This is a genomic window from Streptomyces sp. NPDC007264 (assembly GCF_042869095.1).
GTDB lineage: Bacteria > Actinomycetota > Actinomycetes > Streptomycetales > Streptomycetaceae > Streptomyces.
The window spans coordinates 1-115343 of the sequence record NZ_JBIAFD010000022.1 but is presented as its reverse complement, the minus strand read 5'-3'; the positions used below and the strand labels follow the sequence as shown (position 1 = coordinate 115343).

The window sequence follows — 115343 nt, the reverse complement described above, 5'->3', positions numbered from 1 at the left end:
GCAGGCGCGCCTGGCGGTCCGGGTCGGGGCGCTCGGTGAAGGCCCCCCATGTGTGGCCGAACGCCAGCGCGCTGCACACGGCGAACATCACCACGACCATCAGGGTCACCGGCTTGCCGACGTCCGCGATCTGCAGGCCCTGGTAGGCGAAGCGCAGCACGAGACACGAGACGGCGGCGGCCGCGAGGGAGCCGACGCAGACGGCGAGGCGACGGATCGGGTAGCCGCCGTCGTGCTCGACCCAGGTCGTGCCGAAGTAGCGGATCGGTTCGGGTCGGGGGCCCCGGGGGGTGGCCGGAGTGCCGTTCTCGTCGCTCACGCGTCGATTATCACTCCGGCCACGACCGGGGTTCCGCCGCCCCTGGGTCAACCGCAGCGCGAGGCCACGTAGCCGTCGCTGCCCGTGTTCACGTACGCGTCCGAGACGTACTCACCGTTGTCGATGTTGTCCCAGATGTTGCTGGTGCCGTACGGGCCCGTCACCGTCGTGCCCGTTGTCTGGCAGAAGATCGGCACTTTCGCACCGGAGGGCAGGACTGTGACGACCGTGTAGTCGGTGCCCGGGCCGCTGCGGACGTTGAGCTGGACGCCGGGTGCCACGGGGTAGTAGGTCAGCGCCGAGGCGGACATGGGCGAGCCCAGCACCATGAGGAGGGCGCCTGCGGCGGAGCCCGCCAGCAGAACCGATCTGCGCATCCTGGGTGTCATCTCATTCTCCCGTTCGGGCGTCAGGCGCAGCGCGAGGCCACGTAGCCGTCGCTGCCCGTGTTCACGTACGCGTCCGAGACGAACTCGCCGTTGCTGATGTTGTCCCAGATGTTCGACGTGCCGTACGTGCCCGTCACCCATGTACCCGGTGTCTGACAGTAGATCGGCACGTAGGCGCCCTCGTTCAGGACGCGAACGATGGGGTAGCCGGTCCCGGGGCCGCTGCGGACGTTGAGCCGGACGCCCGGCGCGACCTGGTAGTAGCGCAGGGCCGCGGTCGTGGCCGTCGCCACGGACTCCGTTTCCTGGCCACCGGCTTCTTCGACTCGGTCGACAGACATGGAAAACCTCCCCCGTTGAGCCCCATGACCGCCATGGGGCCCCGTTGATTCCCTCGCATCACGCCGCGAAACATGCGTGTACAACTCGCACGCGGAGGCTAGCAAGCCGCCTCGGTCTCGCACATGTCATCGACTAGGCTCCGTGCGTCGCGCGCGCACGAAGAGCACGGGGGTGGTCCATGACACCACAGCGCAACACCGAAGCGGGCGCGGAAGCGGAACTTCCCGAGTACGCCGGCCAATACCATCTGGAGTCCTGCCTGGGCTCCGGCGGCATGGGTGTGGTGCATCTGGCCCGGAGCACCTCGGGCATGAAGCTCGCGGTGAAGGTCGTACACGCCGAGTTCGCCAAGAATCCCGAGTTCAGGGGGCGTTTCCGGCAGGAGGTCGCCGCGGCGCGGAGGGTGAGCGGTGCCTTCACCGCGCCCGTGGTCGACGCCGATCCGGAGGCCGCGCGGCCGTGGATGGCCACGCTGTTCATTCCCGGCCCGACGTTGGCCGAACAGGTGAAGCGGAACGGCCCCATGCCCCCGGATCAGTTGCGCAGGCTGATGGCCGGGCTCGCGGAGGCGCTGCGCGACATCCATCGGGTCGGGGTCGTGCACCGGGACCTGAAGCCCAGCAATGTGCTGCTCGCCCAGGACGGGCCGAAGGTCATCGACTTCGGCATCTCCCGTCCGAAGGACAGCGAACTGCGCACCGAGACGGGGAAGTTGATCGGCACGCCGCCCTTCATGGCGCCCGAGCAGTTCCGTCGGCCGAGGGAGGTCGGCCCCGCCGCCGACATCTTCGCGCTCGGGTCGGTGCTGGTGCATGCGGCCACGGGGCGCGGGCCGTTCGACTCCGACAGCCCCTACATCGTCGCCTACCAGGTCGTGCACGACGAGCCCGATCTGACGGGCGTGCCGGAGAACCTCGTGTCGCTGGTGCTGCGCTGCCTCGCCAAGGAGCCGGAGGACCGGCCCACGCCGGATGAGCTGATGCACGAGCTGCGGTCGGTCTCGGCGTCGTACGACACGCAGACGTTCATACCGGCACAGCGGACCGGTGAAGGACCGAGGTCTGAGCCGCCCGTCGAGGAGCCGGAACAACGGCCGGGCCGTCGGCGCAAGCAGGTGGCCCTGGCAGCCGGTGCGCTCGTGCTGACGGTGGGCGGTGCGTTCGCCGGGGTCCAGTGGCTCGGCGACGGCGGTCCCTCACCGGCCCGGGCCGGCTCTCGGACCGCACCGGCCGGCTTCAGGCCGTGGGAGGCCAAGCCGGTGCCGGGGGAAACGGTGATGGCCCAGTGTTCGTACGGGGGCGGGAAGCTGCTCTGCGCGCAGTCCGGAGTGGTCTTCGCGCTCTCCCCCTCCGACGGCAGGCTGCTGTGGCGGCGTTCCCTCGGCAACGCCCCCATGAGCGGCCCCCCGGTCATGTCGGGTGGACTGGTGCAGGTGTCGACACGGGACAACCGGCGCGTGGAGGCCCTCGGTCCCGACACCGGCAGGTCCCGCTGGCAGCAGGACCTGCCGGTGGAGAGGGGGATGGAGTACGCCGGCGGCATGCTCCTGCTCACGCACGCCGACGGGATGGTCACGGGCCTGGACAGCGCGTCGGGCGACGTGAAGTGGGCACGGCGGATTCCGGGCCAGAGCACGCCGTACTTCTCGTCGTTCGCCGGGGACCCGCTGGCGTATGCCACGAGTACGTCCGACGACGGGACGAGCACCCGGATCACCGCGGTGGATCCGGTCACGGGCACGGTGCGCTGGGAGGCGCGGCTGGAGGGAACGCTGAAGCCCGTCGGCACCCGGAGCGGATCGGTCTTCTTCCTCGCCGTCGACAGCCGCTACGAGGAGGCGGAGGCCGTCGTCCGCTACACCCCGGGATCCAAGGTGTCGCGCCGGGTGCCCCTGCCCGTCCATCGCCAGGACGCCCAGGTCACCCTGCACGGGGACGTCGTCTACCTGCTTGCCACCGGGGGGGCGCTGGAAGCCGTCGATGTGCAGGCGCGCAAGCGGCTGTGGCACCTGGAAACGTCCGTGAGTCGTGGATCGGCGCCGTCGGCCGACAGCGCCCACGTGTTCCTCACCGCGGCCGACGGGCGGCTGCTCGCCGTCGACGCCCGTAGCGGAAGACTCGTCGGACAGACCCCGCCGCGGCTCGCCGCGAACGGGGGCGGGGTCGAGGCCGCCCTGCCCCGGCCCGTACTCGCCGACGGCCACGTCTACACCAGCGCCCCCGACGGCACCGTCTTCGGCGTGGACGGGCGCGATCCGTCGCGGTGGTGACGTACGTGAGGGCCGCCCCTGGCGGAGCGACCCTCACGGCACGGACCCTCAGCCGAGCTTCGTCACGTCCCGCACCGCGCCCTTGTCCGCGCTCGTCGCCATCGCGGCGTAGGCGCGCAGGGCGGCCGTGACCTTGCGGTCGCGGTTCGCGGGGACGTAGGCGCCGTTCAGGGCGGCGCGGCGGTCGGCCAGTTCCTCCTCGCCGACCAGGAGGTCGATCGCGCGGTTCGGGATGTCGATGCGGATGCGGTCGCCGTCCCGGACCAGGGCGATCGTGCCACCCGAGGCCGCCTCGGGGGACGCGTGGCCGATGGACAGGCCCGACGTGCCACCGGAGAAGCGGCCGTCCGTGATCAGCGCGCACGCCTTGCCGAGTCCCCGACCCTTCAGGTACGAGGTCGGGTACAGCATCTCCTGCATGCCCGGGCCGCCCTTGGGGCCCTCGTAGCGGATGACGACGACGTCGCCCTCCCTGACCTGCTTGGTCAGGATCTTCTCGACGGCCTCGTCCTGCGACTCGCAGACGACCGCCGGGCCCTCGAACGTCCAGATCGACTCGTCGACGCCCGCCGTCTTCACCACGCAGCCGTCGACCGCGAGGTTCCCCCTGAGGACGGCCAGGCCGCCGTCCTTGGAGTACGCGTGCTCGACGGAGCGGATGCAGCCGTTCTCGGCGTCCTCGTCCAAGGCCTCCCAGCGCTCGGACTGGGAGAACGCCTCGGCGGAGCGGACACAGCCCGGAGCCGCGTGCCACAGCTCCACCGCCTCGGGGGACGGGGAGCCGCCGCGGACGTCCCAGGTCTTCAGCCAGTCCGCGAGGGAGGGGCTGTGCACGGCGTGGACGTCCTCGTTCAGCAGGCCCGCCCGGTGCAGTTCGCCGAGGAGCGCCGGGATGCCGCCGGCGCGGTGCACGTCCTCCATGTAGTACGTGCGGTTCTTCGCGACGTTCGGGGCCACCTTCGCCAGGCAGGGCACCCGGCGCGAGACCTGGTCGATCTCCGCCAGGCCGAAGGGGACACCCGCTTCCTGGGCGGCCGCCAGCAGGTGCAGGATCGTGTTGGTCGAGCCGCCCATCGCGATGTCCAGGGCCATCGCGTTCTCGAAGGCGGAGAAGGTCACGATGGAGCGCGGCAGGACCGTCTCGTCGTCCTGCTCGTAGTAGCGGCGGGTCAGGTCCATGACCGTGCGGGCGGCGTTCTCGTACAGCGCCCGGCGGGCCGTGTGCGTGGCGAGGACCGAGCCGTTGCCGGGGAGGGAGAGGCCGATCGCCTCGGTGAGGCAGTTCATCGAGTTGGCCGTGAACATGCCGGAACAGGAGCCGCACGTCGGGCAGGCGTTCTCCTCGATGCGGAGGATGTCCTCGTCGGAGATCGTGTCGTTGGCGGCGTCGGCGATCGCGTCGATCAGGTCGAGGGAGCGGACGGTGCCGTCGACCAGGGTGGCCCGGCCGGCCTCCATCGGACCTCCGGAGACGAAGACCGCCGGGATGTTCAGGCGCAGCGCCGCCATCAGCATGCCCGGGGTGATCTTGTCGCAGTTGGAGATGCAGACCAGGGCATCGGCGCGGTGGGCCTCCACCATGTACTCCACGCTGTCCGCGATCAGGTCGCGGGAGGGCAGGCTGTAGAGCATGCCGCCGTGGCCCATCGCGATGCCGTCGTCCACCGCGATCGTGTTGAACTCGCGCGGGATGCCGCCCGCCTCCGTGATGGCCTCGCTGACGATCCGGCCCACCGGCTGGAGGTGGGTGTGACCCGGCACGAATTCCGTGAAGGAGTTGGCGACCGCGATGATCGGCTTCCGTCCGATGTCCGCACCGGGTACACCGGAGGCACGCATCAGGGCACGGGCGCCCGCCATGTTGCGGCCGTGGGTGACTGTGCGGGACCTCAGCTCGGGCATCGTCGCTCGCTCCTTCGGAGAGTTCTGACTCACATCGAGCCTACGCCGGTGCTCCAAGGGCCGGACACGATGTCCGGGATACGGGATGTGTGTCTCGGGCTGCGGCCGGCCGCCGGGAGTGGCGCGCCCTCGTGGACCGGGGGACCCCGGCCTCAGGGGTTCGTCAGGTGCCCCTGCACGACCGGCGCCAGCCGCGCCACCAGGTGTTCCAGGTCCGCCGACGCCACCGGCTCCGCCTTGATCACGTACCGCAGCATCGCCACCCCGACCAGCTGTGCGGCCGCCAGCTCCGCGCGCAGTTCGGGGTCCGGCACGTCCAGCTGTCCCGCGACCCGGCGCATCAGCTGCGCGGTGACCAGGCGGCGGAAGACTGCGGCCGCGGTCTCGTTGGTCACGGCGGAGCGGACGACGGCCAGCAGCGGCTTACGGGTCACGGGGTTCTCCCAGACGCCGAGCACGAACCGGGTCAGGCGCTCGCCGACGGCGTCACGGGGGCCGTCGGAGACCACGTCCGGCGCCTTCAGAGCGGGCGCGAAGACGATCTCGATGGCCGCTTCGAAGACCTGCTCCTTGGTGCCGAAGTAGTGGTGCACGAGCGCGGAGTCGACCCCGGCGGCCTTGGCGATGCCGCGTACGGACGCCTTCTCGTAGCCGCGCTCGGAGAACTCCTCGCGGGCCGCCTCCAGGATGCGGTCCCGGGTGGCCGGGGCCGCCGCCGTCTCCGTACGGCTGGGCCGTCCCCGGCCGCGGCGCACACGGCTCGCTCCGGTCACCGGCACAACCCCCCGCTCCTCCGCGTCCCGCCCGGCCCCCTCGCCCGCGCCCCCCTCGCCCGCCTCCCGCTCACCTGCGGGGGACCTTCGCGGCCGACGCGAGGTGGAGACGCGTGAAGGCGAGGGCTTCCGCGAGGTCGGCCTCCCGCTCGGCGCTGGACATGGCGCGGCGGGTGTTGACCTCGATGACGACGTGCCCGTCGAAGCCGGTGAGCGCCAACCGCTCCAGGACCTCGGCGCAGGGCTGGACGCCGCGGCCGGGCACGAGGTGCTCGTCCTTGCTGGAGCCGTTGCCGTCGGCGAGGTGGACGTGGCCGAGGCGCTCGCCCATGCGGTCGAGCATCCGCAGGGCGTCGGTGCGGGCCGTCGCGGCATGGCTGAGATCGATCGTGAAGTGGCGGTAGTCGTCCCCGGTGACGTCCCAGCCGGGGGCGTAGGCGAGCATCTCGCGGTCGCGGTAACGCCACGGGTACATGTTCTCGACGGCGAACCGCACATCCGTCTCGTTCGCCATGCGCCAGACGCCTGCCACGAAGTCACGGGCGTACTGGCGCTGCCACCGGAAGGGCGGGTGGACGACGACGGTGTCGGCGCCGAGCTTCTCGGCTGCGGCCCGGGCGCGCTGGAGCTTGACCCACGGATCGGTGGACCAGACACGCTGGGTCACCAGCAGGCACGGTGCGTGCACGGCCAGGATGGGGATCCGGTGGTGGTCGCTGAGCCGGCGCAGCGCCTCTATGTCCTGGCTGACCGGGTCGGTCCACACCATGACCTCGACCCCGTCGTACCCGAGGCGCGCCGCGATCTCGAAGGCCGTCGCCGTCGACTCCGGATAGACGGAAGCCGTCGACAGGGCGACCTTCGCATCCGGGATGCGCACTACAGGTTCTGCCACGAAGGACAGGGTACGGGGCGTCGCGTTGACATGGAGGGCCTGATGCGGCAAGAGGGCTGTGGCAAGGGGCACAGCAGACGATTGCCGCCACCGCTCGGGCGCGGTGTCGCACCCCCCGCTCCCGCCGCCCCGTGGCCGCGCGCCCCGTCGGCGTCCCGCCCGGCCGCGCCCCGTCGGCGCCCCGTCGGCGTCCCGCCCGGCCGCGCCGCGTCGGCGCCCCGCCCCCACGGCCCCGGCTGCCCCGCGGCCCTGGGCCCGGCGGCCCGCGGCCCTGGGCCCTGGGCCCCGTCGTCATGACGGGGCCGGGCGGACCTAGGCCGTCACCATGTGGTCGAGGCGCCGCAGGATCACACCCTCCCGCAGCGCCCACGGGCAGATCTCCAGCGCCTCCACCCCGAAGAGGTCCATCAGCCCCTCCGCGACCAGCGCCCCGGCGAGGAGCTGGCTCCCGCGGCCTTCGGAGACGCCCGGCAGGTCCTCGCGTTCGTCGTAGGTCATCCCGGCCAGCCGCGGCACCCACGCCTCCAGGGACTCCCGCTTCAGCTCGCGCTGCACGTACAGGCCCTCGGCCGAGCGTGCCGCCCCGGCGATGCGGGCGAGCTGCCGGAACGTCTTGGAGGTGGCGACGACGTGGTCGGGCGCCCCGATGCGGCTGAACTCGCCGACCGTGCGGGCGATCTCCGCCCGTACATGGCGGCGGAGCGCCTTCACATCGGCCGGATCCGGCGGGTTCCCGGGCAGCCAGGCCGCGGTGAGCCGGCCGGCCCCCAGGGGCAGCGACACCGCCGCGTCGGGTTCCTCGTCGATGCCGTACGCGACCTCCAGCGAGCCGCCGCCGATGTCGAGGACGAGCAGCTTGCCGGCCGACCAGCCGAACCAGCGGCGGGCCGCCAGGAACGTCAGCCGTGCCTCCTCCTCGCCGCTCAGCACCTGGAGCTCGACGCCGGTGGCCGCCTTGACCCGGGTCAGCACGTCGTCCGCGTTGCTCGCCTCCCGGACCGCGGAGGTGGCGAACGGCAACAGGTCCTCGACGCCCTTGTCCTCGGCCGCCTGCAGGGCGTCCAGGACGACGGCGATCAGCCTGTCGACCCCTTCGGTGCCGATGGCACCGCTGTCGTCGAGCAGTTGCGCGAGCCGCAGCTCCGCCTTGTGCGAGTGCGCGGGCAGCGGGCGCGCGCCGGGGTGCGCGTCCACCACCAGCAGATGCACCGTGTTGGAACCCACGTCGAGGACACCGAGTCTCATGCACGGAACGCTACTGCCAGTCCGCCGGTCCTCGGTCCTGAGAGTGATGCGGGGCCGCTTACCCTGGATGCGTGCCAAAGACGAAAAAGGCGAAGACCGACAAATCCTCCAGGGGATCGAAGGATTCTTCGCAGGCGAGGGCGTCCGGGCCCGCGAAGGCCCCGAAGGTGAGCGACGAGAAGGGGCTCGACTTCGCGCGTGCGTGGGTGGAGTTCCCGGATCCCGCCGACGACGAGCAGGTGTTCCGCTGCGACCTGACATGGCTGACCTCGCGCTGGAACTGCGTCTTCGGGAGCGGCTGCCAGGGCATCCGGGAGGGCCGTGCGGACGACGGATGCTGCACCCTGGGGGCGCACTTCTCGGAGGAGGACGACGAGAAGCGGGTGGCCGCGCACGTGGCACGGCTGACGCCGGAGATCTGGCAGCACCATGACGTGGGCACGGAGACCGGCTGGGTCGTGGAGGACGACGAGGGTTCGCGGCAGACCCGCCCCTACCAGGGCTCGTGCATCTTCCAGAACCGGCCCGGGTTCCCGGGCGGGGCCGGCTGCTCGCTGCACATCCTGGCGCTGCGGGAGGGGCGCGAGCCGCTGGAGACCAAGCCGGACGTCTGCTGGCAGCTGCCGGTGCGGCGGACCTACGACTGGATCGAGCGGCCCGACGACACCCGGGTACTGCAGGTGTCGATCGGCGAGTACGACCGCCGGGGCTGGGGGCCGGGCGGTCACGACCTGCACTGGTGGTGCACCTCGGCGACGTCGGCGCACGGCGCGGGCGAACCGGTGTACGTCTCCTACCGGGCCGAGCTGACCGAGCTGATGGGCAAGGCGGGGTACGACCGCCTGGCAGGGCTGTGCGAGCAGCGGCTGGCGTCGCAGGGGCCCCTGGTGGCTCCGCATCCCGCGGATCCGGAGGTCTGACCGGGCGGCGGGGCGCGCCGGCGACCGCGGAGGCTCCCGGTGCTCAGGTGACGCCTCGCGGTGCGGGCGCTTCTTGGTGCTCGGGTGGCGCCTCCCGGTGCGGGCGCCTCGCGGTGCTCAGGTGGCGTCTCCCGGTGCGGGCGCCTCTTGGCGCTCGGGGCGCCGCGTCCCGGTGATGGGCACGCCGCGTCCCGGTGATCGGGGAGCCGTGCCCTGGCCATCTGGGCGGCGCCCCGGTGCTCGGAGCGCCGCGCCCCGGCCGGCGGGGCGGCGTCTCGGTGCTCGGGGTGGCGCGTCCCGCATCTTCCGGGTCAGGCGGGTCAGGGCGCCTATGAGGCCGGGCTCGGGGAGCCGCTGTCGGTGGGCGGGGGCGTCGACGAGGGCGGGTCGGTGGCGGGCGGACTCGTGGGCGACGGGTCCGTCGGGGTCGGGGCGCTGGGCGTGGGGTCGGGGGCGGTCGGCGTCGGATCGCCCGGCCCGGGATCGGACGGGGTGGTGTGCGTGGGGGTCGGGTGCGGGTCGGACGGGTCCGCCGCCCCGTACCCGTCGATCGTGACCACGGCGTCCGCGGGAGTCACGGCCACGCGCGCGTGCCAGGGGCCGGACGGCTCGTGGAGGTGGTCGACGTAGACCCGTACCGTGAACGACTCGCCGGGCCCGAGCGTCCCGGAGGAACGGTTCATGTAGAGCCAGGAGGCACCCGTCGACACCGACCAGCGGACCGGTGAGCCGCCGGAAGCCGTCAGCTTGACGAGGGTCGTGGTGCCGTCGCTGCCGGCCGTCACCGCGAGGCGTCCCGCTCCCGCGCCCGACTTCACGCCGAGGACCTCGACGGAGACGTCGGGCGAGCGGCCGTCCTTGCCGAAGCGGGTGTCGGGTCTCGCGCTGGCGTTGCCCGCGTTCTCGTAGCCGCCCGGGCCCTCGCCGCCGAGGGTGTCGGGGCCGTGCGCCTCGGTCGCGGTGGCGGGGCGGCCGTCGGTGCCCTCGCCGACGAGGGGCGCACCGCGGTAGGCGGCCCACAGGGCGAGGACGGGGGCCGCGACCACGGTGGCGACGACGGTCGTCGTGACGGCACGTGCACGCAGCCGGTCGCGGCGGGCCGCGTGGTCCTTGGGGTCCATGGGGAAGCCGCGCCGGTCGAAGCGGGGGGCACCGCCACGCGCGCGTGAGGCATGGGCCGTCGCGACGCCCAGGGCCGCGCGCGGGGCCTCGACGACGGGGAGCGCGTCGGGGGTGACGCTGGTTCCCGGCCAGGTGCCGGGGACCGCGCGCTCGGCGGTGCGGCGGCAGCGCGGGCAGTCGTCGACGTGCCGGACCAGCTCGCGGCGCAGGGTGGCGTTGAGGACCAGCTGCTGGTCGCCGGTGAGGCGGGCGACGCCCGGACAGGTGCCGGTCTCGACGACGGCGAGGGCGGCACGGGTGCGCTCGACCTCGCAGGCGCCCGACGCGAGGAGTTCCCGGGTGGAGGCGAGGTCCATGCCCAGCACCGCGGCGACCTCGTGGGCGGCGAGCTGGTGGCGTACCGCGAGTTCGAGTGCCTCGCGCTGTTCGGGGGTGGTGCCGGCGGCCTCGGGCCAGGCCAGCTGCACCAGTTCCCGACGGCGCAGCTCCTGGAGCTGCTCGGGAACGGGCGCGGCGCCGATCGCCGCGGCGGCGCGCCGGTCGGCGGCCTCCTTGCGCGCGCGGTGGCCGCGATCGCGCCCGGCGGCGTGGCCGGCCTGGTGACGGCGCCGGGCCTCGGCGAGCCGGCGCAGACAGGACCAGCGGGCGAGGGCGTACAGCCAGGCACGGCGGTCGTCGGGACTCTGCGGGCCGCGTGTGCCGCGGCGCTCGGCGAGCGCGAGGGCATCCCCCAACGCGCCGGTCGCCGCGTCGTGGTCGCACAGCACGGAGAGGCAGTAGGTGAAGAGGCCGTCCAGGTAGGGCTCGTAGCGGGCGGGCGGCCGCTGTGCCGTGGTGCGGATGCTCGCGCCACGAGGAGCGCTCCCCCGCTTGCGCGTTTCCTCGCGCGCCGGGTGTGCGCCGGTGGCGTGCTCTGAGGTGTCCGGCCTGCTGCTCATCACCCGTGCGACCGTAGGCGCCCAGGGGTGGCGCCTTCTCCCCCCTTGCGCACTTTTACTCCGTACGGGTGAAACGATCCCCCGTACGAGGACAGGAACGTGCGATTCCACGGCTCGTGGGGGGCGCTGCGCGCCTGGAGTCTACGCGCAGGTGGGCGGCGCGTCCGGCCGGTTCGCCGGGCTCGCCGCCGAACGGGGCGGCGGCGGACAGGGCCGCGACGGACGGGGGGCAGCCGACAGGCTGGCGACGGACGGGGGCGGCCGACAGGGCCGCGACGGACGGGGGCGGCCGACAGGGCCGCGACGGACGGGCCGGCGAACGGGGCCGCGGACGGGCCGACGAACGGGGCCGCGACGGACGGGCCGGCGAACGGGGCCGCGACGGACGGGCCGGCGGACGGGCACGGGCACGGATGGAGTCCGGGGAGCCCCGCCCGGTCGACCCCGCACACGTGAGTCCCGGAGTGTCGGTGTGCTCGGCTACGGTTTCGTCCATGGCTGCCCGTACCAAGACCACCAAGGACCGTCCGTCCTACCGCTGCACCGAGTGCGGCTGGCAGACGGCCAAGTGGCTCGGCCGCTGCCCCGAGTGCCAGGCGTGGGGGACGGTCGAGGAGTACGGCGCGCCCGCGGTGCGCACGACCGCCCCGGGCCGGGTGACCAGCTCGGCCCTGCCCATCGGGCAGGTCGACGGCCGGCAGGCCACCGCCCGTTCCACCGGCGTGCCCGAGCTGGACCGCGTCCTCGGCGGCGGGCTCGTGCCGGGCGCGGTGGTGCTGCTCGCCGGCGAGCCCGGCGTCGGCAAGTCGACGCTCCTGCTGGACGTCGCGGCCAAGGCGGCGAGCGACGAGCACCGCACGCTGTACGTCACGGGCGAGGAGTCGGCGAGCCAGGTGCGGCTGCGGGCCGACCGCATCCGGGCCATCGACGACCACCTCTACCTGGCGGCGGAGACCGATCTCGCGGCGGTGCTGGGTCACTTGGACGCGGTCAAGCCCTCGCTCCTGGTCCTCGACTCCGTACAGACCGTCGCCTCCCCCGAGATCGACGGCGCACCCGGCGGCATGGCGCAGGTGCGGGAGGTCGCCGGGGCCCTCATCCGCGCCTCCAAGGAGCGCGGCATGGCCACCCTCCTCGTGGGCCATGTCACCAAGGACGGCGCGATCGCCGGTCCGCGCCTGCTCGAGCACCTCGTGGACGTGGTGCTGCACTTCGAGGGCGACCGGCACGCCCGCCTGCGTCTCGTACGGGGCGTCAAGAACCGGTACGGCGCCACGGACGAGGTCGGCTGCTTCGAACTGCACGACGAGGGGATCACGGGCCTGGCGGACCCCAGCGGCCTGTTCCTGACCCGGCGCGACGAGCCGGTGCCCGGCACCTGTCTGACCGTCACCCTGGAGGGCCGCCGCCCCCTGGTGGCAGAGGTCCAGGCGCTGACCGTGGAGTCGCAGATCCCCTCCCCCCGGCGGACCACGTCGGGCCTGGAGACCTCCCGCGTCTCGATGATGCTGGCCGTGCTGGAGCAGCGCGGCCGCATCAGCGCCCTGGGCAAACGGGACATCTACTCCGCGACCGTCGGCGGCGTGAAGCTGTCCGAACCCGCCGCGGACCTGGCGATAGCGCTGGCCCTGGCGAGCGCGGCGAGCGACACCCCGCTGCCCAAGAACCTGGTGGCGATCGGCGAAGTGGGCCTGGCGGGCGAGGTCAGACGGGTCACGGGCGTCCAGCGCCGCCTGACCGAGGCGCACCGGCTGGGCTTCACGCACGCGCTCGTCCCGGTCGATCCCGGCAAGGTCCCGGCCGGGATGAAGGTGCTGGAAGTGGCGGACATGGGCGACGCCCTGCGGGTCCTTCCGCGCTCCCGTCGGCGAGAGGCCCCGCGGGAGGAGGAAGACCGCCGGTAGACTTTGCCCTGGTCTCGCCCGTCCGTACGACCGAGTGTGCGACACGGGAGCGCCTGAAGAACCTGCGACCGGAGGAGTGCAGTGGCAGCCAACGACCGGGCGGCAGCTCCCGGAAAGTCCGGTGGGAGTTCCGGTGCCGATGGCCTGATGCGCGCCTCACTGAGCGCCGTGGCACCCGGCACGGCCCTGCGCGACGGACTGGAGCGGGTGCTCCGCGGCAACACGGGCGGTCTCATCGTGCTCGGCTCGGACAAGACCGTCGAGACGATGTGCACGGGCGGTTTCGTACTGGATGTCGAGTTCACGGCCACCCGGTTGAGGGAGCTGTGCAAGCTGGACGGCGCCCTCGTGCTCTCCTCGGACCTGTCGAAGATCCTGAGGGCGGGAGTGCAGCTGGTCCCGGACCCCACGATCCCGACGGAGGAGACGGGCACGCGCCACCGCACGGCGGACCGGGTGAGCAAGCAGGTCGGTTTCCCCGTGGTCTCGGTCTCCCAGTCGATGCGTCTGATCGCGCTGTACGTGGACGGGCAGCGGCGGGTGCTCGAGGACTCGGCGGCGATCCTGTCCCGCGCCAACCAGGCCCTCGCCACCCTGGAGCGGTACAAGCTCCGCCTGGACGAGGTGGCGGGCACACTGTCCGCGTTGGAGATCGAGGACCTGGTGACGGTCCGGGACGTCTCCGCAGTGGCGCAGCGCCTGGAGATGGTCCGCCGCATCGCCACCGAAATCGCCGAATACGTGGTCGAACTGGGCACCGACGGGCGTCTGCTGGCCCTCCAGCTGGACGAGTTGATCGCGGGTGTGGAGCCCGAGCGCGAGCTGGTGGTGCGCGACTACGTGTCCGAGCCGACCGCCAAGCGTTCCCGCTCGGTCGAGGAGGCGCTGTCCGAGCTGGACGCGCTGACCCACGCCGAGCTCCTCGAACTGCCCACGGTGGCGCGGGCGCTGGGCTACACCGGCTCGCCCGAAGCCCTCGACTCGGCGGTGTCCCCGCGCGGCTTCCGGCTGCTGGCGAAGGTCCCGCGGCTGCCCGGCGCCATCATCGACCGCCTCGTGGAGCACTTCGGCGGCCTCCAGAAGCTGCTCGCGGCGAGCGTCGACGACCTGCAGACGGTGGACGGCGTCGGCGAGGCCCGCGCGCGCAGCGTGCGCGAGGGGCTGTCGCGACTGGCGGAGTCGTCGATCCTGGAGCGGTACGTCTAGGGCGACCTCGGCGCGGTGGCCGGAGAGGTTCGCCTGATCCAGTGCCCCGGCAGGCAACGTTTGCCCGTCGAGGAGCGGCGTCGTGGGGGTCCCCCGCTCGAGCGGAGCCGAGAGCGGGGGAGCGTGCCGGACGTCGCGACGGGGCGAACGTTGCCTGCCGGGGCCCTAGTCCTTCGAGAGCACGAACGACGTCTGGACCTTCGGGAAGCCCGGGGCCTTCGCCTCCACCAGGTACGTGCCCGTCGACGCGGAACCCGCCGGGGGTGTCGCGCAGTCGGGAGCGCTCGGCTTGCGGTCCCACGTCACCGTGTACGTGGCGCGGTCGTTCGCGGGCACACGGAACAGCACGCTTCCCGAGCCGCCCGGACAGTCGGCGGAGGACCAGAAGGGGCTGTCGCTCCCGGTCTGAGTGATCGTCACCACGGCGCTCTTCGGGCCGAGATCGACCTTGCAGTCGCCCCCGGACGAGTTCTTCGCGACCAGCCGGATGGTGGGGGTCTCTCCGGGCGCGTAGGTGTTGTGGACGCTCTGCAGTGCCAACTGCACGGCTCCGGCGGCGCAGTTGGGCAGTGAGGATCCCGACCCGGCGGGCAGTTGCCGGCCACCGCCGACGCCCTCGCTGCCGCCGTCGCCACCCGAGTCGCCGCCCGACTCGCCGTTCGCCCCGCCCGAGCCGTCGGACCCCGGCGAATCGGACGACCCCGGTGAACCGGACGAGCCCGAACCGTCCCCGCCGCCCGACTCGTCTCGCCCGCCCGGGTGTTGGCTTATCGCGGGTCCGGTGCCGGACGGTCCCGGAGTGATCGACGAGGTGGGGTGCTTCCCGTCCGAACCGCTCGCTTTGTCCTTCCCGCCGCCACCCGAAGAGGTGACCATCCACATGGCGAAGAGCGCCAACACGACGACGGCGGACAGCAGTGCGGCCCTCCGTCGCCAGTAGATGGAGGAGGGAAGCGGCCCGACCGGATTGCGCAGAGATCCCACGGCGCAAACTGTACGAGAGATCGGACCCCGGCCTCGCCCCACCCGCCACCCTCATCACAATTTTTCCGGATCATCATCCCGCGCGGGCCCCGCCCGCCGCCGCCCCGCAGCGGACGAGGGGGCCTCCTGAGCGCCCCGCCGGAGTCGACGGGCCCACCGACACACGCACCGCACCCCGAGCCGGTCCCCCACCCGCCCACCCCTCAGTGGCAGGATCGACCTCGTCATGACTGCACCCACCACCCCCACCGCCGCCCCCGCCCCCGCTCCCACTCCCGCGCCCGCCCGCACCCCCGCCCAGGCCGACGCCCCCGCCGGCCAGGATCCGGGCAAGGCTCTGCACGCCCCGGTCATCGCCTGGTTCGACGAGCACGCCCGCGATCTGCCCTGGCGGCGCCCGGAGGCCGGCCCCTGGGGCGTGATGGTCAGTGAGTTCATGCTGCAGCAGACACCGGTGGGCCGCGTCCTGCCCGTCTACGAGCAGTGGCTCGCCCGCTGGCCACGCCCGGCCGACCTCGCCAAGGAACCCCCGGGCGAGGCGGTCCGCGCCTGGGGCCGCCTCGGCTATCCGCGCCGCGCGCTGCGCCTGCACGGCGCCGCGGTCGCCATAACGGAGCGGCACGGCGGGGACGTACCCACCGATCACGCGCAACTGCTCGCCCTGCCGGGCATCGGCGAGTACACGGCCGCGGCCGTCGCGTCCTTCGCGTACGGCCAGCGGCACGCGGTCCTCGACACCAACGTGCGCCGCGTCCTCGCCCGCGCGGTCACCGGAGCGCAGTACCCGCCCAACGCCACCACCGCCGCCGAGCGCAAGCTGGCCCGCGCGATGCTGCCCGAGGACGAACGCACGGCCTCCCGCTGGGCCGCCGCCTCCATGGAACTGGGCGCGCTGATCTGCACCGCGAAGAACGAGAGCTGCCACCGGTGCCCGATCGCCGCGCACTGCGCCTGGCAGCTGGCCGGGAAGCCCCGGCACGAGGGCCCGCCGCGCCGGGGCCAGACGTACGCGGGAACGGACCGCCAGGTGCGCGGCCGGCTGCTGGCGGTGCTGCGGGAGGCCGTGGGCCCCGTCCCCCAGACGGTCCTGGACCGCGTCTGGGACGAGCCGGTGCAGCGGGCCCGCGCCCTCGACGGGTTGGTCTCCGACGGCCTGGTGGAGCCCCTCCCCGGCGGCCTGTACCGCCTCCCGCTCGCCTGACGCGGACGGCCCGGGCACGGCACCGCCCGGGCCGTCCTCGCACGCCCCGCGCACACCGCGCGAACAGGCGGCGCACAGCCGACGGCGCGCCGAGTCACAGACATCACCGCGTCACATCACGGTGTCACGCACCCAACGAGGCGGCATATCACCCCATAGCGCCACCAAACCCCGCCTTGCCTTACCCCGTTCCTACATCCGTTACACAACCGACGGACAGCCGAGCGCTGTCCGCAGGCTGTCTCGGACAGCGCCGTGACAACCCGCCCGTAGCTTCATATGCGTACCGCGGAAGGCGGCACAGAAGCTGACACAGGGTTCGGCGAACCGGCGCCCGGCTGCTGACCGCAGCCGGCACACAGGTCGGGAAACGGGGAACGGAGGCGGTTGGAATGGCGCACGGCGAGGTGCTCGAATTCGAGGAGTACGTCCGCACTCGGCAGGACGCGCTGCTGCGCAGCGCGCGCCGGCTCGTCCCGGACCCGACCGACGCGCAGGACCTGCTGCAGACCGCGCTGGTGCGCACGTACGGCCGCTGGGAGGGCATCGCGGACAAGCGCCTGGCGGACGCCTACCTGCGCCGCGTGATGATCAACACCCGCACCGAGTGGTGGCGGGCCCGCAAGCTGGAGGAGGTCCCCACCGAGCAGCTCCCCGACGCCTCCGTCGAGGACTCGACCGAGCAGCACGCCGACCGCGCCCTGCTGATGGATGTCCTGAAGGTTCTCGCTCCGAAACAGCGCAGTGTCGTCGTGCTGCGACACTGGGAGCAGATGTCCACGGAAGAGACGGCCGCCGCCCTCGGCATGTCGGCCGGAACGGTCAAGAGCACGCTGCACCGGGCGCTCGCCCGGCTCCGGGAGGAGCTGGAGGCGCGCGACCTGGACGCACGCGCGCTGGAGCGTGAGGAGCGGGAGCGTTGCGCGGCCTAGGCACGGGGACCATACGGCCCGGGGGAGCCCTCAAGGCGGCGGTGGCGGCGATGGCCGCGATCGCCGCTGTCGGTCTTTTGCTGTCCGCCTGCGCCACCGGCGGCACGGGCGCGCGCGACGAGGGTCCCGCGGGCAGCGACCACGTGGTCGCCGCCTCGCCCGCCCCGTCGCCCACCACCAAGGAGCCCACGCGGCTGGACGTGGTGAAGCTGGTCAAGGACGATCCCGAGGTCTCGCGCGCGGTCAAGGCGGACCTCAAGCCCTGCGTGGCCGACGAGTACCCGGTCGACGTCTCCTACGGCGAGCTGACCGGAGGCCCCGTGAACGACATCGTGGTGAACGTGATGACCTGCAGCGACGCGGTCGGTGTGGGGGCGTACGTGTACCGGATGAAGGATCACAGGTACCAGAACGTGTTCAAGTCCGAGCTGCCGCCGGTCTACGCGGAGATAGACCGCGGTGAGCTGGTGGTCACCCAGCAGCTCTACGAGAAGGGCGACTCTCTGTCGTACCCCTCCATCGAGGAAGTGATCACCTACGGCTGGCGGAGGGACCGCTTCACGGAGGTCTCCCCGCGGACACGCAACGAATACAGCAACACCGTGGGCAACGGCGGCACGTCCGCCCCGAGAGAGAACTGAGAACGGCGGATGGCAGAGCAGACCCACGTCCTGTTCGTCGAGGACGACGACGTCATCCGCGAGGCCACCCAGCTCGCGCTGGAGCGGAACGGCTTCGCGGTCACCGCCATGCCCGACGGGCTGTCCGGCCTGGAGGCGTTCCGCGCCGACCACCCCGACATCGCCCTGCTGGACGTGATGGTGCCCGGCCTGGACGGAGTCAGCCTGTGCCGCCGCATCCGGGACGAGTCGACCGTTCCCGTGATCATGCTGTCCGCGCGCGCCGACTCGATCGACGTCGTGCTCGGCCTGGAGGCGGGCGCCGACGACTATGTGACGAAGCCGTTCGACGGTGCCGTGCTGGTCGCGCGCATCCGCGCGGTGCTGCGCCGCTTCGGCCACGCGAGCAGCGGCGACCCGGCCGCGTCGTCGGTGGACGGCGGTGTGCTCACCTTCGGCGACCTGGAGGTCGACACCGAGGGCATGGAGGTGCGGCGGTCGGGGCAGCCGGTCGCGCTCACCCCGACCGAGATGCGGCTGCTGCTGGAGTTCTCGTCCGCCCCGGGCACGGTACTGTCGCGTGACAAGCTGCTGGAGCGCGTGTGGGACTACGGCTGGGGCGGTGACACCCGCGTCGTCGACGTCCATGTGCAGCGGCTGCGCACGAAGATCGGCCAGGACCGGATCGAGACGGTCCGCGGCTTCGGCTACAAGTTGAAGGCCTGAGCAGGAGCATGCGGGGGATTCTCGGACGCCTGGTCCCGGACGACGCCATACGCACGGGCCTGCGATGGAAGCTCAGCGCGGCGATCGCGCTGGTCGGAGCGCTGGTCGCGATAGCACTGAGCCTGGTCGTGCACAACGCGGCCCGGGTGTCGATGCTCGACAACTCGCGCGACCTCGCCGTCGAGCGCATCCAGGTGGCCCAGCGGATGTACGAGTCCGGGCGCACCCAGACCCTCGGCGTGAAGGTCGACGACCCGACCATCCCGCGTGACCTGCTGCAGAAGGTCATGGACGGCCGACGCGCCACCTTCGTGTCCGATGGCGCGCACGGCGTGCCGGACATCTGGGCGGCGGTACCGCTCAAGGACGGCAGGGTGCTGTCCCTGCACACCCGTTTCACGGACCGCAGCGCGGATGTGATGAAGGACCTCGACCAGGCACTGGTCATCGGTTCGATCGCGGTCGTGCTCGGCGGCTCGGCGCTCGGCGTGCTGATCGGCGGGCAGCTGTCACGGCGGCTGCGCAAGGCCGCGGCCGCGGCGAACCGGGTCGCCAAGGGCGAGGCGCACGTCCGCGTACGGGACGCGATCGGCGGCGTCGTGCGCGACGAGACCGACGACCTGGCGCGCGCGGTGGACGCGATGGCGGACGCGCTGCAGCAGCGTCTGGAGGCGGAGCGCCGGGTGACGGCGGACATCGCGCACGAGCTGCGCACCCCGGTCACGGGCCTGCTCACGGCGGCGGAACTGCTGCCGCCCGGCCGCCCCACCGAACTGGTGCTGGACCGGGCGAAGGCCATGCGCACGCTGGTGGAGGACGTCCTGGAGGTGGCCCGCCTGGACAGTGCCTCCGAACGGGCGGAGTTGCAGGACCTCCTGCTCGGTGAGTTCGTCACCCGGCGGGTGGCCGCGAAGGACGCGGACGTCGAGGTCCGGGTGATCCACGAGTCGGAGGTCACCACGGACCCGCGCCGCCTGGAGCGGGTGCTGTTCAACCTGCTGGCGAACGCGGCTCGGCACGGCAAGCCGCCGATCGAGGTGTCGGTCGAGGGCCGGGTGATCCGCGTACGGGACCACGGCCCGGGCTTTCCCGAGGAGTTGCTGGCCGACGGTCCGAGCCGTTTCCGCACCGGCAGCTCGGACCGCTCGGGCCACGGCCACGGCCTGGGCCTGACCATCGCGGCCGGCCAGGCCCGGGTGCTGGGCGCGCGGCTGACGTTCCGCAACGTGCGGTCGGCCGGGGCGCCGGAGCATGTGCCGGCCGAGGGCGCGGTCGCGGTGCTGTGGCTGCCGGAGCACGCGCCGACGAACACCGGGAGCTTCCCCATGCTGCCGCTGTCGGGCGGCTGATCCGCGGCAGGGCGTGGAGCAGCGCCCCGAGATCGCATCCTCAGGTGGCGTACCGGACGTACGGCGGGGCGCTCAGGCCCAGTCCTTGTCCAGGTCCAGACCGCCCTCCCGCCGCTGGGTGAAGGAGAACCAGTTGCCGGAGTCGTCGCGGAAGAGCGCCTCGGTGCCGTAGGGGCGCTCCCGCGGCTCCTGGAGGAACTCCACGCCGCGGTCCCTGAGCCTCTTGTAATCCCCGCGGACGTCGTCGGTGACCAGTACGCCGGCGCCGAGGATCCCCTTGGCCACGAGCGTCTTCATCATCTCGGCGGACTCGGGGTCCATGGCGGGCGGGCCGGGCACCATGAGTGTCAGCTCGACGTCGGGCTGGTCCGGGACGCCGACCGTGAGCCAGCGCATGCCGCCCTCACCCATGGTCATGTCGGTGCGGACCTCCAGGCCCAGCTTCTGCGTGTAGAACTCCTTGGCCCGGTCCTGATCGAGGACCCAGACGGTCGTGATGGCGAGCCCCTTGATCATGGCGTTCTCCCTGGTGTGCGGCGGGGTGCGTGCGCTTGCCACGGTAGGCAGCGGGGGCGTCAGCGCGCTTCTCGGGAATTGCTCAGCCGCCCCCGGTCCGTGCCGGACCGGAACCCGCCCGCCCAGAGCATCGCGTAGCACCCGGGGATGAGGGCGGCGCCACGGCCCACATGCCGGGCCCTGTACGCGGTCGGGGTGAGCCCGGTCCAGGACTTGAAGCGCGCCGAGAAGCTACCGAGGCTGCTGAAGCCCACGAGGTGGCAGATCTCGGTCACGGAGAGGTTCGCGGTCCGCAGGAGGTCCTCGGCCCGCTCGATCCGCCGGTGCGTCAGATACTGGCCGGGAGTCTCGCCGTACGCCGCCTTGAAGGCCCGTATGAAGTGGAAGCGGGAGTATCCGGCGTGCGTGGCCACGGCGTCGAGATCGAGTCCCGGGTCCGCCCAGTCCCGGTCCATCGCGTCCTTCGCCAGCCGGAGCTGCCGCATCCTGTCCACGCTCGGATGCTGCCACAGGCCACTGACATCGCATCGCGGCGGACGACCGCGCCCCTTCGTGGACGTACGCGGATGCGCACGGACATCTGCGGACATGAGAAGGCCCCCGGGGCGGACACACCGGGGGCCTCCTTCCGGGCCGGGGCAGTGGGCGTCAGACGGCCTCTGCAACCGTCGGCTGCGCCTCCGCGGCGTCCCCAGCCGCGTCCCCAGCCGCGTCCCCGGCCTGCTTCTGCGGTCCCGCCCCGCGCAGCGGGACCTCCTTCACGAACACCGCGGCCACCAGCGCCGCCACGGCCACCACCGAGCCCAGCAGGAACGCGGAGTGCGTGCCCGCCGACACCGCGTACTGGTACGCCTCACGGACCGCCGCCGGCAGCTTCTGCAGGCTCTTCGCGTCCAGCTGCGCGGACCGCTCGGTCATCTTCGAGCCGAGGGCGCCCGCCCGCTGGGCCATCACGTGCTGCACCCGGTCGTTGAACAGGGCGCCCATGACCGCGACGCCGAAGGACGAGCCCAGCGTCCGTGCGAGGGTCGTGGTCGACGAGGCGACGCCCATGTCCTTCATCTCGACGCTGTTCTGCGCCACCAGCATGGTGATCTGCATCAGACAGCCCATGCCCGCGCCCAGGACGGCCATGTACACACCGGAGGTGAGCCGGCTCGTCCCCGTGTCCATCTGCGCGAGCAGGAAGAGGCCCGCGATCACCAGCACGGTCCCGACCAGCGGGAAGACCTTGTACCGGCCGCTGTTGGTGGTCACCCGTCCCGCGATCATCGACACGACGAGCATCGCGCCGAGCATCGGCAGGAGCAGCAGGCCGGAGTTGGTCGCCGAGGCGCCCTGCACCGACTGCTGGTACAGCGGCAGGAACAGCACCGCGCCGAACATCACGAATCCGGTGATGAAGCCGATCGCCGACATCAGCGAGAAGTTGCGGCTGCGGAAGATGTGCAGCGGCACGATCGGTTCGGCGGCCTTGGTCTGCCAGAACACGAACCCGACGAGCGCGGCGACGCCGATCCCGATCAGCTCCATGATCCGTGCGGAGCTCCAGGCGTACTCGGTCCCGCCCCAGGTGGTGACCAGCACGATCGAGGTGATGCCGACGGTCAGCAGTCCGGCGCCGAGGTAGTCGATCCGGGTCTGGGAGCGCTTCTTCGGCAGGTGCAGCACCGCGCTGACGGCGAGCAGGGCGACTATGCCGAGCGGCAGGTTGATGTAGAACGCCCAGCGCCAGCCCCAGTGGTCGGTGATGGTGCCGCCGACCAGCGGGCCGCCGATCATCGCGAGCGCCATGACGGCGGCCATCATGCCCTGGTACTTGCCGCGCTCCCGCGGCGGGATCAGATCCCCGATGATGGCCATGACGCCGACCATCAGGCCCCCGGCGCCGAGGCCCTGGACGGCGCGGAAGCCGATGAGCTCCCCCATGTTCTGGGCCATGCCGCTGAGCGCCGATCCGATCAGGAAGATCACGATCGAGCTCATGAAGGCGCCCTTGCGGCCGTACATGTCGCCGAGCTTGCCCCACAGCGGGGTGGAGGCCGCGGTCGCCAAGGTGTAGGCGGTCACCACCCATGCGAGGTGCTGGAGGCCGCCGAGTTCGCCGACGATCGTGGGCATCGCGGTGCCCACGATCATGTTGTCCAGCATCGCGAGCAGCATCGCGATCATGAGCGCGAGCAGGACGACCCGCACGCTCCGTGGTTGTTTGCCGGCCTCCGCCGGTGCCGTACCGTCCGCCATGTTCCCACTCCCCTGTGTACCGCGAGCCGGCCCCGGCCACTTACCTGCCGCCCGGCTAGTTGACTACACTGGGGAAAGTAGCCCCGTAACTAGCCGGTCGTCAAGTAAGTTCCGTGGGCTAGCCGGCCGGCCCGGCACACAGGTTTCCCGGGAGTGCGAGGAGTACGAGGATGGGCGGCACCGCCATGGACGGCACCAAGCGGCGGCGACGTGGGGACACCCGCCAGCGCATCCAGGACGTGGCACTCGCCCTCTTCGTCGAGCAGGGCTACGAGAAGACCTCGCTGCGCGAGATCGCCGAGCGCCTGGACGTCACCAAGGCCGCCCTCTACTACCACTTCAAGACCAAGGAAGAGATCCTGGTCAGCATCTTCGAGGACCTGTCCCGTCCCATCGACGAGCTGATCGAGTGGGGCAAGGCCCAGCCGCACACCCTCGAGACCAAGCGCGAGGTGCTGCGCCGCTACGGCGACGCGCTGGCCGGCGCGGCCCCGCTGTTCCGCTTCATGCAGGACAACCAGGCCGCGATCCGCGAACTGAGCATCGGCAACAAGTTCAAGGACCGCATGCTGCACATGCGCGACATCATCAGGGACCCGGACGCGTCCCTCACCGACCAGGTCCGCTGCATCAGCGCGCTGTTCACCCTGCACGCGGGGATGTTCGTCCTCCAGGACATCGAGGGCGACCCCGAGGACAAGCGCAAGGCGGTCCTGGAGGTCGCGATCGACCTGGTCACCCAGGCGCATGCGGATCCGTCACCGACGACGGGCGTGTGATCGTAGGCTCGGCGAGTCGGAAACACCCACCATGCCCTCGGGGGACGACATGGATCCAGCGGTCATAGGCGTCAAGGTGGCCTCGAGCGTGGCCGCCCCGCTCGTGAGGCGGCTCTTCGTCACGGACGGGCCCGGCGCCGGGCTCGTCGAGAAGCCGGTGCGCATCTCGGAGTTCGTCTCCTTCCGCGGCGAGCAGCGCGCCCTCACCGAGAAGCAGCTCACGAAGCTCGCGGCCGACCTGGTCGCACGGGCCGTCGCCGCGGACGGGGAACGCCCGCTGCCCGAGGACGAGACGCCTGCGGTCGTCCTCGCCCTCGCCACCACCCTGCGGGCCCTGGGCGACCTGGACATGACCGATGTGCAGGCCGTGCAGCTGGGTCACGAGGCCCTCGCGCGGCGGCTGCGGGCCGCGAGCGGCGACCCCGACCGCCATCTCTCCCGCGACGCCGGCCTGTTCCACGAGCGCATCCTCGGCATCGCCTGCCTGCACATCCTGCACTTCTTCACCCAGCGCTCCGCCTTCGTCCCCCGCACCCTCGTCGAACAGACCCGCCGGCAGGCCGAACTCATCGCGAAGGTCGACGAGCTCATCGCCCGGACCCCGCCGACCGGGGGCACCGACCCCGCCTTCGAACAGCGCTATCTCGCCCACGTCACCACCAGGCACCGGCATCTGACCATCTACGGCATCGACCTCTTCGACTCCCCGGACCGCTGGCCCCTCGACGCCGCCTACCTCAGCCTCCGGGCGCTGCGCCCCGGCGAGGAGAGCGGCACGGGGATCGCCACCGCCGCCACGACGCTCCCTGCCGACGGGGCCCTCGCCGACCACGACCGGGTCCTGCTGCGCGGGGTCGCCGGCTCCGGCAAGACCACGCTGGTGCAGTGGCTCGCGGTGACGGCGGCCCGCGGGCAGCGCGGCGACCGGATCCCGTTCGTCCTGCCCCTGCGCACCCTCGTACGCCGCCCCGGCGGCCTCCCGGCACCCGACGGATTCCTCGACGCCGTGCGCGTCCCGTTCCACACCACCCAGCCGCCCGGCTGGGCCGACCGCGTCCTCACCGCCGGCCGTGCGCTCCTCCTCGTCGACGGCATCGACGAGATACCCGAGCGCGAGCGGGAACGCACCCGGCGCTGGCTGCGCGACCTGCTCGACGTCTACCCCGGCAACCAGTGGCTGGTGACCTCCCGCCCCTCCGCCGTGCGCGCGGACTGGCTCACCCCGGACGGGTTCGCCGAATTCGCCCTCGCCCCCATGGACCGCGACGACGTCACCGCGTTCATCCGCCGCTGGCACACCGCCGCCCGCGTCGACGCCTCCGACGCCGAGCGCCTCGACGCCTACGAACGCTCGCTCCTGGACGCCGTGGCCACCAAGCCGGACCTCGGCCGCCTCGCCACCAACCCCCTGATGTGCGGCCTGATCTGCGCCCTGCACCGGGACCGGCGGGGGTATCTGCCGCAGGAGAGGCAGGGGTTGTACGAGGCGGCCCTGTCCATGCTCCTCTCGCGCCGGGACCAGGAGCGCGACATGTACCTGCCGCGGGACGGGATCCGTCTCGCGGAACCCCCGCAGATCCAGCTGCTGCAGCGCCTCGCCTACTGGCTGATCCGCAACTACCTGTCGGAGATGGACCGCGAGCGCGCCGAACAGATCATCGCCGATGCCCTGCCGTCCGTTCCGGCGGCCGCCGCGCAGGGCGACGCACCGACGATCCTGCGCCATCTTCTCGTCCGCAGCGGGGTGCTGCGCGAGCCCACCGCGGGCACCGTCGAATTCGTGCACCGCACGTTCCAGGACTACCTGGGCGCCAAGGCCGCGGTCGAGAGCGGCGACTTCGGACTGCTGACCTCGAACGCCGCCGACGAACAGTGGTCGGACGTCGTCCGCATGGCCATCGCGCACGCCCGCCCGCACGAACGCGCCGAGATCCTCGAGCGCCTGGAGTTCCACGCCGCCAGGTCCTCCGCCACGAAGGGCGCCCGCATCCGGCTGCTCGCCTTCGCCGGCCTGGAGCACGCGACCGAACTCGACCCCGGCGTCCGGGCCGCTGTCGAGCGGGCCGCGGCCGGGCTCATCCCGCCGCGCAGGACCGACCAGGCCAGGGCCCTCGCCGAGGTCGGCCCCCTGGTCCTGGAGCTGCTGCCCGGCCCGGAGGGGCTCACGGACGCCGAGGCCCGGGCGGTCGTCGTCACCGCCTCCCTGATCGGCACGGACGCCGCCGTCCCCGTGCTGGCGCGCTTCCGCTCGCATCGCGCGCTGCCCGTGCGGGCGCAGCTGACGTGGACCTGGCACCGGTTCGACACGGAGCGGTACGCGCAGGAGGTGATCGCGCACCTGCCGCCCGAGGATCTCTACTTCACGGCGCAGTCGGCGGCCGAGCTCCGTGCCCTGCGGGCGCTGGGCGGGCGGCCCCGGCTTCAGATCGTCGGCGACATCGCCCCGGCCGACCTCCGCGCGGCGCTTCTGCCCGACCGGCTGAGCGAACTCGTCATCCGCGACAATCGCGCCCTGGAGGATCTGCGTTTCCTGTCGGACCAGCAGAAGCTCACCCGTCTGGACCTCAGCGGCCTCACCCCGCACCTGAGCGACCTGACACCGCTCACCGAGCTGCCGGTCACCTGGCTGTCGCTGGACCGGATGCGCGGCCTGGAACGGCCCGGGGCGCTGGCCCCGCTCGGTGCCTCGGCCACCCTGGACGGGCTCGACATCGGTTTCTGCCTGCACGGCGAGTCCCTGGACGAGGCGCTCCCCGACGGGCTGCCCCTGACCTACCTGCGATTCACCAGGGACGCGCTCCAGCTCACCGGGCTACGCGGTCTGCGGCACCTGCACACCGTGAAGCAGCTGAGTCTCGCCTCGCTTCCCCGAAAGCTCACCCAGCAGGACTTCGAGGAGATCACGGGCCTGCCCGGGCTGGAGGAGTTGCGGATCAACTGGTACGCCACCGGCTGGGAGGCCGGCCCCGTCCTGCCCCGTGTCGCCCACCTCCGCCTGAACCAGTTCACCGGGCAGGAGGACCTGACGAAACTGGCCACGCTCTTCCCCGGAGTGCGCACGGTGGCCCTTCACCTGGCCCCGGAGGCGCCCGACGTGCCCGAGGACGTCCTCGCCCTCCTTCCGGTCCCGCCCGTCGTCGAGCGGACCAGCAGCGTCCTGTGACCACGGCGAAAGGGGCTGCCCCGGGACCGAGGTCCCGGGGCAGCCCCTTTCGTACAGGCTCAGCGCCGAGCGCCTACGCCTCCTTGCTCAGGTTCGGACCGGCGCCGCCGGCCGCCTGCTCGATCGGCGGGACGTCGGGCAGCGCCGACTTCTCCTCGCCGCGGAAGGTGAAGGTCTGGGTGTCGCCCTCGCCCTCCGTCTCGACGACCACGATGTGGCCGGGACGCAGCTCCCCGAAGAGGATCTTCTCGGAGAGCGTGTCCTCGATCTCGCGCTGGATCGTGCGGCGCAGCGGCCGGGCGCCCAGCACCGGGTCGTAGCCCTTCTTCGCCAGCAGCTCCTTCGCGGACTGGGCGAGCTCGATGCCCATGTCCCGGTCCTTCAGGCGCTCGTCCACCTTGGTGATCATCAGGTCGACGATCCGCAGGATGTCCTCCTGCGTCAGCTGCGGGAAGACGACCACGTCGTCGACACGGTTGAGGAACTCGGGCCGGAAGTGCTGCTTCAGCTCGTCCGAGACCTTGTTCTTCATGCGCTCGTAGTTGCTCTTCGTGTCGCCCGCGGCGGCGAAGCCCAGGTTGAATCCCTTGGAGATGTCCCGGGTGCCGAGGTTGGTCGTCATGATGATGACCGTGTTCTTGAAGTCCACGACCCGGCCCTGGGAGTCGGTCAGACGACCGTCCTCCAGGATCTGCAGCAGCGAGTTGAAGATGTCCGGGTGGGCCTTCTCGACCTCGTCGAAGAGGACGACCGAGAACGGCTTGCGGCGGACCTTCTCCGTCAGCTGGCCGCCCTCCTCGTAGCCCACGTATCCGGGCGGGGAACCGAAGAGACGCGACACCGTGTGCTTCTCGCTGAACTCCGACATGTCGAGGGAGATCAGCGCGTCCTCGTCGCCGAACAGGAATTCCGCCAGCGCCTTGGACAGCTCGGTCTTACCGACACCGGACGGGCCGGCGAAGATGAACGAGCCACCCGGACGCTTCGGGTCCTTCAGGCCGGCGCGCGTACGGCGGATCGCCTTCGAGAGCGCCTTGACGGCGTCCACCTGGCCGATGACCCGCTTGTGGAGCTCGTCCTCCATGCGGAGCAGGCGGCTGGACTCCTCCTCGGTCAGCTTGAAGACCGGGATGCCGGTGGCCGTGGCCAGGACCTCGGCGATCAGATCGCCGTCGACCTCGGCGACGACGTCCATGTCGCCGGCCTTCCACTCCTTCTCCCGCTTGGCCTTCGCGGCCAGCAGCTGCTTCTCCTTGTCGCGGAGGGACGCCGCCTTCTCGAAGTCCTGGGAGTCGATCGCGGACTCCTTGTCCCGGCGCACGCCCGCGATCTTCTCGTCGAACTCGCGGAGGTCCGGCGGCGCGGTCATCCGGCGGATGCGCATCCGGGAGCCGGCCTCGTCGATCAGGTCGATCGCCTTGTCCGGCAGGAAGCGGTCGGAGATGTAGCGGTCGGCCAGGGTGGCGGCCTGGACCAGGGCCTCGTCCGTGATGGAGACGCGGTGGTGCGCCTCGTAGCGGTCGCGCAGGCCCTTGAGGATCTCGATGGTGTGCGGCAGGGACGGCTCCGCGACCTGGATCGGCTGGAAGCGGCGCTCCAGGGCCGCGTCCTTCTCCAGGTGCTTGCGGTACTCGTCGAGCGTGGTGGCGCCGATGGTCTGCAGCTCGCCGCGGGCCAGCATCGGCTTCAGGATGGAGGCCGCGTCGATGGCGCCCTCGGCGGCGCCCGCACCGACCAGCGTGTGCAGCTCGTCGATGAACAGGATGATGTCGCCGCGGGTGCGGATCTCCTTGAGCACCTTCTTCAGGCGCTCCTCGAAGTCACCGCGGTAGCGGGAGCCGGCGACCAGCGCACCCAGGTCGAGCGTGTAGAGGTGCTTGTCCTTGAGGGTCTCGGGCACCTCGCCCTTGACGATCGCCTGCGCCAGGCCCTCGACGACCGCCGTCTTGCCGACGCCGGGCTCGCCGATGAGGACCGGGTTGTTCTTGGTGCGGCGGGACAGCACCTGCATGACCCGCTCGATCTCCTTCTCGCGCCCGATCACCGGGTCGAGCTTGGACTCGCGAGCGGCCTGGGTCAGGTTCCGGCCGAACTGGTCCAGGACGAGAGAGGTCGAGGGCGTGCCCTCGGCCGGGCCGCCCGCGGTGGCGGTCTCCTTGCCCTGGTAGCCCGACAGCAGCTGGATGACCTGCTGGCGGACACGGTTGAGGTCTGCGCCCAGCTTGACGAGGACCTGGGCGGCGACGCCCTCGCCCTCGCGGATCAGGCCGAGCAGGATGTGCTCCGTGCCGATGTAGTTGTGGCCCAGCTGAAGGGCCTCGCGGAGCGACAGCTCCAGGACCTTCTTGGCACGGGGGGTGAAGGGGATGTGACCCGAGGGCGCCTGCTGGCCCTGGCCGATGATCTCCTCCACCTGCTGGCGGACCGCCTCGAGCGAAATCCCGAGGCTCTCCAGGGCCTTAGCGGCGACACCCTCACCCTCGTGGATCAGGCCCAGGAGGATGTGCTCGGTGCCGATGTAGTTGTGGTTGAGCATCCGGGCTTCTTCCTGAGCCAGGACGACAACCCGCCGCGCGCGGTCGGTGAACCTCTCGAACATCGTTAATCGCTCCTCAGAGCGGTCAGGCAGTAAGGGGACGCTCCCCTCCCTGTCCTTCCGCAGCTTAGTCCCGCAAGCGGGGACCGCTCATTCCAACTGCCGACACCGTCCTTGGCCTCCTGACCCCGAACGCCGACATCTGCTCCAACCCGATGGTGCGAGACGATGTTCCCGCAGGCCAGGCAGATACCCCACTCGCCAGTACGCCCGTGGCGAACGTGAGACCGCCCTTCCCGCGCGACGCCCCTTCCCACTAGGGATGTCTTACCCGTCCGCACGGACACTCCATGCCGTGCACACCGGTTCCCTCCGCTACGGGCGAACATCCTTGCGCCGCCGAACACCCCCCGCACGCCCCCGCTTCCGGCACTCGATGCGACTGTTCCGCCACACAGCGTAACCTCCGCTCCGCCCCCGCTGTTGCTCCTGGCATGGTCCCCACCGTGCCCCTTCCCCGACGGCCGTCCGTCCCCGGCGACCCGATGCGCCGGTGGTACGAGAACGAGCTGGGCTGGGCGACGGCGCCCGGAGAGCCGGTGCGGCTGCCGACGGGCCTGCGCTTCGACGTGCTGGAGGTGCCCGCGGAGGCCGGTTCGGCCGCCCTGCGGCACCTGGGGCCCGGCTCCCCGGTGGCGCTGTGCGGCGGGCGCATGCGGCTGCTGGTGGCCGCGGGCGGCGCGGAGGAGCTGCCGGGGCTGCTCGACTGGCTGGAGTGGGGCGGCGTGCCCCTGGATCTCACGGCGATCGGAGCGGGCGGGTGCGTCGAGGCGCCGCTGCCGCCGGGGTGGGGTACGGTGCCTCCCGGCCCGGCCGGCACCCCGGGATTCCGGCCGCTTCCCCTGAGCCGGACCGTCTCGCAGGGGGCCGCCGTCTGGCTGCGGCCCCCCGAGCCGGGGTGCGAGGTCGAACCGCTGCTGCCGACGCTGTCGGCCTTGGGGGGCGGTGGGGGCGCCCCCGATCTGGTACGGCTGGTCGACACGATGGCAACACAGTGCCACCGCGTCCGGCTGCGGCGCGCGTCCGCTCAGCCGTTCGCCTTCTCGTAGGCCTCGCGGATGGTCGCGGGGACACGGCCGCGGTCGTTGACCTCGTAACCGTTCTCCTTCGCCCAGGCGCGGATCTGCGCGGTGTCCTGGCCGCCTCCGGAAGCGGCGGCGCGGGCCTTGCCACGACCGCCGGCCGCACGGCCTCCCGTACGACGACCGCCCTTCACATAGGGCTCGAGAAGGCCACGGAGCTTGTCCGCGTTCGCGGTCGTGAGATCGATCTCATACGTCTTGCCGTCCAGCGCGAACGTCACGGTCTCGTCCGCCTCGCCACCGTCGAGGTCGTCGACAAGAAGGACCTGAACCTTCTGTGCCACCGGATTTCCTTTCATCCATAACTTCAGGGCCGAGGGTCCGCGGCCTGTGCCGCTTGTTTCGCGTCCCCTGTTATATGCAGTACTGCAGTACGTCGGAAAGCAAACCGCTTTTGCTGGAAAAACACAAACCCCCCGGGAGAGACTGACGGGCGGCCGAGAGACCAGAAACATGCGCGTTTCGGACATAGGGAACGTGGGCACCGGTCTCCGGTGTGAAGCGCGGCCGAATAGTCCCGGACGATCCCTTGACGATCACAGATGCAGAAGCATCCGGCTGTTGCCCAAGGTGTTCGGTTTCACTCGTTCGAGACCGAGGAACTCCGCCACGCCCTCGTCATAGGAACGCATCAGCTCGGCGTAGACATCGGTGTCCACCGGCGTCTCGCCGATCTCGACGAAGCCGTGCTTCCCGAAGAAGTCCACTTCGAAGGTCAGGCAGAAAACCCGGCGAACACCGAGCCAGCGGGCGGTCTGCAGCAACTTCTCCAGCAACTGGTGCCCGACGCCGAGGCCCCTGGCCTCGGGCGCCACCGCGAGAGTGCGGACTTCCGCCAGGTCTTCCCACATGACGTGCAGGGCACCGCAGCCCATGACAGCGCCGTTGTCGTCACGTTCCGCCACCCAGAACTCCTGGATGTCCTCGTAAAGCGTGACCGTCGCTTTGTCGAGCAGGATGCCGCGCCGGACGTAGGCGTCGAGGAGGCGGCGCACCGCCGGGACATCGCTCGTCCTGGCCCGTCGGACTGTGATGGCTTTTGCGGTGGCTTCGGGGCTCTCTGCTGGCATGAGCGGACGCTATCGCCCGGGGCCGCCCCCGGCCGAGGCGGGGTTCTTCTCGTCAGACATCTCCGCGGGCTTCTCCCCCCGCCTTCGGCCCGGGCTTCTCGGCGCTGTTCCCGCCCGGACGATCAGGGGGTGCGGAGGATTCGGGGGATTCGGCACCGGGCAGGATCGCCGTTTCGGCCCGTCCGGGCCGCCGGCCGCTCTCGGGACCTTGCACGACGCGCATGGCGTCCTGCAGCGCCTGCCGCTGTTCGTCGCTCATCATCCCGAAGAAGGCGACGAGCGCGGCGGCCGGGTTGTCGCTCTGCGACCAGGCTTCGTTCATCAGCGCGGCCGCGTAGGCGGCGCGGGTGGAGACGGCCTCATATCGATAGGCCCGGCCTTCCGCCTCCCGGCGGACCCAGCCCTTCTGGTGGAGATTGTCCAGGACGGTCATCACCGTCGTGTACGCGATGGACCGCTCCTGCTGAAGATCTTCGAGGACTTCTCGAACGGTCACCGGGCGGTTCCACTTCCACACCCGCGTCATGACCGCGTCTTCGAGTTCTCCCAATGGGCGAGGCACACCCAGCAGAATAGTGCGAGATGTAGCCGATAACCCAACAGACAGGCCCTTGGGCGGCGAATAGCGACAAAAAGGGCGTACGCCGCGAAAAGCTCACCGATCGTACGGCGAGGCGGCACACGGGAACCCGCGGACGGCAGGGCGTCGGGGCGCCGTCGAGTGCGGCCGGGCGGCGCGAGGCGGCCCCGAGGTCAGCCCTCGGCGTCCTTGGCGGTCGGGCGGGCGGCACCCTCCGGGCCGGCGAGGACGGCGTCGACGACCGCGTCCTCCTTGGCCTTGTTGGCGCCGCCCTGGGTCTTCACGATCACCCTGATCAGCCCGACGAAGAACACCGCCATGACGACCGGGGGCAGGAGTGCGGAGACGTAGTCCATGCGTCCAGAGTAGCCAGGGCCCGCCCGGCGGATCCCGGTCGGGTGGGCCTCACCGGATGGAGGAGGGTAGGGCGTGTACGGCGCGTACGGCGCGTACGGCGCGTACGGCAGATCCGGCACCCACGGCAGGTACGGGGCGTACCGCGGGTGCGGCGGCGCGGCGGCCGGGCGGCGGCTCGGTCAGCCCGCGGCCAGCCGCTGCCGGGAGCGCGAGGCCGGAGGGCCCGGTTTGCGCTTGGGCGGGAAGACCTCGCCCGGGGTCGGGATGGGGCGCGAGGGCCGTGGGCTCTGCGGCTCAGGGCGGGGGGCGGGCTTCTGCGGCTCGCCCTCCGGCTTGGCGGCCGGTTTGCGGGCCGGCTTCTCGGTGGGGTTCTCCGCACCCGCACGACCGCCCGGCAGCGCCGTGAGACGGGTCCGGGAGGCGGGGATCGCGGCCACCCGGGAGACGAGACGAGGGCGCGCGTCACGTGCGGCGAGGGCACGGCACCGGTGGAGCAGGGTGGCGGCGGCCGGGGTGCCGCACAGGCCGCGCAGCGCGGTGAGGTCGTCCGCGGTGGGGCGGTGACCGGCGCTCAGGGCGTCCTCCAGGAGGGCCAGGTAGCCGCTGGCGGCACCGGGAAGCGCGGCCCGGTAGCGGGCGAGGTCGGACAGCAGGAAGGCCCTCAGGCGGGCGCCCTCGCGCATCGCCTCGTCGACGGACTCGGCTAGGCGGAGGCAGTCCTGGACGTCCTCGGCGGAGGCGGTACGGGGCTGGAGGGCGAGGGCGAGGGCGCGGCGGAGCACATGCAGCTCCTCCGCACCGAACGCCAGACCGCCGCGGGATCCGTGTGGCGTGGGCATGCGGTGACGCTACCGCTAATCGGACAAAACCGGCATACCAGGGTGTCGTGTCGCTTCCGGGTTCCCTCACCTGGACGCGACGTGCGCCTTTTCGCCATTGGAGTGTCGGGCCGGCGCCGGCCGCGCCGGCGGACGCCCGTCACATCCGCGACGCGTTGCGCTCGTAGACCAGCCGCAGACCGATCAGGGTCAGCCACGGCTCGTGTTCGTCGATCGCGGTGGACTCGCCCAGGACCATCGGGGCAAGACCGCCCGTCGCGATGACCGTCACGTCGTCCGGGTCGTCGGCCAGCTCGCGGGCCATGCGCCCGACCACTCCGTCCACCTGGCCCGCGAAGCCGTACACGATGCCCGCCTGCATCGCCTCGACCGTGTTCTTGCCGATCACGGCGCGCGGACGGGCCAGCTCGATCTTGCGGAGCTGGGCGCCGCGGACACCGAGGGCCTCAACCGAGATCTCGATGCCGGGGGCGATCACACCGCCCGCGTACTCGCCGCGCGCCGAGACCGCGTCGAAGGTCGTCGCCGTGCCGAAGTCCACGACGATGGCGGGGCCCCCGTAGAGCTCGACCGCCGCCACCGCGTTGATGATGCGGTCGGCGCCGACCTCCTTCGGGTTGTCCATCAGGATGGGGACGCCCGTCTTGATGCCGGGCTCCACCAGGACCGCGGGGACGTCGCCGTAGTAGCGGCGGGTGACCTCGCGCAGCTCGTGCAGGACGGAGGGGACCGTCGAGCAGATGGAGATGCCGTCGATGCCGTCGCCCAGTTCCTCGCCGAGCAGCGGATGCATGCCCATCAGGCCCTGAAGGAGCACCGCCATCTCGTCCGCCGTGCGGCGCGCGTCCGTGGAGATGCGCCAGTGCTCGACGATCTCTTCGCCGTCGAACAGGCCGAGGACGGTGTGCGTGTTGCCTACGTCGATGGTCAGCAGCATGGCTCTACCTACTCCGCCGCTCGCAGGTCCAGGCCGATGTCCAGGATCGGCGAGGAGTGCGTCAGCGCCCCGACCGCCAGGAAGTCGACGCCGGTGTCCGCGTACGCCTTCGCGTTCTGGAGGGTCAGTCGGCCCGATGCCTCCAGGAGGGCGCGGCCGCCGACGACGGCCACCGCCTCCTCGCACTCGCCCGGCGTGAAGTTGTCCAGCAGGATCAGGTCCGCGCCCGCGTCGACCACCTCGCGCAGCTGGTGCAGGGTGTCCACCTCGACCTCGATCGGCACGTCCGGGAACATCTCGCGGACCGCGGTGAACGCCTGCGCCACACCGCCGGCCGACACGACGTGGTTGTCCTTCACCAGCGCCGCGTCCGACAGGGACATGCGGTGGTTGACGCCGCCCCCGCAGCGGACCGCGAACTTCTCCAGGGACCGCAGGCCCGGCGTCGTCTTGCGGGTGTCCCGTACCCGCGCCGTGGTGCCCTCCAGGACGTCGGCCCACGCGCGCGTGGCGGTCGCGATGCCGGACAGGCGGCACAGGAGGTTCAGCGCGCTGCGCTCCGCGGTGAGCAGGTCGCGGGTGCGGGTCGTCACGGTCAGGAGCTTCTGGCCCGCCTCGACCCGGTCGCCGTCCTCCACGTGGCGCTCGACCTCGAACTCGTCCGTGCAGACCACCGAGACGACCGCCTCGGCGACCCTGAGGCCCGCCACCACGCCGGACTCGCGCGCGACGAAGTCGCCGGTCGCGACCGCGTCCTCGGGGATCGTCGCGACCGTGGTCACGTCCACGCCGTGGGCCAGGTCCTCCTGGACGGCGACGTTGGCGATGTCCTCGACCTCCACCGGGTCGAGCCCCGCGTCGGCCAGGAGCTGGGCGAGCGCGGGATCGAGCCCGCACTCCATGTACTCGTCGTACTCGTCGGAGGCGCCCTCGGCCCCACAGGCACAGCCGTCGCCGCAGCCGCCGCCGGGGACGAGGGGAAGGTCGGGGGTGGTCACGTCTGTCACTGCTCCTGAGGACGCTGGGGCACGGGGGACCGGCCCGCTCGGGCGGGGCCGGGGTCGTGGGGGACGGTAGGGGGGAAGTCTGCGGTGTCGGTGGTGCGGACGGCCAGCGTCCGGTCCGGATTCAGCCGTACGACGATGTGGCGGCGCCAGGCGGTGTCGTCGCGCCCCGCGTGGTCCTCGCGCCAGTGGCAGCCGCGGGTCTCCTCGCGCAGCAGCGCGGCGGCCACCAGCACCCGGGCCACGCACAGCAGGTTGGTGCTCTCCCAGGTGTCGACGCCGGGCTCGGAGGTCTTGCCGTTCTCGGCGAGCGCGTCACGGGCGTCCCTGTGCAGCCGCTGGAGGCGGTCCGCCGCCTCCTGGAGCGAGGCCGCCGACCGGAGGACTCCGGCGCCGTCCGCCATGATCCGCTGGATGGTGAACCGGTCCTCGGGGGCGAGCAGCGGGTGCTCGGGCCTCTCGGGGTCCGGGACGGGCCGGGGCGGGCGCGCGGGCAGACCGCCCTCCGCCCGGCCGTGCGCGATGTCGGCGGCGATGCGCTCGGCGTAGACCAGGCCCTCCAGGAGGGAGTTGGAGGCGAGCCGGTTGGCCCCGTGGACGCCCGTGCAGGCGACCTCGCCGCACGCGTACAGGCCCGGCACGGTGGTCCGGCCGTGGGAGTCGGTGCGCACGCCCCCGGAGGCGTAGTGGGCGGCGGGGGCCACCGGGATCGGCTCGGTGACCGGGTCGATGCCGTTGGCGCGGCAGGCGGCGAGGATCGTGGGGAAGCGGTGCTCCCACATGTCGGCGCCGAAGTGGCGGGCGTCCAGGAACATGTGCTCGGCGCCCTGCTCCTGCATGCGGCGCATGATGCCCTTGGCGACGACGTCCCGGGGCGCCAGCTCGGCCAGTTCGTGCTGCCCGACCATGAAGCGCACGCCGTCCCCGTCCACCAGGTGGGCGCCCTCCCCGCGCACCGCCTCGGACACCAGGGGCTGCTGGCCCTCGGCGTCCGGGCCGAGGAACAGCACCGTCGGGTGGAACTGCACGAACTCCAGGTCGCTGACCTCGGCACCGGCGCGCAGGGCGAGGGCCACGCCGTCGCCGGTGGACACCGACGGGTTGGTGGTCGCGGAGAAGACCTGGCCCATGCCGCCGGTGGCGAGGACCACGGCGGGCGCGTGCACGGCACCCACGCCGTCGTGCTGGCCCTCGCCCATGACGTGCAGGGTGACGCCCGCGGTGCGGCCGTCGGCGTCCGTGAGCAGGTCCAGGACCAGCGCGTTCTCGATCGTGCGCACGCCACGCGCGCGTACCGCCGCCACGAGCGCCCGCGAGATCTCGGCGCCGGTCGCGTCGCCGCCGGCGTGCGCGATGCGGCGGCGGTGATGACCGCCCTCGCGGGTGAGCTCGATGCCGCCCTCGTCGTCGGTGTCGAACTGCGCCCCGGTGGAGATGAGCCGGCGCACGGCGTCGGGGCCCTCGGTGACCAGGATGCGTACGGCCTCCTCGTCGCACAGGCCGGCCCCCGCCACCAGGGTGTCGTCCAGGTGCTGCGCGGGGCTGTCGCCCTCTCCCAGGGCCGCCGCGATACCGCCCTGCGCCCACCGGGTGGAGCCGTCGTCCAGGCGGGCCTTGGTGACCACGGCCGTCTTCAGGCCGGCGGCCTCGCAGCGCAGGGCCGCGGTGAGACCGGCCACCCCGGAGCCGACGACCACGACGTCCGCGGCGATGGACCACCCTGGGGCGGGCGCGTGCAGTCGTATGCCTGTGCTGGTCACGAGGCGGCTCCGTAGGGGTCGACGGGTTCGGGGGCTCCGAAGAAGAGGGGGATGTTGTCGATCAGCCGGGTGGTGCCCACCCGGGCGGCGACGGCCAGGACCGCCTCGCCGGAGAAGTCGTCGGGGATCTCGGTGAAGTCGGCGGGATCGACCAGGGCCAGGTAGTCCAGGGCCAGCGGAGGGTCCAGGTGGGCGGCCTCGTCGAGGACGAGACGGGCGGCGGCGCGGACGGCGGCGGGACCACCGGGGGCGGCCTGCGCGACCGCGTGCGCGTCGGCGGCGGCGCGCGACTCCCCTATGGCGCTGAGCGCCTCGGCGCGCGCGTGGGTGGAGGGCACCTCGCGGGCACGCGCGCGCAGGGCCTCCTGGGCGGCGTGCCGGTCGCGGCCCGCGAACAGGGCGCGGGAGAGGGCGAGCGCGGTGTGCCGTTCGTCGGGTGACAGATAGCGGTTGCGGCTGGAGAGGGCCAGACCGTCGTCCTCGCGCACGGTGGGCACGCCGACGACCTCCACCGCGAAGTTCAGGTCGTGCACCATCCGGCGGATCAGGGCCAGTTGCTGGGCGTCCTTCTGCCCGAACAGCGCCACGTCGGGGCGGGTGAGGTGCAGCAGCTTGCCGACCACGGTGAGCATGCCGTCGAAGTGACCGGGGCGGAAGGCCCCTTCGAGGCGCTCGCCCATGGGGCCCGCGGAGATCCGCACCTGGGGTTCGCCGCCCGGGTAGACCTCGTCGGCGGACGGGGCGAACACGACGTCCGCGCCGGCCTGGCCGGCGACCTTCAGGTCGGCCTCCAGGGTGCGCGGATAGCGGTCGAGGTCCTCGCCCCGGCCGAACTGCAGCGGGTTCACGAAGACGGTGGTGATCACGAAACCCTGGGCGCCGACGTGTCTGCGGGCCGCCCTGATCAGGGTGGCGTGGCCCTCGTGCAGGGCTCCCATGGTCATGACGACGGCGGTGCGTCCCGGCACCGCGAGACGGTCCTGCGCATGCCGCAGGTCCTCCGCGGTGGGGACCAGCCCGCCCGGGCGGCCGCTCATCGTTCTTCCCCGTTCTCCGGCAGATCGGTGCCACCTGCGAGTACCCCCAGGAGGTCCTCGGCCAGCTCCGGCTTGAGCAGCCCGTGGGCCAGGGCCCGGTCGGCGGTCGCGCGGGCCATCGCCAGATAGCCGGCAACGGTCTGCGGGGCGTGCCTGCGCAGCTCGGTGACGTGCGCGGCGACCGTGCCCGCGTCCCCGCGCGCCACGGGGCCGGTCAGGGCGGCGTCCCCGGAGCGAAGGGCATTGTCGAGGGCGGCGCCGAGCAGCGGGCCGAGCATGCGGTCGGGAGCCTCGATCCCCGCCGTGCGCAGCAGCTCCATGGACTCGGCGACCAGGGTGACCAGGTGGTTGGCGCCGAGGGCGAGGGCCGCGTGGTAGAGCGGGCGCATCTCCTCGGCGATCCACTCGGGCTCGCCGCCCATCTCGATCACCAGGGCCTCGGCGGCCAGCCGCAGCTCCTCGGGCGCGGTGACCCCGAAGGAGCACCCGGCCAGGCGCTGCACGTCCACCGGGGTCCCGGTGAAGGTCATCGCGGGGTGCAGGGCGAGCGGCAGGGCCCCCGCGCGCAGGGCGGGACCGAGCACCTTCGTGCCGTAGCGCCCCGAGGTGTGCACGAGGAGCTGTCCGGGACGCACGGCACCGGTCTCGGCGAGCCCCTGGACGAGGCCCGGCAGCGCGTCGTCGGGAACGGTCAGGAGGACCAGCTCGGCGCGCTCCAGGACCTCCGAGGGCGCGACGACGGGCACGTCCGGGAGCATCAGCGCGGCCCGCCGCCGGGAGGCGTCGGAGACCCCGGACGCCGCGACGGGGCGGTGTCCGGCCAGTTGCAGGGACGCGGCGAGGGCGGGCCCTACCCGGCCGGCCCCGACGACGCCCACGGTGAGCCGCGCGGGGCGGTCCTTGGCGTCTGGCTGTTGGACTGTACTCACTCGACCGTGGCCTTCCCGTTCCAGTCCGCTCTGGGTACCGGACGATTTCTCGTCATGTTAACGCGATCGGTTCGCGGGCCGACCCGTTGTCCACAGGCTGTGGGTTTCCACACGTCGCCCGGAAGGCGAAAAGGGGGTGCCGGGCGGTGCGGGCCCGCGGGATGATCCGGGCGGCGGGGCCCGGGTGCGGACGGCGACGGGCGGGGACGGCGAAGGGGACAGGGTGGGAGCGGCGGAGCGGGACGAGGAGCGGCGGGCGGCGGCAGCGGACGGGGAGCGGCCGGCCGGCTCCCCTGACGAGGAGCACGGGGCCGGCTCCCCGGACGAGGAGCGGCGCCAGCGGAGGGCGCGCCGCATCGCGGCCCACCGCCGCGCGGAGCACGTCCTGGCGCGCCCCGGCTTCCTCCAGACGCTGCGGGAGCGGCTGGCCCTGCTGGAGGGCGCACGGGACCTGTACGACCTGGACGAGACCGTGGACATGTACGGGACGGGGATCGTCGAGGCGCTGGAGCAGCGGGTGGCCGGGCTGCTCGGCAAGGAGGCCGCCGCCTTCTTCCCCACCGGCACGATGGCCCAGCAGATCGCCCTGCGCTGCTGGGCCGCCCGCACGGGCGACCCGACGGTGGCCCTGCACGCGCTCGCCCACCCCGAGGTGCACGAGCGCAACGCGTTGCGTGAGGTCGGCGGGCTGCGCCCGGTACGGCTGACGGGTGAACCCCGGCTGCCGACCGCCGCCGAGGTGCGCGACTTCGAGGAGCCGTTCGGCGCGCTGATGCTCGAACTGCCCCTCAGGGACGCGGGGTTCGTCCTGCCCTCCTTCGAGGAGCTGACCGAGGTCGTCGAGGCCGCGCGGGAGCGCGACGCGGTGGTGCACTTCGACGGCGCGCGCCTGTGGGAGACGACGGTCCACTTCGGCCGCCCCCTGGAGGAGATCGCGGACCTCGCGGACAGCGTCTACGTGTCGTTCTACAAGTCCCTCGACGGCTACGGCGGTGCGGCACTGGCGGGTCCCAGGACACTGGTCGAGCAGGCGAAGACCTGGCGGCACCGCTACGGGGGCCTGATCCTCCAGCAGTTCCCGACGGTGCTGTCGGCCCTCGCCGGCCTGGAGCGGGAGCTGCCCCTGCTGCCGGATTACGTGCGTCACGCGCGCGTGGTCGCCGCGGCGCTGCGTGAGGGCTTCGCGGCGGCGGGGGTGCCGTGGGCGCGCGTCCATCCCGGGCAGCCGCACACCCATGACTTCCAGGTCTGGCTGCCGTACGACGCCGACGTCCTCTCGGAGGCGGCGATCCGCCAGGCCGAGGAGACCGGGACCCTCCTGTTCGCCAACCCGTGGGACCACCGCGGCCCCGAGCTGGCCTTCACCGAGGTCTACGTACGGGCCGACGGGCTGGCCTGGACGGCGGACGACGTGAGGACGGCGGTGGCCCGGTTCGCGGGGCGGCTCCCGGTCGCCGGTGCCTAGTGCCCCGGCAGGCAACGTTGCCGGTGGCACGGTGCAGCCGTCAGGGGCCGTCGGCGGCGGTCAGTCGAAGCGGATGTGCCGGAGCCCGACCCGGGTCTGCCGCAGCCGGGTGCGCAGGGCGCCCTCCGTGTTGGGCCTGAGCGTCAGCCCGGCGAGCACCGCGATCCGGTCCGCCGTCTTGGGCACCGTCGTGCGGTCCGTCCACAGGTGCTCGGCGAACTCGGGCTCGCGCAGCCGCTCCAGACAGTCGTCGAGCTGCTGGACCGCCCAGCTGTCACCGGGTGCGGGGGTGCCCTTCCCGGCGATGGGCCGGAGGACGTGTCCGAGGCCGCGCTCGCGCAGCCGTCTCAGGACGGTCTCGCGCTCCGCGAGCAGCGCGAAGTGACGGACGTCGTGGCCCAGTTCGCGCAGCCGGCCGACCGTCTCGGAGAAGCAGTCCGGATCGGTGACCGTCATGGGGACGACGACCACGCCGTCGTGCTCCGCCAGCGCGAGATCGAGGACCTCGACCACGCCCTTCCGCCAGGACGCCAGGTCCCGGAAGTCCCCGCGCAGTCCGGGCGGCATCATGCGGCGCAGCCCGAAGCCGGCGTGCTCGGGATCGCAGATGACGCTGCCGGGCAGCCGCCGCTGGATCTCGTGTGCGGTCTGTGTCTTGCCGCCCCCGAAAGGGCCGTTGATCCACAGGAGCATGCGCAGACCCTAGTGGGCGCCGGTCACACGACGGTCACGCGCGCGGACCCGGCGGTGCCGGTTCAGCCGTGCCCGCCCGCCCGTACCAGACCGGTCTCGTAGGCGAGGACGACCACCTGCACCCGGTCCCTGAGACCCAGCTTCGTCAGGATGCGGCCGACATGGGTCTTCACGGTCGCCTCGGACAGCACCAGCCGGGCCGCGATCTCTCCGTTGGACAGGCCCTGCGCGACCAGCACCATGACCTCGCGCTCGCGGTCGGTGAGCCGTTCCAGATCCTTGTGCCGCGGCGTCGTGGCGCCGCCCGGCAGCATCGGCGCGAAACGGTCGAGCAGACGGCGGGTGGTGGAGGGCGCGACCACCGCGTCACCGCTGTGCACCGAGCGGATGGCGGCCAGCAGCTCGCCCGGCGGCACGTCCTTGAGCATGAAGCCGGAGGCGCCCGCCTTCAGCCCGGAGAAGGCGTACTCGTCGAGGTCGAAGGTGGTCAGGATCAGCACCTTCGGGGAGTCCGGTTCCGCGCAGATGCGCCGGGTGGTCTCCACGCCGTCGAGCTTCGGCATGCGGACGTCCATGAGGACCACGTCGACCTCGGTGGTGCGCAGCACCTGGAGCGCCTCGACACCGTCGCCCGCCTCCGCGACGACCTCCATGTCCGGCTGGGCGGCGAGCACCATCCCGAACCCGGTGCGCAGCAGCACCTGGTCGTCGACGAGCATCACGCGGATCGGCATGGCGGGGGTCCTCCGGTCGGGCTTCGGTCGGTGGGCGGGGTCGTGGGGCGGGCGGGCGGTCACGGCGGTCGGTCGTGGGTGCATCGGTCAGTGGGCCGGCTTCAGCGGCAGCAGGGCGCTGATGCGGAAGCCTCCGCCGGGGCGGGGGCCCGCGTCCAGGGTGCCGCCGACCATGCCGACACGTTCCCGCATGCCGATCAGCCCGTGACCCCGGCCGTCGGCGCCGCCCTCCTCGTACAGCTCGTGCGGGGCACCCTTGCCGTCGTCCTCGACGAGCAGCCCGAGTCCGTCGTCGAAGTACACCAGGCGCACGCTGGCTCCCGCGTTGGGGCCCCCGTGCTTGCGGGTGTTGGTGAGGGCCTCCTGGACGATCCGGTACGCCGTCAGCTCGACACCGCTGGGCAGCGGGCGCGGGGTGCCCTCCACCTTGAAGTCGACCGGCAGGCCCGAGCTGCGGCACTGCTCGACGAGTTCGTCGATCTGCTCGACGTCGGGCTGCGGGACGTACTCGCCGGCCTCCGTGTGCTCGCCGGTGCGCAGCACACCGAGCAGGCGGCGCATCTCGGCGAGGGCCTGGCGGCCGGTCCCGGAGATCGTCTCCAGCGCCTTCTTCGCCTGGTCGGGGGCGGTGTCGAGGACGTATGCGGCGCCGTCCGCCTGCACCACCATCACCGAGACGTTGTGCGCGACGACATCGTGCAGCTCACGGGCGATACGGGCGCGCTCGGCGGCGACCGCGACCTTGGACTGCGCCTCGCGTTCCTTCTCCAGGCGGGCGGCGCGCTCCTCCAGCTGGGCGAGGTAGGCGCGGCGCGTGCGCAGGGAGTCGCCGAGGACCCAGGCCAGGGCGAACGGCACGGTCTGGAACAGCGCGACCGCGACGTTGCCCAACGGGTTCGCCTCTGCGGCCGGCCAGCGGATCTGCGCCAGGGTGCCCGCGCACAGGCCGCCGATCAGGCCGGCGCGCGAGGCCCAGCGGGCTCCGTCCGCGGCGACCGTGTAGATGATCACCAGCAGGGCGAAGTCCGCGACCAGGGGCTCCTCGTCGAGGATCAGCTGTGCCAGTCCCATCGCGACGGCCACCAGGAGCATCGTCTCGGGCATGCGGCGGCGCAGCGCGACGACCAGGGACAGGACCACGGAGACCGCGAGCCCCACGGGGAGCGATCCGTGATGGTCCGGCGCCCTGTTGATGTTCGTCAGGCTCACGCAGGTGAGCCCGAACAGGACGACGGCCCAGAAGCCGTCGAACCACGTGGGATGCCTGCGGAGGAAATCATAGAGGCGCTGCACGTAACCCAATGTAGGGAAGCGTGCAGCGTGCAGGGGTCAACCGGAGGGCCGATCCGGGGCGGGCGGACGTACTCCGCAAGGTGGATGCTCCGTGATCCCGCACGGTCGGGGCCGCGCCGGACGGCGTCGTGCCTCGGGCGCCGGAGCCCGGCGCAGGCCCACCGCGCTCGCGCACGGCGGCGGCCGGGGGCGCACGGCGCGGGCGCGGGTCGCACGGCCGCGTCCGCGCCGCCCACCTGCGGTGCGTCGCCGTTCCGCCCCGCGCGGCCCGGGCCCGTGGTCGTACTCCGTGCCCCTGGCCGTACGGCCCTGGCCGTACGGGTGACCGCGACGCCAGGGCCTAGTGCTGTGACCGGGAAGGTTCACCGGCTCGCGACGCCCGGCACGGCACCTCGCCGCGTTGTCGCATCACCCGCGTACATCCAGTACGCGGGCGACACTCCGCCTTGCGATGCACCGCACCGGACGCCGCGAGCTTCCGGCAAACCTTCCCGGCCACAGCACTAGCCTGAGTGCGTGGCGGACGAGACGGACGAGGCCCGCGAACCGGGCGAGGCCGACGAGGCCGACGAGGCGAACGGCGCGTGGCGCGGATGGCGGGCGGCGACCCAGGAGGCGCTGTACGGGCCGGACGGGTTCTACCGCCGGCCGGAGGGCCCCGCGGGGCACTTCCGCACCTCCGTGCACGCCTCGCCCCTCTTCGCCGGCGCCGTGGCCCGGCTGCTGTGCCGGGTCGACGAGGCGCTGGGGCGGCCCGCGGAGCCGGCGTTCGTGGACATGGGGGCCGGTCGGGGCGAGCTGGCCGCGGGAGTCCTGGCCGCCCTGCCCCCCGATGTCGCCGCCCGGGTGCGGATGTACGCCGTCGAGGTCGCGGACCGGCCCGCGGGCCTCGATGAGCGGATCGAGTGGCTCGGCGAGCTCCCGGAGGGCGTCACGGGGCTGCTGTTCGCGAACGAGTGGCTGGACAACGTGCCGGTCGACGTCGTGGAGGCCGGTCCGGACGGTGTGCCCCGCCTGGTGCTCGTGCGGCGGGACGGCACCGAGCGTTCCGGAGGGCCCGTCGCGGGCGCGGAGGCGCGGTGGCTGGAGCGCTGGTGGCCGCTGTCCGCCGAGGGGCAGCGCGCGGAGATCGGCCTCCCCAGGGACACCGCCTGGGCCGCCGCCGTGGCCGCCCTGGACCGCGGGCTGGCCGTCGCCGTCGACTACGCGCACCGCGCGGGCGCCCGGCCCCCCTTCGGGACGCTCACCGGGTTCCGTGCGGGCCGGCAGACCGCTCCCGTGCCGGACGGCTCCTGCGACATCACGGCGCACGTGGCGCTGGACGCCTGCGCCCTGCCGGGAGCGCGCCTGCTGACCCAGCGTGCGGCCCTGCGGGCCCTGGGCGTCAGCGGTGCGCGCCCCCCGCTGGCCCTCGCCTCCACGGATCCCGCGGCCTACGTGCGCGCCCTCGCGGGCGCCGGGCACGCCGCCGAGCTCACCGCGCCCGGCGGCCTCGGCGACTTCGGCTGGCTGCTCCAGCCCGTCGGGCTTCCGGGCGCCTGGCTCGGGGGGCTACTTGTCGATGTCCCCGACCACGAAGAACAGTGACCCGAGGATGGCCACCATGTCCGCGACCAGCGTGCCGGGCAGCAGCTCGGTCAGCGCCTGGATGTTGTTGTACGAGGCGGAGCGCAGCTTCAGCCGGTACGGGGTCTTCTCGCCCTTGCTGACCAGGTAGTAGCCGTTGATGCCGAGCGGGTTCTCGGTCCAGGCGTAGGTGTGGCCCTCGGGCGCCTTGAGCACCTTCGGGAGCCGCTGGTTGACCGGCCCCGGCGGCAGCTCGGCCAGCCGGTCCAGGCAGGCGTCGGCCAGGTCGAGGGCGTTGTGCGTCTGCTCCAGCAGGCACTCGAAGCGGGCCAGGCAGTCGCCCTCCTGCCGGGTGACGACCTTCAGGGTCCCGCGCAATTCCCCGTACGCCAGGTACGGCTCGTCCCGGCGCAGGTCGAAGTCCACCCCGGAGGCACGCGCGATGGGTCCGCTCACGCCGTAGGCGTGCACGGTCTCCGGCGCCAGGACACCGACGCCCCTCGTGCGCCCCCGGAAGATCTCGTTGCCGAGCACCAGGTCGTCGAACCGGTCCATCCGGGAGCGCACCCCCGAGACGGCGGCACGCGCGCGTGCGGTCCAGCCCGCGGGCAGGTCCTCCTTGAGGCCGCCCACGCGGTTGAACATGTAGTGCATGCGCCCGCCGGAGATCTCCTCCATGACGTTCTGGAGTTCCTCGCGCTCCTGGAAGGCGTAGAACACCGGGGTGATGCCGCCGAGCTCCAGCGGGTACGAGCCGAGGAACATCAGGTGGTTCAGCACCCGGTTCAGCTCCGCGAGGAGGGTGCGCATCCAGACCGCGCGCTCGGGGACCTCCATGCCGAGCATCCGCTCGACGGCGAGGACCACGCCCAGCTCGTTCGCGAACGCCGAGAGCCAGTCGTGGCGGTTGGCCAGCATGATGATCTGGCGGTAGTCGCGCGCCTCGAAGAGCTTCTCCGCGCCCCGGTGCATATAGCCGATGACCGGCTCGGCCCAGGTGATCCGCTCGCCGTCCAGCACGAGCCGCAGCCGCAGCACGCCGTGCGTGGACGGGTGCTGGGGCCCGATGTTGAGCACCATGTCGGTGCTCTCAGCGGCGCCGCCGATCCCGACCATGGTCTCCGTCGTAGGAGTCATGCACACAGTCTGTCGTACGTACGCTTGCGGCATGGAGACGGGGACTGTGCCCGAGGGCGGCGAGCCCGCCTGGAGGGGGCTTCCGGCGGGGCTGCTGCGGATGCGGCGGCTGCTGCTGGTGGCGTGGCTGGGACTGCTGACCATCGTCCTGGGGCTGCTGCCCGGTCTGCTCGCCGGGCCCGGCTGGGCGCTCCTCGCGCTGCTGCCGGCGGCCCTGCTGCTGTGGGGCTGGGTGCTGCTGGGCCGCAACTGGCGCTCGTGGCGGTATGCCGAGCGGGCCGACGACCTGCTGATCAGCCGGGGCGTGCTGTGGCGCGAGGAGACCGTGGTGCCGTACGGGCGGATGCAGCTCGTCGAGGTCACCTCCGGGCCCGTCGAGCGCCGCTTCGGGCTGGCGACCGTCCAGCTGCACACCGCGGCAGCGGCCACGGACGCCACCATCCCGGGCCTCGACCCGGCCGAGGCGGAACGGCTGCGGGACCGGCTGACCGAACTGGGCGAGGCCCGATCGGCGGGGCTGTGAACCCGCCCGGAGCGCTGCCCGGCGACCGGCCGGACAGGGACCCGGCGGAAGAGCCGGGCGGACGGGCCGGCGGACGGCCCGGCGGACGGCAGAGCGGTCGGGCCGCGGAAGCGCCCGGCGAGCGGGTGGGGCGGGAGGTCACCGAGCGTCGGCTGCACCCGGTGACCCCGCTGCGGCGCGCCTGGGCGCCGGTCGCCGTGCTCATGGGCTGGGCCGTGCACGACCCGGACCAGGCCCACGAGCAGCTGACGAGGCTCACCACCGTCACCCTCCTGACCGGGCTCGCGATACTCGTCCCGGCCGCCTCCCTGTACGGCTTCCTGAGCTGGTGGTTCACGCACTACGCCGTGACCGACACCGAACTGCGCATCCGGACGGGCCTGCTGTTCCGCCGCACGGCGCACATCCGCCTCGACCGGCTGCAGGCAGTCGACGTCACCCAGCCGCTGCTGGCCCGCGTGGCGGGCGTCGCCAAGCTCCGGCTCGACGCCATCGGTACGGACGAGAAGGACGAACTCGCCTACCTGAGCGAGGGCGAGGCACGCGCGCTGCGCGCCGAACTCCTGGCCCGTGCCGCCGGTTTCGCGCCCGAGACGGCACGCGAGATGGGCGAGGCCCCGGTGCGCCCGCTGCTGCACGTGCCGCCGCGCGCCCTGGTCGTGTCGCTCCTCCTCACGGGCACCACCTGGGGTTCGCTGCTCGCCGCCCTGGTCGTACCGCCCCTGCTGTGGTTCGTCACCCACAGCCTGTGGTCGGTGCTCGTCATCGGGCTGCCGCTGGCCGGCGGAGCGGCCACCCGGACCGTCGGGCAGTTCGTCCGCTTTTACGACTGGACCGTGGGCGAGTCGCCGGACGGGCTCCGCATCGACCACGGGCTGCTGGACCGCGCCCACGAGACGGTGCCGCCGGGGCGGGTGCAGACCGTACGGATCGTGGAGCCGTTGCTGTGGCGATGGGGGTCCCCCCGCTCGAACGCAGCCGAGAGCGGGGGACGCTGGGTCCGGGTGGAACTGGACGTGGCGGGCTCGTCGAACTCGGTGCTGGTGCCGGTCGCCCCGCGCGCGGCGGCCGAGTCGCTGATCACGCGGATACTGCCCGGGGTGAGCGTGCCCGCCGCCCTGACCCGCCCGCCGCGCCGCGCGGGCTGGTGCGTGCCGCTGTGGTGGCGCGGTCACGGACTCGCGGTCACCGACACGGTCTTCGCGGCCCGCCATGGCCTGCTGCGCCGCACCCTGGCGCTCGTGCCGCACGCGAAGGTGCAGAGCGTACGGCTGACGCGGGGGCCGTGGGCGCGGTTCAAGCGGGTCGCCGACGTGCATGTGGACACCGGCGCGAACAAGACGGTGACGGCACGCCTGCGGGACGCCCGGGAGGCGGCGGATCTGCTGTACGCGCAGGCGGACCGGTCGCGCACCGGGCGGCGGGACGCCCGGCCGGACCGGTGGATGGCCTGAGGGCGCCTGCGAGCGGCCGGAACGGCGTGAGGGGCGGCGGCACATGGTGTGCCGCCGCCCCTCATCCGCGCCGGGGTGCTCAGGAGGCCGCGGTGCGCAGCCCCTCGATGTCGATCTGCTCCGTCTCGTCGTGGGCCGTCAGGTCGATGACCTGGCCGACGGCGCGCGCCTGCGGATCCACGGGCTTGAAGGCGGACTCGGACTCCGCCTTGTGCACCGCGAGCGTCTCCTGGCCGACGACGTCGGCGAGGTCCTCGTTCTGCACGGACTGTGCGGACGGGTCGGTCTCCCGCGGCTTCTGCGTGCCGAAGAAGTCGAACCCGCCCTCGACGGTCGGGCGCCGGCGCGGGGCCGGCGGCACCACGGCGACGGCGGTCGGCACGGTGAAGTGCCCGGTGGTGTGGGCCGGCTTGGTGGCGGCCGGCTGGGGCTGCCGCACGGTGGCGGCGGCCGCGTGCTCCTGCCCACCGACCGCCGCGTGCTCCTGGACGCCGGCCGCAGAGGGCTCCTGGACGCCGGCTGTGGAGAGTTCCTGACCGCCGGCCGCCGGGGGCTGCCCGTCCGGCCCGCCCTCCTCGTCGGAGCCGCTCTCCGCGGCACCTGCCTCGGCCACGTCCGGACCGGCGGAGGCCCGCCTCGTGCCACCGCCGTTGCGACGGCCGCCCTTCCGCGACGAGGTCTTCGCACGCGCCGTGGACATCCTGCGCGCGCCGCCCCGTGCGGACCCGGTGGGCGCGGCGCCGTCCACCGCTGGAGGGGCGTCCTCCGCGTCGGGAGCGCCCTGGCCGTCGGCGGCCGCGGACGCCTCGTCGGTGTCGCCCCCGTCCGAGGCGGCGCCCGCCCGCGCCGTGCCGTCCTCCTCCGCGGAAGCGGTCACCGCCGCGGCGCCGTCCTGCGCCTCGGTCTCCGCCTCGGCGGCCGGTTCGGTCTCCTCGGCGGCCGGTTCGGTCTCCTCGGCGGCGTCGGCCTCCTCACCGGTGAGCCGCTCCAGCGCCGAGTTGGCCCGCATGAAGAGCGCGGAGCCGGCCGGGGAGAACGCCTGCGGATCCGAGGACCCGGACTCGGCCTCGGCCTCGCTCCCGGTGCCGTTCTCGGGCTCGGCGTCGTGATCCCGCCCGGCCGGGGCGTCCGCGTCTTCGGGATCCCCTGCGCCGTCCCGTACGTCCGCTCCGGCAGCCTCGTCCCCGGCGGAGTCCGGCGCGTCCTGCGCGGCGGAGCCCGACGTAGGCAGGGCCGGAGCCGGAGCCGTCGTCTCGATCGCCAGCAGGCGGCGGCCCTCCAGCGCGCTCGCGCGCTCCGTCTCCGCCGTGGCGTACCGCCGCAGCAGGGCCGCGTGCTCGTTGCGCAGCTTGGCCAGTTCGGAGCGTTTGGCGCGCAGCTTCTGCTCCAGCTTGGTCCGCAGTTCGCGCGATTCCTCGAGGTCGGTCTCCAGTTCGGCGACCCGTTCCTCGTGGCGCCACTCGTCACTCGCACGCGCGCGCGTGAGGTCGGCGACCCGTTTACCCGCGGTGGCGTCCCACCGACGCATGACGACCGCGCCGACGACCGTCGTCACCGCGGCACCCGTAGCCAGCGCACGGAGCAGCAGCGGCTCCGTGAACAACCAGGGGCCCACGGCGCACACGACGGAGACGCCGGCGATCGCCGAAGGAGGCAGCAGCCTGTGCAAGGGCGGTGAATGGCGATGACGTCCACGTGGCATGGCCAGAAACTTACCGCGCGTAGGGGAATGATGGTGCCCCGCGGGGTAAAAACACGGCCACCGTGAGACCTTCGCACGGCCCCGCGAACACCGGAACGGAACGCACATCTCCGCAATCCGGGGATTTCCCTTCGACCGGCCTTCCCGGCGGGGCTTCCGCCACGGCTTCCGCTCCGGGCTCCCGCGGCCGCACGGCCCTCCGGGCCCGGGGCCGGCCTTTTCGAGATCATCTGTCCGTCCGGCCCTGATCCCGGTCTCCCGCCCCGGTCCCCGCCTCTCCCGAGCCCGCGATCGGATGTCGTCCGGCGCATTCCGCGGGCCGTCCGGCACAACGCCGGAGAGGGCCGGTTCCACGGGGAACCGGCCCTCTCCCGGATTGCGCGGAATTCGGGGCGGCGCCCCTCTCCTTCGCGCTCAGCGGTCGCTGAGCCGCCCGCTCATCCACTGCAGCGTCCCGGGGATCTCGCGCCGCCAGGTGTTGAAGTTGTGGCCGCCGCTGTCCAGGATGATCGACGAGATCCGGGTCCGCTTCTTGGCCTGCACCTGGGCGATGAACTTGAGCGTGGACTTGTAGTTGGGTTCGCCGAGCTTGCTGCTGGTGACGAGCAGTGAGGTGTCGGGCGCCGGCAGGTGCTTGAGGCACCACATCAGGTCCGCGCGGTTGCGCAGGTCGGCCCTGCGGTGGAAGAGATCGCCCGTGGTCGGGTCGATGGGCGCCTTGTAGTACGGCGACAGGCCCGCTCCGGCGGCGTACGCGTCCGGGTGGTGCATCGCCAGCTTCAGCGCGCAGTAGCCGCCCGTGGAGTCGCCGACGACGCCCCAGCTGCCGGGTTTCTTGCCCACCCTGTAGTGGGCCATGACCGCCTCGGGAAGGTCCTTCGCGAAGAACGTCTCGGTCTGCGGCCCGCCCGGGACGTCCACGCACTCCGTGTCGCGCGGCGGCGCCACGGTCGGCCGCAGCATCACCAGGATCATCGGCTGCATCCTGCCGTTCTTGGCCAGCTCGTGCGCCGTCTGCGGGTAGTGCAGCTTCTTGAACAGCGCCGCGGCCGTGCCCGGGTAGCCGGTGAGCACGACGGCCGCCGGGAACGTCCGCGTCCGGTACTGCGGCTGGAAGTACTCCGGCGGCAGGTACACGTACGCGGGTGTGGCGATATGACTCGTACGTCCGAGTATGTCGACCTTCTGGATCTGGCCGCCGACCTGCGGCCGCGAACCGCCCGACACGCCCACCCGCAGCGTGTCGAGGACCTGCAGCGGACCACCGCCCGACCCGGGGGCGCCGTGGTCGACGACCACGCCCTGCCCCGTCTCCTGACCGAACAGATCCGCCCAGCTGGCGTAGAAGCCGAACGCCTGGTTGGCCGCCAGTCCGACGGACGCGAAGATCGCCAGCTGGGTGCAGAACAGCAGACCGACCCGTCCGCTGACGGCCCGCCAGTTCCGCCGTGCCAGCCGCGGCCAGATCCACACCGTGCCGACGAACAGCAGCACGGCGAACATGACCGCCAGCACCAGCACCTTGTTGCTCGTGAGACCCATCAACTGTCCCTGCCTGCACTTTCCGTCGGTGGGGCGCCTTCGCGCCTTCGCGCGGTCTTGCCCCGGACTTTCCTTCGGCTTTGAACCGGCTTTGTGTTGGGGAGTGAACCTCTCTCCCCCAGACACCGTCCTAGAGGGCGCAATGTCGCCGGATGCCCGAATCGGTCACCGGATTCAAGGTCTCTCGCAGAACTCGGGATGCGATGTCTGTCAGGATAGATGGGGAAATGTCGGGTCAGGTTCCGGGGCGATCAGGTGTGCTGCGGCGCATGGTCCGCGGGCCGCGCCCCGAAGCCGTCCCCGCTCTGGTCGCCAGGGCCTGCACGCTCGTGGGGCTCCTGGACGTCGCCGCGGGTGTGTTCCCGCGCTTCCGGAACAGCCGGATGCACCGCATCGTCGAGGTCCTGCCGGGATCGCTCGGCCCGTTCGCGGCGGCCCTGTCCCTGAGCGCCGGAGTGCTCCTGCTGCTCCTCGCCCACGGGCTGCGGCGGCGCAAACGCCGGGCGTGGCGCGCGGCCGTGGTGCTCCTGCCGGCGGGTGCCGTGGCGCAGTTCGTCTACCGCCACTCCGTCATCGGCGTCCTCATCTCGGTGGCACTGCTCCTGCCGCTGCTGCGCCACCGCGGCGAGTTCGAGGCACTGCCCGATCCGCGCAGCCGCTGGCGGGCGCTCGCCAACTTCGTGCTCATGGGCGCCGGTTCCCTGGGCCTGGGCCTGATCATCGTCAGCGTTCACCCGAACCGCATGGTCGGCAACCCGAGCCTGTCCGACCGCATCCAGCACGTCCTGTACGGCCTGTTCGGCTTCGAGGGCCCCGTCGACTACACCGGCAACACCTCCTGGACGGTGGGCTTCTCGCTCGGCGCGCTCGGCCTGCTGACCGCGGTGACCACCATCTACCTGGCCTTCCGCCCCGAACACCCGGCCGCCCGGCTCACCGGGGAGGACGAGGCCCGGCTGCGCGTCCTGCTGGACAAGCACGGCGGCCGCGACTCCCTCGGCCACTTCGCGCTCCGCCGCGACAAAGCGGTCGTCTTCTCGCCGAGCGGCAAGGCGGCGGTCACCTACCGCGTCGTGTCGGGTGTGATGCTGGCCAGTGGCGACCCGATCGGCGACGTGGAGGCATGGCCCGGCGCCATCGAACGCTTCATGGACGAGGCGAAGGCCCACTCCTGGACCCCGGCGGTCATGGGCTGCTCGGAGACCGGCGGCGAGGTGTGGACCCGCGAGACCGGCCTGGACGCCCTCGAACTGGGTGACGAGGCGGTGGTGGAGGTCGCGGATTTCTCGCTCTCCGGGCGCGCGATGCGCAACGTGCGCCAGATGGTGAAGCGTATCGAGCGCGCGGGCTACGAAACCCGGGTACGGCGCATCCGTGACCTCGGCGAGAACGAACTGGAGCGCATACGACGCGCTGCCGAGGACTGGCGCGGCACGGACACCGAGCGCGGCTTCTCCATGGCGCTCGGCCGCATCGGCGACCCGGCCGACGGTGACTGCCTGATCGCCACCGCCCACAAGGCGGAGGACGCGGAGGCGGGTCCCTACGGCGATCTGAAGGCCGTGCTGCACTTCGTCCCGTGGGGCACGGACGGGGTCTCGCTGGACCTGATGCGCCGCGACCGCTCGGCGGACCCGGGCATGAACGAACTGCTGATCGTGGCCGCGCTCCAGGCCGCGCCGCGGCTGGGCATCGAGCGCGTCTCGCTGAACTTCGCGATGTTCCGCTCGGCGCTGGCGCGCGGCGAGAAGATCGGCGCGGGCCCGGTGCTGCGGGCGTGGCGGGGGCTGCTGGTCTTCCTGTCCCGGTGGTTCCAGATCGAGTCCCTGTACAAGTTCAACGCGAAGTTCCAGCCGCGCTGGGAGCCGCGCTTCGTGGTCTACGCCTCCTCGCGCGACCTCCCGCGGATCGGCCTGGCGGCCATGCAGGCGGAGGGCTTCGTGAACCTGGCGCTGCCGCGCTTCCTGCGCCGCACCGCGCCGGCCCCGCGCCCGTGCGCGCACCGGGTGACCGAACACGGGGTCCGGGCCGCGTAGCCGGGCCCGAGCACGGCGGCACCGCCCCACGGACAGCCCGCGCACGGCGGCACCGCACCACCGGCAGCCCGAGAACAGCGGCACCGCACCACCGACAGGCCCGAGCGAGGGCCCCCGCCCCGCCCAGGCCCTGGGGTCCTCGCTCGGGCCGCGGCATGTCCGGGCCGGCCCGCCCGCGACGCGACAGCACCAGGCTCGCGACGCCGCCGACCGCCCCGTGAGGGGACCCCGGGGGCGGCGGGGCCTACGCTGAACGTATGAGCACGAAGACCGGGCGGGGCCACGTGGCGGGCCTTCCGACATGGGACCGCTGCGCGGTCATGGGTGTCGTCAACGTCACCCCCGACTCCTTCTCCGACGGCGGCCGCTGGTTCGACACCACCGCCGCGGTCAAGCGCGGCCTGGACCTGGTCGCCGAGGGCGCCGACCTCGTGGACGTCGGCGGCGAGTCCACCCGCCCGGGCGCCACCCGCGTCGACGAGGCCGAGGAACTCAGGCGCGTCATCCCCGTCGTCCGCGGCCTCGCGGCCGAGGGCGTCGCCGTCTCCGTGGACACCATGCGCGCCTCCGTCGCCGAACGGTCCCTCGCCGCCGGCGCCGCCCTCGTCAACGACGTCAGCGGCGGCCTCGCCGACCCCGCGATGATCCCGGTCGTCGCGGCCGCGGGCGCCCCCTTCGTGGTCATGCACTGGCGCGGCTTCCTGCAGGGCGGCAACGTCGAGGGGGTGTACCGGGACGTCGTCACCGAGGTCGTCGACGAGTTGCACGCGCGCGTGGAGGCCGTCCTGGAGGGCGGCATCGCCCCCGACCGGATCGTCGTGGACCCCGGCCTCGGCTTCTCCAAGGAGGCGGAACACGACCTGGCGCTGCTCGCCCACCTGGACCGCCTGCGCGGCCTCGGCCGTCCCCTGCTGGTGGCCGCCTCCCGCAAGCGGTTCCTCGGACGGGTCCTCGCCGGTCCGCAGGGCGCGCCGCCACCCGCCCGCGAACGCGACGCGGCCACCGCCGCCGTCTCCGCCCTCGCCGCGCAGGCAGGCGCGTGGGCGGTGCGCGTGCACGAGGTGCGCGCGACCGCGGACGCCGTACGCGTCGCACGCGCCGTCGAAGGAGCCCGGTGAGCACCGCCCACACGGATGTCGAGCAGGTCGAGCAGGCCAACACCGCCTTCTACGAGGCGATGGAGCGGGGTGACTTCGAAGAGCTGTCGTCGCTGTGGCTGGTGCCCGCCGACCTGGGCGTCGACGAGGAGTACCACGACCCGGCGGACACCGGCGTGATCTCCTGCGTGCACCCCGGCTGGCCCGTGCTGACCGGCCGCGGCGAGGTCCTGCGCTCGTACGCGCTGATCATGGCGAACACCGAGTACATCCAGTTCATCCTCACGGACGTCCATGTCTCCGTGACCGGTGACACCGCCCTGGTCACCTGCACCGAGAACATCCTCAGCGGCGGCCCGGCCCCCGAGGACAGCGACGAGCTGGGTCCTCTCGTCGGACAGCTGGTGGTCGCCACCAACGTGTTCCGCCGCACCCCCGACGGCTGGAAGCTGTGGTCGCACCACGCCTCCCCCGTCCTGACCGAGTCCGGCGACGAGGAGGAGGACGAGTCCCCCTCGTAGGGACGCTCGTTTGGATGCGCCCCTTCCTGGGTAGGGGCGGCTACCAACCCGTGAGCCGACGTGTTCCCCGGGGAAAACTCCGATGAACGCTCCTGACCGTCCCACGGGCGCGCGCCCCCGTGAGCGAGCACGGTCGGTGCCCGCAGGTAGATTCGTTCGAGGCTGGTGTGCCGACCGCGCTCGGTGGGCACCCGCCGTCACCGACGATTGCAGGAGTGATTCGCGTGGATCGTGTCGCGCTGCGCGGCCTGAAGGCCCGTGGGCACCACGGTGTGTTCCCCAAGGAGCGCGAAGAGGGCCAGACCTTCATCGTGGACCTCGTCCTGGGCCTGGACACCCGGCCGGCCGCGGCCGACGACGACCTGTCGAAGACGGTGCACTACGGCGTCGTGGCGGAAGAGGTCGTGGCCCTGGTCGAGGGAGAGCCCGTCGACCTCATCGAGACGCTCGCCGAGCGCATCGCCCTGTCCTGCCTCAAGCACGCCCCGGTCGTGGAGGTCGAGGTCTGCGTCCACAAGCCGGACGCCCCGATCACGGTGCCGTTCGACGACGTGACCGTCACCATCACCCGGAGCCGAGTATGACCGCCTTCTTCACCGGGGGTCAGAGCGACCCGACCGTGCAGCCGGTGCCCGCCTCCGTCGTGGAGCGCGTGGACGCGGCCGACACCACCCTCCAGAACCCCAGGCGGGCGGTGATCTCGCTGGGGTCGAACCTGGGCAACCGGCTGGAGACACTCCAGGGCGCGGTCGACGCGCTCGAGGACACCCCGGGCGTGCGCGTCAAAGGGGTCTCGCCGGTCTACGAGACGGAGCCGTGGGGCGTGGAGCCCGGCAGCCAGCCGACGTACTTCAACGCGGTGGTCGTGGTGAAGACCACCCTGCCGCCCTCGTCCCTGCTGGAGCGGGCCCACGCGATAGAGGAGGCGTTCCACCGGGTGCGGGAGGAACGCTGGGGGGCCCGCACCCTCGACGTGGACATCGTCACCTACGCGGACGCCGTCTCCGACGATCCGGCGCTGACGCTCCCCCACCCGCGCGCCCATGAGCGGGCCTTCGTCCTCGCCCCGTGGCACGATCTGGACGCCGAGGCCCGCATCCCCGGCCGCGGCCCGGTGGCGGACCTGCTCGCCGCCGTCCCCCGCCACGGGGTCACGCCGCGGGCCGACCTGGAACTCCGGCTGCCCGAGTAGTCGTTAAGGTCTACCGGGCCGGGGATCCTCCCGCCCGACGACCGTGTGCGGGCGACCACCGGGCCGACGAAGGGACATCGTGAGAGAGCTGCGCATCAGGACGCTGGCGGCGGTGTTCGTGGTGGCCGGGGTGCTGTCCTGGGCGGGCGCCCGCCTGTGGAACTCCGTGGGCACACTGCCCCGTGTCCCCCTGGCCGCGCCCATCGTCCTCGCCTTGATCGCCGTGGTCCTGCTGGCCACGGCGCTCTCCCTGCGCTCGCGACTCAGGGCGCAACGGGAACGCCGCCCCGGCGCCAAGGGCGTCGACCCGCTGATGGCGGCACGCGCGGTCGTCTTCGGCCAGGCGAGCGCCCTGGTCGCGGCCCTGGTCGCCGGCATGTACGGCGGCACGGGCGCCTTCCTCCTGGAGTCCCTGGACATTCCCACCCGCCGCGACCAGGCGATCTACGCCGGCTTCTCGGTCATGGCGGGCATCGGCGTCATAGCGGCGGCCTTCTTCCTGGAGCGGGTCTGCAGGCTCCCGGAGGACGACGACGAACACCACGACGGCGGGACGGCACCGGTCTCCTAGGCGCCGGATTCTCTCAGCCGGACCTCTCAGCCGGACCTCCTGGAGCCAGGCCCGGATCCCCTGGGACCCGGCGCAGGGGCCTCGGTGCGCGGCCTCAGTGCGCCATGATGAGGCTCATCGCCTCGTTGCGCGTGGCCGCGTCCCGCAGCTGACCGCGCACCGCCGAGGTGATCGTCTTGGCACCGGGCTTCCGGATGCCGCGCATCGACATGCACATGTGCTCGCACTCGACCACGACGATCACACCCCGCGGCTCGAGGATGTCCATCAGCGAGTCGGCGATCTGCGTCGTCAGCCGCTCCTGCACCTGCGGCCGGCGCGCATAGACGTCCACGAGCCGGGCCAGCTTGGACAGGCCGGTGATCTTGCCGCTGGCGGCCGGGATGTAGCCGACGTGGGCGACCCCGTGGAACGGCACGAGATGATGCTCACACGTCGAGAACACCTCGATGTCCTTCACGAGCACCATCTCGTCGTGACCGAGGTCGAAGGTCGTCGTCAGGACGTCCTCCGGCTGCTGCCACAGGCCCGCGAATATCTCCCGGTAGGCCCGGGCCACCCTGGCCGGCGTCTCGCGCAGCCCCTCGCGGTCCGGATCCTCCCCGACCGCGATGAGCAGTTCCCGCACGGCGCTCTCGGCCCGCTTCTCGTCGAACTCGCCGATCGCGCCATCGCCGTACAGCGTCACCGGGTCGGTCATTCTGGTGCCTCGTTCCTGCGCCTGCGACGCGCACGGATTGCGTGTCTGATGTGCGGCCCCACGGACGTGCCGCGCCCCCCAAGGCTAGAACCCTGGGGGGCGCGGCTGGAATTCCGGACCCGGTGGGGCCGGGGAGCTGTGGGTCAGCTCTCGCGACGGTCGTCGGGGGCCGCCTCCGTGGCGGAGAGGGACTCCGTCGCGTTGGCGATCGCCGGGGTCGCGCCGTTCGCCCCGTTCGTCAGCGCCAGCTCCTTGGGGGAGAGCACCGGCGGGCGGGTGGACGGCGTGCGGCGGGAGGACCCGGTCCACGCCGGCCGCGGCGGACGCTTGACGATGGGGGCGAAGACCTCGGCGATCTCCTCCTTGCCCAGCGTCTCCTTCTCCAGCAGCGCGAGCACGAGGTTGTCGAGGACGTCGCGGTTCTCGACGAGGATCTCCCACGCCTCGTTGTGCGCGTTCTCGATGAGCTTCTTGACCTCTTCGTCGACGAGCGCGGCGACCTCTTCCGAGTAGTCGCGCTGGTGAGCCATCTCACGTCCGAGGAACGGCTCGGTGTTGTCGCCGCCGAACTTGATCGCTCCGAGGCGCTCGGTCATGCCGTACTGCGTGACCATCGCGCGCGCGGTCGCGGTCGCCTTCTCGATGTCGTTCGCCGCGCCCGTGGTCGGGTCGTGGAAGACGAGCTCCTCGGCCGCGCGGCCGCCCAGCATGTAGGCCAGCTGGTCCAGCATCTCGTTGCGGGTCGTGGAGTACTTGTCCTCGTCCGGGAGCACCATCGTGTAGCCGAGTGCGCGGCCACGGGACAGGATCGTGATCTTGTGGACCGGGTCGGAGTTCGGCGAGGCCGCCGCGACCAGGGCGTGTCCGCCCTCGTGGTACGCGGTGATCTTCTTCTCCTTGTCCGACATGATCCGGGTCCGCTTCTGCGGGCCCGCGACCACGCGGTCGATCGCCTCGTCCAGCATCTGGTTGTCGATCAGCTTGCGGTCGCTGCGGGCCGTCAGCAGCGCCGCCTCGTTCAGCACGTTCGACAGGTCGGCGCCGGTGAAGCCCGGGGTACGGCGGGCGACGGCCGCGAGGTCGACGTCCGGGGCGACCGGCTTGCCCTTCTGGTGGACCTTGAGGATCTCCAGACGGCCCTGCATGTCCGGGCGGTCCACCGCGATCTGGCGGTCGAAACGGCCGGGCCGCAGGAGGGCCGGGTCGAGGATGTCGGGACGGTTCGTGGCGGCGATGAGGATCACACCACCCTTCACGTCGAAGCCGTCCATCTCGACGAGCAGCTGGTTCAGGGTCTGCTCGCGCTCGTCGTGACCGCCGCCGAGACCGGCGCCGCGGTGACGGCCGACCGCGTCGATCTCGTCGACGAAGACGATGGCCGGGGCGTTCGCCTTGGCCTGCTCGAACAGGTCACGGACCCGGGAGGCACCGACACCGACGAACATCTCGACGAAGTCGGAACCCGAGATCGAGTAGAACGGCACGCCCGCCTCGCCGGCGACCGCGCGGGCGAGCAGCGTCTTGCCCGTACCGGGCGGGCCGTAGAGGAGCACACCCTTGGGGATCTTGGCGCCGACGGCCTGGAACTTGGCCGGCTCCTGGAGGAACTCCTTGATCTCGTGGAGTTCCTCGACCGCCTCGTCCGCTCCCGCGACGTCCGAGAACGTCGTCTTGGGGGTGTCCTTGGTGATGAGCTTCGCCTTGGACTTCCCGAAGTTCATGACCCGGGAGCCGCCGCCCTGCATCTGATTCATCAGGAACAGGAAGACGACCACGATGAGGACGAAGGGGAGCAGGGACAGCAGGATGCCGACGAAGGGGTTCTGCTTGGACGGCGAGACCGTGTAGCCCTTCGGGATCTGCTTGTTCTGGTACTTGTCCTGCAGGGTGTTGGCCAGGTTCACGCCCTGGTCGCCGATGTAGCTCGCCTGGATCTTGGAGCTGCCGTCGACCTTCTCGCCGTTCTTGAGCGAGACCTTGATGACCTGCTCGTCGCCGGTGGTCAGCTTGGCCGATTCGACCCTGTTCTCATTGATCGCCGCCACGACTTCGCCGGTGTCCACCGTCTTGTAGCCGCCCGAGGAGCCGACGACCTGCATCAACACGACCACGGCAAGGACGGCCAGCACGATCCACATGACCGGCCCACGGAAGTATCGCTTCACGTCCATCCACACGGAGCGGTGCCGCCCCGTCCCTCCTGCCATAGTGAGTTTGATAAAGACAGTTCTTCCGACGGTACCCCAGGATTGTCACCCGCAGCCGCAGGGAACGAGTGGGATACCGCTCACGCATCCTCCAACGGCGCGAAACCCCGTGGGGTTCCCGAGCGTCCTGGAAAGAACCGGGAGAAGGGACCCGCCGCCGCGGACGGTGGCCGGCCCCCGGTGCTCAGCCGCCGTAGACGTGAGGCGCGAGCGTACCGACGAACGGGAGGTTGCGGTACTTCTCCGCGTAGTCGAGGCCGTAGCCCACCACGAACTCGTTCGGGATGTCGAACCCGACCCACTCCACGTCGATGGCGACCTTGGCGGCCTCGGGCTTGCGCAGCAGCGTGCACACCTTGAGGGAGGCGGGCTCGCGCGAACCGAGGTTGGAGATCAGCCAGGACAGGGTCAGGCCCGAGTCGATGATGTCCTCGACCACCAGGACGTGCTTGCCCTTGATGTCGGTGTCGAGGTCCTTGAGGATCCGCACGACCCCGGAGGACTGGGTGCCCGCGCCGTAGGAGGACACCGCCATCCAGTCCATGGTGACGGGGGTGGACAGCGCCCGGGCGAGGTCGGCCATGACCATCACCGCGCCCTTGAGGACGCCGACGAGCAGCAGGTCCTTGCCCGCGTACTCCGCGTCGATCTTCGCGGCCAGCTCGGCCAGCTTCGCGTCGATCTCTTCCTTGGTGATGAGCACCTGGTCGAGGTCGGCACCCATGTCTTTCGCGTCCACCCGCATCACTTTCGGTCGTCCCGCACTTGTCGCTCGTCCGCCTCCGGGCGCCGGTGCCGCCGTCGAGGGTCGGCCGTGCCCGGACGTCCGCCGCGCGGCTGCGGCCGCATACCGGCCCCGCGCCGCGCGACCCGATCGAGCGCGCTCTCCCTGTTCGACAGCGGCGGCCCCGTCGGCTCGCTCGCGCGGCTGACCGGTACCCCCCGAAGGGACGACCGGCACCCCCCATGGGGCGTCTTTCAGCCTTGCCGAATCACCAGTCTGCCACCCTGCCGCTGGGCGACGACCCTGCCCGGCAGGTTGATGGCCCCCTGGCCGCGCCAGCCGGTGATCAGGCGGTCGACCTCCTCGATGTGGCGGGCGAAGAGCGAGCCGGCCGGAGCGCCCGCCCGGATGGCGGCGCGGCGCAGGATCCGGCGGCGGACGGCCGGAGGCAGGGCGTACAGCTTGGCGCACTCCAGGAGGCCGGACGCGTCGCGCACGCCGGCCTCGGCCTGCCCCGCCCAGGCGTCGAGGGCGTCGGCGTCGTCACGGGAGAGCTGGGCCGTGCGGGCGAGGGCCTCGACCACGCCCTTGCCGAGCGCCTTCTCGAGCGCCGGCAGGCCCTCGTGACGCAGGCGGGAGCGGGTGTAGGAGGGATCGGCGTTGTGGGGGTCGTCCCAGACGGGCAGGGACTGGGCCATGCAGGCCTTGCGGGCGGTCTGCCGGTCGAGTTGGAGGAAGGGGCGCCGGTAACGGCCGTCGGCCCCCGAGACCGCGGCCATGCCGGACAGGGAGCGGATACCGGAGCCGCGCGCGAGGCCGAGGAGAACGGTTTCGGCCTGGTCGTCGCGGGTGTGCCCGAGGAGGATCGCGAGGGCCCCGTGGCGTTCGGCGGCGGCGTCCAGGGCGGTGTAGCGCGCGTCACGGGCGGCGGCCTCGGGCCCGCCGTCGCGCCCGACGGTCACGGCGACGGACTCGACCGGGTCCAGACCGAGCGCGCGCAGGCGCAGGACGACCTCCTCGGCGCGCAGGGCGGAGCCGGGCTGGAGACCGTGGTCGACGGTGATGCCGCCGGCGCGGATGCCGAGCTTGGGGGCTTCGAAGGCGAGGGCGGAGGCGAGCGCGATGGAGTCGGCGCCGCCCGAGCACGCCACGAGCACGAGCGGCGGGGAAGGGCGCTCGTGGGGCGGGTGCTCGGCGGTCCTGTGGGTGCCGTGCTCGGTGAGGATGTCGTGGAGGACGCGGCGTACCGCCAGGCGTATCGCCGCGACCGCAGGATGGGGACCCATGTCCGGTTCCCTTCGTGAAGTTTTCGGGGGTGAGTCCCGAGACCGGTCACTCAGAGTGTGTAGATGGTGACAGAAACGGGGCGTCACCCGAGCATTGCACGCCTGCCCGCACCTCACGCTCCCTCGGACGGGTGATTGGCGAGGCGTTCACCTGCCGACGGCCGGATTCGTGTCACCACGCTCACGCGGGGCTCACGAGTCCCCCTTCCGGTGCACCCGCGCGACCCAGTCCGCCGGTTTGGCGATCTCCGCCTTGGTCGGGAGGGTGTTCGGGGAGGTCCACACGCGGTTGAAGCCGTCCATGCCGACCTGCTCGACGACCGCTCGCACGAACCGCTCGCCGTCGCGGTACTGCCGGAGTTTGGCGTCCAGGCCCAGCAGCTTGCGCAGGGCGAGGTCGAGGCGGGAGGCACCCTTGGCCCTGCGCTGCTGGAACTTCTCGCGGATCTCCGCCACGGACGGGACCACGTCCGGGCCGACACCGTCCATCACGAAGTCGGCGTGCCCCTCCAGGAGGGACATCACCGCGGTCAGGCGGCCCAGGATCTCGCGCTGGGCGGGGGTCTGCACGAGTTCCACGAAGGAGTGGCCGCCGTCGCCCTCCTCGCCCTCGGGACGGCCGCCCGCGAGCGCCTGCACGGCTTCCCTGACCCGCTCCAGGACGGTCATGGGGTCGATGTCCGTCTCCCCCAGGAACGACTGGATCTCGCCCTCCAGGTGGTCGCGCAGCCAGGGCACCGCGGTGAACTGCGTGCGGTGCGTCTCCTCGTGCAGGCAGACCCACAGACGGAAGTCGTGGGGCTGCACGTCCAGTTCGCGCTCCACGTGCACGATGTTCGGCGCGACCAGCAGCAGGCGGCCGCCGCCGTTCTCGCCCGCCGGGAGGTCGCGGGTGACCGGGGCGAAGGTCTCGTACTGTCCCAGGACCCGGGAGGACAGGAACGACAGGAGCATGCCCAGCTCCACCCCGGTGACCTTGCCGCCGACGGCGCTGAGCACGGATCCGCCGGGGGTGCCCGCGCGCCGTTCCTGCATCCGGTCGAGGAGGGGCTTGAGGATCTCCCGGAACCCGGCGACGTTCGCCCGGACCCAGCCGGGCCGGTCGACGACGAGGACGGGGGTGTCGTGCACGTCCTGTTCGCCCATACGAGTAAAGCCCCGGACGTGTTCCTCCGAGGCCCTCGCATGCCGGCGCAGCTCCGTGACGACGGCCCGGGCCTCCTCGCGGCTCACGTCGGGGCCCGGCCGCACGAGACGGGTCGCGGTCGCCACCGCGAGGTTCCAGTCGACCATCCCAGGAGATGCAGCACCACCGATGCTCGTCATGCGTCAACGGTACGTGCTCGTGCGCCGGTGCAGTGAGGGGTGCAGCGCCGGGTCGGCGCCCGTGCCGGGGCCCGTGGTGCGGACGGGGCGGCTGTCACCGGCAGCCGCAGCCCGCCAGTGCCGCGGCCGTGCGGTCCAGGGCCGCTCTGGCCGTCGTCTGGTCCGTCGAGTCGTCCGTCAGGAACGCGAAGGCCAGCAGCCGCCCGTCGGCGTCGACCACCGTCCCGGCGAGCGTGTTGACGCCGGTCAGGGAGCCCGTCTTGGCGCGGACGAGGCCGACGCCCGGGCGTGCGGCGCCGTCCGCGTAGCGGTCGCTGAGGGTGCCGGTGAAACCGGCGACCGGCAGGCCGGTGAGCACCGGGCGCAGTTCCGGGTGGGACGGGGAGCCCGCGAGGGCCAGCAGGGACGTCAGCAGGTGGGCCGTGAGCCTGTCGTTGCGGTCGAGGCCGCTGCCGTCGTGGAACCGCGCGCCGGCGAGGGGAAGACCGAGCCTCTTCAGCTGGGCGGTGATCGCGGCCGCGCCCCCTTCGAAGGTCGGCTGCCCGCCGGTGGCGAGGGCGGTCTGACGGGCGAGGACCTCGGCGATGTCGTTGTCGCTGGTGGTGAGCATCCGCTCGACCACGGCGGACAGGGGCGGCGACTGGACGAGGGCCAGGGTCTGCGCGCCCCGTGTGGCCTTCGAGGGGCCGGGCGACGAGGCCGTGATGCCGCGGTCCCGCAGCAGGCCGCCGAACGTGCGGGCCGCGTCCCCCGCCGGGTCCGCGACGCGCGGGGCCGGCCCGCTGGTGGAGGCGTCCGTGCGCCCCTCGTCGGCCGTCAGGGCGGTGACCGGGGCGAGGTTGGGGTTGACCCCGATGGGGTGCAGCGCCCCGCCCTTGAACAGGGAGACGTCGTAGGACAGCGTCACCGAGGTCAGACGGCGCCGCTTCAGCTCGGCGGCGGTCCTGTCGGCGAGGGTGCGCAGGCCAGCCCAGCCTCCGGTCTGCCCGCGGGCGGTCAGGGTCGGGTCGCCGCCGCCGACGAGCACCAGTTCCCTGGTGCCGGGCTCCAGGACCGCGCACGTGGTGAGGCGGTGGTCGGGGCCGGCCGCGGAGAGCACCGCGACGGCCGTGGCGATCTTCGTGGTGGAGGCGGGGGTCAGCGGGGCGTCCGCGTCCTCGGCGTACAGGGACGTGCCGGTGGTCACGTCGACGACCGCCGCGGAGCGCCGGGCGCCGAGGGAGGCGTCGCGCAGCAGCGGGTCGAGCACGTCGGCCAGGGCCTTGCCGTGCGGGGCGGATCCGGGGGCGTTCGCGCCGCCGCCGAGGCCGGTGAGCACGGACGCGGCGCTCGGCGCGGGCGCCGGTTCCCCGGCCGCCGCACCGGCACGGGACCCGTGATCTGCACCACCCTCGCGGTCCCGCACTGTGGCCCGGTCGCGCTCGGCCGTACGCTGACCCGTGGAGTCCCAGGGACCGGCTGCGGTCGCGGCCCCCGCCGCGAGCGCCAGGCCCACGGTGGCGGCGACGGCTGTCAGCTGCTGGGTCGTGAGCCCTCCGGAGCGCGGGCGCACGGCATGCGCAACCCGCGTGACGTGCGGCTTCACCACACCGCTGAGCCGTGCCACCCGCGGTCTCACGGCCCCGGTGATCCGTGCCGAACGAGGTCTCACGGCGTGGGCCACGCGCGCCAGGCGCGGCTTCACGGTGTTCGCGACCCGCACGAGATGCGGTCTCGCGGCCCGCCAAGCCCTCAGCTCTGGCACGACACCAGCCCCTTTCGCGATCACACATCTGCGTGAGGGACACTTAACCACCAGAACTATGTGCTGATCATGGAGGAGCGTCCGGTGGAGTTCGACGTCACGATCGAGATCCCGAAGGGTTCGCGGAACAAGTACGAGGTGGACCACGAGACCGGTCGTATCCGCCTGGACCGTCGGCTCTTCACCTCGACCAGCTACCCGGCCGACTACGGCTTCGTCGAGAACACCCTCGGCGAGGACGGCGACCCCCTGGACGCCCTCGTCCTCCTGGAGGAGCCGACCTTCCCCGGCTGCCTGATCACGTGCCGTGCGATCGGCATGTTCCGGATGACGGACGAGGCTGGCGGCGACGACAAGCTGCTGTGCGTGCCGGCGTCCGACCCGCGCGTCGAGCACCTGCGGGACATCCACCACGTCTCCGAGTTCGACCGCCTGGAGATCCAGCACTTCTTCGAGGTGTACAAGGACCTGGAGCCCGGCAAGTCCGTCGAGGGCGCCGACTGGGTCGGCCGCGCCGACGCGGAGGCCGAGATCGAGCGTTCGTACAAGCGCTTCAAGGACCACGGCGGTCACTGACCCCGTCCCGGACGCACCGCGGGCCGCGTGACCCCCTACGGGGTGACGCGGCCCGTTCGCGTCCCGGCGCATACTGAGGCCCGCGGGAGGTACGTGGCGTAGGCAGGCACGAAGGGCGGGAGGGAGGCCGGTGGCTCAGCCGGGCGCGGAGGACCGCAAGCCGCGGTCGGACGAGGCGAGGAGCGCGTTCCAGCCCCCCGGGCGGGGCGAGGGCGAGTCTGCCACGACCTCCGAGTTCGCCGTCCCCCAGGGCCTCGGCGTGTCCCCGGTGGAGACTGGGGCCGAGACGACGTCCGAGTTCGCCGTCCCGCAGGGGCTGGAGGTCCCGGCGCAGGCCACCGGGCCGGTGGGGTCGGCGTTCAGTCCGCCGAGCACCTACAGTGCCGGGTACGCCCCGCCCGCCTTCACCCCGCCGTCGGGGATCCCCGCCGTCCCGCTGACCGGGGACGCGCCCTGGCAGGACCGCATGCGCGCGATGCTGCGCATGTCGGTGACCGAGCGGCCCGCCCCGGAAACGGTGCAGAAGACCGACGGGCCGGCCCCCGCGGTGCCGCGCGTGCTCGACCTGACCCTGCGCATCGGCGAACTGCTGCTGGCCGGCGGCGAGGGCGCCGAGGACGTGGAGGCGGCGATGTTCGCGGTCTGCCGGTCGTACGGGCTGGACCGCTGCGAGCCCACCGTCACCTTCACCCTGCTGGCGATCTCGTACCAGCCGTCCCTGGTGGAGGACCCCGTGTCCGCCTCGCGGACGGTGCGCCGGCGCGGCACCGACTACACGCGCCTGGCGGCGGTCTTCCAGCTCGTCGACGACCTCAGCGACCCGGAGGCGGCGATCTCCCTGGAGGAGGCGTACCGGCGCCTCGCCGAGATACGCCGCAACCGCCACCCCTACCCCGGCTGGGCACTGACCGGGGCGAGCGGGCTGCTGGCGGGCGCGGCCTCCGCGCTCGTCGGCGGCGACCTCGTCGTGTTCGTCGCGGCCGCGCTGGGCGCGATGCTCGGCGACCGGCTGGCGTGGCTCTGCGCGGGGCGCGGGCTGCCGGAGTTCTACCAGTTCACCGTGGCCGCCATGCCCCCCGCCGCGATCGGCGTCGCGCTCACGGTCGCCCAGGTCGACGTGAAGGCGTCCGCGGTGATCACCGGTGGGCTGTTCGCGCTGCTGCCCGGGCGCGCTCTGGTGGCGGGTGTGCAGGACGGGCTGACCGGTTTCTACATCACCGCGTCCGCCCGCCTGCTGGAGGTCATGTACTTCTTCGTGGGCATCGTCGTCGGTGTGCTCGTGGTCCTGTACTTCGGGGTGAAGCTGGGTGCCCAGCTGGACCCGGACGCGGCCCTGAACCCGGCCGAGCGGCCGGTGGTGCAGATCGTCGCGTCGATGCTCCTGTCCCTGACCTTCGCGGTGCTGCTCCAGCAGGAGCGGTCCACCGTGCTGTGGGTGACCCTCAACGGCGGCGTCGCCTGGAGCGTGTACGGCGCCCTGCACTACCCGGGCGGCATCTCGCCGGTGGCCTCCACGGCGGTCGCGGCGGGGCTGGTGGGCCTGTTCGGGCAGTTGCTCTCGCGCTACCGGTTCGCGTCCGCGCTGCCGTACACGACAGCCGCGATCGGGCCGCTGCTGCCCGGTTCGGCGACCTACTTCGGGCTGCTGTCGATCGCCCAGAACCACGTCGACAAGGGTCTGGTGTCCCTGGCCAACGCCGCCTCGCTCGCCATGGCCATCGCGATCGGGGTGAACCTGGGGTCGGAGATCTCCCGGCTGTTCCTGCGCGTCGGCTTCGCCGGGAGGCGCAAGGCGGCGAAGCGGACCCGGGGGTTCTGAGCGCCCGGGGTCCCGTGGCGCAGCGCGCCCCTACGGGGTGCGGTGGTCCTGGTCGTAGCCGTAGGGGCGGTGCTGGGGCTGCCCGTAGCTCTGGTCGGGGGTGTACGGCTGCTGCGGCTGCCCGTAGCCCTGCGGGTACTGCTGGTGGCCCTGGCCCCCGTCGTACGCCTGCCCCCCGTACTGCGGGTGGCCGTACGGCTGCTGGTCGTAGGACTGCTGGTCGTAGGACTGCTGGTCGTAGGACTGCTGGTCGTACGGCTGGGGGTCATAGGGCTGCTGGTCGTAGGGGCTCTGCCGCTGGGGCCGGCCCTGGCCCTGGGGGGCCTGGTGGGCGGGGGTCACGCGGCGCAGCTGGGTGGTCGCGTCGTCCATGACCGGCGGCTGCTGCTGGAAGGCCGGCTGCTGCCGGTCCGGGGCCTGCGACGGGGTGCGGCTCGCCTTGGAGCGGGCCCGGAGGAACTCGATGAGGATCGGGACCACCGAGACCAGGACGATCAGGATGAGGATCGCCTCGATGTTGTTCTTGACGAGACCGATGTTGCCCAGCCAGGAGCCGAGCAGGGTGACACCGGCGCCCCACATCGCACCGCCGACGACGTTGAACACCAGGAACGAGCGGTACTTCATGCCGCTGACACCGGCGATGATCGGCGTGAACGTGCGCACGATGGGCACGAAACGGGCCAGCACCAGGGACTTGGGGCCGTACTTCTCGAAGAACTCGTGGGCCTTGGCGACGTTCTCCTGCTTGAAGAGACGGGAGTCCGGGCGGGTGAAGAGGGAGGGACCGACCTTCTTGCCGAACATGTAGCCCGCCTGGTCGCCCAGGACCGCGGCGGCGCAGATCAGTGCGATGGCCCCCCACAGGGGGAAGTCCAGCTGCTTCGACGTGATCAGCAGGCCGCAGGTGAAGAGCAGCGAGTCACCCGGCAGGAAGAACCCGATCAGCAGGCCCGACTCGGCGAAGACGATGAGGAGCAGGCCCCAGATCCCGAAGCTGTCCAGCAGGTAGTTCGGATCCAGCCAGCTCGGTCCGAGTGCAAGCGTCGTCACGGTTCCGGGCTCCTGAGGGGATGAGAGTCGTACGGCGCCCGAGGGCGGCCGACACGCGGGCGATGGCCCGACAAAGCTATCAACGCACGGTGTCCCCACCGGGTTCCACCGGTGGTTCCCGGTGGGGAACCGGGTGGGGAACCAGGTGGGGAACCAGGTGGGGAACCAGGTGGGGAACCAGGTGAGGTCAGCCGGTGTGGCGGGCCGCGTTCGCCGCGATCGCGTCCCTGAGGTGTTCGGCGAGGCCCGGTCGCACGGAGTCGTAGTACGCCTTGAAGCGCTCGTCGGAGACGTACATCTCCCCCAGGCAGCGGTGGAGCTCGTACGGGCACTCGTAGAACCACGTGCAGATGTGCCGCCGGTGCTCCTCCGCCAGGTCCATGGCCCGCTCCCCGGCCGGGGGCTCCCCGGCGGCCATCAGCGCGCCGTAGCGCTCGCTCCAGGAGGCCGTCTCGGCCTGGATGCGTTTCCAGTCCTCCTTGGTGTAGCGGGCGGCGCGGCGCTGCGACTCGGCGTACTCCTCCGTGCCGCCCCAGCGCTGCTCGGCCTCTTCCGCGTACTGCTCCGGGTCGTCGTCCCCGAAGACCTCGAACCTCTCCTCGGGCGTGAGGTTGATGCCCATCGTGCGTGCCTCCATGGCGTGCTCCACGGCCGCCGCCATCTTCTGCAGCCTCTCGATCCGGGCGGTCAGCAGCTCGTGCCGGCGGCGCAGATGCGCGCGCGGGTCCGTGTCCGGGTCGTCGAGCAGGGCGGCGACCTCTTCGAGCGGAAAGCCGAGTTCCCGGTAGAACAGGATCTGCTGCAACCGGTCGAGGTCGGCGTCGCCGTAGCGGCGGTGCCCGGCGTGCGTGCGCTCGCCGGGGACGAGCAGGCCGATCTCGTCGTAGTGGTGCAGCGTGCGCACGGTCACGCCGGCGAAACCGGCGACCTGGCCCACCGAGTAGCTCACGTCCGCTCCCTTCTGGGTACGCGCATCAGGCTGCGGCCTCACGTCGCGTGAGGTGCAAGCGGAATTCCCCGGGGCCCGCGGCCGCCGCGCCACGGCAGGGGACCAGTCTGCTCCGCCGGACACCGCACTCGGGTGAACGGGTGAAACACCGGCAGCCGGCGCCCCGGCGGGCCCCGCCAATCCGGCGCCACGGCCCGGTGCTCCGGTCCGATGAACGAGCGGCGCTCCCGAACCGCCGCAGCCGTGGCCGCGCCCCGCCGATCCGATGGGAGACGAGAGACCATGCCCCTCCACCGTTGCCCGGCCGAGCGCGACGAGCGCCCCAGATCGATGAACCCCTTCTTCGGCGAGGCGAACCCGGTCGTCGAGATGACCGAGGCGCCGCCCAGGCACCGGCTGCCCGCGGAGCCGATGCCACCCACGGCGGCGTACCAGCTGGTCCGCGACGAACTGATGCTGGACGGCAACGCACGGCTGAATCTCGCCACCTTCGTCACCACCTGGATGGAGGCGGAGGCGGGGTCGCTGATGGCCGAGTGCCGCGACAAGAACATGATCGACAAGGACGAGTACCCGCGCACCGCCGAGCTGGAGCGCCGCTGTGTGGCGATGCTCGCCCACCTGTGGAACGCACCGGACCCGCAGTCCGTCATCGGCTGTTCCACGACCGGTTCGAGCGAGGCGTGCATGCTGGCCGGGATGGCGCTGAAGCGGCGCTGGGCACGGCGCAACGCGGACCGCTACCCGTCCAGGGACGCCCGTCCGAACCTGGTCATGGGTGTCAATGTGCAGGTCTGCTGGGAGAAGTTCTGCACCTTCTGGGAGGTCGAGGCGCGCCAGGTGCCCATGGAGGGCGACCGGTTCCATCTGGACCCGCAGGCCGCCGCCGACCTGTGCGACGAGAACACGATCGGGGTCGTCGGCATCCTCGGCTCCACCTTCGACGGCTCCTACGAGCCGATCTCCGAGCTGTGCGCCGCCCTGGACGACCTGCAGGAGCGCACCGGCCTGGACGTCCCCGTGCACGTGGACGGCGCGTCGGGGGCGATGGTCGCGCCCTTCCTCGACGAGGACCTGGTGTGGGACTTCCGGCTGCCCCGGGTCGCGTCGATCAACACCTCCGGCCACAAGTACGGGCTGGTCTACCCGGGCGTGGGCTGGGCGCTGTGGCGAGGCCGGGACGCCCTGCCCGAGGAACTCGTCTTCCGGGTCAACTACCTGGGTGGCGACATGCCGACCTTCGCGCTCAACTTCTCCCGGCCCGGCGCCCAGGTCGTCGCGCAGTACTACACGTTCCTGCGGCTGGGCCGGGAGGGCTACCGGGCGGTCCAGCAGACGACGCGGGACGTGGCGCGGGGGCTCGCCGAGCGGGTGGCGGCGCTGGGCGACTTCCGCCTCCTGACCCGGGGCGACGAGCTGCCGGTGTTCGCGTTCACCACCGTGCCCGGCGTGACGGCGTACGACGTCTTCGACGTCTCGCGCCGCATCCGCGAGTACGGCTGGCTGGTGCCCGCGTACACCTTCCCGGCCAACCGCCAGGACCTGTCGGTGCTGCGGATCGTGTGCCGCAACGGCTTCTCGACGGACCTCGCCGATCTTTTCGTGGAGGACCTGGCCCGCCTGCTGCCGGATCTGCGCCGGCAGCCGCATCCGATGACCCGCGACAAGCAGGCGGCCACGAGCTTCCACCACTGACCCACGAGCTTCCACCACTGTCACGGGCACCGCACCGGACACCCGGGCCAGGGCACCGGGGCCGCCCGCGGGCCCGCCCGCCCAGGGAGCGGCGCGGCCCCGAAGCGGCGTCCGAACCGAGACGGCGGCGGCCCCCGAGACGGTGCCTGTTCACGAGACGGCGTCCGTTCCCGAGACGGCGTCCGTTCCCGAGACGGCGTCCGTTCCCGAGACGGCGTCCGTTCCCGAGACGGCGGCGGTCCCGGCGCGCGTGCCGCGCGAGCCGGGGCGCCGAGCCGCCGGGCAGGTCGCGCGCGGTGCCGCCGGACGGGGCCGGCGGCCTTCCCGCCGGGCCCACGGCGGCCGGCGGATCTCCGCGGTGTCAGCCCCAGGAGGTGCCCTGTTCCAGGGCCACCAGCTCGAACGCCGTCTTCCCGTCCAACGACTCGCGGATGATGTCCGCGTGCCCGGCGTGCCGGGCCGTCTCACGGATCAGGTGGAGCACCAGCCAGCGCATCGAGACCCTGCCCTCCGGCGGGAACCAGGGGTCGTCCGGCAGCCCGAAGGTGTCGTCGAGGCTCGGCACCGAGCGGATGAACGCCTCCGTCTCGTCCGCGACCTTCACCCAGTACGCGAGCTGGGACTCGACCGTCTCGTCCCCCATGAGCCGGAAACACTCGTGCCAGTTGGACTGGTCGCGGCGGACCGCCGGCTGCTCGCCCCGGGCGCGGGCGATCCAGCCCTGCTCGACCTCGGCGGCGTGCTTGAGCAGCCCGGACAGCGACAGTTCGCCGGCGGTGGGGCGGGAGGCCGCCTGCTCCTCCGTCAGACCGAGGAGGGCCCGGCGGATGCCGCCGCGCTGCTCCTCCAGGAAGGAGAGCAGCGCTCCGCGCTCGTCGCCCTGGGTCTCCGCGGGCACGTGAGTGACCATGCCGGCCGCCTTTCGTCGGTTTCAGCGAGTTCGTCCTCTGCCTGACACCGACGACGCTACGGACCCTTGCGGTCAGCCGCTGTCCGCAAGGGGGTCAGCTGCTGTCCGCAAGGGTCCGTCAGGGTCTGTCGTGGAAGATCCGGCCGGATCAGAACGGGAACCGGCTGCGGCCGTGCTGCACCGAGATCCACTTCTGTGTGGTGAACGCCTCGATCGTCGTCTCACCGTTCAGCCGGCCGATGCCCGAGTGCTTCTCGCCGCCGAAGGGGACGAGCGGCTCGTCGTGGACCGTGCCGTCGTTCACATGGAACATGCCGGTGTCGATCTGCTTGGCGAAGGCCACCCCGCGCTCGACGTCGGCGGTGTGGACGGCGCCGCTGAGGCCGTACGGGGTGTCGTTGACGAGGTGGACGGCCTCCTCCTCGCCGTCGAAGGGGACGAGGAGCGCGACCGGGCCGAAGATCTCCTGCTGGAGGAGCGGGGAATCGGCGGGAATGTCCGTCAGGACGGTCGGCTCGACCAGGTTGTCGGTGGTCGAGCCGTGCACGAGCGCCGTGGCGCCCTCCGCGATGGCCTGCTCGACCGCGCCCGAGATGGCGTCCGCCTGCGAGGAGTTGATGACCGGCCCGACGATGGTCTCCGGGTCGCGCGGGTCGCCCGCCTTCAGGGACTTCACCTTGGCGACGAACTTCTCGGTGAACTCCGCCAGCAGCGAGCGGTCCACCAGGACCCGGTTCGCCGCCATGCAGACCTGCCCCTGGTGCACGTACCGGCTGAAGACGGCCGCGTCGACCGCGTAGTCGACGTCCGCGTCGTCCAGCACCACCAGCGCGCTGTTGCCGCCGAGTTCGAGGACCGAGCGCTTGAACAGCGAGGCGCAGACGGTCGCGACGTGGCGGCCGACCTTGTCGGAGCCGGTGAAGGAGATCACCTTCGGGATCGGGTGCTCGAGGAACGCGTCGCCTATCTCCGCTATGTCGGTGATCACGACGTTCAGCAGGCCGCCCGGGAGCCCGGCCTCCTCGAAGATCCTGGCGACCAGGGAGCCGCCGACGACCGGCGTGTTCTGGTGGGGCTTGAGGACGACGCCGTTGCCGAGCGCGAGGGCCGGCGCCACGGACTTGATCGCCAGCAGGAAGGGGAAGTTGAAGGGGCTGATCACGCCGACGACACCGACGGGCACCCGGTAGAGGCGGTTCTCCTTGCCGTCGATCGGCGACGGGAGGATCCTGCCCTCGGGGCGCAGCGCCAGCTGGATCGACTCGCGCAGGAACTCCTTGGCGAGGTGCAGTTCGAAGGCGGCCTTCAGATGCGTACCGCCCAGCTCGGCGATGATCGCCTCGGTGATCTGCGGCTCGCGGTCCTCGATGACCCGCAGCGCCTTCTCGAACACCGCGCGGCGCGCGTACGGGTTGGTGGCGGCCCACTCCTTCTGGGCGGCCGCGGCGGCCTTGTACGCCTCGTCGACCTCGTCGACCGTGGCGATCGTGATGGAGGCGAGCTTCTCGCCGTCGTACGGATCGAAGTCGATGATGTCCCAGGACCCCGTGCCCTGGCGCCACTCACCGCCGATGTACTGCTGAGCCAGATCGGTGAAGTAGGACGACATGTGATCCCTCAATCCCTCGCAGCTGAAGCAGACATCCGTTCACGTACGTGACCACGTCAAGTCTGAACGTGCGTCATCGTACTTGTGTTGGAAGGGAGTTGGAGGACACCTCGGGACACTCTGTGAAGACTGTCAGGACAGTTGCAGGAGCCCCCGCAGCAGATCGCGGCTTTCGTCCGGTCCGGGGCTGTCCTGCTGCAGCTGTTTCATCGCGGTCTCGTACTGGGCGACGTCCTCACGCTTGTCCAGATACAGCGCGCTGGTGAGCTGCTCCATGTAGACGACGTCGGACAGATCCGACTCGGGGAAGCTCAGGACGGTGAAGGATCCGCTCTCGCCCGCGTGCCCGCCGAGGCTGAACGGCATGACCTGCAGCCGCACGTTCGGCCGCTTCGAGACGTCGATCAGATGCTGGAGCTGACCGCGCATCACCTGCCGGTCGCCGTAGGGGCGGCGCAGGGCGGCCTCGTCGAGCACGACGTCGAACTGCGGGGCCCTCGCCGAGACGAGGTACTTCTGCCGCTCCAGCCGCAGCGCCACGCGCCGGTCGATGTCCGCCGCGCTCGCGCCCTTCATGCCGCGGGCGACGACCGCGTGCGCGTACGCCTCGGTCTGCAGCAGGCCGTGCACGAACTGGACCTCGTACGACCGGATGTGGTGCGCCGCACCCTCCAGGCCGACATAGGTGGGGAACCAGCTCGGCAGGACGTCGGAGTAGCTGTGCCACCACCCCGCGACATTGGCCTCCTTGGCCAGGGAGAGCAGAGAGGTGCGCTCGACCTCGTCGGTGATCCCGTACAACGTCAGCAGGTCCTCGACATCCCGCGTCTTGAAGCTCACCCGACCCAACTCCATACGGCTGATCTTCGACTCCGAGGCCCGGATCGAGTAGCCGGCCGCTTCCCTGGTGATGCCACGCGCCTCTCGGAGGCGCCTGAGATGGGATCCCAGCAGAATGCGCCGCACCACCGACCCACTCGAGTCCCCAGTGCTCACTTCGTCAGCCTCCCCAACCATCCTTCAGATCGCGCAGTCTGCCACTAAAACACTTCGAGCAGTACTCGTGCGGTTACAGAAATGGAAAGCAGTCAAGGTATGAGACAGGACGAGTGTGCGGGAGGAGCAAGCAACAGGGAAGAAAGTGACCGAAGAAACAAACAGAAAGCGGCACAAGAAGGGCCAACTCCGGCGCGTGCACGTGCATCTGCCCTTGCATCTGCCTGACTCATCCGAAACCATGGTTCCGCGCCACCGCTGCATCGCCACGACCGCGAACACCCGGGAGTGCCTCGCATGGGGACGAATGGATCAACCATGCTCGAGCCCTTACGGCAGGGACTTCCGCCGCTCGACCCCGCCGCCGTGTCCAGCACCGCCTCCTGCGCCCTCCCCTCCCGCCTCGAAGCGGTGCGAGAAGCGCGGCAGTTCACCCGAAGAACCCTCTGCCAGTGGGATGCGGGCGAGCGCAGCGACGATGTCTGTCTGGTGGTCTCCGAACTCGTCACCAACGCGCTGCGGCACGCGCTGCCCCGGCCTGCCGCACACGTCTGCGAGCAGGACCCTCCGGTGCGGCTGCATCTGATGCGCTGGTCCACACGCCTGGTGTGCGCCGTGCGCGACCCCAGTCACGACAGTCCGGTCGCGGGCGACTCGGAGGACTTCGCGGCGGAGTCGGGGCGCGGACTGTTCCTGGTGGACTCCTTCGCCGACGGCTGGGGCTGGCACCCGCTGGCGGGCACGCTGAGCGGCAAGGTGGTCTGGGCGCTGTTCCAACTGCCGTGCGCACCGGAGTGCACGAAGTGACACCCCGCGGCCTTTTCCGCGGCCGCCGTTCTACGCGTGTCAGAACAGGCCCTGCGGCCTGCGGCCCGTCAACCTGCCGCAGGCCGACCGCCGTTGTGCACGACGGAGCCTTGATGCGCCCAGGATCTACGCGTGTTACACGATCAGGTGATCGAACTCGCCGTCCTTGACGCCCAGCAGCATCGCCTCGATCTCCGCGCGGGTGTAGACCAGCGCGGGCCCGTCGGGGAAGCGCGAGTTCCGCACCGCCACCCCTCCCCCGGGCAGCCGGGCGAATTCCACGCATGACCCCTGCGAGTTGCTGTGCCTGCTCTTCTGCCAGGCCACTCCGTGCAGGTGTGTCGCAGCCATGCCGTTGTACACGTCATCCACGTCGCATACGTCGTGGTCCACAGGTCGCTCCCCGGGTGGTGCATGTGGCTGGTACGGCCATTGATGCAGAGGTCAACTTCCCCGGATCATAGCTCTGTTCACATGCAGATGCATGGGCAGATGCACGTGCACGGGGGGTGTTCCTGCGATTACAGCTTTTACGGTCCCTTGACTACAGCCTGGCCTCCGCCTGACTACCCACGGTCAGGCGTCCGCCCCCAGAGCCCGCGTCGCATGCGACTTCCAGCCCCCGTCCACGACTTCCGCGCCATCACCTGTGTCGGGTCGTCCGGGTCCCGACCCTTCACGCATGAGAGAAAGACGCGTTCCACGCCGTTTGTGTTCCAAACCCGTGTGTGCAGGTTCAACAGGTTCAACCGACAAGGGACGGACGGCGTCGGCACGTGCGTGAGCAAGTGCACGCGGGCCACCTCCTCAACGTCCCCTCGTCCTCCTGGTAGCTTGCTGCGATCGTTCGCGCGACCTCACATCGACGGCACCGTTGGGAGACTCCAGTGACTTCGGCGACCCATGTCACGCGCCTGCAGGCACGCGTCGCGCTCGCGGCCGCGGGTCTCGCGGCCGCGCTCGTCCTCACCGGCTGCAGCGGCGACTCCGGAAGCGACGGCTCCACGGACAGCGGCTCCTCCACGCCGAGCACGCCCGCGGCGGACACCGGCGGCTCCGGCACCCCCACCGGCAAACCCGGCAAGCCCGGCAAGCTGGAGGGCAGCTGGCTGGCCACGACCGGCGGCAAGGCCGTGGCCCTGGTGATCAACGGCAAGCAGGCCGGGCTCTTCGCGACGGGCGGCACCGTGTGCAGCGGCACCGCGGGCGAGGAGGCGGGCATGCTGATGATCCACCTCAAGTGCACGGACGGCAGCAAGGACCGTGGGACCGGCATGGTCGATTCCGTGAACTCCACGACCATGAAGGTGACCTGGCAGGGCGGCATCGGCACGGAGACGTACACGAAGTCCGCCGGCGGGCAGCTGCCGAGCGGCCTGCCGACGGCGAGCCTGGGGTCCTGACGGCGAGCCTGGGGTCCTGACGGCGGGCTTGGGGTCATGGCGGCGGGCTTGGGCCCCTGACGGCGAACCGGGGGCATGTTCGGCGAGCCCGGGGTCCCGACGTCCACGCCCGGCGCACTTCACCACCCCGGGCGCACACGGTGGGGCCGCGCAACGCCCCGCCGTCCTCCTGCGTGATGATCCGTGAGCACCGTCGTCGAATCGAAGGACCCTCATGCGCGCTCTGCACGTCCCGCTCGCCGTCACCGCCCTCGTCGCGGCCCTCGCCCTGACCGCCTGCGACAGCGGGAGCGGGAGTGGAAGCGGGAGCGGGAGCGGGAGCGGCGGTGACGGCAAGAAGGCCGTCGGCTGCCCCGTCACCGTCGAGGTCGGACCCGGCAACGCCGCCACCACCGCGGGCGACACCGGCAACGTCCCCGTCACCCTCACTCACCACTCCAGCGGGACCTGCACCTTGGAGGGCTTTCCCGAGATCCGGCTCCAGGGCGGCAGCGCCGGCTGGAAGGTCCCCGAGGAGAAGGGCGCGAAACCGGTGAAGGTGACACTGGGGAAGGACGAGACGGCGACCTTCACCATCACCTACGTCCGCGGCAGGTCCGGCGGGCGGCTCAGCGCCGCGGTGAAGACCCTGAAGATCGCGGTTCCGGGCGCCGACGGTGCGGGAAGCTACCCGTGGTCGTACGGCGAGGTGTCGCTGAAGGGCCCGGACACGCCCGACGCGTCGGTGAGTCCCATCCAGGTCGCGGGCGACTGACCGCCGCGCACACCGCGCGGCCGGTCACCGTCGGCACCGGGCGCTCGGGGGGCCGGGCGCTCAGGGCCGGACGCTCAGGGCCGGACGCTCAGGGGCCGGACGCCCAGGGGCCGGACGCCCAGCAGAGCCGGACGCTCAGGAAGGGCCGGGTGCCCAGCAGGGCCGGACGCTCAGGAAGGGCCGGGCGCTCAGGGGAGCCGGGGCCGTTCCGCGACCTGTGCCCGGTCGGCGGCCGCGGCCCCCTGCTCCCAGCCGGCCGCGTCGCCGACCCCGCGCAGCCGGGTGGTGACCGTGTCCGGGAACATCCGCTCCATGCGGTCGGTGACGGCCACCTCCCGGGCCGCCAGCACCGGCAGCAGCTCCCCCTCGCTGCCGGCCGTCTGCCCCTCGGCCGCGGCCCGCAGCCGGTCGCCGATCCGGTGCGCGTACGCGGCCAGGAACGACTGCCGGAACGTCTTCGTGCGCTTGCGGCCGCCCTTGCGCTGCGCCGCCTCCGCCGTCGTCATCGCGGCGGTGGCCTGCACGAGCAGGGAGGCGTAGAGGAGTTCGACCGCCTCCAGGTCGGCCTCGAAGCCGATGACCGTGGAGAAGCCGAACGCCTCGTGCCACACGGCCCGGCAGCGGTTGACGTCCGCCACCGCGTCGAGGAGCACCGCCTTGGCCGTCTCGTACGGCGGGTCGACGCCGACGCGGCAGGCGCCGGGCGCGTCCCCGGCGTGCGTACGGGCCGCGAGCAGGGCCTCGTCGACACTGTGCCGTGCCATCAGTTCCTGCGCCTTGGCGCTGAGGGCCTCCGCCTCCTCCGGATAGCCGGTCGCCTCGGCCTTGGCGAGCAGGGCACGGATACGGGTGAGCGTGCGGGACTCCGGCTGCCGGGGGCCGGCCCGCCGGGGCGCGTCGAGGGGTTCGAGCTTCGGCAGGCGCAGCAGCAGCCGGTACAGCTCCAGGACCGCGGTGGCGTGCGAGAAGCGGTCGACGGCGTGCGGGGGACGGGGGTCGAGGTCCCGGAGCTGGGCCGCCCAGCGCGGACCGGGGGACGGCCGCTCCCCCGCCTCCCGGAGGATCAGCGTCGACGCGAGCCGTACGTGCGGGTCGCCGAGTTCGCGCCGCACGACGCGCACCACGTCGGCGGGCTGCCAGCCGCGCCGCCAGGCCGCGGCGACCAGCTGCTCCCCGCGCCGCGCGAGTTCACCGTCGGCCGCGGGGTCGGCGGCGAGCAGCGAGGCGCCGGTGTCCAGGGCCGCGTCGGTGTCGTCATGGAGGGCGGTCCGCAAGGCGCGGTCCACCGTGGTCGTCGTGCTCACACGTTCGATCGTGACACGGGGTGCGCCGGGGCCCGACGGCGACGTGTCATGCGGCCGGGAGCGTCGGGCTGCCGTCCGGCGCCCGATGTCAACCTCGGGTTGACATGCCACGAGGTGTCAACCTACCGTTGACACATGACGGAGAAGTCCCAACCCACAGCCGGCGTGCGTCTCGACGACCTCATCGAAGCCATCAAGAAGGTGCACACCGACGCCCTCGACCAGCTCCAGGACGCGGTGCTCGCGGCGGAGCACCTCGGCGACGTGGCGGACCATCTGATCGGCCACTTCGTGGACCAGGCCCGCCGCTCGGGCGCCTCCTGGACCGAGATCGGCCGGAGCATGGGCGTGACCCGGCAGGCGGCCCAGAAACGCTTCGTGCCCAAGGAGTCCGCGGATCTCGACCCCAGCCAGGGGTTCAGCCGCTACACCCCCCGCGCCCGGAGCGCGGTCATGGCGGCGCACAACGCGGCGAAAGCCGCGGGCAACACGGAGGCCGTCCCCGAACACCTCGTCCTGGGGCTGCTCACCGAGCCGGAGGCGCTCGCGGCCGGGGCGATCGTCGCCCAGGGCGTCTCCCTGGACGCGGTGCGGGAGGCGGCGACCGCCGCGCTCCCGGCCCCGTCGGAGAACGTCCCGGAACTCGTCCCGTACACCGCCGCCGCGAAGAAGGCCCTCGAACTCACCTTCCGAGAGGCCCTCCGCCTGGGCCACAACTACATCGGCACCGAGCACATCCTCCTCGCCCTGCTCGAGCTGGAGAACGGCGAGGGCGTGCTCAGCGGCCTCGGTCTCGACAAGACGACGGCCGAGGAGCACGTCCTGAAGGAGCTGTCCAAGATCACCAAGGCCCTCGAGGACCGCGCGCAGGAGGGCTGAGCCGGTCCGGGGTCCGCGCTGCCGGGCCCGTTGTCAGTACCCCCTGCCACACTCGCGGCATGACCGGGCGCTGGGCTCTCGCTCCGGCCGAGGACGGCGGCGTGGAGGTCGCGGCCCTCGGCCCGGACGGGATGCTCGCCGGGCCCGTGGTCAGGGAGGGGGATCTCGTCGAGGCCGTGCGGTCCCGGCCCGGGGTCACCCGCTGGGTGTGGCGGTCCACCGCCGAGGTCCAGCCGCGTCTGCTCGCCGCGGGGGTGCGAGTCGACCGGTGCTACGACGTCGAGGCCGCCGAGACCCTCCTCCTCGGCCACGAGGGCCGCCTCGGCGAGCCACGCGCGGCGGCCGCCGCGCTGGCCCGGCTGCGCGGCGGCCCCGTGCCCCCGGATCCGCCGCCGCGCTCCGCCGAACCCGGCGCCCAGTCCTCCCTCTTCGAGCCCGGCCCCGTCCGCATCCCCCTCCAGGACCTGGTCGAGGTGTACGCGGACCAGCAGCGCCGGCACGACGCCACCACGCACCCCGAGCGCATGCGGCTGCTCACCGCCGCCGAGTCGGCCGGCATGCTGGTGGCCTCCGAGATGAACCGCTCCGGGCTGCCGTGGAGCGCGGACGTCCACCGCGAACTGCTGCACGAACTGCTCGGCGAGCGGTACGCGGGCGGCGGCGAGCCCCGGCGACTGGCCGACCTGGCCGACGAGGTGTCGGCCGCCTTCGGCCGCCGGGTCCGGCCCGACCTGCCCGCCGATGTCGTCAAGGCCTTCGCGCAGGCCGGGATCCGGGTGCGCTCCACCCGCCGCTGGGAGATCGAGTCCGTCGACCACCCCGCGGTGAAGCCCCTGCTCGAGTACAAGAGGCTGTACCGCATCTGGGTCGCCCACGGCTGGTCCTGGCTCCAGGACTGGGTGCGCGACGGCCGCTTCCGGCCCGAATACCTGCCGGGCGGCACGGTCACCGGCCGCTGGGTCACCAACGGCGGCGGCGCCCTGCAGATCCCCAAGGTCGTCCGGCGCGCCGCCGTCGCCGACCCCGGCTGGCGGCTGGTGGTGGCCGACGCCGCCCAGATGGAGCCGCGCGTGCTGGCCGCGATCTCGCGCGACCCCGCCTTCATGGAGGTCGCCGGCCGCGAGAGCGACCTCTACCAGTCGGTGTCGGACCGCGCGTTCTCCGGCGACCGCGCCCAGGCCAAGCTCGCGGTGCTCGGCGCCGTCTACGGCCAGACGTCCGGCGACGGCCTGAAGAACCTCGCCGCGCTGCGCCGCCGCTTCCCCCGAGCCGTCGCCTACGTCGACGACGCGGCCCGCGCGGGCGAGGAGGGCCGGCTGGTGCGGACCTGGCTCGGCCGCACGTCCCCGCCGGCCGCCGACGCCGCACAGGACGCTACGGAGGAGGCCGGCATCCCGCAGGAAGACGACCCTGTGGCCCCGGCCGGGCGCGCCCGCGGCCGCTTCGCGCGCAACTTCGTCGTGCAGGGCAGCGCCGCCGACTGGGCCCTGCTGCTGCTCGCCGCCCTGCGCCGCGCCTGTGCGGATCTCACCGCCGAGCTCGTCTTCTTCCAGCACGACGAGGTGATCGTGCACTGCCCGGCCGAGGAGGCGGACACGGTGGTCGCGGCGATCCGGGAGGCGTCCGACCTGGCGATGCGGCTGACGTTCGGTGAGACGCCGGTGCGGATCCCCTTCTCGACGGCCGTGGTGGAGTGCTACGCCGACGCGAAGTGACGCCCCGCGCGGGTCCCGCCCCTGGGCCCGGGCTCAGGGACCGGGGCCGGGGACCGGGGCCGGGGACCGGGGCCAGGCCCAAGGGCCGGGACCGGGATCGGAGGCCGGGCCGGGACCGGGGCTGGGGCCGGATCCAGGAACCGGGTTCGGGGGCCGGATCCAAGGTCCGGGCCGGGCCGGGACCGGGGCCGGAGCCGGGGACCGGGGCCGGACCCAGGGGCCGGGGCCGGACCCAGGGGCCGGGGCCGGGGCCGGGCCGGATCCAGGGCCCAAGGGCCGGGGCCGGGGCGGGAAGTGTGCACGCCACGGACGGTCGCCGCGTCGCCGATCGGCTCAGGCTCGCCCCTGCGCCAGCAGGGCCCGCAGTTCCCCGGCCACCGGGCTGTCCGTCCCGGCCAGCGCGGCGAGGGCGGCCGACCACTGGCTGCGGGCCTCCCCGGCGTCGCCCTCCGCCCGGTGGAGCAGGCCCCGCTGATGGCGGGCGAGGCCCTCGGTGTAGCGGTCGCCGCGGCGGGTGGCGAGGACCAGCAGCACATCGCACTCGTGCGCGGCCCGCCCGGCGGCCCTCTGCCCCCACAGCGCCCGCACCAGCCCGAGCCGGGTCTGCGACTCGCCCTGCCAGTGGCCGTGACCGCCGAGGATGCGCAGGCTCTCCTCGAAGTGCGGTACGGCGGCCTCGGGTTCGCCGAGCGTGAGATGGGCGAACCCGAGGTTGCAGTGCGCGGAGTGGCGGACGACGACATGGCCCATCCGCTCGCCGATCTCCAGGCTGCGGCGGTGGTGGTCGATGGCGGCCCGCGGGTCCGTGTGCTCGTACAGGTTGCCGAGATTGCTGTAGGTGATGGCCTCCTGCATCGGATCGTTCAGGACGCGCGTGTACTCGAGGCACTGCCGCAGCGCCGCGCCGGACTCCTCGTACCTGCCGAGTCTTTCCAGCAGCAGCCCGCGGTTGTTCAGTCCGCGGCACAGGCACGAGAGGCTCTCCAGGCGCCGCCAGATCTCCAGCGCCTCGTCGAGCAGGGCGAGCGCGTCGTTGCCGCGGCCCTTCATGAAGTGCAGCCCGGCCAGGTCCAGCAGCGCGTACGCCTGCGCGGGCGCGTCCGCCAGGCGGCGCGCCCCCTCCAGGGCGGCGGGCAGGAGCACCTCCAACTCGGCGACACGGCCGGCGCGCTGGAGATGGCTGGCGAGCAGGCGCACGAGCAGGGGCACATGCCGGGAGGAGCCCGCGTGGCGCTCCCCCAGCGCGACGATGTTCTCCAGTTCGGCGGCGATCCAGTCCGCGGCGGCCTGTTCGGAGCCGAAGGCGGGAGCCGCCGCCACGTCCGCGACGTGCGTCTCCGGCTGCGACGGGGTGGCCCGGAGCCGGTCCTCGCACTCAGCACCGGGCCCGGTCACCGCCTCGTACGCCCGGGCGGCCACGGCCGTGTACCAGCGCAGGGCGAGGTCCGCGACGCCGGAGTCCCGCTCCGGGACGGCCTCCGCCGCGGCGATCTCGCGGGCGAAGTCCCGTACCAGGTCGTGCGGCGCGTACCGCCCGTACGCCGTCTCCTCCAGGAGCGCGACGTCGACGAGACGGTCGAGGGCGGCCTCGGCGCGGCGTTCGTCCACGCCCAGGAGATGAGCGAGGAGCGGTGCCCCGTAGCCGGGGAGGTCGAGCGCCCCGATGCGGCCGAGGGCGCGGGCCGCGTCCCGGTCGGCCTCGCGGTCGGAGGCGCGCAGCGCGTCGTGGGCGACGGCGAGTGATCTGCGCACGCTCAGGTCGTCGTACTCCAGGTGGTGCAACCGGCCCTCGGTGGCCGCCAGCTGACCGGCCAGGACGTCAGGCGTGAGGGCGCGCCGGGCGGCCAGCCGGGCGGCGACGATGCGCAGGGCGAGCGGCAGTCGCCCGGTGAGCTCGACGAGCGGGTGCCCGGCGTCCAGCCCGTCCCGGCCGGAGACGGCACGCAGCAGGGCGGCGCTGTCCTCGCCGGACAGGGGGGTGAGCGGGACCCGGTGGGCCCCGTCGAGCGCGGTGAGCGGGGAGCGGCTGGTCACGATCACCGCACAGCCGGGCCCGCCGGGCAGGAGCGGCCGCACCTGCGCGGCGCTCGCGGCGTCGTCCAGCACCATCAGCGTGCGGGTCGGGGCGAGCAGCGAGCGGAGCAGTGCGGCGGCCTCGTCCGGCGGCTGGGGGATGCGGCGCGGTTCGGCACCGAGGTCGCGCAGCAGCGCCGTGAGTGCCTGTTCGGGGGTGAGCGGGGTCATGCCGGGCGTGGCACCGTGCAGGTTGATGTAGAGCTGACCATCGGAGAAACGTTCCCGCAGCCGGTGTGCGGCGCACAGGGCCAGGGCGCTCTTGCCGACCCCCGCCATGCCGCTGAGCACGGCCACGGCGGGCGCGACGCGCGGCGCGGCGAGATACCGGAGAAGCTCCTCCCGTACGGCGGCACGGCCCGTGAAGTGTGCGGGCGGCGGGGGGAGTTGGGCGGGGCGGGGGACGGTGGGCGCAGTGGGCGCGCTTGCGGGGCCTACGGGGCCTACGGGGTCTACGGGCGATGCGGGGTCTACGGGCGATACGGCGCGGGCTCCCGTGCCGGGGGCGGTCGGGGCGGAGGCGGAGGTGGGGGTGCCGTTGCGGTCGGGGGCCGGGGGGTGGACACCTGCCGGATCGAGGCCCGTGGCGTGGACGCCCGCCGGACCGAGGTCCGTGGCGTGCGCCGTCGCGTGGGCCGTCTCGCGGTCGGCGTCTTTGCCGTGGACGTACCCGCCGAGGGTGTACGGGCCGTCGGCGCGCGGGCCGTTGACGCGCGGGCCGTTGACGTACGGGCCGTTGACGTACGGGCCGTTGACGTACGGGCCGTTGACATACGGAGCGTGGGCGTCCGCACGACCGGCACCCGCACGTTCGGCGCCCGCACGACCGGCACCCCCACCGCCGGCGCGCGCCTGCTGGACGCGCCCACGCGCCGCCCCCGCCCCCGTGCCGTCCCCGGATGCGGCCGCATCGTCCCGCAGGATCGCCAGGTGCGCCTCGCGCACCGCGGCGCCGGGCTCCACACCGAGCTCCTCGACGAGACGTTCACGCAGGTCACGATGGACGGCCAGGGCCTCGGCCGGGCGTCCGGTGCGGTGCAGGACCAGCATCAGCAGCCGGTGGAAGCCCTCCCGCAGGGGGTGCCCGGCGACCAGCGCGGCCAGCTCCGGCGCCAGACCGCCGAGCCGGGCGCCGCCGACCTGCAGTTCGGCGTCGTAGCGCCACTCCAGGAGGAGCAGCCGTGCCTCCTGCAGCCGCTGCACCAGCGCGTACCGGCCGGTCTCCGGCGGCAGGCCGCTGAGCGGCGCCCCGCGCCACAGGGCGAGCGCGGCGGACGCCTCGCGGACGGTGCGCTCCCAGTCGCGGCCGGCGTGCGCGGCGCGCGCCGCGGCGACGTGGTCCTCGAAGAGGCGGACGTCCAACTCGCCGTCGTCGACGCGCAGCAGATACCCGGGCGGCACGGCGCGCAGCCGCTCGGACCCGTCGTCGCCGAGCAGACGGCGCAGCCGGGTGACGTGGTTCTGCAGCGACGCCCGTGCGGAGGCCGGCGGCGCCCCGCCCCACAGCGCGTCCATCAGTACGTCGACGGAGACGACCCGGCCCGGCTCGAGCAACAGCGCGACCAGCAGGGCCCGCACCTTGCCGCCGCCGATCGGCCGGATCACGCCGTCGGTGTCGTACACGGCAGGTGGACCCAGCAGTCCGAACCGCAGCCCGTGCCGCATAGCCGCCCGCTGCCCTTCCGCACGGCCCGGTCGCCGTGCCTCGCGCCGCCGTACGGCGGACGTCCGCCGACCGGCCCACGAGTCTCCCGAGAGTCGTTGGCCACATGTTAGCGATCTGTTGGCCTGACCTGATGTGATCCTCACGTCGGATCTGGCCCGTCGGCGCGCGCGTTCACGCGTAGCTCGGGGGAGTGTCGCCGCCGTGGCCGGATCCGGGCTGACGTCAGACGCAAGGGCACGGTCGGCGGCCGGCGACAGCGGTCGGCGTAGGTGAACGACCGGGCCCTTCGCCGTACCCGGGCTCCCGGCGGAGCGGGAACGCTCGGCGCCTGCTCGGCGCCTGCTCGTGAACGACCCGCGGACCGCGGAACGCCTCGGGGTCAGAGGACCGGGGGCCTGCCGAGCCTGGTCAGCCGCCACACCGTGCGCCACCGCATGGGCCGGCGCTCGCCGCCCGACGTCCGCAGCCCCTCCACGAACCCGCCGAACCACGCCTTCAGCCCGCCCACCGACCGCGTTCGCAGGAGGGTGACCGCGATCCACACCCCCAGGTGCACCGGGACGAGCGGAAGGGGCAGCCGCCGGCGCACGAGCCACACCCGGTTGCGCGCCGTGACCCGGTAGTAGATGGCGTGCCGGGCGGGCGAGGTCTTCGGGTGCTGGAGCAGCAGCTCGGGTGCGTAGAGGATGGTCCAGCCGGCGTCCGCGGCCCGCCACGCGAGATCCGTCTCCTCGTGCGCGAAGAAGAACTCGGCGGGCCAGTCGCCGGTCTCGGCGAGCATCGCCATCGACAGCGCGTGACCGCCACCGAGGAAACCGGTCACCGGGCCGCCGCGCATCGGGTCGGCGGCCCCGATCCGCGGCACGTGCCGCCGCTGGGTCTCACCGTGCTCGTCGGCGATGCGGAACCCCACGATGCCGAGCCGCGGGTCCGCGGCGTACAGGTCGCGGACGTGCCGCAGCACATCGGCGTCGACGAGCAGCCCGTCGTCGTCGAGTTCCACCACGACGTCCACGTCCCCGAACTCGCGCAGCCTGGCGAGGGCCACATTGCGGCCGCCGGGGCAGCCGAGGTTCTCGTCCACCTCGATGCAGGTGACCTCGCCGGGGAGGCCGAGGCGCCGGGCGAACTCCGGCAGGGGGCAGCCGTTGCCGACGATGACGACGCGGTCGGGCGCGAGGTCCTGTTTGGCCACGGACGTGAGGAGGGCGTCGACCTCGGCGGGCCGATTGCCCATCGTCACGACGGCGACGGCGATCCGGGGGCCCCGCCCCTGCTGCGCCTGCGACACGACACCACTCCATCCCGGCCGACGACAGTGCACGCGATGCTAGCCGTTCACCAAGAGGACGCCTGGCAGCCTCTGGTTCTCCGTGCGCAGGATGTTTTTCCGCACCGCGCGGGCCCACGCGGTCACTGCCCCGCGCATGCCACCGTCCTCTTCCCTCCCGTTCCCGCCCCGTCGCTGCGCCACGAATCGGAACCGGAATACCGTGGATCCGCATCACCGAATATGCCGTACACCCTTCCAGGGAAATACACGATGTACGGCGATGAAAAACGTAAGGACGGCGGGCGGCGCATCGGCGCTCTTCTACCGAATTCTTGCGGTACCACGAATCGAAGCACGTCGATGTCCATGCCCGTACGCCCTTCCTCCGTCGCCCAGGCGGTTTCCCCCCGGTCGGCCGCACGGCCGCCGGACCGTGCAACCACCGCCTCTCTGCGCCCCGTTGACGAGGGTGAAGCGGTCACCCGACGGGTCGGGTACGCTGACCACGACCGCGCGCAGTGCACCAGAGAAAGGGGGCGGAGGATCGGAGCCCGAAAGGCGCCGTGATTCCCACCGCCGATGTCGTCCATCCCGCGGGTTGGTTCACCCAAGGAAATCTCCAGCCCGAGCAATCCTCATGTGAAGGAGCTCGCCGCCCTCCGCCGCCGGCGGAACAGGCAGAATTCCGGAGTGACCCTCGTGGAGGGGTACGAGGAAATCGATCTGGCCCTGCGGGCCGGCGTCCGCCCCCGCGAGTTGTATCTCTGCCCCGCCCTGACCGGCGGATCGGACCCGCGGGACGTCGTGGCCCGTGCGGCGGAACGCGGAGCGGCCCTCTTCAGTCTCAGCCGGCAGGCGTTCGACAAGGCCGCCTACCGCGAGGGCCCGGACGGCTGGCTGGCCGTCGTACCGGACATCGAGACCGATCTCTCCCGCATCGAGGTCGACGACCACGCGCTCTTCGTCGTCTGCGAGAGCGTCGAGAAGCCCGGCAACCTGGGCTCGATGCTCCGCACCGCGGACGCGGCCGGCGTGACCGCCGTCATCTCGGCCAACCCCGTGACCGACTGGGGCAACCCCAATGTGATCCGGGCCAGCAAGGGCACCGTGTTCGCCGTCCCCATCGCCTCGGCCGGCTCCGACACCGTCATGGACTGGCTGTCCCGGCACTCGGTGAACGTCGTCGCCACCACCCCCGACACGGATGTCCTGATGGCGGACGTCGACATGACCGGGCCCACGGCGATCCTCGTCGGCAGCGAGAAGTACGGCCTGTCGGACCGGTGGCTCGCGGGCCGGCACACCAAGGCGAAGATCCCGATGTTCGGCCAGGTGGACTCGCTCAATGTCGGGGTGTCGGCCGCCCTCTTCACCTACGAGGCCGTCCGGCAGCGCATGGCGTCAGGACGACGGCACCCGTCCGACCGCTAGGGCGTGTTTCCGGCCCGCGGTCCTGCCGCGCGCCGCCGACGCGGCGACGGAGCCACCACCTCACACCGAATCGTTGCGGACATGCCAACCCGTCCTCTACGGTTTACGCGCGTCAACCCGTCCCGGTACCGGAGGAGTCGACGCTTCGCACCGCCCTCGCACCGCCCCTCCGACACCCGCGCACCGCCATGGCGGCCCCGCCGCACCGGGCCTGTCGGCGGCATCCCGCAGACGGCCACCGGGAACGGGACGCCACCGAGAGCGATGGCCTCCCCGCGTGGAGAAGGGGCACCGCCCGCCGGGCCCGACCCGGCCCCAGCACACGTATCGACGAGCACGTGCAGCAGCCGACCCTTCCGGCACTTGTCGGCCAGAAGAGGAGAATTCCATGAACTCGTCACGACACCCCGCCCGAGGCATCGACCGCCGCAGCCTGTTCCGGGGCGCGGCAGGGGTGACGGCCGCGCTCGGCCTGGCCGCCGCCGCCAGCGTCGGGTCGGCGGGCAGAGCCTCCGCCTACGGCTGGAGCCGCACCCTGCAGCAGGGCGTTTCCGGCTCGGACGTGGTGGAGTTGCAGATCCGCGTCGGCGGCTGGGCCGCGTCCGGTGCGCAACAGACGTACGTCGCCTGGGACGGCGACTTCGGCCCCGCCACGGACGCCGCGGTCAGGCGCTTCCAGTCCGCCTACGGCCTGACCGCTGACGGCGTCGTCGGCCCGCAGACCCAGAGCGTGCTCAACGGCCTGGAGAGCAGCGACGGTTCGACCGCCCACTTCGACTGGAGCGAGTTCCACTCCCACGACGGCTCCGGATTCAGTGGCGGCAAGGTCGGTTCCGCGGAGGTCAAGGAGAACGTGCGCCGCCTGATGTACAAGCTGGAGGCGGTGCGGAAGAAGGCCGGCGGCAGCGCGATCACCATCAACTCGGGTTTCCGCAGCGTCTCGTACAACTCCTCGGTGGGCGGCGCCTCCAACAGCATGCACGTCTACGGCGTCGCCGCCGACATCGTGGTCTCAGGACACAGCACCCTGCAGACCTACAGGATCGCCGAGACCTGCGGCTTCTCCGGCCTCGAGGCGTACACGCACTCGTGGCAGCACGTCGACAGCCGCGTCCAGTACCCCTCCTACGGCTCCGGCTCGTGGTGGTGGGAGAGCGGCGTCCTGTGACCCACGGCCCGGGTGCCGCATCCGGGCGACGAAGAGGTCGATCGCACCCACCACCCCACGCTGCACGAAGGCCGTGAGGTGGTGGGACGCTTCGAGCGACGGGTCACCGGAGGGCGCCGGAACTCACGTGTCGCGATCGGCCGGTCCGACGGAAGGATCGAGCCCGAGGGCCATCACGCCGAGCACGGACCGGTCGCGGATCTCGTAGAGCCTGTTCGTGCGCGCACCGCGGGCCGGAGCCACCAGCGCGCCCTCCGTACGCAGGGTGGCTATGGCCTTCTCCACGGTGGCCCGGCCGAGTCCGAGGGCGTCGGCGACGTCCAGTTGGGTCGGGCCGTCCACCGTGGTACTGGTCGAGACGGTGACGACGGGCTGCCCCTTGCCGTCCCGTATGATCTTGGGCACGCTGCGCTTCTCCATCAGGTACTCGAAAAGAGCCGCGACGCGAGCGACGGGACTGTCACCGTTCCCGCAGTAGACCCGTTCCATGATGGCGTGCTGCTCCATTCCCATCCTGACCAGTGCGAGCGCCACCGACGGTTCTTCGACGGCGAGGTGCGCCAGTCTCATCGGGTCGATGGTGAGCGCCACGAAACTTCCGCGACTGACGATCACGGGATTCTTGCCGCAGTGGTACGAGCCATGAGGCCAAATATCGGAGTTCCCGAAGAACGCGGGCCCCTTCCACAGTCGAGGTGCTCCTATACCCGTACTCACCGAGACGCATCCCGATACGAGTAGAACGGCGCTGCTACGCCTCCGGCCCGAGGAGATCGATGTCTGCTTGTTCCGGTCGCCCCTGCGCAGCCTGCAGTTCTCCCCCAGAGCCGCCATACCGTCCCGAGAGACCTGATAGAGCTCGAAGAAACGCCGCACCTGCTGTTGGACGGCCCGGCGATGCCCGTGGCCGATACGCCGGGACGCCGGCCCGCCTTCCGACTCGGCGTCCTGGCCGAAGGCGGTAATGGTGTCGTCCATCGTTCACTTCCCCTCCACAGAGGGCAGCGGTTTCACGAACCACTGTGCAGCGGACGTGATCCCCGAGTGCGTTCCAGGCGACACGACTCCGGCGTGGTCACGCCCCGAAGGAGCCGGAGCTTCCGGCGCCTGCACTCCTGGTAAGCCGGCCTGCGGCTGCTCGACCAGGAGCTTCACGGCCGGCGTCAGCGCGCCCACCAAGGTGGCGAGCGCCGCGATCACGGCGACGACGCGCGCCGGCGTGCTCTTGCACTGAGAGATGGCATAGCACGCGGCGGCCAGCACGATCGCGAAGATCAGAACGACCGCGAGGTTTCGCTCGAACATTGGACTTCCCTTGCGGGTGAGGGCGGTAGGACTTCAACCTTTGGCCGAAGCCCTACCGCGCGTCACGGAAACGGGTACTTCTGCGCAAGTCGATAAAGCGCGCAGGACATGGCTGGTGTCCCGCCGTCGACTTGACGGCGAATCGTACGGCACCGGCCACAGGCACCTCAAACTTCCGCTCTCCTGATGGTTTTCAGCGCCTTACAGGAATGGACGAATGTAACTTTCCAGGCGCCGGGCGACATCGCATATGCCCATGCAGCAGGAGTGAAGGCTCAGATATTCAGACATGCAAGGGGCCCCACCCTCGACGGATGGGGCCCCTGCACGTTAGAGGTACGGAGGGGAGCCACCCCTCGAAACACCTCTCATTGCTGATCTTGACCCGTTTCCAAAGTCGAACCAGCGCGGTGAATAGGTAACCGCTTCTGCGGCCGGAAAAAATCCTCCGCAGAGGGGTTCTCCCCCATCAGGCGTCCAAAACCCCTCCACGGACGGATTCGATCCAGGAGTGCCTCCAGAAAAATCCCCCCTGCACGGTGGAGACCCGCTCCGTTCCCCTCATCGAAGGGTTTTCCGGAGGCGAGCCGCCCGTCGTCACGGGCGCCGGACGGCACCGAGTGCCGCCGAACGTCAGCGACCGCCCCCACCACAACCCCCCGCCGACGCGAGCGGCGCCCACGGCGCGAGCGCGGCACGGCGACAGGGACGCCGAGACGGCTCGCGGGACGGTGGTCAGAACATCGACGACAGGCCGCTGGTGATCGAGGAGACGAGTTCCTTGCCCTCCTCCGCGACCTGCTTCACCACGGGAGCGACCCTCTTGGCGACCGGGGTGATCCACTTGGACTGGCCGTAGGTGACCAGGCTCAGTGCGGTGCCGCCCGCGGCCCACAGGAAGTCGCTGCTGGTGAAGCCGTATTCGATGCCGGTGAACAGGGTGCTCAGCGCGCCGGCTCCCATCGCGATGCCGCCGAAGATCGCCGCGCCCGGGACACCGACGACGGCGAACGGGGGGAAGACGAGGCTGGCGAGCCCCAGGCCGGCGGAGACGAATCCCGCGCCGACGCTGACGTAGTTGAAGGCGTCGGCCCACCAGCCGGCGTCCGAGTACCACGCGTCGTTGTCGCCGCTGCTGCCGTTCTTGTTGACGTCGTCGTTGGTCCCGTTGTCGGCCGGGTTGCTGCCGTTGTCCCGGTCCCTCTGCGCCTTCTCCGCCGCCTCACGTGCGGCCTCGCGAGCCTCGTCCTGGCGCTTCTGGACGGCGATGGCGCGTGCCTGGTTCGCCGCCGTGGCCGCCGTGGCCGCGTCCCGGCCCGCTTCCAGCGCGGACTGGCGGGCGCTGGCCGCGGACGCCTGGGCGCTGTAGGCGGAGTTCAGGGCCGAACGGGCCGCGTCGATCGCCCTGTTCGCGGAGTAGTTCGCCGCGCGGGAGGCGCTGCGCGCCGTCGCCGCGGCGGCCGACGCCTTGTTCGCCGAGGCCTGCGCGTCCGCGGCCGACTTGTCCGCCGCGTCGGCGTTCTGCCGGGCCTGGTCGGCGTACTGGCCGGCCTTCACCCCCGCGGCCACGGCCGCGTCGGCCCACTCCTGGGCTTGTTGGGCGGCGTCGCGGGCGGTCGCCGCCACCTGCGACGCCAGTGCCGCGGTCTGCTGCGCCGTGTAGGCGGTCTTGGCCGCGGCGGCGATCGCCCCCTGGATCGCCGCGACATGGGTGGCGGAGTCGTGGTCGAGCTGGGCCGCCGTGTACTGCACGACCTGGACGAAGTTCCGGCGCATCCACGTCGGCCCCTCCAGGGCGACGTCCCCGTAGGCCCCGGTGTAGTCGCCTCCATTGGCCACCGAGGTCGCGGTCTCGACCGCGTCGTCCTCCCGTACGGCGGCGGGGTAGGTGCGGTCGAAGAAGTCCTGCAGCGCCTCCGGGGTGTTCTTGTCCAGCGCCTCGTTGGCCGCCTTGGTGACGGCCTTGCCGGGCTTCTGGTCGAGGATGCGGCCGATCTGCACCCGGTTGTCGTCCTGCGAGGCCCGGATCACCCCGGAGGTCAGGAAGTCGCCCACCGCCGTGGAGCTGGTGCTCTCCAGAGCCGCGTGCGCCGCCGCGGCGATGGCGGGGTTGGATACCTGCGCGATGTAGAGGACCGTCTCCCGGTCGTCCTGGTTCTGGGCGACGCCCCGGTCGAGGTCGATCCAGGAGAACACGTCGTCGTCGCTGCCGGACAGCGCGAACTGGGCGGCCTCCCGCGTCCACGCGCCCTTGGCGTCGAGCAGCCCGGTGGCGGCCTTGCGGCCCAGGGTGGCGGCGAGCGACAGGTCGCCGTCCGTGAACAGGGCCTTCTCGGCCGCGCTGATCAGGTCCTTGATCGCCTGATCGGTCTGCGCCGCCTGGGCCCGCTTGTTCGCGTACTCGGCCACTTCCTCCGCCTCGATCTCGGCCAGCAGCCGGGCCTCGTCCAGGCCCTGGAGCCGTTCCTGCTCCAGGCGCGCGAGCTCCGCGTCCCGGGCCGCCTTGGCGACCGCCATGGCGTCCGTCACGGCCTTGGTGGCGGTGTCGGCGGCCTTCACGGCCTCGGCGGCGTGGGCGGTGGACTTGTTCGCGAAGTCGATGGCCTTGCCCGCGTTCGCCACGGCCTCGTCGACGGCGTCGGCCGCCTTCTCGGCGTGGGCGGCGGCGGAGTTGGCGGCATCCCGCGCGGCGCTCGCTGCCGAGGCCGCCGTGTTGGCGAGGGTCTGGGCGGTGGAGGCGGCGTTGGTGGCGCGGTTGGCGGCCGCGGTGGCGATGGCGGCCTGGCGCCTGGCCTCGGCGGCCTGCGACTGGGCGACCCCGGCCGCGGCCGCGGCCTGCGCGGAGGCGGTGGCGGCGGCAGCGGAGTTGCGGGCCGCGGAGGCGGCCGAGGCACTGGCGCCGGCGGACTGCGCGCAGGCGGCCCGCGCGTAGTCGGCGGCCTTGGCCGCGGAACGCGCCTTCGCGGCGGAGTTGCGGGCGGCGACCGCCGCGTCCTTGGCCGCCTGGGTCTTGCCGGCGTCCTTGGAGGCCGCGATGGCCGCGTTGTAGGCACGGGACGCCGCGCCTCCGGCGGCGGACGCGGCCTGGGAGGCGGCGGTGGCCGCCCAGGAGGCGCGGCGGGAGGCGTTCACCGCCGCGTTGGAGGCGTTGATGGCGATACGGGCGGCGTTCGCCGCACCCGAGGCCGCGCTGGCCGCCTTGCGGGCGGCAGCGGCGGACTTCTGCACGTCCTGCTTGGCGGCCTCGGCCTCGGCCGCGGCCTTCTCCGCCGCCTTCTTCGCCTCGGCCGCGGCGGCCTGGGCCCGCTCGGACGCCTCGACGGCCAGGTCGGTCTCGGCCTGGGCGCGCTTGCCCTCCCGGTCGACGACCGCGACGAGTTCCTCGATGGTCGCCGACTCCTGGTCGCGGGCGCGCGCGATGTGCTGGCCGGTGTCGAGGAACCACTGGATGTCCGTCGCGGAGCCGTCCAGGGCGCGGTTCGCGTACTTCTGCACCTCGGGCCCGGCGTTGACCAGCATGGCGGCGACCTGAACCCGCGAGTCCTCCAGGCGGGCGGTGTACTGGCCCTCCGTCAGGAAGGACTCCAGCGCCGCCCGCGTGCCCGTGTCCAGGGCGGCGGACGCCTTGCGTCGCAGCGCCTTTCCGCCGGTGGCCGACAGGATGGCGGTCGCCACCTGAAGGTCTTCCAGGAGGGCCGGCTCGTACCCGCCCTGGAGGAAGGCGGCGATGGCGCTGTCGCCGTTGTCGAGAGCGGCGACGGCCTCGCGGCGCAGGCCCTTGCCCGAGCGGGAGAGGTAGCCGGCGATCGCGACACGGTTGTCCTCCGTCGTCACCCTCGGCAGGGTCTGGCCGAGGAAGGTCTGGATGTCGGCGTCCGTGCCGAAGAGCGCGTCGGCCGCTGCCGCCTTGGTGGCCTTCCCGCCCGTCATCCAGGCCCTGACCACCTTCGCCCGGTCGGTGTTCGGCAGCGCGAGCGGATCGGTCGTCGTCGTTGCCGCGTCGGCCGCACGGGCCACGGGCGCCCACGCCAGGGGCGCGGCGGTGACGGCCGTCACCGCGGCGAGCGAGCCGAGCACTCGTCTGCGGCTCCAGAAGATCGTCTGCATATGGATTTGTCCCCGTGGTTTCTGTGTGGCCCCGGTCGGGCGTACGCGTTGCTGCGCGATGACGTGACCATACAAACGCAGGTTCGCAGAGCAATCAATGCGCCGCCATGAATCAGAAAAGCAGCCAGGACCCGGCGCCACAGGCATTTTTTACCTTTTCGTTATGGAAGTCGTACAACCTTTCCGGGGTGTGGCGAGCGTCACGATGGAGCTCCAACTGCCGTCCGTTTTATGGGTGTTGGAGGAGTGGACAAATCCGCGGAAGCGAGGTGGCATCTAGGCGGGGGGAAAGCGATGTGGAAGCACTCGCGGCATTGTCTATTTCCTTCACCTTTGCCTTGAAGCACGTTACTGACATCGATTCGGAAGCAACGAGTTTAGGAAAGTGATGAAGTCGCGTACCACATGTGCGGCACAGCCGCGGCGTAATAGATTCCTGGCCCGCACCCTGGGCACGGCGGCGGTCGGCGCCCTGGCGTGGGCCGCCCTGGCGGTCGGGATCCCCGGCGGATCCCCCGCCGAGGCCGGCCCTGCCACGACCGTCGCGGGCAGCGCCCCCGGTTACGCCGTCGAGACCTTCGACTACCCGCAGGCGGACAAGATCCTCGCCGAGAAGAACATCCTGCTCAAGCGGGGCGACGGCCACATCACGCTCGCCGACTGCGCGTCCGGCACCGGTCAGTTGGAGGTCCAGGCGCGGGACAAGAGCAAGGTCTGCTTCGACGTCAAGGGCACCTCCGGCTGGCTGACCCTGGAGCTGCCGTCGGTCTACCTCATCCGCGGCAACGACTACTCGACCCAGGCGGAGATGACGGTCGGCACCGAGGAGCAGTCGTACGACATCGCCAAGAACGCCTGGACCCCGGTGGGCGAGAGCGCGGACGACCAGGCCCGTGAATGGACGCTCCTGGAGCTTCGGACCTCCAAGTAGCGCCCCACCGAGCCCTCCCAGCCCGATCCGCCACCACCCACCAGGGGACCGACTTCATGACCTACGCCAGACCTGTGCGCCTCGCCGCACTGGCCGCCGCCCTGACCCTCGGCTCCGCCGTGCTCGCGGCCGCCCCCGCCACCGCCGTCACCGGCCCCGCAGTCGCCGCCGCCGACACCACCTACGCCTACACCGCGCAGATCACCGTCGGCGATCACGACCGCGGCTGCTCCGGCGTTCTCGTGGACACCGAGTGGCTGCTGACCGCGGCCAGTTGCTTCGCCGCCGACCCCGCCACCAGCCTGAGCGTGCCCGCGGGCAAGCCGGCCGTGAAGACCACCGCGGTCGTCGGCCGCTCCGACCTGACCGGCACCGCCGGCGCGGCCCGCGAGATCGTCGAACTGGTCCCGCGCACCGACCGCGACGCCGTCCTGGCCCGCCTCAACCGCCCGGTCACGGGCGTCGCCCCGATCACCCTGGCCACCGCCGCGCCCACCACCGGCGAGAGCCTCACCCTCGCCGGCTACGGCCGCACCGCGAGCGAATGGGCACCGCTGAACCTGCACACCGGCGCCTTCACCGTGGACTCCGCCGCCGCCACGACCGCCTCGGTCACCGGCACCGGCGGCACGGCCGCCTGCATGGGCGACACCGGCGGCCCCCTGGTCCGGACCGGCAGCGGCACCGCCCAACTGGCCGCCCTCGCCAGCCAGTCCTACCAGGGCGGCTGCTACGGCATCGACGCCGGCGTGACCGGCACCGGCGGTGTCGTCACCCGCGTGGACGACCTCGCCTCCTGGGTGAGCACGACCGTCGGCGCGGTCCGCGTCACCGACTTCAACTGCGACGGCGTCGAGGACATCGCCATATCCGACCCGCGGGCGACCGTCGGCGGCGTCGGCGCGGCCGGCCTGGTCCGGATCGTCTACGGCGGCGGCAAGGGCACCGCCGAGATCAACGAGAACCTCGACTGGGTCCCCGGCTCCGCCGAGGCCAGCGACTGGTTCGGCGAGTCCCTGGACACCGTCGACTACGACGAGGACGGCTGCACCGACCTCGTCGTGGGCACCCCGTCCGAGGACATCGGCACCGCCGCCGACGTCGGCGTGGTCGACGTCCTGCACGGCGCCCCCGGCGGCCTCGGCACCGGCACGGTCAAGGACACCCACTTCCAGGAGGGCTCCGGCACCGGCTCCCTGGCCACCGCGGTCGCCCGGGCCGGCGACCGGTTCGGCGACTCCGTCGCGGCCGGCGTCACCGCCGCCGGCGTGCCGTTCGTGGTCAGCGGCGCCCCGGGCGAGACCGTCAGCGGCCTGGCGAAGGCCGGTGCGGCCTTCTACATCCACGACGGCACCAACATCATCCTCCACCAGGACAGCACCGACGTGCCCGGTGCCGCGGAGGCGAACGACGGCTTCGGCGGCTCGGTCGCGGCCGACGCCAACTTCTTCGCCGTCGGCGCGCCCGGCGAGACCATCAACGGCGACGCGGGCGCGGGCAACCTCGCGGTCTTCAGCCACACCCTGACCTCCGCGGGCCTGCCCACCCCGAAGTTCGGACTCGACCAGGACCTCGACACCGTCTCCGGCGGCGCAGAGCCGGGCGACCAGTTCGGCTACTCGCTGGCCCTGGCGCCGTACCGCCCGTCGGGCGCGGCCGGTGCCACCGACTCGATCCTCGCGGTCGGCGCCCCCGGTGAGGACCTGGACATCGACGGCGTCGCCAAGGCCGACGCCGGTGCCGCCCTGACCTTCCGCATCACCGCCGCCGGCACCTACACCCAGCTCCACAGCATCTTCCAGGGCACCGCCGACGACGACGTGAGCGGCACCTCGGAGGCCGGGGACCGCATGGGCGTCGCCCTGACCGCGATCAACACCGCCCCGCGGGCCCTGAGCACCACCGCCACGATGAAGCTCGCCGTGGGCACCCCCAACGAGGCCCTCGGCACGGCGGACAACGCGGGCGCGGTCCACACCTTCTCCCTGCTGGGCGCCCCCGGCGCGAACGACCGCTGGCTGGAGGCGGGCGACGGCGACGGCATCCCCACGGCTCCCGGCGCCGACCAGCAGCTCGGCACGAGCATCCACTACACCGGCACCCGGCTGTACGTCGGCATGCCCCTCGGCCCGAGCACCTACGGCACCCTGTACGCCCTGCCGCTGTCCAACGTCACCGCAGGCGGCACGGTGGCCCCCGTCACCACGTACCAGCCCGGCGCGGGCGGCCTCCCGGCAGCCGGCGACCGCTTCGGCTACGCGGCACGGTAACCGGCTCCGGCGGCACCACCCCGGCGCTCCGCGTCGGGGTGGTGCCGCCGTCGTAGCTGGTCAAGGTCCCTTGAGACATCGGCAGTTGACCGGTCCCCCGGCCAAGAGGAGAGGTATGACGACCACGCATACGAGACGACCTGGACGGCTTGGACGAATACGTGCCGGATCGGCCGCAGTGACCCTGCTGACCGTGGTGACGCTGGGGCTCACCACGGCCGGCGTGAGCCATGCGCAGCAGGTGGCGGAAGGGTCGCCGCGGCACATGAGCAGGATCGATTCGGCGGATCTGCCGGCGACCGCGCCCCTCACCAGGACCAGCGCTCTCCGGGCGAAGTCCGGGGAGCGGTGTGAGCCCACGCGGGCAGGCTCGAAGGAACGCCGGGCGGGCGCCGCCGAGGCATGTGTGAGCACCAGCCCTGCCCCGGCCGAGCGCGCGGCGACACCACAGCGGGCCCTCGCCGCGGTCGCGGCCGCCGGCAGCTGCGACATCACCAGCCCCGGCTCCTACTCCTACGAGCGCTTCGAGTACTGCGTGACCGGGGTGAACGTCGTCTACATCCTGCGTGACGGCAACGGCAAGGAGATCGGACGCGGCACCCTCGAGGTCTCGACCAGCGCGACCCTGCCCAGGACGGGCACGACCTGGAACGAGCAGGTCACCGTGAAGATGACCGCCGCGAGCGGCGACGTCACCGCCCTCAACGCCAAGTTCCGGGCCTCCTGCGGAACCGGCTGCACGGCGACGAAGACCGCGCCCTGGTACGGCGGCAACCTGACCCTGGGTCAGTCCGTCAGCGGCACCGTCGCCTACTCCTCGACGCCCGCCCCGGACACCCACGTGGAGTTCACCACCTCGTACAAGCTGTATGTGACCTCCCCCGGTGCCACGGCCGTCGATCCGAACGCCTCGTGGGACAACCCCCGCAAGATCCGCTGCGACGACGCGGTCGGCGGTTCGTCGACCGCGGGCTGTGCCGTCCCCTCCGTCATGCCGGTCGTGCCGATGAGCGCGACGGCGTCCGACCCGGGCGGCGCCGTTTCCGCCTACGGCTGGGCCCAGAAGAGCCTCAACGGCGCCTGGGGGAAGCAGGGCAGCCCGCTGACCCGGTCGACGAGCGGTGTGGCCAACCGCACCGCCGCCACCTGCGCGGGCTTTACGGCCCAGACGGACCTTGTCGACACCGACACCTGCGGTGACTTCCCCTTCGGCGAGGCGAAGGAGGGTGGCGTCGCCGGCAGCCAGTGCGTCGAGGTGATCCCCAACCTCGGTAACGGCGAATGGGACACATACGTCCTGAACGACGGCCACGTCCTGGATCCCGCCTCACCTTGCGTGCAGGCCCATGTCACGTCCGCCGACAAGCAGTTCGCCGACACGCAGCTCGCCGACGGCTTCAAGGACCAGCGGGTGATCGACGCCGACCAGTTCGAGCTGACGGTCTCGACGCCGGACACCGGACCGCAGGCCAGCTGCCTGAACGACCCGCCCCCGGCGGGTGCGCTGCCCAACCGCGACGGCTGGTTCAAGAACACCACTGAGCCGGTTCCGCTCATCAACCAGACCGACCCGTCGGGCGGGCCCGGACTGCGGCCGACCCAGGCACAGGCATGCCTGGGGCGGAACGTCGGCGGCGGGACCGGAACCAGCGATCCCATCACCGGCTGGAAGGACGCGGAGGCGTTCAAGACAGCGAGCGGCGTCACCAACGGGCTGGCCCGGTGTCACCTCATCGGGCGCGTCCTCGGCGGACAGGGCACGAGTGAGCTCACTCGGTACAACCTCGTCCCCTGCTGGCAGGTCGGGATGAACACGGGCACACCCAGTATGCGGACGTACGAGTCCATGACGCAGGACCTGATCAAGGGACCCATCGCCGATTTCGGAGCGAACGATGCGGTCTTCTACCAGGTGACGCCCGTCTACAAGGACGCGAACAGCACCATCCCGTTGGGCGTCACTATGAGCGCGACCATCCAACGGGTGAACGGGACAACCGAGGAACTGTTCCCTAACGTCTACGTCACCAACACCCTGCAGAACACCGGGACGCTCAACCTCGGTAACTGATCCACAGAGCACACCAGTTCGCGCCAACGGGAGCCAGCATGAGTTTCACCACCCCGCCGCGGCCGTTCGACGTCACCGCACTCTTCCCTCAACTGGCCCCGCTGGCGCGGACGGCAACCCGGCTGCACCCGCGGCCAGGGTCACCGACCGTGCACGACAGCCACGTCGGCGGGCCGCTCCTGTGGCCCGCCGACGAGCCGTGGCCGTACTGCGACGAGCCGCACGACAGGCACGCGTCGCTGCGGATCCACTCCCCGGACGACGTCCGGCTCCTGCGCCGCGACCGCGCCGCAGCGGCCGAGCGGCTGCGCCTCGACCCCGAGGCACCCGAGGCCACCCCCGAGGAACGGGAGAACTGGGAGCGGCTCAAGGTGGGCCGCCCGTGGTTCGACGGCCCGATCCCCCTCCTCCCTGTCGCCCAGCTCTACGCCCGCGACGTCTTCTTCCCGTGCCCGTCCGACGCGGACCTCCTCCAGGTCCTGTGGTGCCCCTTCGACCACGCGATGGCACACCCCAAGACGGCACTCTTCTGGCGTTCCTCCGCAACCGTCACCGACGTACTCGAAGCACCGCCCGAGCCGCCGGTCATCCAGTCCGCGCACTACCTCCCGGAGCCGTGCCTGTTCTCACCGGAGCAGGTCACCGAGTACCCCAACCCCAGGGAGCTGGACAAGGAACTTCGGGACCAGCTGGACGACATGAGCCGCTGGGGGACGATCGACCCCGCGCAGTACAACGCGTACGCGTACGATCCGGGCGAGCTCTACCTGAACAACCTCTCCACCGCACCCGGCTGGAAGACCGGCGGCTGGACCCGCTGGGACCCCACCGACCCCGTCGACCGCTCCTGTCCCGAGTGCGGCACCGAGGCGGTCCCGCTCCTCACCATCGCTTCCTCGGAATGGGACGGCGGCAGCGGGACGTGGATCGCCGAGGAGGCACGGACGACCCCGGCCCCGCCTCCCCTGGGTGCCGAGGACGGGAACTTCACCTTGATCGACATCGTCGGCGGCTACAACCTCCAGCTTCACGTCTGCCCAGCCTCCCCGAACCACCCGCACTTCGAACTGGTCCAGTGAACGAGCCTGACGCGCGGACGACCGCGGCAGAGCAGCTGCCGCTCATGACCGTGTGGCGGTCCCGCACCCCGCGTCGCCGGCCTCTCGCATGCGCGTCTCCATCGACGTGCTCCGGTCGTACGGGTCGACCTCGGGTCCGTCTCCCGGGTGCGCGGCCGCGCGCTCTGCGCCGAACTCGGGGGTGAGGTAGCCGGTGAAGGTACCGCAGCCGCCGTTGGTGGTGTCCACCTTGTAGGAGACGAGGGAGAACGTACCCGGCTCGACGACGACCTTCGCCGGGTCGTCCCAACTCATCACGACCTCGCGGCGCACGATGGTGCGCGCGACTTCGTCGCTTCCCGCTGCAGCGCGCACGACCGGATACACGTACGTGACATCGGTGGTCACCTCGACCGCACCGCGCTTGCCCTCTCGGTACGTGATCCGCCCTCGTGTCTTGACCACATCCCCGACAAGCCGGACCTTCGTCTTCTCGAACCGGCTGAACAGCAGCAGGGGATCGTCCTTCCGGCTGGGCGCGCGGAACGCGGCCGCCAGGTAGTCCTGGACGTCCTGCTGATGAGGATTGATCAACGCGGTCGCTTTCCTCGGTCGCTCCCCGCGCAGCACACCGGGATCCAGATTGGACGCGGCGAGGAAGTCCCGTGTCTTCTCAAGCGCCTGCGCGACCTTCCCCTTGCTCATCCAGCCGGTCGCCCGTGCCTCGGGCAGCCCGATCCCGGCCACCCCGTCACCCCACTGCGCCGCGGGCGAACCCCTGAACGGCTGCTCCAGGGTCGGACGTCGGGCCGCCGCCTCCGTGGGCGGCGGCTGATCCGGATGTTCCGACTCCACGGCGAGCGGCGCGTTCTCGCCGTCTCCGCCTCCGAACCATCCGACCACCCGCCCCGGATCGAGTGCCACGACCAGCAAGGCGCCCGCAACCAGCAGACCGATCGCGTACCAGCCCTTGCCTCCTCGCCGCCGGGCCGGTGGGTGACTCCGCCACGGCTCCGGTCGGGCGGTCTCCTCCCGCAGCCGCCTCGCCACCATCCGGGCCCGCGCCGACGGCTCCTCGGGCGCGCCCTCGGCCCCCGCCTCGGCTTCACGAAGGAAGCGCTCCCACTCTTCGTCCGGTATGGACTCCTCACTCTTGCTCACGATGGGCCCCGCCCTTCTCACCTACCCGGTCCCTGCCCAGGGCCGGTCAACTTCCGTGCATCATCACACAGCTCAGATCGGCTCCGTGATCGACGCCGACGGAGGTGCCATGAATCAGGATCTTCCACGATGTCGCGGCCGCCGATCGGGTCAACCGACCTGTGGTGTCGGCCGGTTGGTGACGGCATCCGGGGGTGTGCGCGATACAGCGGTGGCCGTGGCGCCGGCAGGATCGGCCGGGGCCGGCTGCTCGCCGCGCTGCCCCGCGCGCCGTCCCGGGCAACCGCCCTGAACGGCCCGATCCGTATCCCCGTGCCGTCGGCGGCAGCCTCGAACGAGGCAAGAACTGAGACCGCGGACAGCCGCACGGTCCGCGCCCACCGTACGCCGTCACCGTCGCCGTCGCCGGATCCATTGAATGACAAAACCCCAGGTCAGTGACTATCCGACCTGGGGTTGACGGAGCCGCCTTCGGGATTCGAACCCGAGACCTACGCATTACGAGATCACCAGCGATCGTGCCACGGGGTGCCGCTTCGTGCCGCTGGTTCCGGTTTTGGCTGATCAGAACACATGGGGCGTTCCGGCCTGTGCTGTCGTGTCCATCTGGTCCAAAGGCGTCCGGCCTCCCCCTGGCCTCCCATTGCCGTCACGAGCGCAAAACAGGGACCACCCAGTGGAGCCCAGGGCGCGGTTCTTGGCTGAGCAGGGTCGGACTGTAGGCAGTCAACAAGGCGCGGCTCGGAACTGCAACTCCGGGCAGGCGCGGAAGGTACAGGCGATGGTCGGCTGCGACCATCGCGACGCCCGGGCGGGCGCCCACATTCTCGGCCTCGTACCGCACCGTACGGATTCGGCGAGCCTTCGGCTGCGGTACAGCCATACAAGGGCCAGTTCCTCCTGCTCCTGCGCGGGTCAAGATGGCACCGTCCGCCGCAGTACGAGGACGACTCGGGCGATAGCCCGCCTCGGCCAGCCAGGCGCGAGCCCGACCACGCTGTCGCTCATCGCAGAACCGGTGGTACCGGTGCCAGGAACGCTCGTCACAGGCAAGGACGTCTTTCACCTGCGCCCGCCAGGGTGCTCATCGGCCGAAGCGGGGCCGTCGAACGAGCCCTCGCCAACAGCCGCACCCACCGGCGCAACACGGCCCTGAGCCACCGCATCACCCACGCGACGTCCGCTGTGCCGACCCCGCACGATCAGACACCCACCGGGCAACTCGCCTGGGGCTGAGGACGTCCCGGACCTGGACGACACCCTCCGTGCTTTCGTCACCGCCGGAGATGAGGGCGGCGACGAGGGCCGGCGCAGATACCGAGACCGACATCACGGCTTCCCCTCCCAACAGCCTTGAAGCAGCTGATCTGTTTCCTTCGGGGCGAAGTTTGCCTGGCTCACGTTGACACGGTCCCTCGATGGAGGGGTGTGCCCCTGGATCACTCTTACTAGGGCGACTGCGAGGACAAGACAGAAGCCATCACCCTGATCCGGTCTTCGCGCACCGGGCCGAGCCGGGGTTCCATCGACCGCTCCCGTCAGGCACGCAACATGCCTATCGCCGGATAGACAGAACGGACACACGCGTGAACACCAAAGTACAGCCCGAGGTGTCAACGGCTACATCGCACCCGAGTGACCAGCACGTCCCCGCCACGCCCTCCGACTACTGCTCACTCGTCTCTGTCAAGCCTTTGCGCATGGTGGCTGTCATCGGCGGCCTGCCCGCCTGTTTGGAGGAGGTGGAGGGCCGAATCCGGCTCACCCACGGCGGCCGGTCCGGCTTCGTCCCAACCGCCACCCTCCGCCGCGTCCTGACGAAGTGCAGCGAGGGCGAGGTGCACGCATGACCACCGCCACGATGACTGGCGCTGTCCCCAACCCCGGCAGCACCCTCGATGCCCTGACCACCGAGTACAACCTGCAACTCGTGGAGTGGGACACCACCAGCCTCGACGAGTACCTCCGCGACAAGTTCTACGCCCACTACCTCGCCCTGCGGGATGGTCGCCGCCTCGTCGTCGTCCCGGCCGGCCAGAACCCCGACGTGCGCGTGAACGTCGTCCGCAGCCTCATCACCCACCTGGGGGAAGACGCGGCCCCGCCCGTCGAACCCCGTCATTACTCGTGGTGCGCTCCAGGCGTCTGCATCGGCCACCGCTACGACGACGGCGAGATCCTCACCGAGCACATCGGTGCCGAGCTTCGACTGCCCATCCCCGCAGGCATGCGCGTCCACTATGACGAGCTGCTGTCCGCGCAACTCGTGTCGGACGAGAACCTCGTCGACGAGACGCCGTGCGTGTCCTTCAACTCCAGCGGGGACGGCGTCCTCCTGACCACGGCCGAGTTCGACACCGTGATCGACAACCTCGCCGACTTTCTGGACGGACTCCGCGCCATGCGCGCCCAGATGACCTCTCCCCGGGCGGAGGGGTCATCATGACGACCGCCCCCCACAGTGCAGCCGTGGCCCGCGCACTCGTCGACATCGAGGACGCCAAGCAGAGCGCCGACCCGTCCGTCGGTGAATGCCTCGACGCCGTCGGCGACCTCATCAAGGAGGCTGGCGACCCCGACGCCGTCTTCGACTGGCTCCTGCAGATCATCGCCCGAGAGCGCTGCGAAGCCAGGGCATGAACTCCGCGGCGAGAATCGCCTTCCGTGCCGAAACGTAGGCCTCGTCATGCGCGCCGCTCGCACGGGTGAACTGAAGCCCTATCTGGGACGCTGGAGCCCTTACGGTCCGGAAGAACACAATTACGGCTGGAGGTAGTTCGCGGGCTCCGCAAGAAGACAATCCACCGCGAGGGTTCACTCCTGTGGGTGAACCGGCGAGACGCCGTTGGCGACGCACTCCCTGGATCTGTAGCGTCACCACCGGTCGCTCACGGCCTGCTCTTTTGAACACTGAACGGCAGCACCGACTGGGTACCGAGGACAGTTCATGGCTGACTCTTCGACCAACAATCGACTTCTTCTCTTGCCGAACAGGCCGACGAGCCCTCCTGCGTTGCAGCGGCTCCCCGGCAAGGCCAGACCACGCGACGAGGTGCTGCGGGAGTGCGAGGCGGAGACCGCCGAAATGCGCAAGCGCATCCCACGAGTACTTTGGGTGTTCTTGATACCGGACCTGTCACGCGCCTTCCGATGGCGTGTCCAGCTTGATTGCGGCTGTATCACTGAGGTCATCACTCGCGAGGACGGTGTACCGCCACACGAGATGCAGTGGGACGAACCCATTCACAACTGGCCGCTTCCGATGGGGCAGATGATCTGTAGGCACGCCGACTCACCACCCGAGCCGTATCGCGACATCGCCGAGTGGGGAGAGCGCAAGGAGGTGAGCTTTCCCGCCGATCCTGTTGAGCCGCCCGACTATATGGATCCTCAGGCGTGGTCGGTGATCCGTCACGACGAGCCACATACGTCTGCATTCTGGACAGTGACACTGGCCTGTGGTCACCTCTCCGAGGCCATCGCCCCGGAACTCGACTGGGTGCCTGCCTCTGGGCCTCATCGGGCGGCCCCGGAAAGAGTGCAGCAGATGTCCGCCGAGTTCGAGCGTGTGTGGCTCGCAAACCCGGAACTGCAGACCGAGCGGGATCGGGAGCACACCAGGCGAATGCTCACAGAAAATTGGCCGACACCGCGACCGGAAACCCTGTGTTACACCTGTACAGAAGCACGATGGATCTTGGCCTACGAGCGAATCGGATGGCTCATCCCTCGGCAGCGAAACCCGGCGAAGTCGGTGAGCGCCGCACCTACGCCATCGCGGTCCACTTTGGAGCGGCGGTTGCGAAAAGCCGAGGCCGAGGCAGAGCGTCTTCGAGTCGAGTTGGATCAGTTCGACGAGGAGGCCATCCAGCAGCCTGCCCACGAAGAGCACGGGCTAGCGCGGCATGGTGACGCATGACCGGCAAGGCACCTGCATCCACGTCGTCGTCCTGATCGTGGTTCTCAGCGAAGAGGACGCGTGCCTCCATGATCGCCAGGACTTGTGGGGCGGCGGCCCAACTCAGCCGGCGGAGTACTGTGCGGCGGCTGGGGAGGGCCGGGCGGTAGGACTCGGCTCCGGCCCGGATGAGGTTGCCGCCGAAGGTGAGGCGGTCGGCGACCGCGCACTGAGCGAGTCGAGCCCGCCGACTCGTCCAGCTTCCTGGGGGGGTGCGTCAATGAGGTACCTCCCTGTCCCGACGATAATGCCTGGTCGCGGTACGGCTCCGACTGGGAAAGTGGGTGGCTCATCACACCTGGGGATGGAGCGCATCTTGATCATTCTGGACACTTGTATCATCCGCGGCCTCGGCCTTGAGAGCGCGAGCGCCGAACTGCTCAGGACGATCCGCGAGTCCGGAATCGAGGACGTCGCTGTTCCCTGGATCGTCATGGAAGAGCTGGCAGCACAGCATGCTGTGACCTACATGACCAAGTACGCAGCCGCCGTCGGCGCTCTCGAAGCGCTGCAGCGAGCCACCCCATGGGAGCTGCCCGGGATGATGACCGCCCGCAACCCCGAAAGGGTCCGCGAACACTGGCGCGCGGCATATCGTGGCATCGTCAACGTGATCCCCACCAGTGATGCCGCGCTCCGCGAGGCAGCCCTCCGCGAAGCCAACGCGCTGCCTCCCGCGAGCAAGGCGGACAAGGCTGGCGGACGCGGTCCCAAGAGCGGTTATCGTGACGTCGCCGTCTGGCTGTCAGCGATCGAGTACGCCAAGGCTCACCCCGCCGAGACGGTCTACTTCGTCAGTGCCAACACCAAGGACTTCGGCGACGGCTCAGCCTACGAATACCCCATGGACCAGGACCTCGACGGCCTGAAGGATCGGTTCGTCCACCTCATCGACGTCGACGCGGTCGTTTCCCGCATCGCGGAACCAACCGACGTCCCCGTTGAGCGCATCCGTCAAGTGCTTGCAACCTCGGAGGTCTGCGCCACCATCAGCGACCGCGCCTTTGACAACATGCAGGCTCGCCTCGGGCGGTCACCTTACGAGATGTCCACGTTCCGCACAGGAGACCTCCAACGCCTGGCGCAAGAGTGGCTGGCCGGCTGGACCGAACCGCCGGTCGTCGTCCTCGACTCCGTCCGAGACATACAGACCTACAAGGTCGCCGAAAACGAGTGGTGCACCGCCACCGTCCGTTGGATCCTCGGCGGCCCGGCCTTGGTCCTGACTCCTAGCTTCGCCGTGGCGTCGGCCTGGAGCTCCTGGGAAACGCGCGTCCTGTTCACACCGCAGGACGGCTCCCGGCTGGTAGTCCTACGCAGCGGCCCCTCGGCTGAAGTGACATCGGAAGAAGCAACACGATTCCTGAACGCTGCCCCGAGTCGCCCCGAAGGGTTCCCCTCGCCACACCAGCACACGGACCTCCGGAAATTTAGCGGCATCGGCTTCCACGAATTGCCTGGCGACCTGGGCGCTGAATTCGAGGACATCGTAAACAGACTGCTCGCCGTACACCCCACCGGAGAGTGACTGCTTCCCTGGGGTGTCTCTGCACGGCGCGCACCACCAACGCCTCTAATCGAGAGGGTAGTTGTCGAGCGCGTACTACACCCTTGGACACGTAGGCGCCGTCCCATGCACGAGGTCAGCCGCATGTACGGCGCTGCGGCCGGATCACGGCCCGTTCATGCCAACTTCCGCCTATCATGGGGAAGATGCGAGGTACAGGTGGTTCGGGGGAAGCATGGATCCGCAGTTGACGGTGATGGCACAGACCGCGAGCGCCACCGTCGTGGCGCTGATGGCAACCGACGTCTGGCAGCACACCCGCGACGGCATCGTCGCGATGTGGCGCCGCGTGCGCCCCGCCCAAGCCGAAGAAGTCGGCAACGACCTGGAGGTGACCCGGGCGGAGATCCTGGCTGCTCGGCAGGAAGGCGACACACTCGGCGAGCAGGCTCTGGCAGGTGAGTGGCAGGGGCGGTTGCGCCGCCTGCTGATCGCCGATCCGGACATCGCGCAGGAGCTGCTCCGTGTCCTGGAGGAGTCTCGCGCGCTGCTTCCCGCCGGGCAGGAGATCCCGGCCCCGGTGGTCCACATGCGTGCCGAGGTATCCGGCAGCGGCCGGGTCTACCAGGCCGGCCGTGACCAGCACATCACCGAACGGTGACCGAGGGCGTGGAACCGAACTCGCCCGAGGCGCCGGTACCGCGCACCGCCGTGAGCGATCACGGTCGGCTGTTCCGCGCCGAGCGTGACCAGCACATCACCGAGTACCACACTCACATTGCCGCGACTCTCGGCGCCCTGGGGGATCAGCAATGGGCGGGGCCGGACTCGGTACGCGTCCCTTTGGCTGCCCGGATGCACTCACCGATCCGGGACCGGCGAGACCTCCGACGCGCGCTCCTGGCCGCCATCCTGGGCTATGAGCCCGAGCCGCAAGGCATCCACATCGTGCACGGCATGCCCGGCTGCGGGAAGACCGCGGTGGCACTGACCGTGTTCGACGAGGCGGTCGGCGGCCACGGGATCACCGGGTTGTGGGTCAACGCCTCCAGCACCACCTCGTTCCGCGCCGGAATGCTCGCCGTAGCCTCCGACCGGGGTGCTTCCCAGGACGAGGTCGACGCCGCCCGAGCCGGCAGACGCCCGGCGGCGGACCTGGTCTGGCACTACCTCGACCGCTCGGCCGAACGCTGGCTCCTCGTTCTCGACAACGCCGACGAGCCCGCCATCTTCCAGGAGCCCGGGTGGCTGCGCTCCAGCCCACGCGGGACCGTACTCGTCACCACCCGGCACGGCGCCGCTCCGCTGTGGCACGGTGCCGCGTCGCACTCCCTCGGCGTACTTGATGTGTCGGACGCCGTCGATGTGCTGCTGGACTTCCAGGTCGGCGACACAGACCTGGCCTCGCTGGAGCAACTGGCGCACAGTCTGGGATGCCACCCGCTCGCCCTGATGCTGGCCGGCACCTATCTGGGCCAGCAGGTCCTGGAACCGGTGACCGTCCGCGACTACCTCCAGCGCCTGCGGCACGATCCGAGCACCGTTCTGGACCTGGGCGCCGAGCCCGGCGAACGCGATCTACGCCGCTTGATCAGCAGTACCTGGCAACTGTCGCTGGACGCCCTTCATCGGCAGGGCCTCCCCGAGGCGACCACGGTGCTGCGGGTGCTGTCGTGCTACGCACCCGATCCGCTGCCGGTCGGCCTGCTCACCCCGTCCCGTCTGAACGCCACGGCCCTCGCGCAGGCGGATCCTCCTCTGACCGGTAGTCGGGCCAACGCTGCCGTCATGGGGCTGAAGTCCCAGTCACTCATCTCTCTCCAGGACGTCCCCGGAGACTCCGGTCGACCCACCGTACGTACCGTGCAGGCCCATGCCCTGCTCCTCGACACCGTCGCCGCCCGGATTCCGCTCGACCAACGCGACATCGTGCTCACTGCCGCAGCCGAACTCCTCTCGCAGCTCCTGGCCACGAGCGACGACCAGTACATCGACAGCCAGAGCCTGCGTCTGTTCGCTCCACACTCGACGGCACTGCTGCGGCGCTCCGCCAGCACGAGCAGCCGGGCGTTGGCGCCCGCGCTAGCCGTCGTCCGCGGGCTGCGCCTCCAGAGCTACGCCCGCGGCGACTACTCCACCGCCCGTGCTCTGGGCGAAGCGGCTGCCGCCGCCACACGGGACGATGCGACGCCCGACGCGCTGGCCGACCGACACGAACTCGCCCGCGCCCTCACGGGAGTCGGCCGGTTCGCCGAAGCCGCCGATCTCCACCAGGAGACCCTGGACGCCCGCCAAACCCTCCTCGGCGCCGACCATCCCGACACCCTGGCCAGCGCCCACGCCCTCGGCCTCGCACTGTACGGACTCGGCAGATTCGCCGAGGACGAGCGGCACATGCGGCATGCGGCAGACGGACGCCACCGAGTCCTGGGGCCAGAGCACCCCGACACCCTGGAGAGCCGGGCCTGCCTCTCGGACGCCATTGGCGAACAGGGGCGCTGGGCGGAGGCCGAAGCCCTCGCCCGGCCCAACCTCGCACTCAGCGAACGCGCCCTGGGCGCCAAGCACCCGCACACCCTCCAGAGCAGGATCGCCCTGGCCTGGGTGCTCTCCAGAAACGACCAGCTGGACGAAGCCGAAACCCTCGCCCGTGCCACAGTCAGCGGCGGCGAACACGTCCTGGGCCCAGAACACCCCCGAACCCTGAACGCCCAGGATCTCCTGGCCGGCATCCTCCTCCGCCAGGGCAACTGGCCCGAGGCGGAGCACATTGCCAGGAATGTGGCAGAAGCCCGCGAACGCATCCTCGGGCCGGAGCACCCCCACACCCTGGCCATCCAGACCCGGCTCGCCCGCATTCTCATCGGCGCCGGGCACCGCCGACAGGCACGGGATCTGGTGGCCCACACCCTCGCGGCCAGCACCCGCGTACTGGGCCCCGAGCATCCCGGCACACTCAACTGCCGCGAGGTGTACGAATTGGCCACCACTGAAGAGCACACATGAACGATTCCGATCTCCGGCGAGGACACGCAACCTTGAACGAAACGATCATCCGCGTCTGGCGTAAGAGCAGCTACAGCGGCAACGAGAACGCCTGCCTGGAAATACTTACCCCCCCCCCCCCCACCGGGCCAGGCCCCTGTCCGGGACTCCAAAGACCCTGACGACTCAGTGATCGTTTTCAGATCGGACGCATGGCTGGACTTCATAGCCGCAGTCCGGCGAGGGGAGTTTCCGATCTAGGTACCAGCCTGTTCGGCGCAGGCTTACAGGTGCGAACCGTTCCTGGCGTCCGGGTGGGCGGAACGGGCCGCTCGTCCCTCGGCGGAGCACCTGGGGAGTTCGACGATCATCCATGCTTGGGCTGCTCCGAGGACTTCATCGCTGGCGTTCAGTCCCAGGCGAGCTGGCCGGTGACTGGATTCCGTCGTGGTGCCGGCACGGTCGGCTGAGTGTCGGTGATGCGATGTGTCAAGGCGGTGTTACGCCGGAGGGTGAGGTTGTTGGCGATCGCTCGCTCGACTGCCTCGGCGTGTCCGATGATCACGGCTCCTTGGCGGGCGCGAGTGATCGCGGTGTACAGCAGATTTCGCTGGAGGAGCAGATCTCCGGTCTCCCTGATAACCGGGACGATCACGTACGGGTATTCGCTGCCTTGTGAGCGGTGGACAGTCAGTGCGTAGGCGTGAATGAGCTCGTCAAGTTCAGCGAACGGGTACGTGGCCTCCTCGGCATCGTCGAACGTGACGGTGAGCGTGTGGGCTTCCAGGTCGAGGGCGGTGATAGTGCCGCTGCTGCCGTTGAAGATGCCCGCCTCACCTCGATGTGGGTTGTTGCGGATCTGCTGGACGCGGTCGCCGAGCCGGAAGGCATTGCCGTCGTGGTAGTGCTGGGGCTTGTCGTCGGCAGGCGGGTTTAGCCGAAGCTGGAGACGCAAGTTGAGGTCGGTCATGCCGGCGATGTTCTTCTTGCCCGGGCACAGGATCTGGATGTCGGTGGGTAGTACGCCGAAGTGGCGGGGCATGAGATCCGCGGCCAAGTCCACTACGCGCTGGGCGACTTCTTCCGGGTCGGGAACGTGCCTGTTCCAGAAAGCCTTCGGATCATCCTCGGGCAGCTCACCGCGCAGAATGCGATGGGCGTTGCGGACGATTGCGGCGCTGTCGTCGTGCTGGCGGAAGACTCGGGTCAGTCGTGTGCGGGGAATGTGGTCGACGTCGAGGAGGTCGCGCAGCACCCGCCCGGGGCCGACGCTGGGCAGCTGGTCGACATCGCCGACCAGCAGCAGGTGGCAGCCATCGCGGATCGCGGCGGTGAGCTTGCGGGCGAGGTTGGTGTCCAGCATGGATGCTTCGTCGATCACGATGAGATCGGCGGAGTCGAGCGGGCTGGCGTGATCGAAGAGAGTATGGCCGTCCGGTGGGCGGATGAGTCGGTGGACAGTCATCGCGTCCCGGCCTGTGGTCTCTTCCAGCCGCTTTGCGGCCTTTCCCGTGGGTGCAGCGAGCGCGACCTGTGCGTGGGCTTCGTCGGCGATCTCGACCAGGGTGCGCAAAGTGTGGGTTTTCCCGCAGCCTGGACCGCCGGTGAGGATGGACACGGGACTGGTAAGGGCGGTGAGGATCGCGTGGTGTTGTTCCTCGGTCAGCCCGGCCGTCTCGCTGGTGGCCAGTTCAGCCAATCGGTCGGCCCAGGGGGCGAGTTCGGCGAGCAGGGAGCGGGCCCTGAGCAGGCGCCGTACGTGGTGGGCGAGCTGTGTTTCATCGCGGTGCAGGCGCGGGAGTACAGCGATCTCCGTGTCCACCAGTGTTCCGGTGCCGTCCCTGGCGGGGAGCGGCAGAGTCTCGATGATCACCTCGCTCTGGTCGCACAGTGCTTTCAAAGCGTGGCGCAAGACCACGTCGTCCAGGATCTCAGCGGTCGCTGGGTCGTCGTCCTTCAGCAGAGTGCGGGTCCGGAACAGCAGAACGCGTACGGGCAGGTGGCAATGGCCTGCCTGGCCTGCAGCGAGGTCCAGTTCGTGCGTGAGGGCTGCCTGCAGACGCTCGTCGCTGTGCTTCGGGATCCCTACGGCGAGGGCGATCTTGTCGGCCTTGTCAAAACCGATGCCCCGTACATCGCGGCACAGGCGGTAAGGGGTACGTCGGACGATGTGCATGGGGTCGTCGTCCGTGTCGGCGTATGCGGTGCAGATCTTCACCGCGAGCCCGGGAGTGATGTTCAAGCTCTGCAGGAACACCATGATCTCGGAGATGGACTTTTGTTCCTGCCACGCTGCCGTGATCCGGGCCAGCCGGATGTCGCCGATGTTGTGGACTTCCAGCAGGCGCTGCACTTCGGTGTCAATGATCTTTAGGGTCTGGTCACGGAACCGGTCCACGATCGCCCCCGCGAGTGCCGGCCCGATACCCCTGATCATTCCCGATGCGAGATACATCCGGATGGCCCGTTCGTCGGCGGGCATCGTGCGATCGCAGCGCTCAGCCAGGAACTGGCCGCCATAGCGGAGATGCTGAGTCCATCTGCCTCTCACCCGCACGCACTCCCCAGGCCGGACGCCGAAGAGCGCCTTGCCGACGACAGTGATGCCCGGATCGTCGTCCGCCGTTCTTCTCAGCCGCAACACCGTGCGCTCGTCGTAACTGACGTGCAAGAGGTGCTCGACTACTCCCTCGACCGCATCGGGGAAGGTCGAGTCCGGTTCGTCGGACACGGGTTCTCCAGAGGTGCGTGCAGCGAGCGCTACAGCAGGCTGCTCTCTGCAGAATGGATGAGCACCGGCACCTTGGTGCCGGATGTCACCCGACCAGGTGGATCTCCTCACCCGAACGGGGGTATACGGCGTCACGGTGCTATTGCTTACCCAGGCGATAGCGGCCCTGCGGAGGGCCGCTATCTGTAAAGCACGGCGACCACTACCTGTCCCACATTCTGGTGAACTACTCGATGCCCCCTTCTCCAATAGCGCTGTGCACGCCGCAACAGCGACGAATCCGTCACCCAGATGGCGCACTCGGGGCGACGTACTCTCCCGAGAGGTGCGGTCGGCTCCAACCGGGACGGGCCACCTCTGCTCTGAACCACCAGGGTGCACGGCACGCGGCACGACTCAGCGAGGCACGTCATGGGCAAACGCGAAAGGCGCCGGCGACGCGAACGTGCCCGGCAGCAAGCCGCTGACCGGAACATTGCGGCCGACCTCGTTACGGTGCAGCCCTCGGAGGAGGACCCGCACCTGAAGGTGATCGTCGCCGCCGATGCCTCCTCCGAGGTGCGCTCGATGTGCGTGGCCTACTGGGCACTGGCCCCGGACGGGGCCTGGAAGCACGCGGTACCGGACCCGTCGACGACGGCAACGGTCTCGGCCAACTCCTATGCCGTGGCGTTGCGGTTGGCGTGCTCCCAGTGCGGTCGTCCCGTCTCAGTTCGTACCCGTCGTCAACTGGCCCGGCTCCAGTCTCCCGGGCGACGCTGCGCTTCCTGTACTTCCTCCGTGGTGCCACGGCCCACGGACGGCGAAGCCACAACATCAATCGAACGGAATGACGAGGCTGAGCCCCAGGCCCTGATCCCCCGGCCTGTTATCGAGCCGGTCCCCGAAGCACCCGAGGAACTGGTCACGCTGGGGCGGCGCTACTGGGAGATCGTCAGCCGGGACCCGAACTCAGCCTGCGTCGCCTGGCGGTTCAGAGCGGCGAGCTTGGAAGGCCATGGCTGGGGCAAGCCGCACGTCGCAGCAGCCGCAGGAGTCCGTGCGATCCTGCCCGATCGGTCCTGCCGGCGCTGCGGGGGACCACTGACTCTAACCTCACGGTGGGCCTATCAGCAGTTGTTCGAAGGCGGCGACCCTGGATGCGTGGACTGCACTCCGCGCATGCAGGACGCGCTGCGCCGTCTGCACGACCCTGAACATGTTGCCGAACGCACGGCCTTGCAGGAGCAGGCACAGCGCGCACGAACCGAGCAGGACATCAAGCGCCAGTGGTCAGCTCAGCAACGGGAGGCCATCCGGGAGCGCTATCCGGTGCGCCATCTTCAGGAAGCGCCGATCCCACATGCGGGTGTCCGCACCGAACTTACTGCGCTGGCGCTGCTGCGCTACGCGACGAGCGCGAACCCGCTGGGTCCGGTCGATCTGTGGGAGGCACCGCTTCTTCCGGAGCCGCAGCTGGTGGCGGGTGCGGTGGCCGAGACCGTCCGGGCTGGGCTGTTGGCCGTCCACCCCGACAGCGTCACCGGCGCCTTCACCTGGGAGGAACCCCGGACCGCCGAGGAGGCTCTCGCAAGAGCGGGCGGTGACCTGGACGCGGTTGGGCAGCCTGAGCTGTCGGATCGGTACTATCCGACGCGCGCTGCGCACTACTCGCCTTATGGATCCAGCCTGGGCACGGGCGCGGCTGCCCTGGACGCCCATCTGATCGACCGCCTCAACCCGGCCCGGATGACGCTCGAGCGACAGCACGAACTGCTCGGCGTGCTGGTGGAACTCATCGCCCGTGAAGCCATGCGCTACTTCGACTACCAGCTCCAGGTCCGGCATCTGCCTGCCGTGCCGGACACTCATTTCGTCCGGCTTCGCGACGCTACCGAACGCGCCGCGGAGGCGCTGTCTCTCGGCGAGATCAACAATCTGGCCTGGCGTGCCGCGGTTCGGGCAGCCGACGCCGCACAGATCTATCCCGGTGCCCCGCGAGCGAACATGAGCACCCATGCGGTGAACCGCTTCGAAGCGTATGTGCAGGATGCCGTGGGCGGAGGGCTCGACTATCCGCTCAAGCCATATACGAACAGCAATGTGGAACTCAGCGCAGCGACGCGAACGCTGTTCTACACCGTGCTGGACAAGAATCCCGTCACCACCAGCCGCGCCGACGCAGAGAGGGAAATGCCGCCCGCCGTCCCGTCTGTCGCTCCGGGCGGCGACACGTCTCCGGACACGGTTCAGCCGCTGCCCTTGGACACATCGTTGGCATGGCTGCGCCGACATCCGGAGGACTGGACCCCCGAAGGCTTCATCGCGTACCTCCAGGGGCTGCAGAATCTGGATGACGGCCCCGAGACCAACACCAGTGCTCCGGTGCTGGCCGAGGCCGCCATGTCCCTGGCCACCGTATGGCGAGATCTGTCCGGGGCCACCGGTGACGCCCGCGCCGCAGCTCTCGGCGCGGCCTCCGCCGCGCGGCTGATGACTACCCCGGTTACCTACGACTTGGTAAGCGGATACTGCGGGCAATGGATCATCGACGGCTTCGTCACGGAGTCCGAGGCGAGAAGAGGCCGGAAGCCGGGAGATGACTAGGGCAGCGTGCCGCCGCCCGTGGTGTCTTGTTCACCGACCGCCGACTCCTCACTGGACGTATCCATTCAGAAGGAATGGGCCTGATCGGTGACGCTGGGTGGGGGTGCCTGGTCAGGGGAGCTGGGCGATGGGTGGCATCCAGAGGTTGCCG

Annotated in this window: 93 protein-coding genes and 1 pseudogene (1 of these 94 running past the window's edge); 45 read left to right on the top strand and 49 right to left on the bottom strand. The window is 71.5% G+C overall.

Annotation, left to right across the window (positions count from 1 at the left end):
* From ACFYMU_RS29590 to ACFYMU_RS29580, 3 genes are all read right to left on the bottom strand, one after another.
* Nucleotides 1–319: the 5' portion of an EamA/RhaT family transporter gene (locus tag ACFYMU_RS29590; RefSeq protein ID WP_388379570.1), read on the bottom strand. The gene continues 173 nt to the left of window position 1, outside the view; 319 of the gene's 492 nt are visible here — the first part of the coding sequence; it begins with the start codon at nt 317–319; its stop codon lies beyond the left edge, outside the window.
* A gap of 47 nt (nt 320–366) precedes the next feature.
* A complete protein-coding gene (locus tag ACFYMU_RS29585) occupies nt 367–648 on the bottom strand; it encodes an SH3 domain-containing protein (protein WP_388379608.1) in 282 nt (93 codons plus the stop codon).
* Between the two features lie 80 nt (nt 649–728).
* Nucleotides 729–1049 carry an SH3 domain-containing protein gene (locus tag ACFYMU_RS29580; protein ID WP_388379567.1) on the bottom strand — a complete coding sequence of 107 codons (321 nt, stop codon included), beginning with the start codon at nt 1047–1049 and terminating at the stop codon, nt 729–731.
* Between the two features lie 179 nt (nt 1050–1228).
* Between ACFYMU_RS29580 and ACFYMU_RS29575 the strand changes: the two genes are divergently transcribed.
* Nucleotides 1229–3319: a PQQ-binding-like beta-propeller repeat protein gene (locus tag ACFYMU_RS29575; RefSeq protein ID WP_388379564.1), complete on the top strand. Its 2091-nt coding sequence runs from the start codon at nt 1229–1231 to the stop codon at nt 3317–3319.
* Nucleotides 3320–3367: 48 nt separating this feature from the next.
* On the opposite strand, the gene ilvD is transcribed toward ACFYMU_RS29575, so the two are convergent.
* The 4 genes from ilvD to ACFYMU_RS29555 form a co-directional block, all read right to left on the bottom strand.
* Nucleotides 3368–5221, bottom strand: a complete 1854-nt coding sequence (gene ilvD / locus ACFYMU_RS29570; protein ID WP_388379561.1) for a dihydroxy-acid dehydratase — start codon at nt 5219–5221, stop codon at nt 3368–3370.
* Between the two features lie 152 nt (nt 5222–5373).
* Nucleotides 5374–6000 (bottom strand): TetR family transcriptional regulator, encoded by a 627-nt coding sequence (locus tag ACFYMU_RS29565; protein ID WP_388379559.1) that lies wholly within the window; start codon nt 5998–6000, stop codon nt 5374–5376.
* Between the two features lie 64 nt (nt 6001–6064).
* On the bottom strand, nt 6065–6889 hold the full coding sequence (locus tag ACFYMU_RS29560) for a sugar phosphate isomerase/epimerase family protein (RefSeq protein ID WP_388379556.1): 825 nt from the start codon (nt 6887–6889) through the stop codon (nt 6065–6067).
* 312 nt (nt 6890–7201) lie between these two features.
* Nucleotides 7202–8134, bottom strand: coding sequence for a Ppx/GppA family phosphatase (locus ACFYMU_RS29555; RefSeq protein WP_388379553.1), 933 nt, complete (start codon nt 8132–8134; stop codon nt 7202–7204).
* Between the two features lie 71 nt (nt 8135–8205).
* Between ACFYMU_RS29555 and ACFYMU_RS29550 the strand changes: the two genes are divergently transcribed.
* Nucleotides 8206–9054: a hypothetical protein gene (locus tag ACFYMU_RS29550; RefSeq protein ID WP_388379550.1), complete on the top strand. Its 849-nt coding sequence runs from the start codon at nt 8206–8208 to the stop codon at nt 9052–9054.
* 329 nt (nt 9055–9383) lie between these two features.
* Here the strand turns inward: ACFYMU_RS29550 and ACFYMU_RS29545 are convergent, their stop codons facing one another.
* Nucleotides 9384–11117, bottom strand: coding sequence for a hypothetical protein (locus ACFYMU_RS29545; RefSeq protein WP_388379547.1), 1734 nt, complete (start codon nt 11115–11117; stop codon nt 9384–9386).
* A 491-nt stretch (nt 11118–11608) separates the two neighbouring features.
* On the opposite strand from ACFYMU_RS29545, the gene radA reads away from it, so the two are divergent.
* The gene (gene radA / locus ACFYMU_RS29540) at nt 11609–13018 is read left to right on the top strand and encodes a DNA repair protein RadA (RefSeq protein WP_388379544.1); all 1410 of its coding nucleotides are present in this window, start codon (nt 11609–11611) and stop codon (nt 13016–13018) included.
* A gap of 81 nt (nt 13019–13099) precedes the next feature.
* Nucleotides 13100–14224 carry a DNA integrity scanning diadenylate cyclase DisA gene (gene disA, locus ACFYMU_RS29535; protein WP_388379541.1) on the top strand — a complete coding sequence of 375 codons (1125 nt, stop codon included), beginning with the start codon at nt 13100–13102 and terminating at the stop codon, nt 14222–14224.
* Nucleotides 14225–14389: 165 nt separating this feature from the next.
* Here disA and ACFYMU_RS29530 read toward each other — a convergent pair whose 3' ends face one another.
* Nucleotides 14390–15208 carry a hypothetical protein gene (locus ACFYMU_RS29530; protein WP_388379538.1) on the bottom strand — a complete coding sequence of 273 codons (819 nt, stop codon included), beginning with the start codon at nt 15206–15208 and terminating at the stop codon, nt 14390–14392.
* 226 nt (nt 15209–15434) lie between these two features.
* Between ACFYMU_RS29530 and ACFYMU_RS29525 the strand changes: the two genes are divergently transcribed.
* The 5 genes from ACFYMU_RS29525 (at nt 15435) to cseC (ending at nt 20036) form a co-directional block, all read left to right on the top strand.
* A complete protein-coding gene (locus ACFYMU_RS29525) occupies nt 15435–16409 on the top strand; it encodes an A/G-specific adenine glycosylase (RefSeq protein ID WP_388379535.1) in 975 nt (324 codons plus the stop codon).
* 392 nt (nt 16410–16801) lie between these two features.
* Nucleotides 16802–17341 carry a SigE family RNA polymerase sigma factor gene (locus tag ACFYMU_RS29520; protein ID WP_388379532.1) on the top strand — a complete coding sequence of 180 codons (540 nt, stop codon included), beginning with the start codon at nt 16802–16804 and terminating at the stop codon, nt 17339–17341.
* Nucleotides 17329–17982, top strand: a complete 654-nt coding sequence (locus ACFYMU_RS29515; RefSeq protein ID WP_388379529.1) for a hypothetical protein — start codon at nt 17329–17331, stop codon at nt 17980–17982. The genes ACFYMU_RS29520 and ACFYMU_RS29515 overlap by 13 nt, the downstream gene beginning before the upstream one ends.
* A gap of 9 nt (nt 17983–17991) precedes the next feature.
* Nucleotides 17992–18687: a two-component system response regulator CseB gene (gene cseB, locus ACFYMU_RS29510; RefSeq protein WP_388379526.1), complete on the top strand. Its 696-nt coding sequence runs from the start codon at nt 17992–17994 to the stop codon at nt 18685–18687.
* Between the two features lie 8 nt (nt 18688–18695).
* A complete protein-coding gene (gene cseC / locus ACFYMU_RS29505; RefSeq protein ID WP_388379523.1) occupies nt 18696–20036 on the top strand; it encodes a two-component system sensor histidine kinase CseC in 1341 nt (446 codons plus the stop codon).
* A 72-nt stretch (nt 20037–20108) separates the two neighbouring features.
* On the opposite strand, the gene ACFYMU_RS29500 is transcribed toward cseC, so the two are convergent.
* The 3 genes from ACFYMU_RS29500 to ACFYMU_RS29490 form a co-directional block, all read right to left on the bottom strand.
* Nucleotides 20109–20552 (bottom strand): VOC family protein, encoded by a 444-nt coding sequence (locus ACFYMU_RS29500; RefSeq protein WP_388379605.1) that lies wholly within the window; start codon nt 20550–20552, stop codon nt 20109–20111.
* 59 nt (nt 20553–20611) lie between these two features.
* The gene (locus ACFYMU_RS29495) at nt 20612–21037 is read right to left on the bottom strand and encodes a helix-turn-helix transcriptional regulator (RefSeq protein ID WP_388379602.1); all 426 of its coding nucleotides are present in this window, start codon (nt 21035–21037) and stop codon (nt 20612–20614) included.
* Between the two features lie 163 nt (nt 21038–21200).
* Entirely contained in the window at nt 21201–22796 is a 1596-nt protein-coding gene (locus ACFYMU_RS29490) for an MDR family MFS transporter (RefSeq protein WP_388379520.1), read from the bottom strand.
* A gap of 170 nt (nt 22797–22966) precedes the next feature.
* Here ACFYMU_RS29490 and ACFYMU_RS29485 point away from each other — a divergent pair, with 170 nt between their 5' ends.
* Both ACFYMU_RS29485 and ACFYMU_RS29480 read left to right on the top strand, forming a co-directional pair.
* Nucleotides 22967–23575 carry a TetR/AcrR family transcriptional regulator gene (locus ACFYMU_RS29485; protein WP_388379517.1) on the top strand — a complete coding sequence of 203 codons (609 nt, stop codon included), beginning with the start codon at nt 22967–22969 and terminating at the stop codon, nt 23573–23575.
* 49 nt (nt 23576–23624) lie between these two features.
* On the top strand, nt 23625–26738 hold the full coding sequence (locus ACFYMU_RS29480) for an NACHT domain-containing protein (protein WP_388379514.1): 3114 nt from the start codon (nt 23625–23627) through the stop codon (nt 26736–26738).
* Nucleotides 26739–26811: 73 nt separating this feature from the next.
* On the opposite strand, the gene ACFYMU_RS29475 is transcribed toward ACFYMU_RS29480, so the two are convergent.
* Nucleotides 26812–29337, bottom strand: a complete 2526-nt coding sequence (locus ACFYMU_RS29475) for an ATP-dependent Clp protease ATP-binding subunit (protein ID WP_388379511.1) — start codon at nt 29335–29337, stop codon at nt 26812–26814.
* A gap of 431 nt (nt 29338–29768) precedes the next feature.
* Between ACFYMU_RS29475 and ACFYMU_RS29470 the strand changes: the two genes are divergently transcribed.
* Nucleotides 29769–30383 (top strand): SCO3374 family protein, encoded by a 615-nt coding sequence (locus ACFYMU_RS29470; RefSeq protein ID WP_388379509.1) that lies wholly within the window; start codon nt 29769–29771, stop codon nt 30381–30383.
* Here ACFYMU_RS29470 and ACFYMU_RS29465 read toward each other — a convergent pair.
* The 10 genes from ACFYMU_RS29465 to ACFYMU_RS29420 form a co-directional block, all read right to left on the bottom strand.
* On the bottom strand, nt 30362–30700 hold the full coding sequence (locus ACFYMU_RS29465) for an Lsr2 family protein (RefSeq protein WP_388379506.1): 339 nt from the start codon (nt 30698–30700) through the stop codon (nt 30362–30364). The two genes, ACFYMU_RS29470 and ACFYMU_RS29465, sit on opposite strands and share 22 nt — an antisense overlap.
* A gap of 252 nt (nt 30701–30952) precedes the next feature.
* Nucleotides 30953–31486, bottom strand: a complete 534-nt coding sequence (locus tag ACFYMU_RS29460; protein WP_388379503.1) for an amino-acid N-acetyltransferase — start codon at nt 31484–31486, stop codon at nt 30953–30955.
* A gap of 52 nt (nt 31487–31538) precedes the next feature.
* Nucleotides 31539–32048 carry a BlaI/MecI/CopY family transcriptional regulator gene (locus tag ACFYMU_RS29455; protein ID WP_388379500.1) on the bottom strand — a complete coding sequence of 170 codons (510 nt, stop codon included), beginning with the start codon at nt 32046–32048 and terminating at the stop codon, nt 31539–31541.
* A gap of 191 nt (nt 32049–32239) precedes the next feature.
* A complete protein-coding gene (locus tag ACFYMU_RS29450) occupies nt 32240–32422 on the bottom strand; it encodes a hypothetical protein (RefSeq protein WP_388379497.1) in 183 nt (60 codons plus the stop codon).
* A 180-nt stretch (nt 32423–32602) separates the two neighbouring features.
* Nucleotides 32603–33262, bottom strand: coding sequence for a hypothetical protein (locus ACFYMU_RS29445; RefSeq protein ID WP_388379494.1), 660 nt, complete (start codon nt 33260–33262; stop codon nt 32603–32605).
* Between the two features lie 139 nt (nt 33263–33401).
* On the bottom strand, nt 33402–34199 hold the full coding sequence (locus tag ACFYMU_RS29440; protein ID WP_388379491.1) for a type III pantothenate kinase: 798 nt from the start codon (nt 34197–34199) through the stop codon (nt 33402–33404).
* An 8-nt stretch (nt 34200–34207) separates the two neighbouring features.
* Nucleotides 34208–35206, bottom strand: a complete 999-nt coding sequence (gene nadC, locus ACFYMU_RS29435) for a carboxylating nicotinate-nucleotide diphosphorylase (RefSeq protein WP_388379488.1) — start codon at nt 35204–35206, stop codon at nt 34208–34210.
* Nucleotides 35203–36963, bottom strand: a complete 1761-nt coding sequence (locus ACFYMU_RS29430; RefSeq protein WP_388379485.1) for an L-aspartate oxidase — start codon at nt 36961–36963, stop codon at nt 35203–35205. The genes nadC and ACFYMU_RS29430 overlap by 4 nt, the downstream gene beginning before the upstream one ends.
* Complete coding sequence (gene panC, locus ACFYMU_RS29425) at nt 36960–38000, bottom strand: pantoate--beta-alanine ligase (protein WP_388379482.1); 1041 nt, start codon at nt 37998–38000, stop codon at nt 36960–36962. The genes ACFYMU_RS29430 and panC overlap by 4 nt, the downstream gene beginning before the upstream one ends.
* A complete protein-coding gene (locus ACFYMU_RS29420; RefSeq protein ID WP_388379479.1) occupies nt 37997–38929 on the bottom strand; it encodes a Rossmann-like and DUF2520 domain-containing protein in 933 nt (310 codons plus the stop codon). Before ACFYMU_RS29420 ends, panC begins: the two co-directional genes overlap by 4 nt.
* 223 nt (nt 38930–39152) lie before the next feature.
* Between ACFYMU_RS29420 and ACFYMU_RS29415 the strand changes: the two genes are divergently transcribed.
* Nucleotides 39153–40394, top strand: coding sequence for a threonine aldolase family protein (locus tag ACFYMU_RS29415; RefSeq protein WP_388379476.1), 1242 nt, complete (start codon nt 39153–39155; stop codon nt 40392–40394).
* A gap of 60 nt (nt 40395–40454) precedes the next feature.
* On the opposite strand, the gene ACFYMU_RS29410 is transcribed toward ACFYMU_RS29415, so the two are convergent.
* The 3 genes from ACFYMU_RS29410 to ACFYMU_RS29400 form a co-directional block, all read right to left on the bottom strand.
* The gene (locus ACFYMU_RS29410; RefSeq protein ID WP_388379474.1) at nt 40455–41087 is read right to left on the bottom strand and encodes an AAA family ATPase; all 633 of its coding nucleotides are present in this window, start codon (nt 41085–41087) and stop codon (nt 40455–40457) included.
* 62 nt (nt 41088–41149) lie between these two features.
* Nucleotides 41150–41821 (bottom strand): response regulator, encoded by a 672-nt coding sequence (locus ACFYMU_RS29405; protein WP_388379471.1) that lies wholly within the window; start codon nt 41819–41821, stop codon nt 41150–41152.
* A gap of 87 nt (nt 41822–41908) precedes the next feature.
* A complete protein-coding gene (locus ACFYMU_RS29400; protein ID WP_388379468.1) occupies nt 41909–43114 on the bottom strand; it encodes a sensor histidine kinase in 1206 nt (401 codons plus the stop codon).
* Between the two features lie 516 nt (nt 43115–43630).
* Between ACFYMU_RS29400 and ACFYMU_RS29395 the strand changes: the two genes are divergently transcribed.
* Entirely contained in the window at nt 43631–44701 is a 1071-nt protein-coding gene (locus ACFYMU_RS29395) for an SAM-dependent methyltransferase (RefSeq protein WP_388379465.1), read from the top strand.
* Here ACFYMU_RS29395 and ACFYMU_RS29390 read toward each other — a convergent pair.
* Nucleotides 44666–45817 carry an NADH-quinone oxidoreductase subunit D gene (locus ACFYMU_RS29390; RefSeq protein WP_388379462.1) on the bottom strand — a complete coding sequence of 384 codons (1152 nt, stop codon included), beginning with the start codon at nt 45815–45817 and terminating at the stop codon, nt 44666–44668. The genes ACFYMU_RS29395 and ACFYMU_RS29390 overlap by 36 nt on opposite strands.
* 31 nt (nt 45818–45848) lie before the next feature.
* On the opposite strand from ACFYMU_RS29390, the gene ACFYMU_RS29385 reads away from it, so the two are divergent.
* The gene (locus tag ACFYMU_RS29385; protein ID WP_388379459.1) at nt 45849–46340 is read left to right on the top strand and encodes a PH domain-containing protein; all 492 of its coding nucleotides are present in this window, start codon (nt 45849–45851) and stop codon (nt 46338–46340) included.
* Nucleotides 46341–46465: 125 nt separating this feature from the next.
* Complete coding sequence (locus ACFYMU_RS29380) at nt 46466–47794, top strand: PH domain-containing protein (RefSeq protein WP_388379599.1); 1329 nt, start codon at nt 46466–46468, stop codon at nt 47792–47794.
* Nucleotides 47795–47873: 79 nt separating this feature from the next.
* Here the strand turns inward: ACFYMU_RS29380 and ACFYMU_RS29375 are convergent, their stop codons facing one another.
* Both ACFYMU_RS29375 and ACFYMU_RS29370 read right to left on the bottom strand, forming a co-directional pair.
* Nucleotides 47874–49463 carry a hypothetical protein gene (locus ACFYMU_RS29375; protein ID WP_388379456.1) on the bottom strand — a complete coding sequence of 530 codons (1590 nt, stop codon included), beginning with the start codon at nt 49461–49463 and terminating at the stop codon, nt 47874–47876.
* A gap of 447 nt (nt 49464–49910) precedes the next feature.
* Nucleotides 49911–51038 carry an alpha/beta hydrolase gene (locus tag ACFYMU_RS29370; protein WP_388379453.1) on the bottom strand — a complete coding sequence of 376 codons (1128 nt, stop codon included), beginning with the start codon at nt 51036–51038 and terminating at the stop codon, nt 49911–49913.
* Between the two features lie 227 nt (nt 51039–51265).
* Here ACFYMU_RS29370 and ACFYMU_RS29365 point away from each other — a divergent pair, with 227 nt between their 5' ends.
* From ACFYMU_RS29365 to ACFYMU_RS29340, 6 genes are all read left to right on the top strand, one after another.
* Entirely contained in the window at nt 51266–53074 is a 1809-nt protein-coding gene (locus tag ACFYMU_RS29365; protein WP_388379450.1) for a phosphatidylglycerol lysyltransferase domain-containing protein, read from the top strand.
* 257 nt (nt 53075–53331) lie between these two features.
* Nucleotides 53332–54192 (top strand): dihydropteroate synthase, encoded by an 861-nt coding sequence (gene folP / locus ACFYMU_RS29360; RefSeq protein WP_388379447.1) that lies wholly within the window; start codon nt 53332–53334, stop codon nt 54190–54192.
* A complete protein-coding gene (locus ACFYMU_RS29355; RefSeq protein WP_388379445.1) occupies nt 54189–54692 on the top strand; it encodes a nuclear transport factor 2 family protein in 504 nt (167 codons plus the stop codon). Before folP ends, ACFYMU_RS29355 begins: the two co-directional genes overlap by 4 nt.
* Nucleotides 54693–54916: 224 nt before the next feature.
* On the top strand, nt 54917–55276 hold the full coding sequence (gene folB / locus ACFYMU_RS29350; RefSeq protein WP_388379442.1) for a dihydroneopterin aldolase: 360 nt from the start codon (nt 54917–54919) through the stop codon (nt 55274–55276).
* Entirely contained in the window at nt 55273–55884 is a 612-nt protein-coding gene (gene folK, locus ACFYMU_RS29345; RefSeq protein WP_388379439.1) for a 2-amino-4-hydroxy-6-hydroxymethyldihydropteridine diphosphokinase, read from the top strand. The genes folB and folK overlap by 4 nt, the downstream gene beginning before the upstream one ends.
* A 79-nt stretch (nt 55885–55963) precedes the next feature.
* Entirely contained in the window at nt 55964–56455 is a 492-nt protein-coding gene (locus ACFYMU_RS29340) for a DUF3180 domain-containing protein (RefSeq protein WP_388379436.1), read from the top strand.
* A 94-nt stretch (nt 56456–56549) separates the two neighbouring features.
* Here the strand turns inward: ACFYMU_RS29340 and folE are convergent, their stop codons facing one another.
* The 6 genes from folE to dacB all read right to left on the bottom strand — a co-directional run bounded on the left by folE (nt 56550) and on the right by dacB (nt 64400).
* Entirely contained in the window at nt 56550–57155 is a 606-nt protein-coding gene (gene folE, locus ACFYMU_RS29335) for a GTP cyclohydrolase I FolE (RefSeq protein WP_388379433.1), read from the bottom strand.
* Nucleotides 57156–57298: 143 nt separating this feature from the next.
* Nucleotides 57299–59326 (bottom strand): ATP-dependent zinc metalloprotease FtsH, encoded by a 2028-nt coding sequence (gene ftsH, locus ACFYMU_RS29330; protein ID WP_388379596.1) that lies wholly within the window; start codon nt 59324–59326, stop codon nt 57299–57301.
* Between the two features lie 220 nt (nt 59327–59546).
* Nucleotides 59547–60107, bottom strand: a complete 561-nt coding sequence (gene hpt / locus ACFYMU_RS29325) for a hypoxanthine phosphoribosyltransferase (RefSeq protein ID WP_388379430.1) — start codon at nt 60105–60107, stop codon at nt 59547–59549.
* Between the two features lie 233 nt (nt 60108–60340).
* Nucleotides 60341–61372: a tRNA lysidine(34) synthetase TilS gene (tilS, locus tag ACFYMU_RS29320; protein ID WP_388379427.1), complete on the bottom strand. Its 1032-nt coding sequence runs from the start codon at nt 61370–61372 to the stop codon at nt 60341–60343.
* A gap of 192 nt (nt 61373–61564) precedes the next feature.
* The gene (locus ACFYMU_RS29315; protein WP_388379424.1) at nt 61565–62698 is read right to left on the bottom strand and encodes a zinc-dependent metalloprotease; all 1134 of its coding nucleotides are present in this window, start codon (nt 62696–62698) and stop codon (nt 61565–61567) included.
* A gap of 94 nt (nt 62699–62792) precedes the next feature.
* Nucleotides 62793–64400 (bottom strand): D-alanyl-D-alanine carboxypeptidase/D-alanyl-D-alanine-endopeptidase, encoded by a 1608-nt coding sequence (gene dacB / locus ACFYMU_RS29310; protein WP_388379593.1) that lies wholly within the window; start codon nt 64398–64400, stop codon nt 62793–62795.
* Between the two features lie 126 nt (nt 64401–64526).
* On the opposite strand from dacB, the gene ACFYMU_RS29305 reads away from it, so the two are divergent.
* Nucleotides 64527–65018 carry an inorganic diphosphatase gene (locus tag ACFYMU_RS29305; protein WP_388379590.1) on the top strand — a complete coding sequence of 164 codons (492 nt, stop codon included), beginning with the start codon at nt 64527–64529 and terminating at the stop codon, nt 65016–65018.
* A 130-nt stretch (nt 65019–65148) separates the two neighbouring features.
* Nucleotides 65149–66837 carry a threonine/serine exporter family protein gene (locus tag ACFYMU_RS29300; RefSeq protein ID WP_388379421.1) on the top strand — a complete coding sequence of 563 codons (1689 nt, stop codon included), beginning with the start codon at nt 65149–65151 and terminating at the stop codon, nt 66835–66837.
* A 30-nt stretch (nt 66838–66867) separates the two neighbouring features.
* Here the strand turns inward: ACFYMU_RS29300 and ACFYMU_RS29295 are convergent, their stop codons facing one another.
* Both ACFYMU_RS29295 and ACFYMU_RS29290 read right to left on the bottom strand, forming a co-directional pair.
* Nucleotides 66868–67890, bottom strand: coding sequence for a VTT domain-containing protein (locus ACFYMU_RS29295; protein WP_388379417.1), 1023 nt, complete (start codon nt 67888–67890; stop codon nt 66868–66870).
* A 187-nt stretch (nt 67891–68077) separates the two neighbouring features.
* Nucleotides 68078–68839: a MerR family transcriptional regulator gene (locus ACFYMU_RS29290; RefSeq protein WP_388379415.1), complete on the bottom strand. Its 762-nt coding sequence runs from the start codon at nt 68837–68839 to the stop codon at nt 68078–68080.
* 282 nt (nt 68840–69121) lie between these two features.
* On the opposite strand from ACFYMU_RS29290, the gene ACFYMU_RS29285 reads away from it, so the two are divergent.
* The gene (locus ACFYMU_RS29285) at nt 69122–70534 is read left to right on the top strand and encodes a glutamate decarboxylase (RefSeq protein WP_388379411.1); all 1413 of its coding nucleotides are present in this window, start codon (nt 69122–69124) and stop codon (nt 70532–70534) included.
* A gap of 361 nt (nt 70535–70895) precedes the next feature.
* On the opposite strand, the gene ACFYMU_RS29280 is transcribed toward ACFYMU_RS29285, so the two are convergent.
* The 3 genes from ACFYMU_RS29280 to ACFYMU_RS29270 all read right to left on the bottom strand — a co-directional run bounded on the left by ACFYMU_RS29280 (nt 70896) and on the right by ACFYMU_RS29270 (nt 74070).
* Nucleotides 70896–71444 carry a DinB family protein gene (locus ACFYMU_RS29280; RefSeq protein ID WP_388379408.1) on the bottom strand — a complete coding sequence of 183 codons (549 nt, stop codon included), beginning with the start codon at nt 71442–71444 and terminating at the stop codon, nt 70896–70898.
* A 148-nt stretch (nt 71445–71592) separates the two neighbouring features.
* The gene (locus ACFYMU_RS29275; protein ID WP_388379405.1) at nt 71593–73053 is read right to left on the bottom strand and encodes an aldehyde dehydrogenase family protein; all 1461 of its coding nucleotides are present in this window, start codon (nt 73051–73053) and stop codon (nt 71593–71595) included.
* Nucleotides 73054–73185: 132 nt separating this feature from the next.
* On the bottom strand, nt 73186–74070 hold the full coding sequence (locus tag ACFYMU_RS29270; protein ID WP_388379402.1) for a helix-turn-helix domain-containing protein: 885 nt from the start codon (nt 74068–74070) through the stop codon (nt 73186–73188).
* 276 nt (nt 74071–74346) lie between these two features.
* Between ACFYMU_RS29270 and ACFYMU_RS29265 the strand changes: the two genes are divergently transcribed.
* Entirely contained in the window at nt 74347–74856 is a 510-nt protein-coding gene (locus tag ACFYMU_RS29265) for an ATP-binding protein (protein WP_388379399.1), read from the top strand.
* A gap of 135 nt (nt 74857–74991) precedes the next feature.
* Here the strand turns inward: ACFYMU_RS29265 and ACFYMU_RS29260 are convergent, their stop codons facing one another.
* Complete coding sequence (locus tag ACFYMU_RS29260; protein WP_388379396.1) at nt 74992–75249, bottom strand: DUF397 domain-containing protein; 258 nt, start codon at nt 75247–75249, stop codon at nt 74992–74994.
* A gap of 494 nt (nt 75250–75743) precedes the next feature.
* On the opposite strand from ACFYMU_RS29260, the gene ACFYMU_RS29255 reads away from it, so the two are divergent.
* Nucleotides 75744–76259 carry a hypothetical protein gene (locus ACFYMU_RS29255; RefSeq protein ID WP_388379393.1) on the top strand — a complete coding sequence of 172 codons (516 nt, stop codon included), beginning with the start codon at nt 75744–75746 and terminating at the stop codon, nt 76257–76259.
* Nucleotides 76260–76473: 214 nt separating this feature from the next.
* Nucleotides 76474–77013 (top strand): DUF4232 domain-containing protein, encoded by a 540-nt coding sequence (locus tag ACFYMU_RS29250; RefSeq protein WP_388379391.1) that lies wholly within the window; start codon nt 76474–76476, stop codon nt 77011–77013.
* Nucleotides 77014–77201: 188 nt separating this feature from the next.
* On the opposite strand, the gene ACFYMU_RS29245 is transcribed toward ACFYMU_RS29250, so the two are convergent.
* Entirely contained in the window at nt 77202–78317 is a 1116-nt protein-coding gene (locus tag ACFYMU_RS29245; RefSeq protein WP_388379388.1) for a DUF2786 domain-containing protein, read from the bottom strand.
* Between the two features lie 135 nt (nt 78318–78452).
* Here ACFYMU_RS29245 and ACFYMU_RS29240 point away from each other — a divergent pair, with 135 nt between their 5' ends.
* Complete coding sequence (locus tag ACFYMU_RS29240) at nt 78453–79196, top strand: Clp protease N-terminal domain-containing protein (RefSeq protein WP_388379385.1); 744 nt, start codon at nt 78453–78455, stop codon at nt 79194–79196.
* Nucleotides 79197–79255: 59 nt separating this feature from the next.
* Nucleotides 79256–80911, top strand: coding sequence for a bifunctional 3'-5' exonuclease/DNA polymerase (locus tag ACFYMU_RS29235; protein WP_388379382.1), 1656 nt, complete (start codon nt 79256–79258; stop codon nt 80909–80911).
* 333 nt (nt 80912–81244) lie between these two features.
* On the opposite strand, the gene ACFYMU_RS29230 is transcribed toward ACFYMU_RS29235, so the two are convergent.
* Together ACFYMU_RS29230 and ACFYMU_RS29225 are read right to left on the bottom strand one after the other, a co-directional pair.
* Entirely contained in the window at nt 81245–84649 is a 3405-nt protein-coding gene (locus tag ACFYMU_RS29230; RefSeq protein WP_388379380.1) for a BTAD domain-containing putative transcriptional regulator, read from the bottom strand.
* A 380-nt stretch (nt 84650–85029) separates the two neighbouring features.
* Nucleotides 85030–85887: a glycosyltransferase family 2 protein gene (locus tag ACFYMU_RS29225; protein ID WP_388379587.1), complete on the bottom strand. Its 858-nt coding sequence runs from the start codon at nt 85885–85887 to the stop codon at nt 85030–85032.
* Nucleotides 85888–86502: 615 nt separating this feature from the next.
* Here ACFYMU_RS29225 and ACFYMU_RS29220 point away from each other — a divergent pair.
* Together ACFYMU_RS29220 and ACFYMU_RS29215 are read left to right on the top strand one after the other, a co-directional pair.
* Complete coding sequence (locus ACFYMU_RS29220) at nt 86503–87354, top strand: TrmH family RNA methyltransferase (RefSeq protein WP_388379377.1); 852 nt, start codon at nt 86503–86505, stop codon at nt 87352–87354.
* Nucleotides 87355–87742: 388 nt separating this feature from the next.
* Nucleotides 87743–88522, top strand: a complete 780-nt coding sequence (locus ACFYMU_RS29215) for a D-Ala-D-Ala carboxypeptidase family metallohydrolase (protein WP_388379374.1) — start codon at nt 87743–87745, stop codon at nt 88520–88522.
* 123 nt (nt 88523–88645) lie between these two features.
* Here ACFYMU_RS29215 and ACFYMU_RS29210 read toward each other — a convergent pair whose 3' ends face one another.
* From ACFYMU_RS29210 to ACFYMU_RS29200, 3 genes are all read right to left on the bottom strand, one after another.
* A complete protein-coding gene (locus ACFYMU_RS29210; protein ID WP_388379371.1) occupies nt 88646–89092 on the bottom strand; it encodes a hypothetical protein in 447 nt (148 codons plus the stop codon).
* 411 nt (nt 89093–89503) lie between these two features.
* On the bottom strand, nt 89504–89827 hold the full coding sequence (locus ACFYMU_RS29205; RefSeq protein WP_388379368.1) for a hypothetical protein: 324 nt from the start codon (nt 89825–89827) through the stop codon (nt 89504–89506).
* A gap of 735 nt (nt 89828–90562) precedes the next feature.
* Nucleotides 90563–93934 (bottom strand): ALF repeat-containing protein, encoded by a 3372-nt coding sequence (locus ACFYMU_RS29200; protein WP_388379365.1) that lies wholly within the window; start codon nt 93932–93934, stop codon nt 90563–90565.
* 388 nt (nt 93935–94322) lie between these two features.
* Here ACFYMU_RS29200 and ACFYMU_RS29195 point away from each other — a divergent pair, with 388 nt between their 5' ends.
* The 4 genes from ACFYMU_RS29195 to ACFYMU_RS29180 all read left to right on the top strand — a co-directional run bounded on the left by ACFYMU_RS29195 (nt 94323) and on the right by ACFYMU_RS29180 (nt 100285).
* Nucleotides 94323–94865, top strand: a complete 543-nt coding sequence (locus tag ACFYMU_RS29195; RefSeq protein ID WP_388379362.1) for a hypothetical protein — start codon at nt 94323–94325, stop codon at nt 94863–94865.
* Between the two features lie 56 nt (nt 94866–94921).
* A complete protein-coding gene (locus tag ACFYMU_RS29190) occupies nt 94922–97135 on the top strand; it encodes a trypsin-like serine protease (protein WP_388379359.1) in 2214 nt (737 codons plus the stop codon).
* Between the two features lie 178 nt (nt 97136–97313).
* Nucleotides 97314–99206: a DNA/RNA non-specific endonuclease gene (locus tag ACFYMU_RS29185; protein ID WP_388379356.1), complete on the top strand. Its 1893-nt coding sequence runs from the start codon at nt 97314–97316 to the stop codon at nt 99204–99206.
* Between the two features lie 38 nt (nt 99207–99244).
* The gene (locus tag ACFYMU_RS29180; RefSeq protein WP_388379353.1) at nt 99245–100285 is read left to right on the top strand and encodes a hypothetical protein; all 1041 of its coding nucleotides are present in this window, start codon (nt 99245–99247) and stop codon (nt 100283–100285) included.
* A gap of 42 nt (nt 100286–100327) precedes the next feature.
* Here ACFYMU_RS29180 and ACFYMU_RS29175 read toward each other — a convergent pair whose 3' ends face one another.
* On the bottom strand, nt 100328–101425 hold the full coding sequence (locus ACFYMU_RS29175; RefSeq protein ID WP_388379351.1) for a hypothetical protein: 1098 nt from the start codon (nt 101423–101425) through the stop codon (nt 100328–100330).
* Between the two features lie 1700 nt (nt 101426–103125).
* On the opposite strand from ACFYMU_RS29175, the gene ACFYMU_RS29170 reads away from it, so the two are divergent.
* The 8 genes and pseudogenes from ACFYMU_RS29170 to ACFYMU_RS29135 all read left to right on the top strand — a co-directional run bounded on the left by ACFYMU_RS29170 (nt 103126) and on the right by ACFYMU_RS29135 (nt 110136).
* Nucleotides 103126–103275, top strand: coding sequence for a hypothetical protein (locus tag ACFYMU_RS29170; protein WP_388379348.1), 150 nt, complete (start codon nt 103126–103128; stop codon nt 103273–103275).
* Entirely contained in the window at nt 103272–103871 is a 600-nt protein-coding gene (locus ACFYMU_RS29165; protein WP_388379345.1) for a DUF6907 domain-containing protein, read from the top strand. Before ACFYMU_RS29170 ends, ACFYMU_RS29165 begins: the two co-directional genes overlap by 4 nt.
* Nucleotides 103868–104065, top strand: coding sequence for a hypothetical protein (locus ACFYMU_RS29160; protein ID WP_381347762.1), 198 nt, complete (start codon nt 103868–103870; stop codon nt 104063–104065). Before ACFYMU_RS29165 ends, ACFYMU_RS29160 begins: the two co-directional genes overlap by 4 nt.
* A gap of 307 nt (nt 104066–104372) precedes the next feature.
* The gene (locus ACFYMU_RS29155; protein ID WP_388379342.1) at nt 104373–105344 is read left to right on the top strand and encodes a hypothetical protein; all 972 of its coding nucleotides are present in this window, start codon (nt 104373–104375) and stop codon (nt 105342–105344) included.
* A 355-nt stretch (nt 105345–105699) separates the two neighbouring features.
* The gene (locus ACFYMU_RS29150; protein WP_388379340.1) at nt 105700–106911 is read left to right on the top strand and encodes a PIN domain-containing protein; all 1212 of its coding nucleotides are present in this window, start codon (nt 105700–105702) and stop codon (nt 106909–106911) included.
* A gap of 214 nt (nt 106912–107125) precedes the next feature.
* Entirely contained in the window at nt 107126–107551 is a 426-nt protein-coding gene (locus tag ACFYMU_RS29145; RefSeq protein WP_388379338.1) for a hypothetical protein, read from the top strand.
* Between the two features lie 194 nt (nt 107552–107745).
* A complete protein-coding gene (locus ACFYMU_RS29140; RefSeq protein ID WP_388379336.1) occupies nt 107746–109896 on the top strand; it encodes a tetratricopeptide repeat protein in 2151 nt (716 codons plus the stop codon).
* Nucleotides 109893–110136 (top strand): annotated as a pseudogene (locus ACFYMU_RS29135) (DUF397 domain-containing protein). The gene ACFYMU_RS29140 and the pseudogene ACFYMU_RS29135 overlap by 4 nt, the downstream one beginning before the upstream one ends.
* 148 nt (nt 110137–110284) lie before the next feature.
* Here the strand turns inward: ACFYMU_RS29135 and ACFYMU_RS29130 are convergent.
* Nucleotides 110285–112606, bottom strand: a complete 2322-nt coding sequence (locus tag ACFYMU_RS29130) for an ATP-dependent RecD-like DNA helicase (protein ID WP_388379333.1) — start codon at nt 112604–112606, stop codon at nt 110285–110287.
* 411 nt (nt 112607–113017) lie between these two features.
* On the opposite strand from ACFYMU_RS29130, the gene ACFYMU_RS29125 reads away from it, so the two are divergent.
* Nucleotides 113018–115192: a hypothetical protein gene (locus tag ACFYMU_RS29125; protein ID WP_388379330.1), complete on the top strand. Its 2175-nt coding sequence runs from the start codon at nt 113018–113020 to the stop codon at nt 115190–115192.
* The last annotated feature ends 151 nt before the right edge of the window (nt 115193–115343 follow it).

Excerpts from the sequence above, each read along its gene's own strand:
- tilS (WP_388379427.1), bottom strand. The coding sequence starts at position 61,372 with ATGGGTCCCCATCCTGCGGTCGCGGCGATACGCCTGGCGGTACGCCGC.
- ACFYMU_RS29575 (WP_388379564.1), top strand. The coding sequence starts at position 1,229 with ATGACACCACAGCGCAACACCGAAGCGGGCGCGGAAGCGGAACTTCCC.
- ACFYMU_RS29240 (WP_388379385.1), top strand. The coding sequence starts at position 78,453 with ATGACGGAGAAGTCCCAACCCACAGCCGGCGTGCGTCTCGACGACCTC.
- ACFYMU_RS29210 (WP_388379371.1), bottom strand. The coding sequence starts at position 89,092 with ATGAGACTGGCGCACCTCGCCGTCGAAGAACCGTCGGTGGCGCTCGCA.
- ACFYMU_RS29580 (WP_388379567.1), bottom strand. The coding sequence starts at position 1,049 with ATGTCTGTCGACCGAGTCGAAGAAGCCGGTGGCCAGGAAACGGAGTCC.
- ACFYMU_RS29495 (WP_388379602.1), bottom strand. The coding sequence starts at position 21,037 with ATGCGGCAGCTCCGGCTGGCGAAGGACGCGATGGACCGGGACTGGGCG.
- ACFYMU_RS29370 (WP_388379453.1), bottom strand. The coding sequence starts at position 51,038 with ATGGGTCTCACGAGCAACAAGGTGCTGGTGCTGGCGGTCATGTTCGCC.
- ACFYMU_RS29165 (WP_388379345.1), top strand. The coding sequence starts at position 103,272 with ATGACCACCGCCACGATGACTGGCGCTGTCCCCAACCCCGGCAGCACC.
- ACFYMU_RS29585 (WP_388379608.1), bottom strand. The coding sequence starts at position 648 with ATGGTGCTGGGCTCGCCCATGTCCGCCTCGGCGCTGACCTACTACCCC.
- cseC (WP_388379523.1), top strand. The coding sequence starts at position 18,696 with ATGCGGGGGATTCTCGGACGCCTGGTCCCGGACGACGCCATACGCACG.
- ACFYMU_RS29405 (WP_388379471.1), bottom strand. The coding sequence starts at position 41,821 with ATGCCGATCCGCGTGATGCTCGTCGACGACCAGGTGCTGCTGCGCACC.
- ACFYMU_RS29265 (WP_388379399.1), top strand. The coding sequence starts at position 74,347 with ATGGGGACGAATGGATCAACCATGCTCGAGCCCTTACGGCAGGGACTT.
- folE (WP_388379433.1), bottom strand. The coding sequence starts at position 57,155 with ATGACCGACCCGGTGACGCTGTACGGCGATGGCGCGATCGGCGAGTTC.
- ACFYMU_RS29125 (WP_388379330.1), top strand. The coding sequence starts at position 113,018 with ATGGGCAAACGCGAAAGGCGCCGGCGACGCGAACGTGCCCGGCAGCAA.
- ACFYMU_RS29280 (WP_388379408.1), bottom strand. The coding sequence starts at position 71,444 with ATGGTCACTCACGTGCCCGCGGAGACCCAGGGCGACGAGCGCGGAGCG.
- ACFYMU_RS29250 (WP_388379391.1), top strand. The coding sequence starts at position 76,474 with ATGCGCGCTCTGCACGTCCCGCTCGCCGTCACCGCCCTCGTCGCGGCC.
- ACFYMU_RS29440 (WP_388379491.1), bottom strand. The coding sequence starts at position 34,199 with ATGCTGCTGACCATCGACGTAGGCAACACGCACACCGTCCTCGGCCTG.
- ACFYMU_RS29410 (WP_388379474.1), bottom strand. The coding sequence starts at position 41,087 with ATGCTCCTGTGGATCAACGGCCCTTTCGGGGGCGGCAAGACACAGACC.
- ACFYMU_RS29190 (WP_388379359.1), top strand. The coding sequence starts at position 94,922 with ATGACCTACGCCAGACCTGTGCGCCTCGCCGCACTGGCCGCCGCCCTG.
- ACFYMU_RS29160 (WP_381347762.1), top strand. The coding sequence starts at position 103,868 with ATGACGACCGCCCCCCACAGTGCAGCCGTGGCCCGCGCACTCGTCGAC.
- ACFYMU_RS29220 (WP_388379377.1), top strand. The coding sequence starts at position 86,503 with ATGTCGTCCATCCCGCGGGTTGGTTCACCCAAGGAAATCTCCAGCCCG.
- ACFYMU_RS29205 (WP_388379368.1), bottom strand. The coding sequence starts at position 89,827 with ATGTTCGAGCGAAACCTCGCGGTCGTTCTGATCTTCGCGATCGTGCTG.
- folP (WP_388379447.1), top strand. The coding sequence starts at position 53,332 with ATGAGCACGAAGACCGGGCGGGGCCACGTGGCGGGCCTTCCGACATGG.
- panC (WP_388379482.1), bottom strand. The coding sequence starts at position 38,000 with ATGAGCGGCCGCCCGGGCGGGCTGGTCCCCACCGCGGAGGACCTGCGG.
- ACFYMU_RS29470 (WP_388379509.1), top strand. The coding sequence starts at position 29,769 with ATGGTCCCCACCGTGCCCCTTCCCCGACGGCCGTCCGTCCCCGGCGAC.
- ACFYMU_RS29200 (WP_388379365.1), bottom strand. The coding sequence starts at position 93,934 with ATGCAGACGATCTTCTGGAGCCGCAGACGAGTGCTCGGCTCGCTCGCC.
- ACFYMU_RS29315 (WP_388379424.1), bottom strand. The coding sequence starts at position 62,698 with ATGACGAGCATCGGTGGTGCTGCATCTCCTGGGATGGTCGACTGGAAC.
- ACFYMU_RS29450 (WP_388379497.1), bottom strand. The coding sequence starts at position 32,422 with ATGGACTACGTCTCCGCACTCCTGCCCCCGGTCGTCATGGCGGTGTTC.
- ACFYMU_RS29460 (WP_388379503.1), bottom strand. The coding sequence starts at position 31,486 with ATGCCAGCAGAGAGCCCCGAAGCCACCGCAAAAGCCATCACAGTCCGA.
- ACFYMU_RS29520 (WP_388379532.1), top strand. The coding sequence starts at position 16,802 with ATGGCGCACGGCGAGGTGCTCGAATTCGAGGAGTACGTCCGCACTCGG.
- ACFYMU_RS29145 (WP_388379338.1), top strand. The coding sequence starts at position 107,126 with ATGGATCCGCAGTTGACGGTGATGGCACAGACCGCGAGCGCCACCGTC.
- ACFYMU_RS29215 (WP_388379374.1), top strand. The coding sequence starts at position 87,743 with ATGAACTCGTCACGACACCCCGCCCGAGGCATCGACCGCCGCAGCCTG.
- ftsH (WP_388379596.1), bottom strand. The coding sequence starts at position 59,326 with ATGGACGTGAAGCGATACTTCCGTGGGCCGGTCATGTGGATCGTGCTG.
- hpt (WP_388379430.1), bottom strand. The coding sequence starts at position 60,107 with ATGCGGGTGGACGCGAAAGACATGGGTGCCGACCTCGACCAGGTGCTC.
- ACFYMU_RS29385 (WP_388379459.1), top strand. The coding sequence starts at position 45,849 with ATGGAGACGGGGACTGTGCCCGAGGGCGGCGAGCCCGCCTGGAGGGGG.
- ACFYMU_RS29235 (WP_388379382.1), top strand. The coding sequence starts at position 79,256 with ATGACCGGGCGCTGGGCTCTCGCTCCGGCCGAGGACGGCGGCGTGGAG.
- ACFYMU_RS29475 (WP_388379511.1), bottom strand. The coding sequence starts at position 29,337 with ATGTTCGAGAGGTTCACCGACCGCGCGCGGCGGGTTGTCGTCCTGGCT.
- ACFYMU_RS29230 (WP_388379380.1), bottom strand. The coding sequence starts at position 84,649 with ATGCGGCACGGGCTGCGGTTCGGACTGCTGGGTCCACCTGCCGTGTAC.
- cseB (WP_388379526.1), top strand. The coding sequence starts at position 17,992 with ATGGCAGAGCAGACCCACGTCCTGTTCGTCGAGGACGACGACGTCATC.
- ACFYMU_RS29155 (WP_388379342.1), top strand. The coding sequence starts at position 104,373 with ATGGCTGACTCTTCGACCAACAATCGACTTCTTCTCTTGCCGAACAGG.
- ACFYMU_RS29390 (WP_388379462.1), bottom strand. The coding sequence starts at position 45,817 with ATGACTCCTACGACGGAGACCATGGTCGGGATCGGCGGCGCCGCTGAG.
- ilvD (WP_388379561.1), bottom strand. The coding sequence starts at position 5,221 with ATGCCCGAGCTGAGGTCCCGCACAGTCACCCACGGCCGCAACATGGCG.
- ACFYMU_RS29275 (WP_388379405.1), bottom strand. The coding sequence starts at position 73,053 with ATGTCGTCCTACTTCACCGATCTGGCTCAGCAGTACATCGGCGGTGAG.
- ACFYMU_RS29555 (WP_388379553.1), bottom strand. The coding sequence starts at position 8,134 with ATGAGACTCGGTGTCCTCGACGTGGGTTCCAACACGGTGCATCTGCTG.
- folK (WP_388379439.1), top strand. The coding sequence starts at position 55,273 with ATGACCGCCTTCTTCACCGGGGGTCAGAGCGACCCGACCGTGCAGCCG.
- ACFYMU_RS29180 (WP_388379353.1), top strand. The coding sequence starts at position 99,245 with ATGAGTTTCACCACCCCGCCGCGGCCGTTCGACGTCACCGCACTCTTC.
- ACFYMU_RS29270 (WP_388379402.1), bottom strand. The coding sequence starts at position 74,070 with ATGGTTGGGGAGGCTGACGAAGTGAGCACTGGGGACTCGAGTGGGTCG.
- radA (WP_388379544.1), top strand. The coding sequence starts at position 11,609 with ATGGCTGCCCGTACCAAGACCACCAAGGACCGTCCGTCCTACCGCTGC.
- ACFYMU_RS29140 (WP_388379336.1), top strand. The coding sequence starts at position 107,746 with ATGCACTCACCGATCCGGGACCGGCGAGACCTCCGACGCGCGCTCCTG.
- ACFYMU_RS29490 (WP_388379520.1), bottom strand. The coding sequence starts at position 22,796 with ATGGCGGACGGTACGGCACCGGCGGAGGCCGGCAAACAACCACGGAGC.
- ACFYMU_RS29525 (WP_388379535.1), top strand. The coding sequence starts at position 15,435 with ATGACTGCACCCACCACCCCCACCGCCGCCCCCGCCCCCGCTCCCACT.
- ACFYMU_RS29480 (WP_388379514.1), top strand. The coding sequence starts at position 23,625 with ATGGATCCAGCGGTCATAGGCGTCAAGGTGGCCTCGAGCGTGGCCGCC.
- ACFYMU_RS29445 (WP_388379494.1), bottom strand. The coding sequence starts at position 33,262 with ATGCCCACGCCACACGGATCCCGCGGCGGTCTGGCGTTCGGTGCGGAG.
- ACFYMU_RS29365 (WP_388379450.1), top strand. The coding sequence starts at position 51,266 with ATGTCGGGTCAGGTTCCGGGGCGATCAGGTGTGCTGCGGCGCATGGTC.
- ACFYMU_RS29285 (WP_388379411.1), top strand. The coding sequence starts at position 69,122 with ATGCCCCTCCACCGTTGCCCGGCCGAGCGCGACGAGCGCCCCAGATCG.
- ACFYMU_RS29485 (WP_388379517.1), top strand. The coding sequence starts at position 22,967 with ATGGGCGGCACCGCCATGGACGGCACCAAGCGGCGGCGACGTGGGGAC.
- ACFYMU_RS29170 (WP_388379348.1), top strand. The coding sequence starts at position 103,126 with ATGGTGGCTGTCATCGGCGGCCTGCCCGCCTGTTTGGAGGAGGTGGAG.
- ACFYMU_RS29500 (WP_388379605.1), bottom strand. The coding sequence starts at position 20,552 with ATGATCAAGGGGCTCGCCATCACGACCGTCTGGGTCCTCGATCAGGAC.
- ACFYMU_RS29195 (WP_388379362.1), top strand. The coding sequence starts at position 94,323 with ATGAAGTCGCGTACCACATGTGCGGCACAGCCGCGGCGTAATAGATTC.
- ACFYMU_RS29225 (WP_388379587.1), bottom strand. The coding sequence starts at position 85,887 with ATGGGCAATCGGCCCGCCGAGGTCGACGCCCTCCTCACGTCCGTGGCC.